A 115,343-nucleotide genomic window follows, 5' to 3' on the forward strand; every position below is an offset into this window, starting at 1 on the left:
AACTAATACATCATTCATTTGATATTATTATTTGATTTTTTATTCTAGCATCCAATATCTTTTTATTCTCTAATTCAATATTTTCTAAAAAAAATGATATTTTATCTAAAGTTTCTTTGTCAATTTTTTCAGGTAATTTAATTAATAAATTATTGGTAAATTTTAAATCCCATCTATTAGATTTGAAATAAAGTAGAGACTCTATTTGTGAATAAACAATATTTGATTGATCAATAATTTTTTTTAATTTAACTACCTCACTTATCTCTGGACTCCCAAATATGTACGGTAGTTGTATATTTGAAATATCATTATTTGATAGTTTGCCATTGTTACCTAATAAAAAAAACTTTCCATTTTTATTGATCCTAGCAATAAAATTTGTCTTCTTAATATTAATATCAATTGAATGAGGATATTTTTTTATAACGTTATACTCTTCAACTAATGAATTAGACTCGATTATGCTTTGAAGATTTTTTTTATTAATAAAAAAAATATTTTTTAGACCTAAATTATTTAAGTTATAAAGTATTATTTTTTGGTCATTTTCATCTAAACCAAAAATACTTATATTTTTAATTTTTTCAAATTTTAAATTATTTGTTGAGTTATTATTTATCGAGCCCACTAAAATTAATAAAAAAAAATAAATTAAGATTTTTTTATTTTTTCTTTGATGCATCTTTTAAAATCCATTCAATTAATTTTAAAAAGCTTATTCCTTTATAAGAAGCTATTTCTGGGACGAGAGATAATTTAGTCATACCTGGTTGAGTGTTAATTTCTAACAAATAAAATTTACCCTTGTAATATTTAAAATCTGAACGTGTAACACCAGAACAACCAATGATCTGATGTGCTTTGAGCGCAATGTTCATTACTTCATTTAATTTTTTATCCAATAAATTTACTGGAATAATGTGTTCAGTTTTTGCATTTGTGTTGTACTTTGCTTGATAATCATAGAAAGCTCTTTTGGGTTTTAATTCAATTGCTCCAAGTTTTTTATTACCCATAATTGCTACTTGAATTTCTCTTCCTCCAATAAATTCCTCAATCATAATTTTTTTGTAATCTTTTAATGATTTAACTTTTTGTGTTAAATTAGATTTGTTGCATATAAAAACATTAACACTTGAACCCTCATTTAAAGGTTTTATGACAACAGGAAATTTTAATTTTGACTTAATTTTTTTTATTAAGGTAGATGATTTATAACCATAATTATAAACAAAAAATTTTGGTGTATTAATTTTATTTTTTATAAAAATTTTTTTTGAAATTTCTTTATCCATAGCTATAGATGAAGCAACAACACCAGAGTGGGTATAAGGAATTTTAAACTTCTCTAAAATACTTTGGATATATCCATCCTCTCCAAATTGACCATGTAATGCATTAAAAATTATATCAGGTTTAAATTTTTTGATAATTAAATGTAAAGATCTATCTGGTTCAGAAATCTCAATTTTATATCCATTTTTTTTAAGTTCTTTGGCAACTTGATTACCTGTATCGAGGCTAATTAATCTCTCCTTTGAAATTCCACCCGAAAGTATTAGTATTTTTTTTTTCAATTTATTCTAAAATTTTAATTTCAGTTTCTAACTTTACACCTGTTTTCTCAAAGACATTTTTTGAGACATATTTGATCAAATTCTTCATGTCTTTAAATTTAGCATTACCTTTATTTACAAAAAAATTACAGTGTTTTTCTGAAATATATGCATCACCAAAAGAAATATCTAATGGAACAGACTCTTTTATTAATTCCCAAACCTTTTTTTCAGATTGATCTAAAGGGTTTTTAAAAGTACTTCCGCTGGTTTTAATTCTTGTTGGTTGTGCTTTTTCTTTTTTTTCTTTTAAAAAATTCATTTCATTTTGGATTAATTCTTTTTCTTTCTTAAACCCTTTAAAGGAGGCGCTTAAAAAAATAAGGTCATCAGATAAACCGCTATCTCTGTATTTAAAATTTATATCTTTTGCAGGTATAGTTACTACCTGACCAGATTTAGTAACTGCTTGAATTGAAATTAGAATATCTTTAAATTCTCTATTAAAACAGCCAGCATTCATTTTAATTCCACCTCCAACTGTACCTGGTATACAAGACAAAAATTCAAAACCACCTAAACTATTTTCTAATGCAAATTCTGATAATGACTTGTCACTAACAATACTTCCTGCAATAATTATATCATCTGACAGAACTGATAAATTGTTAAAATTATTTGCAAGTTTGATTACTACACCGTCATATTTGTCGTCGGTTATTAATGTGTTAGATCCTCCACCTAAGACAAAGATATTTTCTTTATTTTCTATAATTTTTAAAAATTTGATTAAATCTTTTAAATTATCTGCTTTAAAATAAATTTTAACTTTACCACCAATATTAAACCAATTTTTTTTTTTTAAATCAAAGTCTAGCTTAAGGTTTTGACCAAACTCTTCTGACAGTTCTTTCAAATTAGTTTTCATTATAAATATTTAGGTAATTCTCTCATCCAGCTTGAAATTGAACCAGCACCCATACCAATTACAATTTTTTTTCCATAAATATTACTTTTTACATATTTTGCTAATTGCAATTGATCCTCGATCATTAATAATTCAACCCTCGAATTTTTGATAATTTGTTTTGCAAAATTAAGATAACTAAATCCGAGTTTTATTTTTTCACCAGCATTATAAATTGGAAATAAAATTACTTTATCTGCATCTCTAAAAGCGAAACTAAATTCTTTTTTTAAATCTTTTACTCTTGATATTCTATGTGGTTGAAAAATACATATCTTCTCATAACCTTTATATACTTTCATTACCCCATTAAGCACTTCTCTTATCTCAGTTGGATGATGTGCATAGTCATCAAAAAAATCAACATTATTAAAAGAAAAAATCTTATTAAACCTTCTTTGAACACCTTTAAAATTTTTAAGTCCTTTTTTTATGTCAAATATTGATATTCCAACAGTGAACGATACCGCAAGAGCAGCAACTGCATTTTTAATATTATGATTTCCAAGTAGAGGTATTGTTATATTTTTTAAATATCGATTTTTTTTATTTGGTAACTTTATTAATAAATCAAACTTTGAAAATTCTTTAAATTGATTTATATTTTTTATAGAGAAGTTTGATTTAGGGTCTTCACCGTATGTATAGAAATTTTTCTTTTTAATATTTTTTATTAGATTTTTATTGTTCTTATCATCTAAACAGATAAATGATTTTCCAAAAGATGGAACCTTCTCAACAAAATCAATAAAATATTTATTTAATTTTTTCATCGAATTATAAAAATCCATGTGCTCTCTATCAATATTTGTTATGATGGAGTAAGTTGGCGGAATAAATATAAAGCTACCATCAGACTCATCAGCCTCCAAAATAGACCAATCACTTTTACCTAATTTTGCTGTATTATTGATTGAATTTATAACTCCTCCATTAATTATCGTTGGGTCTAATTTTGTATTTTGAAAAATTGATGCAATTAAAGAAGTAGTTGTTGTTTTACCGTGAGATCCAACGACAACAATATTTTTAGAAAGAGATACAATGTTTGCTAGCATTTCTCCTCTTTTGTATATTGGTAGACCTTTTGATTTTGCCTCAATTAATTCTGGGTTATTTTTTTTAATTGCAGAAGAAACAACCAGAATTGTAGCCTTATTTATATTCTGTTTTTTATGTCCAACATAAACTTTGATTTTTTCTTTTCTAATCCTATTAATATTTTTATTATTTGAAATATCACTTCCTTGAACTTTAAAACCTTTTCTCTTCATTATCATTGAAAGGCCGCTCATCCCTATCCCACCTATACCAACAAAATGAATAACCTCTGATTTAGCTAATTCAATTTTCATTTAAAATTCCCAATAAATTTTGATTAACATTATTCCAAGTATTTTGATAATTTAATTTTTTTAAATTTTCTTTTTTTGCGACATATTCTTCGTCTTTCTTTAATATTTTTATCAATAATTCTTCAAATTTCTTTTTATCAAATTTTTTTTGATCAATTATCCAGCAACAATCTTTATCATAATAATATTTAGCATTTTCATATTGATGATTATCCTTAGAACTAGGAAGTGGTATGGCGATAAAAGGAATATTCATAAATGATATTTCAGCTAAGCTTGAAGCGCCTGACCTTGATATACATAAATCAGACTGTTTCATAAGTTCATTTAAATTTTGATCAAAACTAAAAACATTGCTTTCTATATTATTAATTTTATAAAAATTTTTTAAATATTTTATGTTTTTTTCACTAGTTTGATGAATTACATTAATTAAGTAAGATTTTGAGACACTCAAAATTGATTCATTAATAAGTGTATCAAAAATTTTAGCTCCTTGACTACCTCCAATAATCATAATGGTAAATAAATTTACATCTCTTTTATGTAAATTTGCTTCATAATATTTTTTTCTTATAAAAGGTTTTGAAATTTTTTTTTGATTTTCAAATTTTTTTGGATACTTTTTTAAGTTTTTTGAATAACAAATTAATTTTTTAGAAAAATTTAAAAAAAATTTATTTGCTCTTCCTAAAACCATATTTGGTTCAATTAAAAAAATTTTAATATTTAGAATTTTTGCTGCTAAACATAAAGGTAAAGACATGTACCCACCCGTTGAAATTAAGTAAGAAATTTTTTCTTTTTTTAATATTTTTAGAGAATTAATTGTTAATATTAAGACTTTAAATAATGAAAAAGGAAAAAGTATTAAGCTATTAAACTTTGGTGTATCAATTAAAATAGATCTATAATCATTTTTTTCTAAATATTTTAATCCTCTAGAATCTGTTGAGATTATTGTGTCATATTCTTCTTTTAAATGGTCATGAATTGTAATTGCGGGAATTACATGTCCTCCAGAACCTCCAGTGGAAATTAATACTTTTTCTCTCACCTATTATATTTTTCTTTTTGTTAAGTTTAAAATTATACCTGTCAATATTGAGGTACTTACAATTGAAGAACCACCATAACTTAAAAAAGGTAATGTCATTCCGGTTGTTGGAAATAATCTTATATTAACTCCAATATGAATTGTGGCCTGCATAAGAATTAAACTTACTGATCCGATTAGAATAAGTTTATTTTGCTCCTCAGTTTCAAAACTTATTTTTTTAAAAACCATATAAATTAAGACTAAAAACAAAATTAAGATTAAAATTATGGCAATCACACCAAACTCTTCAGAAATTACTGAAATAATATAATCAGTATGCGCTTCTGGTACTCTATTTTTAAGTGTTCCTTCTCCAATCCCTTTTCCAAAAAAACCACCACTTGTTATTGACTCTATTGCTTTATCTGATTGAAAATTATGAGTACCTGTTTCTTTATCAAAAAATGAAAAAATTCTAGCTTTAATATAACTAAATTTTGGTATGTAAATAATCATATAGGACAACAAAATTAATCCAGTAGAAGAGATTGCGAGCAAGAAATATAAATTAATACCTGAACAAAAAATCAAAACAGCCCATAAAAAAACTACTAATAATGTTTGGCCAATATCTGGCTGAATGATCAGTAGCAAAGAAACTAAAGTCATTAAAATTGTTGATGCTAAATATTTGAATAAAATATTGGTTTCATTTTTACATAATATAATTGCAAAAATTACAATCAAAAAAGGTTTTACTATTTCTATGGGTTGAAATCTTGGCAGAAAAAATAAATCGATCCATCTCCTTGATCCCTTAACTTCTATGCCAATTATAGGTACTAAAAACAAAGAGAGTAATGAAATAAAAAAGAGAATTATTGAAAATTTATACAATTTATCTTGATTTAAAGATGAAAAAATAAAAATTAAAATTACTCCGATAATTACATAAATTAAATGTTTAAAAAAAAAGAAATAATTGTTGGTATCTAATTTGTCTGAAGCTATGAGTGATGTTGACACTAAAGAGAAAAAAAGTCCAATAATGAATAAAAAGCTAACTAAAAGTAATATAGGTTTGTCTATATTTTTCCACCACTGGTAATAAAATTTATAAATTATGCTATTACTTTGCATATATTATTTTTTTAACTATTTTATTAAAATAATCACCTCTATCTTCAAAATTTTTAAAACTATCAAATGATGCACCAGCAGGACTAAAAAAAATTATATTTTTTTTAATTTCTTGATCTTTTATCTCTAAGAAAATTGCACGTAAGGTTTCATTTAAAGATTTATATTTTTTAACCTTTAATTTATTTCTCAAAACTTTATGAAACTTATTTCGATGTGAACCAAAAATGAACGCTTTTATATTTTTACATTTTATTTTAGATAATTTGAACTTATCATTTTTTTTTGGTATTCCTCCCAAAATCCAATAAACATCATTCAAATTATTTAATATATTTTCTGAAGAAGCAAAGCTTGTTGATTTGGAGTCGTTTATTATTGTTAAATTTTTTTTATCAAAAACAATTTGTTGTCTATAATCAAGACCTTTAAAATTATTAATTGTTTGGATTAATCTTTTCTTAGAAAGTTTCAATTTAGGTGCAATTTCAAAAATAAATGAAAGATTTTCTCTATTGCCGTCAGAAGCAAAGTATTTATTACTAATCTTATCAATTATGTATTTCAAATTTGAGATATCAACTTTATAAATTTTTGACTTAAATTTATTTTTTTTAATTTTTTTTGAAATTAATGAATCATTTTTCTTAACATACGCAAAATTTCCCTTAACTTGAGACTCGATTAATTTAAATTTTGCATTAACGTAATTTTTTAGGTTCTTGTGTCTCTCAATATGATCTGCTGAAATGTTTAAAATTAAGCTATATTTTGATCTGAAAATCTTTGAATAATCTAGCTGATAAGAGGAGGCTTCGATTACAAAAATCGTTTTTTTTGTTATTTTTTTCTCTGCAAGTGCTGGGTTTCCTATATTCCCAATTAATCGAGCATCTTTTTTTTGATCAACCAAAGCATTTTGAAGTATTTTTGCTGTAGTTGATTTTCCATTAGTACCTGTGATTGTTATGCTCAAATTATCATAAAAAGAGTACAAAACATCAAGATCTGTATAAATTTTTCGTGAATTTTTTTTCAAGAATGTCGATAATTTACATTTTGAAATATCTATTCCTGGACTAATAATAATTACATCAAAACTTATTTTTGAAAGTTCACTTAAACTTAATATTTTTTTATTTATTTTTGGACTATCATCAAAAAGATAAACATCTGCTTTTTTTTTTAAAAATTTATATGAAGATATTCCACTTTTGCCTAGTCCATATATTAATATTTTTTTTCTTAAAAAAATATTTTTTTTATTTTTCATTATCTTAATTTTAACGTAGCAAGTCCTATCATTGCTAAAATTATTGAGATAATCCAAAATCTAATAACTACAGTGGACTCGGGCCAACCTTTTTTCTCAAAATGATGATGTATCGGAGCCATTCTAAAAATTCTTTTTCCTGTAAGTTTAAATGAAATTACCTGAACCATTACAGAGACTGCTTCTAAAACGAAAAGACCTCCCGTTATTGCTAGAACAATCTCGTGTTTTGTTATAATACCTACAGCTCCTAGTGAACCACCTAAAGATAAAGAGCCTGTGTCTCCCATAAAAATTTTAGCTGGAGGAGCATTAAACCATAAAAATCCTAAGCAAGCTCCAATAATTGCTCCACAAAAAATTGCAACTTCACCTGTTCCTTCAATATAAGGAATTTGTAAATAATTTGAAAAAACAATATTTCCACTTACATAGCTTATAAATGCAAAACAAGCTGCCACCAATATTACTGGTACTGTCGCTAAACCGTCTAGACCATCTGTAAGATTTACAGCATTAGAAGAACCTATTATTACAAATACAGCAAAAGGTATAAAAAACCATCCAAGATTAATTATTAAATTTTTAAAAAAAGGAAAATATAAATTATTTAAATCTTGATAATCATTCAAATAAACAAACAAAGTTACTCCTAATAACGCTAAAATAATTTGTACAGTTATTTTAAACTTTGATGAAATACCAGAGGAATTACTTTGCTTAATTTTTTTATAATCATCAAATGCACCAAGTAATCCAAATGAAAGAGCAATGTATAAACAAAATAAAATATTAATATTTGATAAATCTGCCCATAAAATAACTGAAATAATTAGGCCAAGTAAAATAATAATTCCACCCATTGTTGGTGTTCCAATTTTTTTAACTATGTGATCTTCAGGTCCATCCTCCCTGATTGGATTAAAAATTTTTTGATTTGAAAAAAATTTTATAAAAGGTCCACCAATAAATAGAACTATCACTAATGATGTAAAAAAAGATAAACCTGTTCTAAAAGTTAAATATTTAAAGACGTTTAAAAAGCTAAAATTATCAACGAAATTTAATAGAAACTGGTATAGCATTTAGTTTAAACCTTTTATTTCATTAACTATCTTATTGAAACCTGTCGCAAGTGAGGCTTTAATCATTAAATAATCATTGTTTTTAATATCATTTCTAATCAAATCATCTATCTCAGATTTGTTGCGTAATATTTTACCTTTTTTACTATTAGATATTTTTTTATATATCAAAGAAGCCATTTTTCCTTTTACAAAAACTTTATCAATTTTAGTTTGATTAATTAATGGAGCAATAGATTCATGAAGTTTTTTAGAATAACTACCAAGCTCTAACATATCTCCAAGCAGCAAATATTTTTTAGACTTGTTTGACTTTATTTTATCAAAATTTTTAATAGCTGAACTTAGTGATAATGGGTTTGAGTTATAACTTTGATCAATTAAATTTATTTTTTTATTATTTATTTTTATTGTTGAATGGTCCCCTCTTCCATCAGGAATTTTGAAATTTAAAAAAATATTTTTATTTAAATTAAATATATTTGAATTCACACTAATAACAGCTAATGCAGATAGAATATTATAAATATTGTTTTGATAGTCATCAGAGATTATAAAATGTTTAATTTTATTCATAAATCTTATTTTAATTTTAAAATTTTTTCTAAAAGATTTAATATCTATTAATTTAATATCTGCTCTTTTACTTTTGATGCCAAATGAAATTAATTTAAGTTTTTTCTTTTTAGAAATTTGTCTATGAAGTTTAAAAAATTTATCATCTGCATTTAAGATAATAGAACCATTCAATTTAATATTATTTACGATCTCTGATTTTGCTAAAGCTATCTCTTTTAAATTTTTAAAATTTTTTGCATGTGCATAATTTATATTTGTAATAACACCAACATTTGGCTCAATTATTTTTGTTAGATAATCAATCTCACCTTTTTTGTCCATTCCTACTTCTAAAACTCCATATTTATCATTTTCTTTAATATTAAGAAGACTTAAAGGAACTCCAAATTTATTGTTATAAGACTTTGGTGATATACTTGTAATTGAAATTTTTCCCAACACACTTCCCAATAATTCTTTGAGTGTAGTCTTCCCACAACTACCTGTAATAGCTATAATGTTAGTGCTTATATTTTTTCTATATACTTTTGAAACATTTGTTAAAAAATTTAAGGTGTTTTTAACTTCTATCTGTCTTTTAATATCAAGATTATTTTGAATTTTATTTACAATTGCTAATGATGCTTTCTTCTTAAATGATTGTGAAACAAAATTATTTCCATCATTTACTTTTCCTTTGATAGCAAAAAATACGTCATTTTTACTTACTTCATTAGAATTAATCCTAGCATTATTTATAGAAATAGACTTTGATAATTTTTGAGTTTTGGAAAGTTCTGTGATTATATTTATCTTTAATTGATCAGACAGATTTTCGTTTTTCAATTTGATTTCGGTTAGAATTTTTTTTCTATCAGAAAATTTAATTTCCTTTTTACCAATTTCCTGAGTGCTTTCGTGCCCTTTTCCTGCAACTACTAAGACGTCTCCACTTTTCAAATTTTTAATAGCTTCTGATATTGCTTTTCCTCTATTAGAAATTTCTATAATTTTCTTACCATTAATTCCCTTTTTAATATCTTTTCTTATATTCACTGGGTTTTCGTAACGAGGGTTATCATCAGTTAGGTAGATATTATCTGCATAAATACTTGCTATTTTACCCATTTTCATTCTTTTGTTTTGGTCTCTATTCCCCCCACAACCAAATAAAAGGTTTAACTTTTTATCAGGAAATTGCTCCTTAATATTTAAAAGACAGACTTTTAAAGCATCAGGCGTATGTGCATAATCAAGAATAATAATTGAATTATTTTTAATTTTTCCAATTTTTTCCAATCTACCTTCAACTGGTTTTAATTTTGGTAAGACTTTCAAAATATTTTCAAAATTTAAATTGCTTTTTTGTGCTGCCATTGCAGCCATCAAAATATTCTTTATTTGAATTTTACCTATTAAATTTAAATTAATTTCCTTAATTAAATTTTTATGTTTAAATTTGATTAGTTGATTTTCATTATCATATCTATGAGATAATATTTCAAAATTACTTTTCTTTTCATTTATTGCTGATAATTTTAATTTTTTCTTTAAAGAGATTTTCTTGATTGTTTTATATTGAGGTATATTTTTATCTGTAATTATATTTCCTTTTTTTTGTATTAAATTCTCAAATAAATAAAGTTTTGCTTTTAAATAATTTTTTAAATTTTTGTGATAATCAAGATGATCTTGTGATAAATTTGTAAAAATTCCGGATTTAAAATTTAATCCATCTAATCTATTTTGTTTTAGTCCATGACTGGAAGCTTCCATGATAACGTTTTCAACTTTTTCTTTTTTTAATTTTTGTAAGATCTGGCCTAACCTAATTGGATCAATAGTTGTATTAAATAAATTTAATTTAATATTTTTTGATTTAACTCCTAATGTTCCAATTGAAGCTACTTTTTTTTTATTTAATTTCATTATTTGAAGATAAAATTCAGCAACTGAAGATTTTCCATTAGTTCCTGTAACAGCTACTAAATTTTTTGGTATTTTGTTGTAAATTTTAAATGAGACTTCTGCTAATAATTTTCTTATATTCTCTGTTCTTATAAAGTAAATTCCTTTACGAAAATCTTTTATTTTTTGTTCTGTTATAATTATTTTAGAACCTTTTTCTATAGCTTCAGAAATGAATTTATTTCCATCTATACTGTTTCCCTTAATTGCAAAGAAAATGTTATTTTTTTTTAAAGATCTAGTATTAAAAGAAATACCTGAAAAAAATAATTTTTTATATTTTTTTTGGATACCGTCAAAATAATTTCCAAGTAACATTATTAGTCAACCTGTAAATATTTTGTGGCTAAAATAGGCCCAATTTTGTCAATTACTTTGCCTGCTACCTCTACTGATGTCCACCCAGCTGTATTATAAAGTGTTCCCTTCCATCCACCTTTTCTATGCCTATACTTATAATAGTAATCCTTTGATTTTTTAGGTGTGTCTAACATCACAACAAATACAAATTGTGGATTTGATGTTGGAAATACTGAACTAAAAGTATTTATTTTTGCCTCTGAATATTTTCCTCCTTCTGGTTGGTCGGCTGTTCCTGTTTTACCTCCAATTTCATAATTTTTAACATCTGCAAATCTAGCGGTACCTTCCTCTGTATTAACAATTTTTCTTAAAGCATTAACAACTTGTTCTGAAATTCCTTTATTAATTATTCTTCTATTGTTATTTTTTTTATTATTTTCCTTAAAAACCAATGTTGGTTTTACATCGTAGCCACCATTAGCCAAAATAGCGTATCCTTTTGCTAGTTGAAGAATGGTTGTTGCTACTCCATGACCAAAAGAGGCTGTTGCCAATCTACACTTTCCAAAATCATAATCATTTTGAGGTGCTACTTCTTCAATGTCAAAATTAATCTGAGTCAATACTCCAATATCCTCTAAAAAAGATTTAAATTTTTCTGGACCAACTTTTTGAGCAATTCGTACAGATCCAATGTTTCCAGATCTAACTAAAATTTGCTCAGCAGTTAAATCTGAAGGTATTTCATTATCATATTCTCCAATTCTGTATCGATCACACTTAATTGATTTTGGTAAATCTAAAAATTCAGTATCTGGTTCAATTAATTTTTCATTTAAAGCGCTTGCAAAAGTAAAAACTTTAAAAACTGAACCAAGTTCATATGTTCCTTTTGTTACTCTATTAATATAATTGACATCCGATATATTTTTTCTCTCATTTGGATTAAAATCAGGTAACGAGACTAAAGAGAGTATATTGCCATTATTAACATCCATTAAAATTGCTGCACTTCCTTTGCTTTTAAAAATTTCCTGATATTTTAATAATTCTTTTCTAATTAAAAATTGAATGTCTTTATCAACAGTTAATGTAATTGGTTCTCTAGATGATCTAAGTTCTTCATTTAATGATTTTTCTAATCCGGAAATACCATTGTTGTCATTGTCTATTTGTCCCAAAATATGACTAAAAAGATTTTTCTGTGGATACATTCTCAGCACTTTTTCTTCAGGGATAAGAGATTTATCTCCCAACTTCATAAGTTGCTCATATTTTTCCTCAGAAATTTTTTTCTCTAAATAAAAAAACTTTTTGTTTTCTATTTTTTTTTCAATTTTATTAAAATCCTTATCTGGGAAAATAATTTTTAGACTTAACAGTAATTTTTCTTTACTAATTATATCTGAAGTTTTAAGACCAACATCAATAGACTTAACTGTTTTTGCTAAATAATTTCCATTAATATCTAAAATATCCGCTCTATAAAGATTGCTACTAAAAGGAAGTGTGTTGATTGTATTTTCAATTTTTGCCTCTCGAGAGCCTAAATGAATTAAATGTATTGTGTATATTGAATAAATAATAAAAAAGACAAAAAAAATAAATGCAACTCGATTAAATTGAATATTTAATCCAGTATTGTTTTTTTTATAAACAAAATCATTTTTGTGATCTTCAATTGTTAATCTTTCTTTGAAATTGCTCATTTTTCCTTAGTTATTTTATAATCCTCTAATTTATTTGTATTTTCTGAAATATTATAAATTTTAATATCTTCTATTTTTTTTTGAACTAATTGATCTTCAAAATACAAAGATTGATATTCCAATAATTTTTCAGCAGAACTTAGGTAATCATATTCCAACTGAATATTTTCTAATTCTGACTTTAAAAGTCTTACGCTTTCTTTGTAAGCAAATATTTTATCTTCGATTTTTTTTGTAGTATTTTTGATAATTGCTGTAGTTAAAACTAAAATTATAATTGTTAATGCTAGTAATAATTTTTTCAAAGTTTATCTCCAAACTTTTCAATTTCTAAAAAATTTTTAAATTTTTCCTCTATATCTGTATCAAAATTAAAGAAATCACTTTTCTTAATTGCATATCTTAGTTTTGCAGATCTCGAAGGTGGATTTTCTTTTATCTCAAGATTAGATGGAACAATTGGTTTTTTTTGACTTAAATTAAAAAGAGTTTCTTTTTGTTCAGTATGAGGTGTATATCTTGAAATACTTTTATTTTGAGAAAGGCTTTTTAAAAAATATTTTACAATTTTATCTTCCAAAGAGTGAAACGTAACAACTGCTAAAACACCTCCTTTTTTTAGTACTTTTGTAGCATTTATCAGTCCATAAATTAATTCACTAATTTCTTTATTTACAAAAATTCTAAGCGCTTGAAAAACTTTAGTTGAATTATGTACTTTAAAATTTTTTCTTATTTTTGATTTATCAACAATTTTAATTAAACCCTGTGTATCAATTTTCTTATTTAATCTTTCTTTTACAATATTTTTAGAAATATATTTTGCATCTTTTTCATCTCCAAAGTATTTAAAAATTTTCTCCAAATCTTTTGCATCAAGTTTATTTATAGCATCAGCAGCTGAATAGTTATTTAAACCTAATTGCATATTTAAATCTGTCATTGAGTTGAATGACAATCCTTTTTTTGGATCTTTCATTTGTGTTAATGAATATCCTAGATCAAAAATAACACCTTTGATATTTTCGTTTTTAATTTTTAAATTTGTTAATTGACTAAATTTTAAATTTTTGAAAATAAATCTATCTTCAAAATTTTCTAAAATTGAATTTGCAACTTTTTGACTTTCAATATCCCTATCAAGTCCTATAACTTTTGTATTTTCAAACTCTAATATTTTTTTTGAATATCCACCTTGACCAAATGTACAGTCTATAAATGTGCCACCATGTTGAGGGGTGATAACGCTAATAATTTCTTCTAGCAGTACTGGATAATGTTTTTGTACATCCGGTACTATGGTGGCTTCCATTTATTTCTTTGAAGACCATTAATTTTTTTGTCTTCTTAGGAAAGCAGGAATTTCAAGATCATCTTCATCTTCTTGATCTTCAGAATTCAACAAATCTGATGGTGAAGAGTTTTCACTTTCTGAACTAAATAAATCTGGTGAATCTGAATCTACGCCAAACTCCTTGAGATCATTTGATGGTTCTTCTTGAACATTTTCATCAGGATTTTTTTCTTCAAATGTTTCTACTGCTTCTTGAGTAAATGATTTTTCCATTTCATTTACAGTGCTGTCCTCGACAATGTTTTCTGTTATTGCACTATTTTCTGAAGCGAAATTTTCGTTCATCATATTGTTTTCAACTCTTACTTGTTCTTGTTCTTGAACCATCTCATTCTCAACCTTAAGAGCGTTAGCACCATGAGTAATTGGGCTTGATGTGTTTGAAAAATTAAATGCTGGAGACCCCATATTTGAAAAATCAGAATAACCTGGATTACGATTTTGTATTCTGTGCACCATATTTACCACTGATTTAGATTCAGGTTGTTGTCCATCTAATGAAGTTGCAACAATTGAAACTCTCATTTTTCCGTCTAAGTCAGCATCAGTTATTGCTCCAATAATTAACTCAGCTTCTGGATCAACCTCTGCTCTTACTTTGTTAACTGCTTCGTCAACTTCAAAAAGTTTTAAGTCTTTACCACCAGTAATATTTACTAGTAACCCTTTAGCACCCTTTAAAGTGTAATCGTCAATTAATGGGTTGCTAATCGCCATCTCTGCAGCTTTAAGTGCTCTACCCTCACCTTCAGCTTCTCCAGTTCCCATCATTGCTTTGCCCATTGAGGCCATTACAGTTTCAACATCTGCAAAATCTAAATTAATTAATCCAGGTCTTACCATTAAATCTGTAATACTCTGAACTCCATGCATCAAAACATTATTTGAAAGATTAAAAGACTCTTCAAAAGTTGTTTGTTCATTTGCAATTTTAAATAGATTTTGGTTTGGAATTACAATAATAGTATCCACATGTTTTCTTAATTCTTCCAATCCTTGTTGTGCTCTTCGCATTCTAGAGGGGCCTTCATATAAAAATGGAAGAGTCACAACACCTACAGTTAATATATTTAATTCTTTAGCAGCTCTAGCGATGACATGAGCAGCACCAGTGCCCGTACCACCACCCATACCAGCTGCAATGAAAACCATATTTGCACCTTGAAGTGTATTTACAATTTCATTTAAAGATTCATCGGCAGCCGCTTGTCCTATATCTAATTTTGCACCTGCACCTAAACCCTTCGTTAAATTTAAACCAATTTGAATTCTAGTTTTTGCTTTGCTTAACTTTAAATCTTGAGCATCTGTATTTACAGCAATAAACTCTACTCCCTGAAGTTTATTATCAATCATTTCATTTATTGCGTTTCCTCCAGCTCCACCTACTCCTAAAACTAAAAGTCGTGGCTGAAGTTCTTTTATCTCTGGTGCTTTAAAGTTAATTGTCATCTTATTTCCCCTCGTTGTTGTTTAAATGTTTTTCCCATTTAAGACTTGCTCGATTTAAATTTGCTTTTTTTCTTGCTGATGTCTTAAATTTTTCAAAAGCTGTTGGTTCCCAAATTTGAAAAGTTTGACCTTGACCAACAAACAACATGCTATTTTTTATTTTTGCATGTTTTAATAATTTTGATGAAAGAGAAATTCTACCTTCACTATCAAACTGTAAATTAGTGCTTTCGGCTAATATTGATGTTGCAAAATAATCTCTTTTTTCCTCAAAAGGATTTAAAGAATCTATCGCAGAGGAAATTTTTTCAATTCTGTCTTGAGAGCATGCCTCTATCGAGGAATTATTGAAAGATGGATAACAAATTACACTATTATAGCCTAAATTGGACAAGTGAGATCTAAAACTAGCAGGCACAGATACTCTCCCTTTTTTGTCTAATTTGTTTTCGTAAGTAGATAAAAACATATATTTTTAATTTTATAAATTCCATAAATGGGAATATATGGGAATATATGGGTATTTAAAATGATAGTCAAATGTTGATTCTGGGCTCAATAAAAGTCATTTTTTCAAGAAAAATTTAAAATAATGGTTTGAAATTGACGAGCCATATCATTTATTTGTTTGCTGAGATAATAAGAATGCTTATTCAAGCCCCATTTAAATTTATACTTCTAGCTATAAAGATAATTCTATTGATATTTTGTTTTTTCGTTTTTTAAACTTTGAAGTGCCAGATAAACTATAAGCCGGGTTCTGTCATTTAAACCTATCATTTGTCTAGGCTTAAGATCACTCTTAAGCTCAAGCAACTAACCCTGATGACTAGCCAAGGACGGCTTTTAGTTTTGCAACAATGTCATCTCTACTTAGTCTTGCTCCCAGTGGGGTTTTCCAGCGTTCATTGTTACCAATAGAACCGGTGTGCTCTTACCACACCTTTTCACCCTTGCCATGTTATGGCGGTTTATTTTCTGTGGCACTATCCCTAGGGTTTCCCCTGCCAGGAATTACCTGGCACTGTGTCCTTGTAGAGCCCGGACTTTCCTCTTTAAAAAAAATTAAAGCGATAAGTCATTTATCTGGCGAGATGAACTTATTATTATACTTAAAAATTACAAGACAAATTAATTAAGCTTTTTTATTAGGTTTTCGCTTATTAATAAACATTCTTTATCAATTTTACCATTTACTAGTTCTTGCCTGAATCTTCTCTGAAATGCAAATGTGATAATTTTATTATATTTATTTTTGTTTATTTTTAACCTTCTGGGATAACCAATTTTGAAAAGATTATTTATAAATTTTAATTTTAATTGAGTTGAAATTTTTAATCCTCTTTCTTTTTTTATTTTATTTTTACTAAAGTCATGCCAGATTCCAATTTTATTTTTTGATAAAAACTCCCATGGAAATTTTTCACCAGGATCTAACTTTCTGTCTGGCGCTATGTCTGAATGGCCTAATATAAATTTTGAATTAATTTTAAATTTTTTAATTAAATTTTTTGTTAGTTGTATTAGTGAGTAAATTTGTTTTTTTGAAAATTTTATGTATTTAGATTCATGACCAGGATTGGTTATTTCAATTCCAATAGAATTTTTATTTAAGGATTTATATTTTTTCCAACTAGAAATTCCTGCATGCCAAGCCTGATATTTTTCAGGTACCATTTTAATAATGTCACCATTATTTTTAATTAAATAATGACAGCTAACTTTAGAGTTTTGATCTAATAATTTGTCTATTGCTTTTTTTTCAGATTTCATTCCAGTGTAGTGTAAAACTATAAATTTTATCTCACTTTTTTTTCTTCTTTTAGGATTAAAGTTTGGAGAATAATTTAGTATTATTTTCATACTCAATTTGGGGACAAATTTAGGCCATTTATTAACAATTTATCGTCACTTTTGAAATTTAATTCTACTTTAATATTAAATTTTATATAATATAAAATTGCATGTTAAAAAAACTAACTATTTTATTATTTTCTCTATTCTTAATTGCATTTAGTGCTAATGCGGGTTCTGATGGCGAGCTAACTTTAAAAAAAAATAATTTTGAAGCTCAAAATACAAAAGATTGTTTTGAAAAACTGAACAGAGCAACATTTTCTTTTAATCAAGGTCTTGACAAAGCAGTAATTAAACCGGTAGCAAAGGGATACAGAAAGTTGCCAGATAAAATTCAAAAAGGAACTAGCAATGCTGTAAAAAATTTATCTAACTTAGTAACTATACCAAATAATGTTTTGCAGGGTGATATTAAAACTGCAATTATAAATACTGCTCGATTAGCAGTTAACACTACTGTTGGATTATTAGGAACCATAGATGTAGCTAACAAAATGGGTTTTCCTAAATATGAAAAAGAAGATTATGGTCAAACTCTGGGTAAATGGGGTTTTGGTCCAGGGTGTTACTTAGTACTTCCAGTTCTAGGTCCATCAACAATTAGGGATACAACAGGTTCTTTTGCAAATATAATGGGTGGTGATCCTTGGTATAATGCTTCAGTGCATGGAAACAACGAATTTTTAAGTGAAGGAGTTTATCTAACCTCAAAAGCAATTAGTGGTATTGAGTTTAGAGCTAATAATATTGAATCACTTGAAAATCTTGAGACAAACTCAATAGATTTTTATGCATCTGTAAGAAGTTTGTATTTACAAGATAGAGAAAATAAAATTAAAAATATTCAAAGAGGGAATGTAGAGGTCATATACGAAGATGATGATGGCTGGGAAGAAATTGAAACAAACAAATAACTGATTAAAAAATATGAAAAAAATAATTATTCTATTGTTGTTGCTAAATTTAAATTTTACAAATTCTTACTCTATAGAGGCTGATGTATTTGTCCAGTCTACTGTAAATAGAGCTGCTGAAACACTTGGTGGTGGTCTAACAAAAGAAGAAAGAATGGATGAATTAAAAAAAATTGCATTAGATACAGTCGATATAAGAGGTATAGGCTTTTATTCATTAGGTTCACACAGAAAAAACGCATCCGATGAGCAAAAAATTGAGTATGAAAAAGCATTTGCTGAATATTTTTTACAAAGTTTTTCAAGCAGATTAGCCGAATATTCTAATCCAATAATAAATGTTGATTCAAAAAATAAAATTAATGAAAACTATACAATCGTTTCAAGTACATTAGCAGCTACAGATAAAAGACCTGCTGTTAAAATAGATTGGAGAGTATACACAAAAAACAAAGATCAACCTTTAATTAGGGATCTAATTATTGAGGGTTTAAGTTTGGCCAGAACTCAAAAAGAAGAATTTAACTCTATCATCCTTGGTGCAGATGGTGATATCAACGCATTAATTTTGAAACTAAAAGAGTTTTCAAATAGTTAATTGATTTGAAAATTACAACCAAATCAATACTAATAATTTCAGCTTTAATTACTTCGGCTTTTTTAATTTATGCTTTGTACAAAGGTATAATTTTATATTTTGTTAATGAAGCATTGGAAGATACTTTTGTAGGTGGTAGCACTTCTGATATTTCAATTATTTTGTGGTTTATAATTTCTGGAATTTTAATGCTTATAACTCTAATGTTTCTTTTTTTTTTAAAAATAAAAGATTTAAAAAGTCAAAAAATTATTGTTATAGGTTTAATATTCTTTTGGTTTACAGTCTCTTTTTTTTCAATATTCGTCACTTTTTCAAATTTGTTGATTACATTACTTACATCTTCGATTGGAATTATTTCATTTTTAGCTTCAAAAAATCTTAAAAAAGAAATTATTGCTGAATTAAATAAAAAAGGCTTAACTGAAAAAGAAATATATCTTTTGCAAAAACTTGCTGGAATATCAAAAAAATAAATTTGGTGGGCCCGCCAGGACTCGAACCTGGGACCAATACATTATGAGTGTACTGCTCTAACCAACTGAGCTACAGGCCCTAAACATTAGTTAGTTATATCATTTTTATCAAGTTATCAATTAAAGATAAATCAATAATGGTGGGCCGTGTTGGTTACGCTCCAACTACCCCTGCAATGTCAATGCAGTACTCTACTATTGAGCTAACGGCCCAATCTAACTTTCTAAGAAACTTTTTAGTTGTTTAGATCTACTTGGGTGCTTTAATTTTCTAAGAGCCTTGGCTTCGATCTGCCTAATTCTTTCTCTTGTTACGGAAAACTGTAAACCTACTTCCTCTAAAGTGTGATCAGTATTCATACCTACACCAAATCTCATTCTTAATACTCTTTCCTCTCTTGGGGTTAAGGTAGATAAAATTTTTGTAGTTGCCTCTCCAAGGTTAGATTTAATAGCTTGCTCTAATGGAGCTAAAGCTTTTGTATCTTCTATAAAGTCTCCTAAACTACTATCTTCTTCGTCACCAACTGGTTTTTCAAGAGAAACTGGTTCTTTAGAAATTTTTAATACTTTTCTAACTTTGTCTAATGGCATTCTTAATTTTTGTGCCAACTCTTCTGGAGTTGCTTCTCTTCCAAACTCACTAAGTATTAATCTTTGAGTTCTCACAATTTTGTTTATAGTTTCAATCATATGAACAGGTATACGAATTGTTCTTGCTTGGTCTGCAATTGATCTGGTAATTGCTTGTCTGATCCACCATGTTGCATAAGTAGAAAATTTATATCCTCTTCTATACTCAAACTTATCAACTGCTTTCATCAACCCAATATTACCCTCTTGAATTAAATCTAAAAATTGCAATCCTCTATTTGTGTATTTTTTGGCTATTGAAATTACCAATCTAAGGTTGGCTTCAACCATCTCTTTTTTAGCTATCCTAGATTCTTTTTCACCCTTTTGAACTCTACTAACTAATTTTTTAAAATCAGTAACAGAAATTCCAAGTTTATGACTTATTTCAATAAGTCTTTCTCTGATATTTTTAAATTCCTCTTTATTTTTTGCAAAAAATTGCTTCCAGACTAAATTTGTATCTAAAAATTTTTTAAGATTTGGATTTATTTCATTACCTACATAAAATTTTATAAATTCATTTCTTGGAATTTTTTGATCCATGGCAAGTCTTAAAAGATTTCCTTCTAAAGAAATTATTTTTTTATTCTCAACATAATGCTTTTGAACAAGTTCCTCTAAAACAGATGGGGAAAGTTGAAGTGATTTAATATTTTCTAATATATCATTTACAATTTTATCATAACCTTTTTCCTTTGCTGGAGTAAAGTTTTGAGAATTTAAAACACAATCTAACTTTTCTTTCTGATATTTAATAAGTTTTGAATATTCTTTGGTTAATGTATTAACTGTCTTTAATACTTTTGGTTTAATTTCTGTCTCCATTGCTGCGAGTGTTGGATTAAAATCGTCATCTTCATCTGAAGATCCATCATCTTTATCAGTTTCACCAGCATTTTTTTGTTTCGCACTTGGTCCAGTTGATTCATCTTCCATGTAGTTTGTATCAATATCTATTATTTCTCTAACTAGTATTTCATCTTTTTGGAGTTTGTCATTCCACTCAAAAAATTGTTGAGCTGTAATTGGGCTTTGCGACAATGCAATTAACATTACATCTTTTCCTGCCTCTATTCTTTTTGCAATTGCTATTTCACCCTCTCTCGAAAGCAATTCAACACCGCCCATTTCTCGTAAATACATTCTGATAGGGTCATCACTTTTCTCGATTGTTTTGCCCTCTTCTTTATTAGAATTTTCTTTTTTTCGGAGAACTTTAAAATCTGATTTTTTTTCAACTAATGAGATATTTTCATCTAAGATATGAATAAAAGCTTGAGAAAGATTTTCATCTGATAAATTTCTTTTACCTAAAGATTTGCTCAACTCTTCATAAGTAATAAATCCTCGATGGGTTCCTCGTCCCATTAATCTAGCAAATGATTTTGTAATAATTCTTTCCACAGTGATAAAATTGAAAGTCTTATATAATATCAAATCTGTAAAAATCCATTACAAATTTGTCCAGATTAATTGAGATTCTGCTTTTTTTTGAGCTCTTTTAGCTCATTAAATGTACTCTCGCTCATATCGACTGAGAACTTCGATTCTAACTCTTGAATTCTAAACTCAAGATCATAATTCATTAAATCTCTTGAGATATCTTCAAGCAATTCAATGATTTTTTGTTCATGTTCAGAATTATTTTTTAGAATATATTTTATTGGTGCAAATTTATTTATTTTTTCAATTATCTGACTATCTAAATTTAAGTCCTGAACAACTATTTGATTTTCGGATTTTAAAACTTCAATTATTTGATTAAAGATTTTTTTATTAACTTCAGTAAATAATTTAATATTTTCAATTAAATGAATATTTGATTGAATTAAATTTAAATTATTAATTATCAAATAAATTAAGGAAAATTCTTTAAGCTCAACTCCCGATAAAGATTGGCTTTCGTTATAATACTTCTTTGTAACATCTAAAGATTTGGTTGGTTTTTTATAATTTTTTTTATTTTTTTGATTTGAATGAGGAGTTAATTCTGCAATTTTCTCTAAAAAATATTCTAATACATATTTTTTTATATAATCATCCTTAATAGTATTTGCTATATCTCTTAATCTTTTTTCGAAAATAGCCATAGAAGAAGGATTGTTTTCAGTTTGTTTTTTGTAGTGATTAAAAATAAATTGATGAATTGATAACTTAGATTGTTTAGTAAATTCTATGAAATTAGCTTTTCCATTTTTATTCACATAACTGTCAGGATCTTCCTTGTTTGGTAAAAATAAGAATGAAATTTGTTTTTCTGGTTTTAATTCTTTAATTGAATTTTCTGCAGCTCTTAATGCTGCTTTATAACCACTTTCATCACCATCAAAGCATATAATTATATCATCAAAAAATTGGTTAAGAATTTGAATTTGTTTATCAGTTAGTGAAGTGCCAAGATTTGCAACAGCATTATCAATTCCATTTTTACTTAACCCGACAACATCCATATAACCTTCGACTAAATAAATGTGATCTAATTTGTTTGATAATTTTCTAGCTAAATCTAGATTGTATAAGTTTGATCCTTTTTTAAAAAATAAAGTTTCAGGTGAGTTAATATATTTTGCAAGATAATCTAGGTTTTCTGTTATTCTTCCGCCTAAAGCAATTGGTTGACCAGTTATATTATTAATTGGAAAAATTAATCTTCCTCTAAATCTTTCAAAATAAATTTTCTTTTTTTCATCTAAATAAAACAATCCAGTTTCAACTAAGGTTTGTTCGCTATATTTATTTTTTAATTGTTCAAAAATATTTGGATTTTTTTCCACATATCCAATTTTAAATCTTTTTACTTCCTCTTTACTCAAAGATCGATTTTTTAAGTACTCTCTAGCATTTGAATATTGTTCGTTTTTGATCAACTCATTATGGTAAAAATCAACATATTCATTATAGATTGATTTATATTCATTCCATTTTTTTTCTCGTTCTTCATCTTTTTTTGAAAATAAATATGGTTGCATACCTGCTAATTGAGCCAAATGTTTAACAGCTTCTCCAAACTTTAAATTTTGAGTTTTCATTATAAAATCAAAAATATTCCCATGTTCTGAAGTAGCAAAACAATGATAAAATTCTTTTTCATCATTGACAGTAAATGAAGGAGTTTTTTCGTTTTTAAATGGAGATAAACCTACAAATTCTTTACCCCTTTTTTTTAATGAAACTGTTTTCGAAACAACCGTTGACACTTTCAACCGTGTCTTAATTTCATCTAAATACTCTTTGGGGTATTTCATTAACTATTCAATAATTCCTTAATTATTGATCCAGCTTTAGAAAAATCAATTTCATCAGAATGAGATTTCTTTAACTCTCCCATTATTTTACCCATATCTTTAATGGAACTTGCACCTAATTTAGAGATTAATTCAGCGCATAGTTTTTTGGTGTCTTCTTCGCTCATTTGCTTAGGTAAGAAACTTGTTAAGATAACATATTCATTCTGCTCAACTTCTAATAAATCTGTTCTGTTATTTTTTTTATAGATTTCAATAGATTCGGCTCTTTGTTTAACCATTTTTTTAAGAAGCTTTTTAATATCCTCATCATCTGTGTCTTTTTTGTTAGGCCCAGAGCGATTAGCGATGTCTAAATCTTTAATAGAAGATAAAATTAACCTGTAGGTTGATATTTTATTTTTATCTTTTGATTTTAGAGCTTTTTTATACTCGTTTTCGATAGTGTTCTTTAATGACATAATTTTTTTAATCTACTTCAAAGAAAAAATTCTTCAAAAGAAAAATTGTTTTTTTACAATTTTATAATACATCTCTGTTGCGATAATAAAGCAATTATTGTATTAACCTTTAACTCATGAGTTGTAATTGATCAAAAATTCAAAAAAAATAAACTCAAAAAATAATTATCAAATTAATACAGGTCTTTTAGTTCTTGAAAATAAGAAAGTATTTAAAGGAATTGGTATTGGCTATGAAGGAGAGGCAACTGGAGAAGTGTGTTTCAACACTTCTTTAACTGGCTACCAGGAAATAATCTCAGATCCTTCTTATGCGGGTCAAATTATCAATTTTACATTTCCCCATATTGGAAATGTAGGCACTAACAAAGAAGATATAGAGTCTGATAAGATATGGACTAAGGGAGTAATTTTTAATTCAGAAATAACTGACCCATCAAACTATAGAGCTTTTTTACATCTAGATGCATGGCTTAAGAAGAACAAAATTGTTGGGCTCACTGGTCTTGATACCAGAAGTTTAACTAATTTTATTAGAGATAAAGGAGCACCAAAAGGAACAATTGCTTTTTCGAAAAAACAAAAATTCAATATAAGCAAACTAACAAATACTACTTTAAAATGGAGCGGGTTAAAAAATCTAGATCTCGCTAAAGAAGTATCAACTCCAAAAAATTATATTTGGAAGGGTTTTAAAACTTGGAAAAAGAAAGAGGGATTTGTAAAAAATAGAAAAAATCAATTTCATGTTGTTGCAATAGATTATGGAATTAAAAAAAATATTTTAAGGTATTTTTCTGATTTTAATTGCAAAGTGACAGTAGTGTCATGTGTAACTTCTGCTGAAAATATAATTAAACTTAAGCCTAATGGAATATTTCTATCAAATGGACCTGGTGATCCTGCTGCAACTGGAAAATATGCAATAAATATTATCAAAGAACTTATTAAAAAAAATTTACCAATATTTGGTATTTGTTTAGGACACCAAATTTTAGGTTTGGCCTTAGGTGGTAAAACAAAAAAAATGAAACTAGGTCATAGAGGGGCTAACCATCCTGTTAAAAATATAATCCAAAATAATGTTGAAATCACAAGTCAAAATCATGGTTTTGAAGTAGTCAAAGAAACTTTACCAAAGAATATTCAAGTAACTCATCAATCTCTTTTTGATAATAGTGTTGAGGGAATTAAATTAAAAAACAAACCAATATTTTCAGTACAGTATCACCCTGAATCTAATCCAGGACCTCAAGACAGTGTCTATTTATTTCAAGAATTTATCAACAATATGAAAAAAAATGCCAAAAAGAAAAGATCTTAAAAAAATTTTAGTTGTTGGAGCTGGTCCAATAATAATTGGCCAAGCTTGTGAGTTTGATTACTCTGGAACACAAGCTTGTAAAGCTTTAAAAGATGAAGGTTATAAAGTTGTTTTAATTAATTCTAACCCTGCAACAATCATGACCGATCCTGATGTTGCAGATAAAACTTACATAGAGCCTATCACATTAGAGGTTCTAGAAAAAATTCTTATAAAAGAAAAACCAGATGCAATTCTTCCAACTATGGGAGGCCAAACTGCTCTTAATCTTGCAATGGAGGCAGAGAAAAAAGGGATATTAAAAAAATACAAAATAGAGCTTATTGGTGCAAATTCTAAAGCAATTTCTAATGCTGAAGATCGAAAAAAATTTAGAAAAAATATGATTGATATTGGTCTAGATTTACCAAAATCTGAAATTGTAAATAATATCAATCAAGCTTCTAGGGTTCTAAATAAAATTGGTTTGCCTGCAATTATTAGACCTGCATTTACTTTAGGTGGTCTAGGTGGTGGGATCGCAAAGAATAAAAAAGAATATCTTAAAATTATAAAAAACGGGCTGCACGAGTCTCCAGTTAGCCAAGTTCTAGTAGAAGAATGTCTAGAAGGTTGGAAAGAATTTGAGATGGAAGTTGTAAGAGATAAAAAAGATAACTGTATAATTATCTGTTCGATAGAAAATATTGATCCAATGGGAATTCACACAGGAGATTCTGTAACTGTTGCTCCAGCTTTAACTCTTACTGATAAAGAATATCAAGTTATGAGAAATGCCTCTATTGCTTGTTTAAGAAAAATTGGTGTTGAGACAGGTGGATCCAATGTTCAATTTGCAATCAATCCAAAAAATGGACGAATGGTTGTTATTGAAATGAATCCAAGAGTATCCAGATCATCAGCACTTGCATCTAAAGCAACCGGGTTTCCAATTGCAAAAGTAGCGGCTAAACTCGCAGTTGGTTATACTTTAGATGAACTTAAAAATGAGATTACAAAAGTAACACCTGCTTCTTTTGAACCAAGTATTGATTATGTAGTAACCAAAATACCAAGGTTTACTTTCGAAAAATTTTCTACTTCTCCTGCAACTTTAGGTACTTCAATGAAATCTGTTGGTGAAGCAATGGCTATAGGAAGAAATTTCAAAGAGTCTGTTCAAAAAGCATTGGTTTCTCTAGAAACTGGTTTTTCTGGTTTGGACCAAATATTTAATCTAAATAAAAAACAAATAGAAAAAAAACTAAAAGAGCATATTCCAAATAAAATACTTCTTGTTGCCGAGGCTTTTAGAAAAAAAATCAATTTAAAAAGAATTTATAGTTTATCTAAAATTGATCCGTGGTTTTTAGGACAAATTAAAGAGATTGTTGATAACGAGTTAGTTATTAAAAAAAGAGGCCTTCCAAAAGATTATAATGAATTTAATAGAATTAAATCTATTGGTTTTTCAGACAAAAAATTAGCTGAACTTACTAATACCTCCGAAGATCTTGTAAGAAGAAAAAGAACTGCTCTAAAAGTGCTACCTGTATATAAAAAAGTTGATACCTGTGCTGCTGAATTTAAATCATTTACACCTTACATGTACTCAACTTATCAAAGAAATTTTTCAATAAGTTCTGAGTGTGAGGCAAATCCATCAAATAAAAATAAAATAATAATTTTAGGTGGTGGCCCTAACAGAATAGGCCAAGGAATTGAGTTTGATTATTGCTGTTGTCAGGCAAGTTTTTCATTAAAAGACGCAGGATACGAAACCATCATGGTTAATTGCAACCCTGAAACTGTATCTACTGATTATGATACGAGTGACCGGTTATATTTTGAACCTTTGATAGAAGAGTATGTATTTAACATTATTAAAAAAGAACAAGAAAAAGGAAATCTAATAGGTGTTATTGCTCAGTTTGGAGGACAAACTCCAATAAAGCTTGCTAAATTTTTAAATGATAACAAACTTCCAATTTTAGGAACACAATATAACTCAATAGATTTAGCAGAAGATAGAGATCAATTTAGAAACCTATTAATTAAATTAAATTTAAAACAAGCTGATAGTGGGATTGCAAAAACATTCAAAGAAGCAATTAAAATATCTGAAAAAATTGGTTTACCATTAGTAGTAAGACCTTCATATGTTTTAGGTGGAAGAGCAATGGAAATTGTTCATGAAAAAAGTCAACTGAAAAACTTTGTCGAAGAAGCATTTAAAGCTGCTGAAGAAAATCCAATTTTAATTGATAAATTTTTAGATCATGCAATGGAAGTTGATGTGGATGCTATTTCTGATGGAAAAGATGTATATGTAGCAGGTATCATGCAACATATAGAGGAAGCAGGAATTCATTCTGGAGACTCAGCTTGTAGTTTGCCACCTGTATCAATTAAACCATATCTAATTAAAGAAATTGAAAATCAAACAAAAAAACTTGCCTTAGCACTTAAAGTAAAAGGTTTTATGAATATTCAATATGCAATCAAGAAAGATGAAATTTATATTATTGAAGTAAATCCTCGTGCTAGTCGAACTGTACCGTTTGTTTCAAAAGCAAAAGGGATACCACTTGCAAAGATTGCATCAAGAATAATGGCTGGTGAAAAACTTTCTAAATTTAATCTTAAGGATAAATCAAAAGGAATGTATGCAGTAAAAGAGGCTGTATTTCCTTTTAATAAATTTCCAAATAGCGATTTACTCTTAGGACCTGAGATGAAGTCTACAGGTGAAGTGATGGGATTTGATAAAGATTTTGGAATGGCTTTTGCTAAAAGTCAAATTGCTGCAGCCAACTCACTTCCAAAACAAGGTCTTGCATTTATATCTTTAAAAGACTCACATAAAGACGAAGGTATTGATTTAGCAAGACAGCTAATAAAGCTTAACTTCAAATTATGTGCAACGAAAGGTACTGCTGAATACATACAAAAACATGGCATGAGATGCAAAATTATAAACAAAGTAAGTAGTGGCAGTCCTCACATTGTAGACGTTTTAGATTCAAATAAAATTGCACTTGTAATTAATACCGGCGGTGGAAACAGTGAGCACAGATTAAATGACGCTATTGCACTTCGAAGAGCAACGCTCAAAAATAAAGTTCCTTATTGTACAAACATGTCTACAGCTCTAGCATGTTTAGAAGCAATTAAATCTTTGAAAACAAAAAAGCTAGAAGTTCAGGCTATACAATAAATATCTATAAAAAAATTATATATTAAGCATAGAAAATAATATAAATTTTATTTTAAAAAAAACCCAATTTGGGTAAAAGATCAATTCATGCATTTACAAAATTATAAAATAATAGAAGATTTAGTTTCTTCAATATATACAAAAGATATATCAAACTTTGGTGACAGATCTTATTACCCTCAAATATTAAAATTAGTAAGCAGAATTAATTTAAAAAATTTTACAAATGAAAATCTTATTTGTGAAGATTCAGTGTTTTGTTCTACTTCAAATGGAGCAAGTATTAATTTAATTTCAAGAAGTCTTGGTCTTCCAAGGGAAACTGTTAGAAGAAAAGTTTCAGAATTAATCAAATTAAATTGGTTAATTAAAGACAATTCAAAAATTTATGTTTCTCAAGAATGGAGAAAAAAAAATTTAGAAAACAATGAGATTATTCTTAAAGAATTAATTGAGCTTTCTAGAAAAATTTAAGACTATGAACAATATTCAACATATAATTTTAAAAAATAAAAAAATAAATGATGTGGTGGTACCTAAGGCTTATTTGGAGAAAAATGAATATAACGCTAAATTAAGCTATGAAGAAATGATTAACAAGATTAATGGGAAAGAGAAGAATAAGAAGAAACTAATCTATTTTGTATCTACCGTTTCTGCAATCGCATTAATTGCTGCTAGCTACTCTTAGCCTTAATTATTTAAATTAAATTCAATATTTACTATCAGCAACAAGATTTAAGTTTAATGATTTTGTTGACTACGTGTTTACTCTGATTATATTTAAATCATGAGTTATCCAGAAAAAACTGAAAATGATGTGCTGATAATAACAGTCAGTGGTGAAATAGATCTAGAAAATTCTGGAAATTTAAGACAACAAGTACAAGGAGCTTTAGATGACAATAAAGCTGTATCAGTTGATATGAGTGCTGTAAATTATATTGATAGTTCAGGAATTGCAGTACTTATTGAAAGTAAACAAAGAGCTGGGGAAGGAAGTAAAGAATTTAAAATAGTTAAACCTAGCGAAGCTGTAGTTTCAGTTTTAAAACTTGCAAAACTAACAAGTTTTTTTGACATCGAGAATTAATATTAAATATTTTAAATTTAAACTCGCTTCTATTAATCGTAATCTGCGTCAGTATCGATAGCGTCTGCACCTGTATGCCATGCACCATGATCTGATAAATTCCAACCACAATCTGCTTGACCATCTGCAGCACTAGTACCAAAATATTTACCACCAATTGATTTATGTGAATAATCTCCAGTGTCTCTGTGTATTATCACTCTAAATCTAGCTTTTGCCATTGGACAACCACCACCTGAACCATATCCTCCTGTAGATTTATAACAGAACATTTGGATTTGACCTCGTTTATGATTTCCCCAAGCTTCATTATCAATTGTAATACTTGTTTTATTAGGTTTCCATGGATTCTTAAATTTAGAATTATCTGTACCACCACCTAAGAAATAATTTTTCATTGAAATTAAGAATTGTTTACAAGTGGTGTCAGAATTAACCATGTCACCTGTTAAATTACCACCATCATCATATTCAGGAGTTGCACTTCCAAGGTCATTTTGAATAATAATAGTTTCTGTGTCCATATATTTTGTAATTGTTGTATAATTTTGCTCTAATACTTTTAATCTAGTAGAATCTACATAACTTTGATAACCAACAACGCCGACACCTGCTAATACACCGATAATTGCAACTACAACTAAAAGTTCGACTAAAGAAAAACCTTTTTGGAGTTTAAAATGCATTTACTTACTAATTTTTTATTTATTTAGTGAACATCTTAATATGGAAATTAAGTAAAAAAAACCATTAATTAAAAATTTTAGAATACTTGGAGCCGACTTACTATTTAATTCAGTATTTCTTTCTTGAATAAATGGAACTTCTTTTATTACTTTATTATTTTTTTTCATTTCAAAAATGAAGTCAATTATAAAGTTAGCATAAAAAGTATTCTTCGGAAAAATATCAATTAAAATATCTCTTTTAAATATAATTATACAACTTGTATAATCTTTAATTTGTGAATAAAGAAGTAACTGAGATAATTTGTTAATTATCAAACTTGGTAATCTTCTATATTTACTTCTTTCATCTAAAGCATTTTCAACATATCTAGAAAATATTATACAATCTTCATTTTTAATGTTTTCAAAAGTTTTAATAAAATGATCAATACTATTATGCATATCAATATCAAATCTTAAAATATAATCTCCAGCACTTAGTTTAATACCATCTATAAAAGCACTAGCGAAACCTCTGATATTTTTTCTAACTACAAATTTTATTTTTGGATGATTGTATTTTTCTAAAATATCAACTGTTCCATCAGAAGAATTATCGTCAATTATTATTATCTCTTTAACAACAGCGTAATTAACCAATGTATCTATTGCAAATTTAATATTTTCTACTTCGTTGTAAGAACTTAATACTATTGATAGATTTCCCATTACAATATATTTAATTTAAAATGTTAAACAACATTAGAGCATTGTATCATATAATTTTGAATTATCATTTTTATACTATTCCAATAATTATAAATGAAATTTATTTCAATTTTAAATATGATAAATATCTAAATAAATTCAAATATCTAAAGAGCAACTATTTATCAGACTCTATTCCATGTCCATTCACCTTTTTAAAAAAAATAAAATCATTCATTGAAAAAAAAAATATTAATTTAATTTGTGATCTTGGATCAGGTTATGGGAAAGTGCTATATTTTTTTGGTAAAATAAATCATCACAAAATTGATGGTATTGAGTTGGATGAAGCTATTTATCAAATATCTAAATCATTAGAAAATGAAAAAATAAATATTTTAAATCAAAATATTTTAGACTTTGATTTAAATTCGAAAAACTACGATTTATTTATACTTAATGATCCTCTTAAAAAAAAAGATGATTTAAAAAAAATAGTTGAAAAACTAAAATTAATAAAAAGACATTGCTATTTTGTTTTTATTAATCTTACTCCAGATAAAACAAAAATAATAAATTCAAATCTTGAAGTAATTGATAGTTATATTATATCGAACAGCAAAAATATTTATTTCACAAAATCAAAATGATTAAAGAATTAATAAACACTATTTCAACGAATATAATTGGAAATGAATTCAAGATTAAAATTTCTATAGCTACCATTTTAAGTGGGGGACATATATTAATTGAGGATCTTCCAGGGACAGGAAAAACTACTTTTGCAAAATCTTTAACAAGTGCAATGAATTTAAAATTTAAAAGAATTCAATTTACATCTGATTTATTACCAAGTGATATAATTGGATACACATTCTTAAAAAATAACGAATTTGTTGTTAACAAAGGACCAATATTTACAAATATAGTTCTCGCAGACGAGTTAAATCGTGCAAGTCCAAAAACACAAAGTGCTTTTCTTGAATCTATGGAGGAAAAAACAGTAACAATTGATAAGGACACCTTTAATCTTCCAATTCCTTTTTCTGTTATTGCAACACAAAATCCATCAGATTTATCTGGTACTTCTTTATTACCAGAATCACAATTAGATCGTTTCACTATTTCATTTTCTTTAGAGGAACTAAGTAAAGATCAAAGAATAGAATTACTAAAAAATGAGATAAACAATAATTCAATTAAATCAAATTTTTCTTATGATCAAACTATCAAAGATATTAGCCAGATAAATATCAATGATAGTGTAATTGAATATTTAGATAACGTTTCTCAATTTATAAAGAATAATTTTAATAATATTCATATTTCTCCAAGATGCTTAAAACAAACAATCAGTCTTTCAAAATCATTAAGTTACTTAAACTCAAATAAATATGTAACATATCAAGAAATTAAGGATGTCCTTCCTTATATACTTCGTCATCGATTGAATATTGTTGAAAAAAACGAATTTATTGAATTTATGAAAAATGAAGTTCTAAAGAAAGTTCCTCTACCTGATGAAAAATAGTTTTTGGAAAAAGTTTTTTTTAAAAAAATCTCTAAAATATCTTAACACTATCAGTAGAAAAAATTTATATATCTTTCCAAATTTAAGAGGATTTCAAATTGCAGCTTTAATATTTTTTTGTTTTTCGGTAGCTATTTTTTATCAAAATAATTTTGCACTGCTGTTATCAATTATTTTATTTTTTATTTATTTCATCTCAATTCTAATCTCTTATCAAAACTTACTTAATTTAGATTTATCTATTAATGATAAACTTCACCCAGCTAATAAAGTTGTAAATTTAAGATACATAATTAGTGACAAACATAAAAGAGAAAGACTTAATATTAATTTTGATTTAGGAAAAAATAGTGTCAAAGCAGATATCAAAAATAAAATTAATATAAATTTAAAGCATAAATTTAATAAAAGAGGTAATGTTAAAGTCCCAACTTTGGATATTCACTCTCAATTCCCTTTTGGTATTATAAAAACTTTCACAAATGTGTCTTTTAGCGAAAATCTAACTATTTACCCAGAGCCAATTAAACCCTCAAATGAAATTTTTGAACAACTATATCAGTTGAATACTGATGAAGGTTTTGATTATGAATTTGATAAAATTGAAGAAAATAAAGAAAATACTAATTTATCTAAAATTTCATGGAAACACTCATCAATTAAAAAAAAACTTTACGAAAAAAAATTCAAGTTTTCTAATAATTTACAACATGTAACTATAGACCTACAAAAATTGAATAATGATAGTTTTGAAAAAAAACTTTCTTATGCCAGCTATTTGATTGAATATTTTTATAATTTAAAAAAACCATTTTTATTAAAAAATAAAGATTTTATTTCTACGATTGCTTGTTCTTTAGAACATAGAAACAAACTCTTAACTTACCTTGCAAATGTTTAAGCTAAATTTATTAAATTATAATTTTAATGCTTTGATAATATTAACATCAAGCTATTTACTTTTAATTGATGAAGTTGACCTAATAACAAATATTTTTTTTGTTATCTTATATGTTTTTGCTATTCTTCAAAAAAGCTTCAACTATAATTATAAAAAGGTATTCAGTTCTATTTTGGCTATATCTACAGTTTGCATCTTATTTATTTTAAATGATCAAACATTATCTAAAGAATATTTTATAAATTTGATTTTGGGTTTAGCCTTTCTAAAATATTCTGAAATTGAAAAAAAAGAAAATCATTATTTTTTTGGATTTACTTGTGTATTTTTAGCTGTAAGCTCACTTGTCTACGGTCAAGACTTAATTAGCTCACTTCTCTCTCTTTTGATAATTATATTATCAATCATTCATCTTTATTCACTAAATCAAATTAAGATATTAAAACTAAATTTAAATAATCTTGTTAAATATTTTATATTTGCAATTAGCATTATTCCTATCATTGCAATTGTGTACTTTATTTTTCCAAGGGCAGAATTGAATATAAAACTATTTGAAACCAAGAAAAATCAGTTAGGTATACCTGATGAAATCAGTCTAGGTTCATTTCACAATATATCAGGTAGTGAAGAAAACGTTTTTATATTTAAGATTAATAATCAAGATATTAATCAAAAGTACTACTTCAGGGTTAAGGTGTTTGATAAGTTAAATAACAATAAAGATTGGTTAAATTCAGAATATAAAATATTACTCTCACAATTTAAGAATAGTTTTAAAGTCTCTAATCATATCAGAAACGAAAGTGTTGATGCTTCATTAATAATGTTTCCACATGAAAAAAACTGGCTACCTAAATTAGCAAACTATAATTTTAATAATTCAAATTTAGATTTAAATTTAATTAATAATACACTCACTTCTAAAGAAATTTTAAGTAATAAAAAATCATACAAATTAGTTTATGATAAAAAAGATGTAACATTTCAAAATAATATTTTGAAGTATTATACACTGTTGCCTAAAAATATTTCTCCTAAATTGATGCAATGGGCAAAAACAAATTATGAAGAATCAAAAGATGCTAATGAGTATTTAAATAAAATTTTAAATGAATTTAAAACTAATGATTTTTATTACAGTCTAACCCCTGGTACTCAAGGCAATGATTATGCAAACTTTTTTTTCAACACTAAAAATGGTTATTGCGAATATTATGCTGGAACCTTTGCGATACTCGCAAGATTAGCAGGCATACCATCTAGAATAGTCACTGGTTATTATGGTGGATCTTATAATGAAATTGGGGATTTCTATACATTTAAACAACAAGATGCTCACTCTTGGGTGGAAATATTTATAAATGATAATTGGGTTTTGTATGACCCAACATTATCTGTTCCTAGTAACAATATTTTAAATTCAAACAACAACAATTTTGATAGTTTCAATGCATCAACAACAAATGATTTTGAAACTGGACAAATGAATATTAATAAAATTGGAATTTATTTTGAATACATAAACTATATATGGACTAATAGTTTTATTAGATATGACGAGAAATCGAGATCAAATTTTATTAAAGAAAAGTTAACAAAAGCTAATAACTATAAATATTTCCTAATTATTATTTTTTTTTCAATTTTTGTTATTTACGCTTTCAAAGTTCTTACTTTCATTAATTCAAAAAAAATTTTATTTACATTATTTTTTAAAAAACTTAGAAAAGAAAATAATAACATTTCAGAATTTATGACACATCAAGAAATATTTAGTTCATTAAATATAATTGATCAGCATAAATATAAAATTTTATTCGATTTTTATGAAAAGCTTAAGTTTAGTAAAAATTTCAAAGTTTCAATAAAAAATTTTTATGAGATAAATTTAAAAATATTAAAATATGCTTATTTTAAAAGATAAATCAAAACTAGTATTATTTATATCGGGAGTTTTAATTTTTTTAATTCATCAAATTATTTTCTTATCCTATTTAGATTTTGAGAAACACCATTTTGATTTTCAATCTGCATTATCAAGGTTAATATTTGGTAAAATCTGGTTTTTTAAAAATGGATTGGATGTTCCTTGGTTCACTCCACATGTTTGTTGTGGATTGCCCTTATATTCAAACCCAGAATCAGAATTTTACTCGCCAGTTCAATTATTATTTTTGTTTTTAAAACCATTAACTACATTCAAAGTTATTTTCTTTTTATATTCATTAATTGGTTTTTATGGTTTTTTCTTAGTTTTAAGAAATATTTTTAAACTATCTAATAATGCGTCTTTAATTGGTTCAACAATATTTTTGTTTAACCATTGTTTTGCTTTTCATTATTTGTCTGGTCATATTGCTTGGGGTTTATATTATGTAGTTCCATTTTTTTTCTTCTTATGCGCTATATCCTTAAATAATCGAAATAAAATATCTTCATTATTTTTAATCTCATGTGCCGGGTTAATCTTTGCAATCATCATGCACAGTGGTGGAACTAGAATTGTTATTGAAATCTTAATTTTTATTTTTTTTCTAACAATATTACACCTAATCAATTTCAAAAATTTTAAGATTATATTACATGTATCAGTGGCTGTTTTAATTGGTCTAATGATTTCATCTTCAAAAATTTATGCTGGATGGTCATTTGTTGGTGAATTAGAACGAGAAGTATCAGTTCTATACTTTAAGAGTATTCGACATTTTATTTCTGTATTTTTTGATTTCTTTTTCTTGTCACCTAGAGAGGCTATTGGAAATGATGTTGCTAAATTTGATGTTCTTTTATCAATTGAAGAATTGTCATTTAACTTATCAATTTTACCTTTAATAGTTCTAGTTATTTACTTAAGAAGTGTTCCAGAAATTACAAAGGATAAATTTAAATTATTATTTAGTTTTGTACTATTAATTGCAGTTTTTGTACTAATTTTATTAAATTTCTCTAATACATTTCTTGGTTCTTTAGTTGGAAAAATTCCTTTTATGACGACAGACTGGCTGTCACTTAGAAAGCTTACGCCATTTGTTCTGTTATTTTCAATCCTTACAGCAATGATGTTTGATAAGATTTCTTTTAAAAAATACAATTTGATAACATTTTTATTTATATCAATTGTTATTATTCAAAATATTTCTTTTGATAGAAATAAATTAAATAAAGTTTTTAGATATTCAGAACTGGATATATTGCTTAAATATAATGTTACAAAAGATAACGTTGATGATTTTAAAATCGAAAAAGTTCTTTCAATTGTTAATGATGAAACCAGTTATTCTCGTCCTTATGAGCATCATTATTTTTTAAATAATCAGTCTATTCAATACTGTTATTTTCCTATTTTGGGCTATGATTTAAAATTACTTAAACCTATAGTTTCAAAAATAAAATTTAATGAATACAAAATATACGATAGCTCTGACGAGAATAATCCCACGACATTAAATACTGAAAAAAAACTTAAGCTAAGATTTTATCAAGGCGATCCTTTACTTAGAGTAAATGAAAATTTAAATTTTATTAATCCCTCATGTTATTTAAATCCAGAAGGAAATAATTGTGAAAAAAACTTCTTATTTAAAATTGATCAAAAAGATGAACTAATAAAGTTTTTAAATTATGAACCTTTTGAGTTTAAACATTTAAAACTTCAAATATTTTTTAATTATTTAAGTATATTTACGTTAATTTTTATTTTTACTATCTTCTTTTTTTGGACAATTTACAGAATAAAAAAAAACCCCTCTAATAAATATTAGAGGGGTTTTTTTAAATCTAATTTTAACTTATTTTAAAATTATTTAAGTTGAAATTCTTTAGCTTTATATTCTCCTTCACTTCCTGCTTCACCATCAGCTGTATAATATTCCACATAAAAATATCCTGATGTTCCACCAGATGAGTATAATCCGCCTGAAGGAATTACAGCACCATTTTGTGTGTAATCTTCAGCTGTAAAATGGGCTATGTTAATCTGACCCTTTTTAACGTCAGCAGCAGCAGAATTGTAAACAATTTGATTTCCACCTGCAGCATCATACGGGTTTTTAAATGCATTCCCATATCCATCAGTACCAAAGTAACAAGTTAGTCCTTTAATAAAGTCCCCTAGATTATCACTGTAAACAGTGTATGCCTGAAGAGAAGAACAATCAGATCCAGCGCTTATTGCTCCTGAAACCGTTTGGATATTGTTGTTAAGCAGAGTTAGCTCTGTTTCAACAAATCTTTTTACTGAGTTAAAGTTAGCTACCGCAACTCTACTTTTTGCAGAGTCAGTGTAACTTTGATAACCCACAATTCCAACACCTGCTAAAACTCCAATAATTGCAACAACAACTAGAAGCTCTACAAGTGAGAAACCTTTTTGTAGTGTTTTTTTCATAATTATGTTTTTCCTATATTCTAGAATTATATATATATATGAGGTCCTTCTACCAATATTCTTTACTATGTAAACTATAAAAAATAGCTAACTTAAATAGCTATTTAAATTATTTATACACCCAATTTGGGGGTATTATACAAGAAATATTGAGGAAAACTAAGTGGCAGAATCAAAAATTGTTAAATTAATAATTAAATTTATTCCGGTTTAAATTATTTAAAACTTAATTATTAAGAAAAATATGAAGCTAACAAACTCTCAAAATAAAATATTTGAGTATTGTATTTATCTAATTGCATTTGGACTTTTTATATTTTTTTTTAAACACACATTAGATTACGGGAGAACCTATGATGATGATGCTTTACTAGATCAATTCACAAGATCCCCTGGAGATGCAAAACTTATCTCTAGTTTTTTATATGCAAAATTTCATTTTTATCCTGTGTATTTTTTAACACATGAATTAGATAATTTTTTAACCTTTTTATTTAACTTTAGTGGGATTGAAATATTAAATACAAAAATAGCTAAATTTACAAATATTTTTTTGCACGTAACAAATAGTTTTTTAGTTTATTTGTTTATAAAGAAAATTTTAAGAATTGAGAGTAATTTAAGAGATAATATTTTAATTTTTCTAAGTTCTTTAATATTTTTATTTCACCCTATTACTTCACAAATTATTTTTAATATAACTACCCGTAATGAAAGTTTAGCATTATTCTTTGGACTTTTAACTTTTATTTATTGTCTAAACAATGCCTATGATAAAAAATTTATTAATTATTTATTTATAGCATTATTATTTTTTCTGTCATTGTGTTCAAAACTAATGACCATCTATTTAGCTGGTTTAATTCCACTAACAATCTTTTTGCTCAATTTTCATCAAATAAATTTAAAAGAAAATTTTAAAAAAAATTTTGATGTTTTTATTCTACTATGTGTAACATTTTTTGTTTACTATTATTTAAGAAGTGTTTTCACTGAGAAAAATGATATTTTTTTCTACGATAGTTTTAATGATTTATTATTTTATTTTTTTACTTCATCAAAATTTTATTTAATTGGATTATTTTATCCTTTTGAACATATTTATGTTTATGCAACAAACTATGACTTAAATCTATCCATTATTTTATTTACTCTCTTTATAATTTATTCAATTTTTGCGACATATTTATTTTTTAATAAGAAAGATCCAATTCTGTTAATTAGTGTTTTTTGGATCATTGCAAGTTTAACATTGCCTGTTATTTTTGGAATGGTTGATAAAGGTTTTCCACTAATTTCAAATTTAGCTGAGAGATATCAATATTCATCAGTTGTTGCAATTTCAATAATATTTTTTTGGATTTTAAAAAATTTATCTAATCATCTTTACAAAAAAACATTAGCTCTGAGTTTTTACTGTTTAATACTATTTTCTTGTATTTTTATTTTGTATGACAGAAGCAAAGTTTATATTGATAACTATACTTTTATGACTGAAACAGATGAGAAAAGTCCTAAAAATGTTCATAGATATTCATTTTCGGTTCCAATGAGAAATGCTGTAAAAAATAATGACTGGACGGCTTATAAATTTAATCTTTATCAGTTTTATCAATTAAATACTAAATTTGACGAAGTTATATTAGAATTTTTAAGATATTTCATTCACGAAGAAAACGAGGTGGGAATTAAATTTTTTGAAAACGAATTTGAAAAACAATTTAAAGATAAACCTTATGGAATTTTTAAATTAGCAAGATTTTATGTTTTTAATGAAGAGTATCAAAAAGCTGAAAATGAAATAAAAAAAATTTTTAAACAATATGATAAAATTAAGAAGCAATTAGAAGCTTCAGGGAAAAAAGTTACATTTTTAGATCCACCAATTGATGATTTATATTTTGAACTTGGAAAAATTAATTTTTATCAAAAAAACTATGACAAAGCCTTAGAAAATTTTAAAACAGCAAATGTAATTAACCCTCTGCACGCAACAGCACTTTACAATGCAGCTATAACGCTTAAAAAACTTGGACTAAATAAAGAGGCTACACAATTATATAAAGATGCTATTGAAATAAATCCTTTTTTAAGAGAAACAGCTAATAATTTAATTGCTAATACAAATGAGTAATGAATTAAGCATAATTTCTCCTGCACTCAATGAAGAAAAAAATATTGAACCTTTAACTTTAAAAATCATTGAGCATACAAAAAAAACTAAATTTGAAATTATTTTCGTTGATGATAATTCAACTGATCAAAGTAAAAAAATACTCTTAAATTTATCTAAAAAATACAAATTTTTTAATCCAATCTTAAGAAAGAAAAAGAGAGATCTTACCCAATCTTGTTTTGATGGGATTAACAAATCTAAATATAAAAATATTCTTATTTTAGACGCCGATATGCAACATGATCCGAAATATATTCCTCAGATGCTTAAGGAATTTAACAAAGGACAGGATATTGTTATAGGAGCTCGAAAACTAACATCGGGAAAAAATAAAGGTTTATCTGAGACAAGAAGATTTGCTTCAATATTTTTAATATTTTTTTTTAAAATTTTTAATATTCAAACAAAAGATCCAATGAGTGGTTTTTTTCTATTTAAAAAGGATATTTATCTAAAAAACAAGAAAAGATTTTTTGGTAAGGGATTTAAAATCCTAGCTGATATATTAATTAACTCAAAAACAAAATTGAAAGCTAAAGATGTTCCAATAAATTTTAACAGACGTTATGAGAGTGAAAGTAAAATGAATACTAAAATTTTGCTGATATTAATTAATTTTTATATAATTAGTTTGATAAAAAAATTTCTAACCTATTAATTTTTTTGCAATTTCATCAATCATAAACTCATTATGTTTTATCCATTCTCTTGATTTTTTTGAAATTGAATTTTTAACATATTTTTTTGCATCAACTAAATTTGAAAATTTTTTAATTGGTTTTTTAAATTCTTTGTTTAAATCTGTAGAACCAATTTTATCTAAAATACTTTTTATTTCATACTCAGATAGTTGTTCTTTTAACAAGTTGAATTGTTTATCCATTTCTTTTTGAATTTTTGGGAAAAATTCTTTTTTTATTTCTTCTGAAATTAATTCTGGATTAAAAGATTTTTGCTCTGGCACTGTAGTTTTGGCTTCCATATTTTTTTGGAGTATAGAGTGGCTATGTTGCAGCTCAGATGAGTGATACATCTGCAACATTCTCATATTTTGCATATCCATAATTTTTGACATTTGATCAAATTTATCTTGGAGTTTTTCAGACTCACTTTTGTTTTTTTGTTTTTCTTCAATTTTGTTAAACAACTCCGGCTCTATATTTTGAACTTTTTGATTTAACTCTTCAATTTTTTGACTGGCTTCGTTTCTATAAGTTGAGATGTTGTCTAAAGTTTCATCAATTTTATTATTTAGACTATTTAATGAATTTTCGATTTTTAAATTGTAATCTTTTAAATCATTTATTTTATCTTCAAATCGTTTTTCTAAATTTACATTTTCATTTAATTTTTGAGGATCATTCAATTGTCTAATGCTATCATCTATTTTAGTTGAAATAGAATTGATATTATTTTGGATATGATCAAACTGATTATTTAAATTACCGATTTGATCCTCTAAATTTGCAAAATTTTTGTTTGCTTCGTCTTCATATTTTTCAAACTCTTGGTGGTAACTTTCGTTAATGTTATTAAGTTTATTTTCAATGCTTTCTTCTGATCTGGTAAGTGCTTCAGTTAGTTTTGTATCAAGTTCATCATTAAATTTTTCAGAGAATAGGTTTTTCTGATTTAATAACTCATCTAATTTTTCTGTAAGTTCAGAACTACCTAGATCTAAATCGTTTATTTTGGCATTTAACATCTCCAACTGTTCGTTAGAGAATATTTGAGAACTTTTTACTTCTTCTTTAATTACCTCACCATTTGCAGATTTTTCATAATCAGCTTCTTGAGCATTCACAACAGTTTCTGCAACTTCATCAGTTAGATTAATGATATCATCTACTTCTTCAATTAAATCTATTATTTTTTGATTATTAATGTCAGCAACTTCATCTTTGAGTTCAATAATATTTTCATCAACATTTCCAAAATTAGACAAATCATTATTGGCTTCATCTACTTCGCTTAAATTTTGATCAACAATTTCATTATTAAGAAAAATAATTTTTTCACTATTGTTACTTCTTGGAGTTGATTTTGGTTTTGCGGTTGTATCTTGAGACGATGAAACTACAACGGTTTTATCTGTTCCTGTTGATGACATCTTTGCTTCAATGCCATCCTTAAGATCAATTACTTGATCGTTGAAAATTTCCTTGAGTTTTTGCACATAAAGCTGTCTTGATAGTTTAAGTTTTTTATCTTTTAGTAACTCAAGCCTAATTTCATCAAGAGTTTTTTTGATGTAAATTGGAGTTTTTTTCATATAATAAATTTATACGTACGAATCATTTACAGTTTATCAAATCTATAAATGATAGTAAAAATTTATAATGTTTGGATTAGGAAAAAATAAATCAAAAACAGTCGAAGACGAATCTATTAAAGATAAATCAAAATTTGTTGTCGTAGGTTTTACTGTAATGATTTTTGCTTTTTTAGCATTTTTGATAGGTGAAATTTACACTTCACTTCAACTTTCTAAGCAAAGCAAACTTTTAGCTAATACAGGAAGTATTCAAGAAGAGTCTGACAAAATCATTATTGAAATGGCTAAAGTTGGTAAAGATGTGAATAAAAGTGAATATGAATACATTAAAGAAATAATGATGTTTATGTCTCCAACTGAATTTCAAAATTTCAAAAATTCTATTTCAGGAATTGCAAGTGAATTTAATGTGCAAATTAATAGCTTAAATGAAAGTCAAGCCGATCCATTAGGTGAGAAATATTCAATTAATTACATTGAGTATCAGTTCTTAAGCACTTTTCAAAATTTAACTTATTTAAAAAACAAAATTGCAGAGAGTGAATTTAAAATAAATATTATTGAGGAAAAAATTTCTAGAGAAAATGCTAACTCTGATAAAGTACTAGCTAGTGGAAAAATCGGAGTTTATGTTTTTCCTGGTAAAGAAAAATTATTAAAAGATAAGTCAAAAATAATTGAAATATTTAAGGCTGAAGAAGAAAAATTAGCTGAAAAGGAAAAGCAAGAAACTGAAAACTAAAGTATCTGCCTAACTTAGCGCCAAAGGTCCCTTAATATAATCATACATAGGAATTAAAAACTCTAGATACCTTTCCATAAATGGAAATGCCATTCCTACCTGATCTCTAAATGGAACAATTAAAACAGAAAAAACTATTAATAACAATAAAAGAAGATAAGTGAGCAATCTAGCTCTTCTTCCTTGATTTAACTTTTGCTCAGATTGTTCTTGTTCTTGCTGTTCTTTTTCTAAAGATTTTTTTGCCTCTTTAATTCTATCTTTTTTAAATAATTTTTGAAAAAAATTTAGATTTTTATCTCTATCAATTTTGTATTCATCTAAATTTTTATCCATCTCCTCTTTTGATGGAAGATCATTTTGGTCTTCATCTGTAAATATTTTAAAGTTTGAAATACTCTCTGGGTTTTCTTTTTTTATTTCATCAAAGTTTTCATTTGCAACTTCCTCTTCAGACAATTTATCTTCAGGCGTGGACAATAAATCTTCTGCGTCTTCTGAACTAGATGTTTGATTTACATTTTCAGTTTCTTGTACTTCAGATTGAGTTGTTGCAGCTAAATCATCAATTTCTTTATTTTCTCCAATATCATTCTCATTTTCTATTAATGAATTTTGCTCTTCATTAACATTATCATCTTGATTGATTGGATTGTTACCTTGATCTGGATGATAAAACCATACCTCAGAACATGAGCCACATCTAACTTTTGAGCCCTGTTGTGGCATAACTCCGTCAGCTAACTTAAATTTTTTTTTTCCGCAAATACAGTCGATAATCATATGTTGTAATTTAAAACTAATAATATAAAAAAATACATATGTCTATCGAACAAAAAATTAATGGAAATGTAGGAAAATTGTTTGTTACTGGTGAAGTTGATTTAGATAGTTCACCCGAATTAAGAGATAATATAAAAGATTTAATTGATAATGTTAAGACAATTGAAGTTCAGCTGTCAAAGGTGAACTACATAGACTCTTCAGGTATAGCTGCATTAGTTGAAGGTATGCAACTTTCAAAAAGTAAATCAAAAGAATTTTTTCTAACTGATGTGAGCAATGAGGTCATGAAAGTAATTAAATTAGCTCACTTAGATAAAATTTTTAAAATTAAAAATGTAACCGGTGCAAATGCAGCTGAAGTAAGTTCAGAACCAGAAACTGTTCAGGAACCTGAGTCTCAAGCAAGTGAGAACGTGGATCTTGCTCCAAACGAAGAACCTCAGCAACAATCTGAGAATGTAGAAACAGAAAACAAAGAAACTGAGGAAACAAACCCTAGCATCAAAAGAGATGATGACGATGGAGATAAAATAAAATTTAAAAGGTAAGTGCTTACCCTTTCTCTGTTTATTATTGGATCAATCTTTGGTAGTTTTTATAATGTCTGTATTTATAGACTTCCTAATGATTTAGATGTTGTCGCAAAACGATCATTTTGCACAACTTGTAAATATAAAATACCTTTTTATCTCAATGTTCCAATCATCTCATACATAGCTAATCTTGGTGAGTGTAAAAATTGCAAAAGTAAAATAAGTGTAAGTTATCTTATAGTAGAAATTTTAACGGCATGCTTATTTGTCTACGCTTATAGTTTACACGGAATTAGTTTTAAAACTTTAGCTTATATTATTTTTTATTCAGGATTGTTAATAATTTTTTTTACTGATTTAAAATATTATTTAATTTTAGATAAAATCACAATTCCACTTTCTGTTCTTGGGTTAGTTTTTACCTTTTTCAAGTTTAATCCTTTTGATGTGAGTATATTAAGCTCTATCATCGGTGGGATAATTGGTTATTTAATTATTTATATTATTAGATTTTTATTCTTTAAAATTAGAAAAGTTGAAGGCATGGGGTTAGGAGATGCTAAATTATTTTTAATGGTTGGTATTTGGCTTGGAATAAAATCAATTTATTTAATTTTAGCAAGCTCAGCAATTACTGGGGCTATTGTTGGTCTAATTATTATTTATGTTTACAAAAAAGATAAAGATTTTCAAATTCCATACGGGTGTTTTATTGTCATAGCTTCAGCACTTTATCCATATCTAGGATCAGTCTTTTATAATTGGATTTAAAGATATATTGTTAGATAACTGATTCGTTTAAAAATGAATAAATCTCTTGTTGCTCAAAACATAAAAAAAAATTATCAATTATTAGACAATAGACAATATGGTCTTGCTGAACAGAATGCATGCAATTTATTAAAACATGATCCTAACAATCATGAAATTTATAATTTAATAGGAGATATTCATTATAAACAAAATAATTTTGATAAATCTATTTGGTATTATCTTTCTTCACTAGATAGAAACTTTGATCGTAAAGCTCTTAATAGATTAGGTACAAATATTTTTTTATTAAATAATAACTCTGCTGCCGAGAAAGTTTTAACAAACCTTTTAGCCCACGACCCTACTTATGTTGATGGTTACTTAAGTTTAGGTCTAGTTTATGAACAAAGTAAAAACCTAGAAAAAGCGGTAGAATGTTATAAGGCTGTAATCAAAATAGATTCTAAAGAAATAAAGGCATACTTAAGTCTTGCAACTTTATACAAACAAGATCAAAAATATGATGAAGCGATAAAAGTTTATCAACAAGGCCTTATAAATAATCCAAGTAATCATTTCATTTTAAGTAACCTTGGGAACTTATTCTATCTTCAGCATAAATACGAAGATGCAATAATCTGTCATCAAAGAGCGATTAAGGCTAAACCAGACTCACATGTAGTACATTTCAATTTTGCAAATACTTTACTAAACGCTGGAAAATATTCTGAGGCAATTGAAATGTATAGAAAAACAATTGAACTTAATCCTAACTTTAATAAATCAAAAATTAATTTAGGAACTACTCTTTTATCAATGTCAAATTTTGAAGAAGGTTTTAAAGAATATCATCATAGAATATATGAAGATAAAAATTTTAAATCGGTACTTCATAAAAAAAATTTAATTTGGAATGGTCAAAATATTGAGAATAAAAAAATTCTTATTATCGCAGAAAATGGATTAGGTAACACTTTACAATTTTCGAGATATCTTGAAACATTAAGCCAACTAAATTGTAAAATTATATTCCAGTGCCAAGAAGAACTGCATCATTTTTTTGAGGATATGGTTTTTATAGAAGAAATTATTTCTAGTGAAAGTGAATATGATGATTATGATTATTGGATACCCTTACAAAATTTAATCTATTTACTTACACCAGATCTTAATAGCAATTGTCCTTTTCCATCATCTCTAAAAATAAATGATAATAAACTTCTTGAGTGGGAAACTCTTATAGAAGTAAATGATAATGTGAAAATTGGTTTAAATTGGCAAGGTAGCAGTTTAAATCCTAGAGTTGCTAATAACTCAGTTTCTTTAAATGGTTTTAAAAGCATTGTTAAAAATCCATTAGCTACATTCATAAATTTGCAAAAAGGCAATGCTGTTTCAGAAATAGAAAAATTTCAGTTGGAAGAACACATTGTGAATTATGATTTACTGATGGATACAGGATCAAAAAAATTTGTAGATACAGCTGCAATAATAAAATATTTAGATCTAGTTATTACAACTGACACCTCAATTGCTCACTTGGCTGGAACACTTGGCACTCAAACTTGGTTATTACTTCCAAAAGTTTCTGATTGGAGATGGTTAAATTCCAAAGATGAAACTATTTGGTATGATAATTTTAGAATTTATCGCCAAAAAATACAGGGAGACTGGTCGGATGTATTTTCAAGGGTGGAAAAAGATTGCCAAGAGCTAATTAAAAATATTAGTGATTTAAGAAAATCTTAATTTAATTTTTTCCAAAAACCTTTATCTATTTCTTTAGAAATTCCTTTAAGCCTTGAAATCATTAGTTTTGATTTCTTCAATAATATTTCATCCTTAGCAATGGCTTTTTTAAATTCTTTGTGTTGAGCTACCATAAAAGCAAATAATTCTGCTTTATCTTCTGCAGAATTGTTTCTAGCATAACCTGAAATAAAACCTTCAACAGATGTATCTATTCCAATACCCCCTGTTATTAAATCATTAGAATAATCCACTTTGTTTATTTTTTCCCAAGCTTCATCTAATTGCATTAAAGATAATTTAGAATCGATTATGTGATAAAATTCGTGATGGAACAAAATTCTAATATAATCTTTTTTTGCTTTTGAATTTTTAATTTTATTAACAGCTGATAAATTCAAATAAAAAACTCCAGGTGATTGATCGACATGTCCTGGAGCCAATCCACCTGGCTCAAATCCTAATGATTTGTCAGTAATTTTTTCACAAATCATGACATATTTTAGTCCTGAATTTTGTAAGAAAGATACTGGATATACATTTATTTCTTTTACAAGATTATTAATAACATCTTTATAATTCGACTTTGTTTGACCACAAAAAAAATCATTTTTGTTTTTAAAGTTTTCAGTACTAATTAAGATATCTATCCCTTTTGAAGAAAATTTTTTTTTTGATTTAATATGTTCACCCAAAACTTTTAAACTTGATTTTGAATTAATATATTTTGCATATCTATTGTATTTAGGATTTTTCTTAAGTGTTCTAAATCGCACAAGACATTCAATTTCACCATCACTTTTACAATTTTTTAAAGCTTTTTGATCTAACTCATATTGAGATAATGTCCCCCAGCTAGTGTACAATCTCCCAGAAACAGCTTCGACTATGCTTCCCTTAAATTTTTTATTTGTTTTTCTATTCTCTTTTATTGTGGATATATATTTTTTTACAAATTCTGTTCTTTCCTTGTAAGCTTGTCTTACCTCAGGAGTAATATTACCAGCTTGTAATTCATTATGAACAAAGACACTTAGTATGAGAATAACAAAAATTCTCATTAAACATTTTTGAAAAATTTAATACTAAAACTAGATGATATATCTCTAAATTGTTCATCATAACAAGATGCAAAGATTTCAATGCTATTTTTTTGAGGTGCATCAGTTAATACAAAATTTAATGAATTATCTTTAGGTTCTTTCTCAATTAAATCATAACTATTAAAATAATCTTTCCAAAGAGAAATTTTCTCTTTGCACTTATTTAGGTCACCTTGTCTTTTATTATTAAATGCAATTATTGAATAAACTTGATTTTGAGAATTTGTGTAAAAGTAATAATTGTTAAAATGATTTGATGATTTATTTGGCTCTACTTTAAAACATTTTCCCTCTGCGAGATTGTTTTCACACTCACCAATTATATTTAATTGACCCCTATTAAGTTCAGCTAAAAAAAACTGATTGAATATTTTCTCTAGCCTATTTTTAGGAAGTGTAACTTCTGTATTTTTTGGTTTCAATAATTCAGTAATATTTGAAACATCCAAACCCTCTTTTTCAATGGGTTTTTCATCAAACATTTCTTCTGGCTTTTTTTGTTCTTCTCCAGGTAAATCTCCAGACTCACCTGAATACAACACAGAAGATAAAAAAAATAAAATTAAAATTGTTTGAATTATTAGTTTCATTTAAATAAAAAGATCTTAAATTAATTTTTAACTATAATTCAATAGAAATCAATGAGTGAAGATCTCGAAAAAAACCTGAATGAAATAAAAAGATTACCTGGACTAAAAAAAGTAAAGGAAGAAGTTGAAAACTTATTGGCTTTTCTTCAAAATTCTAAGGATAGAAAAGAACAAGGTTTAGGTGATGCAATGCCACTTACTTACCATTTAATTTTTTCTGGTAATCCAGGAACAGGAAAAACTACAGTCGCTAGAATTTTGGCAAATATCTATAGAGATCTAGGCATTATTGCTGGAGGGAAACTGATAGAAGTAACCAGAAGTGATTTGGTTGTAGCGGAAAAAGGTAAAACTGCAGAAAGAGCAGCCGAAAAGTTTAATCAAGCAATAGACAATGTATTATTTATTGATGAAGCATATACTTTATCAAATAAGAAAGATCCAAATGACAACGGTCAAGAAGCAATTGATGAATTACTGAAGTTTATGGAGGATTATAGGGATAGATTAATAGTAATTGTGGCGGGTTATGAAACTAATATGAAAGAATTTATAGCTTCAAATGCTGGTCTAGCTTCTAGGTTTAAAAGAAATTTAATTTTCGAAAATTACAATGACTTAGAATTATACCAGATCTTCTTCAAACTTTGTCGAGACAACAAGTATATGATTGCAAATGATGCAAGTGCTTCAATTAAAAACGCGTGTAATAAAATTATAGAAATAACTGGTGACCGATATTCTAATGCAAGAGATTTAAGAAGATTTTTTGAAAACTGCATTCAAACTCAATCAGTAAGATTAAATAAGAAAGAAAATAAAACAAAATTAGATCTAATGATGATAAAAAAAGAAGATATTGAAAATACTATCAATAATTTTTCTTAACTTATTATTCTTGAATTATATCTATAAGTAATAAATCTTCTAATAATTTCATAAAACAGAATAATTAATGCTATAAAAGTTACTATTGGAATGTAACTTAAAATTTTAAGATATCTTGAATATAAAATCTCAATAGCAGATCTTTCGTCCATTTGAATATCATGTAACCTATTTGCGATTAAATGTATTTTTGGATCTTTTAACTGAGAACATTTATCTAATATTTGATATAATTGTAATTTATCGTAGTAATTAATCAGTTCTTTTAGATTTTGTTCAACTGCATGGCAATTTGCAAACAAATTATTATAAACATCATCTAAAGTTAGATCTCTTTTAGATGAATTTCTCATTTCATTATTTAAACTGATATATATTTCTTCTACTTCTTCTTTTGTTGGATTTTCTTTTAAAACTATTTCAATATTTTTTTCAAAATTTTTGATTTTGTCTTTAACATCGTTGTTTATATTTTGATCTGGGAAAGTTGCTACAATTTTTTCATCTTTTCCTATTTCGTTTTCACTTAATATGACTTTGTTATTCTGTCCTACATCTTTCTCAGATGTAATAGGAGGATCTTTCTTTAAAACTACTTTAGTTTGTTCTTCATTATCATTTTGATCTTTATCAGATTTTACTGGGATATCTTTTTTTGCAATCACGCTTGGTATTCTACCTTTTGCAAATTCACCAAAGAATTTTCTAAATGTTATTGAAAAAATATTAGAGCTGATGTCTTCTTTTGTATTTTCTAACAAAAATGCATTGGCCATTAGGCTTGTGTTATTCTCTTTATTAAGAAAATTATACCCTACCCCTAAAGAGTAGTAGTCTTCTTTGTCTCTTGGTAAATCGTGGTTAAAAGTAGAGCCAGATGCAAATCTTGCTTTATTTTCTGTCCCTTCAACAAAATAGTCTCTAGATACAAATGCTGCTAATTCCAATTGGCTTAATTTATTATCTTTCTCTGAAAAGTTTTTTGATACTGAAATTCCAACCTCAGGTTTAATGATAAAAAGATCTTCATTATCAACTGACAATGCCAAATCACCACCTGTTTCTTTTGTGTCTCCCTTAAATATATAACTATAATTTATTTTAGCAGATGGAGATATTTTATAACCATTAAAATCATACTTTGCTATATGCTGAGCTTCTAAATTTAAACCAACATCATAAAAGTCAGATTTATACTTATCATCTACTGAAGTTCCAAATACAGATACATTTCTATTGCTGTTAGTCTTAGATACAAAAGCGCTACCTAATAAATTAAATGCATAATCTTCATCATCTATTTGCTTAAACATTGATGCATGCATTGAATAAATTTCAGCATCTCCATAACTATCATTATAGGTTGTATCAGTTTTTGAAATTCCAATAGAATAACCATCAAAATTTATATCGTCTTTTTTAAATTGTTCTCCAAATAATATTCCTGTCGTATCAGAATTATATCCCGTATAACCTTCACCAATATTATCTCTTTTAGTATTTGTTCCAAAAGTTCTTAAAAATGAAGCACTATCATCTGACTCAAATCTTTCAAAAAATGATTTATTTTTATTATTTTTTATAAAACCTAAAACTGATACATCACTATAATCGTAGTATTCACTATATCTTTTTTTATCTCCATACAAACCTTGGTCTTGTAATGATGCTAAAGTAAGCTCGTTAGCTGTTGAGGTAAAATTTGATACAAAAGTTGTATTTGAAAGAGACGTAGTATTAGCAACAGCTCTATTAAAATAATTATGATTAGTATTTGATTGAATGGATGATGTTGCAATTACAGTACCTTTCAATTTATCTAATTCAGTATTAACAGAAGAAACTGTTGCGCTATCCAAAACATCTTTCACGTCTTTTAATGTTCCACTAGTTGCATTGTCAAAAACTTTTGCAATGTCTTTTGATGATGAAACTGTTGTTGTGCAGTTTATGTTACATGTGCTAGCTGCTTCAGTAATTTGTAAAGAAACAGTTTTTGCAGAAGTATCATAGACAATATCCCATGTAGCATCATTAAGATTACTCTCATTATTCATTGTCTCTGTTGAAAAAGTTCCATTAAATGTTCCACCACCAGAAGCATCTACAATTGTATGTGTCACATCTGAGTAAGTGGTATCTTCAGGGTATAAAGAAATAGTTCCTGCAAGCACTGTATTTCCATTAATTACAATCTTGTCTGCTGTTGTTGAATTAAATTCTATGTTTGTAGTATCGTCTGCAGATAGCGTTAAGTTACCAGTTATAGTAAGAGTGCCTATGCTATTTCCAGGTGCTAAAGTACCTGCGGTAGATGAAAATGTAACATTACGCCCTATAACACCACCTCCACTTAATGTACCTCCCTCTACACTAATATCTCTTGGAATAATGGTATTTGATCCATCACTTGCTGTTCCTACATATAGAGTACCTGCAGTTAATGTTGTGTCTCCAGTGAAAGTATTTGTTCCGGTTAAAGTCAAATCACCTGATCCAGATTTATTTAAATCTCCTGAGCCAGATAATGTTCCGGATAAAGTTTGATTGTTAGAAGAACTAAAAGTTATTGTACCAGAATTTGCTATATTGCTAGCGTATGATCCACTGTTTAATTGTCCGCTTACATCAATTGTACCTGCTGAAATAGTTGTATTTCCTGAATAAGTGTTTGTTCCGCTTAAAGTAAGAGTTCCCGAACCAGTTTTTGTTAATCCACCAGATCCTGATATTACACCGGAAACAGTTTTATTGTTTGTGTCACCAGCAGTTAGAGTTTGTGAACTTGCTATTTCAATATTTCCAGCTCCCTCTATTGAAGCAACCGTATCAGTTGCATCTACGTCATATACCGCACCAGAAGCAACACTTACAGCAGTGCTATCAGATAAAGTACCTGAAACAGTTAAAGTTCCTGAATTAATATTTGTGTTACCTGTATAAGTATTTGTTCCACTTAAAGTATAAGTACTAGAGCCAGCTTTAGTTAATCCACCAGATCCTGAAATTACTCCAGATAAAGTTTTATCATTACTATCCCCAGCTGTAAGAATTTGACTACTTGCTATTTCAATATTTCCTGCACCACTTACGGATGCGATGGTATCACTTGCATCAACATCATAAGTGGCACCTGATGCAACTGTTACTGCTGTACTATCTGATAAAGTTCCTGAAACAGTCAATGTTCCTGCATTAATAGTTGTTAAACCTGAAAATGTGTTGTTACCACTTAGAGTTTGAGTTCCCGAACCAGTTTTTGTTAATCCACCAGAGCCTGATATGACTCCAGATAAAGTTTTATCACTACCATCTCCAGCAGTTAGTGTTTGTGAGCTCGCAATTTCAATATTTCCAGCTCCACCGATTGAAGCAACTGTATCACTTGCATCCACATCATAAATTGCACCAGAGGCAATTGCTACTCCAGTGCTGTCAGACAATGACCCAGTTACTGTTAAGGTTCCTGCATTAATTGTCGTAGCTCCAGAATAGGTATTTGCACCACTTAAAGTTTGAGTTCCTGATCCTTGTTTTGTAAAATTTCCTGAACCAGATATATCTCCAGATAAAGTTTTGTCATTGCTATCACCTGCTGTTAACGTTTGACCACTTGCTATATCAATTGATCCTCCACCTTCTATTGATGCAACAGTATCGCTTGCATCCACATCATAAGTGGCTCCACTGGAAACAGATATCGCAGTATTATCATCTAAGGTTCCTGAAACAGTTAAAGTACCTGCGCTTACAGTTGTAGTTCCATCATAACCATTATTTCCTGAAAGAGTTAAAGTTCCACTACCAGATTTAATTAAATTATAAGTGTTTGATCCATCATCAATTGCTGCCATTGATACAGCACTATCAATACTAGCAGTAGTATTTCCAGTTAGAATGTTAGTTCCTGAAAAAGTAATTGCATTGCTATCTCCACTATTTCCTAAAGTTACTGAACCCTGTAAATTTAAATTCTCATCAATTGTAAAATCACTTGCATCTGATGTGTAAAATTTACCTCCAGTCATTGTAATATCACCTGTACCAAAAGCATCATTATTTCCATACTGAATAGCACCAGCAGTAACTGTAGTTCCTCCAGAATAAGTACTGCTGTTCTCTGCAAAAAATGTACCAGTAGCTGACATTGTCAAAGTTCCAGAATTCAAGACCAAACCACCTGATGGTCTAATTATTCCATCACCACCTGTAATAGTTAAATCATAATTATTAGCTCCAGCAGTTATACGACCACCAAATGTTAAATTTCCATCAGCAATATTTATTGTAGTATCAGAACCAAGAGTAGTAGCACTCCCTGTTAATGTTATTGTTCCAGAAGTATTTGCAGCTTGTAAAGCACCACCATTACTCACACCACTTCCATTTAAAGTTAAGCTTTCATTAGTAATAGTAATTGCATCAGTTATTTTTAAACTTGCACCATCCGCAACAACAGTTCCACCACTTGATGACCCTAAAGAATACTGATCTGATATTTCTAGAATACCTGCATTTACTGTAATTGTTCCATCATTCTGATTAGCTCCACCCAAGGCTAAAGTACCACTTCCAGATTTAGTTAAATTACCAGAATCTGTAATGATACCATCAAAGGTCATTGTGTTAGATGATGTTACTTCTATTGTGCCATTACCAGTTAATGTAATTCCTTTATTCGCACCTAAAGTAAAGTCATTTGTAGCACTTAAAGTTCCACCATTAAAAATTATGTTATCTCCATCTGCGCTGCCAGGTGTTGCTCCTAAATTAGCTGAACTTGAAACACTAACCGTTCCATTTGTAATAGTTGTTGAACCAGAATAGGTATTCGTACCTGAAAGAGTTAAAGTTCCACTTCCAGATTTATTTAAAGCACCAGTTCCTGAAATTACACCTGCTAAAGTTTGGTTAGATGATGAGTCTATTGTAAAAGTTCCTGAATTTGCAATAGCACCATCATAATTTCCATTTTCAAGTTGGCCTTGAAGTGTAATGCCCCCTTGGGAAATAGTTGTGTCACCAGTATATGTATTTGTTCCACTAAGAGTTAATGTACCAGTTCCAGTTTTTGCAAGTCCTCCTGATCCTTGAATGACACCTGAGAAAGTTTTGTTTGTAGCATCTCCTGCTGTTAATGTTTGACCACTTGCAATATCAATTGTTCCAGCTCCATCTATAGATTTAATTGTATCACTTGCATCAACATCATAAGTAGCTTCAGATGAAACTGTAATTGCTGTATCGTCAGATAAGGTTCCTGTAACATTTAATGTTCCAGCACTAACTGTGGTTGCACCTGTATATGTATTTGCTCCACTTAAAGTTAAAGTTCCATCACCAATCTTGGTTAAAGGACCAGTTTGACTAATTACACCACCATAGGTTAATGTAGTTGATGTATCAGTATTAATTGTTCCTCCACTACCAACAACCATAATTCCTTTATTTGAACCTATTGAAAAAGAGTTTGTAGTTTGAAGTGTTCCATTATTTAAAACTATGTTGTTGTTTGTTACAGTTCCAGGTGTTGCTCCTAAGCTAGATGAGTTTGAAGCAACTACAGTTCCGCCTTCAATTGTTGTTTGGCCACTATAAGTGTTTGTTCCAGTTAGCGTAAGTGTTCCTGAACCAGTTTTAGCTAAAGTTCCAGTGCCTGAAATTATTCCTGCTAAAGTTTGGTTGGATGATGAATTAATTTTTAATTGACCAGAGTTAGAAATTGCTCCATCATAATTTCCACTTTCTAACTGACCTTGAACATCTAAAGTTCCTGCAGAAATTGTAATATCTCCAGTATTAGTATTTGATGCACTTAAGGTTAAAGTTCCATCACCTGATTTAGTTAAAGCACCTGAGCCAGTGATTACACCCTGAATATTTGATGTAGTTGAAGATGCTGTATTTATTGTTCCAGCACCCGTCATAGTAACCCCTCTATTTGAGTCAAAGGTAACTCCTGAGGTTATTATTAGACCACCACCATTAAAGATTATGTTATCAGTGTCAGCAGTACCGGGTGCAGAACCAAGATTGTTATCAGCTGAAATACTTAAATTTCCAGCGTTAAGGGTAGTATTACCGCTGTAAGAGTTTGTTCCGCTTAAAGTTAATGTTCCTGTTCCTGACTTAACAATAGAACTTGTTCCTGTGCTATCTGTAATTACCCCAGCATAAGTAGTATTGGTATCTTGGTCTATTGTTAGAGTTGTATTTTGTAGATCTATTGAACCTGTAGAAGTACCTGTAAGTGAAGCTATAGTGTCACTTGAGCCCATATTTAGAGTTCCCTGAACATCTAAATTTACTGTATCTGCAAATCCTCCTTCTCCACTAGTAAAATCTGCTGTTGTATATCTGTCAATATCTAAAGTTCCAGTTCCTGTAACTAGATCTAAAAACTGATATTCTCTTGCGTTAGTTCCTTCAGCAAGCAATGTGAAGGTGTTGCTACCTAAATTAATTGCAGTAGTAGCAGAACCATTTGAATTACCAAATATAAACTTATTACTCGCATCTGAATTTAAATTAGGTTTATGCAATACATTCGAGTCTGCAGTTAAAGTTACTGTTCCAGTTAAAGTGGTATCTGTATCCTGACTAGATGTTAACGTTGCTGCTGTACCACTGTTAAAATTATTATTACCAGAACCTGCTAAACTTATGTCCATGCTATAGGTTCTTCCCGAACCTGTCCCTGGATCAAAATTTAAAGAACCTCCACTTTGAACAGTAATTGAATTTCCTGAAGCAAAAGTATCTTGATTTACAGAAGCATTGGCTCCGTTTGCAACTATAACATCGAAGGAATATGCATCAGAGGTTCCACTGGTAAACCTCATTTGACCAGCACTTACCGTCACATCTCCTGTTAAATCATGAGTATTAGCAGCACCTAAAGCTAAAATACCTGAACCAGTTTTTGTTAAATTATAATTACCAGATATATCACCACTATAATTTACCCTAGCACCTGAATTTGTTACTTCAATCGTTGCATTATTATTTACTAAAGAAATACCTCTATTAGCATGTAGAGTAATTGTACCTGTATTAGAAAATTTTAAAGTTGCATCAGTAATTCTAATGTTATCAGAGACTAGACTACCAGGTTCACTTCCCAAACCTCTATCTGTTGCAACTTCTAATATTCCTCCATTTAAAACTGTTTGGGATTGAGTGTTTGTTCCAGTTAATTTTAAAGTACCACTTCCAGATTTAACCACATTACCATTACTAACGACTCCCGATATAGTTGAGGTAACTCCACTTGCGGTATCAAATGTTATATTCTGACCTCCAAGACTTACGGCTCCTGAAATAGTATTATTACTATTTGAAGTTAGTGTATATTTGTCTCCAGAAAATGAAACATCACCCAATAAAGTTAAAGTTCCGTTATTAGTTGAGTTCCCAATTACACTCGATGAAGTTACATTAATTGTATTATTGATACTTCTTGATACAGTATTAGATGATGATATCCCTCCTCCATTAAGTATTACTGTTGCATTTGCAAAAGAGTCATTGTTTCCTATTCCTACCAAACCTTCATCTATTGTAATACTTGATGTAAAAGTAAAACTAGCAGCGTTTAATACTAAAGAACCGTTTCCAGTTTTTGTCAGCGTATAAGAGCTAGCATCAATTTCATCATTTAAAGTGTAAACTGAATTATTGGTAATATTGTAGGTTCTATCTTCTTTAATATCTGTCTCTAAATAAATAGGATCATTGATTGTGGTGTCGGTACTTGCATTGATAGTATCTGAATAAGATTTGCTACATAAAATTAACGTTAAGTAAGTTAATATTAAAAAAATTCTTTTAAATTCAATTAACATTAAAATTTAGATTATTATTAATCCTTTAAGTTTATTTGGATACAACTAATGATATATAATATTAGTTATATATACAATTTGATTAAATATATAAAAATTCTATAAATACGATTATGAGTAATCAAGAGTTCTTAAACCCTAAGTTTTTAAAGTATTTTATAACTGTGGCTGATACAGGAAGTATTTTATCTGCAAGTTCGAGTTTAAATGTTGCTCAACCTTCAATTACAAGATCCGTACAAATTATTGAAAACAGTTTGAGTAAAAAATTATTTATCAGAACAAAAAAAGGAGTCACTCTAACTAAAGAAGGTGAAATTTTTTACATGAATGCAAAATCAATTTTAGCGTTCAATGATAAAGTTATAGAAAATATAAAATCTATAGAATTTGATGATAAAAGTATAAATAATGATCAAATTACTTTTGGTATTCCAAGCACCCTTACCTATTCCCATAAACAAAATATACTTTGGTTAATTAAAAAAAATAATCCTAAAGTAAGAATAAAAGTCATTGAGAGTGATAGTTTTGAAATGATTAATCTGGTTGAAAAAAATAAAATTGATTTTGCGATAAGTTGTGTCAAATTTTCAAATGATAATATTGATACAATAAATTTATATGAAGATCCGTTTTGTGTTGCCTTTTATAAAGGACACCAATTTCAAGATATCAAAGAAGTAAGTATAGATATGGTTCGAAAAGAAAAAAATTATATCTTTAGAAATACTTGTGAATTTTTTTACTATGATTATTTAAAGAATAAAGGTTGCTTCCCAGACTTTAAAGAAATCCAAAAAAATATTAAAAAAAGAAAGCAAGAAAATAGTGATAGAGATGTTGTTTTTACTGATAGTGATACAACAGCAGCCTCATGTATTAAAAGTGGTTTAGGAGTTGCAATAATTCCTGAAAGTGTAGCAATTGATCATAAACTTTTATTCACTAGAATTAATAAACCTCTAATGGGTAGAGATATTTTGTTTATTCAAAATAAAAATAATAATAAGAATATTAATACAACCAATGAAGCTTTAAAGAATGCTTTATGGTTATAACGACTGGAGATTAAAATATGAGATTATTACTAACTTTTATATTTATATTTGTATTTAATTTAAATTTTACTCATGCAGAACAAAGTGAAGAAAAAGTTCCAACTGTTACTACAAAACAGTTTAGAGATTGGACTTTGCGATGTGTTACTGAAAACAAGAAACAAAAATGTGAAATTGTACAATTTTTACAAGTTAAAAATTTAAATCTACAATTTACAGTAGTGTATTCTGAATTTTTAAATAATAAAAATGAGTTAAAAGAATTAATCAATATAATTACTCCTCTAGGTGTTAATGTTCAAAGACCTGCATCAATAAATTTTCATAAAGGGACTGCAGTTAATTTACCTTTCATAAAATGTGAAGTTGTTGGATGTATAATATCAATTTCAAATGATACTACCGATCCTGCGATAGAGAGTCTTTTTAAACAAATTAAAGAAGCAATGAAAAAATCAATCTACTTTGAAATTTTAGTTGATGGATTTAGAGAAAAGCCATTTTTAATTAAATCTTCATTACAAGGTTTTGAAGATGCACTTACTGAATTTGAAAAACAAAAAAATTAAAAATTTGTGAAAAATTTAAAAAAATACCTTGGGCTTATTTTTCTAGCGCTGTTAGTGCTAATTAAAATCCAGGATAGTAATTTTGTTAAACGAATAGAGAATATCTCATATGATATTTACCAGTCTATTTTTGAGGAAAATAGCGAGTTTAATGATGTTTTAATCGTTGATATTGACGAGAAAAGTATAGGTGAAATAGGCCAATTTCCCTGGAGAAGAGACGTTTTTGCCAACCTTGTTGAGAAATTAGAGAATTTGGAAGCATCAGTAATTTCTTTCGATATTTTTTTTAGTGAAGAAGACAAACAAAATCCTAGCAAAATATTAGGAGAACTTAATATTTCTAATGAAGGAGTATTAGACTCTGACCAATCGCTAATTACTGCAATTCAAAATTCAAATGTAATACTGCCAGTTTTAGGAGACATTTCTGTTTTTGATAAAATGAATAATTCTAAACCAAAAACAAACTTTATATCAAGAGGAGGTGATGCAGAAAACTACTTATATAATTTTAAAAATAAAATCACTTCACTTGAAGTTATAAATAATGCAGCAAAAGGTATAGGTAACATTTCATATCTTGATAATCAGGATGGTGTCTTGCGATCATTACCAATTTTACTTAAAATTGATGGTGATATCTGGCCATCACTAAGTTTAGAGACATTGAGGTTGTTACATAATAATAAAAGTATTTTAATTCAATCATCAGAAAGTGGAATAAAAACAATTAGAACCAAAAACTATAGCTTTAATACAGATCCAAACGCAATAGTTCATATCAACTATAAAAAATTTGGTAAAGATAAATACATTTCAGCTGTTGATATTTTAAATGACAAAATTAGTAAAAATATAATTAAAGATAAAATAATTTTAATTGGAAGCTCAGCACAAGGTTTATTTGATTTTGTTAAAATACCTAGTGGAAAAGTTATCCCTGGAGTTGAAACACATGCTCATGCAATTGAAAATATTATAAATAATGACTTTATAATTAAAAACTTAAAAACAGATATTATTGAAATAATTATATTATTAATTTCTTTAATCTTAGTATTAATAATACCAAAAAAAGTTAATCCAAAACTAAGTATAGTTTTTTTTGTAGGTTTATGTGTATTTCTAATAACTTCTAGCTTAGTCTTTTACCAATTTAATTATTTTATAGATATATTTTACACTACTTTAGGCTCTGCATTTCTATTTTTAGTTACTCTGTATTTTAGATATCTCCAGGAAAATGAAATAGCTATTGAAAATGAAAAAAAACAAATAGTTTTAAAAAAAGAACGAGAAATTGCTGGTGAAGTACAAAAAAAATTATTTCCAAAAGAATTTGAACAAAAAAATATTCTTTATGCAAAAAATGTTCCTGCGCGAGATGTTTCAGGTGATTACTATGATTATATAAAAATATCCGAGGATGAATTTTATTTCACATTAGCAGATGTTTCTGGCAAAGGAGTTAAGGCTGGGATACTAATGGCAAATGCTGCAGCTGTTTTTAGATCGATGGCTAAACTTAACAAAGAAGTATCTACAATTGCAAGATACATTAATAATCAAGTTGCAGACTCATCTTATCAAGGAATGTTTATAACTGCAGTTGTAGGAAAATATAATATTAAAGATAAAAAAATTGAATACATCAATCTTGGACATGAACCAATTATGGTTTATGATCAAAATTTTAATTTTGAATATTATAAATCTACTCTACCTCCACTTGGGATTATGGCTATGGATAACGATGATTTCTTTCAGACAAATGAGATAAGCTTAGTAAATAAAAATTTAGTTATTTATACTGATGGTGTTACAGAGGGATATTTAGAGAATAATCAAGAATTAGAGGCAAAAGGTGTAGAAAAGGAGATTATTAATAACAAATTTAAGTCGCCTGTATCAATTATTGAGCATTTAAGCGATATTTTAACCAAAAGAAAAGAACCATTAAGAGACGACATTACCTGTCTGATCATCTCTGGATTTTAAGAATTGTTATGAGAATACTGATCTTTCTTTTTTTTATATCTATTTCAATCACTAAGGCTCATGCAAATTTAGTTTTAAGTGAAGTTTTAAATAAACCAGAAGATCTTGAACAAGCGTTTTTATTTGTTGAGCAAGAAAAAGATAACAAAGTTAACGAAGCAATTTATGCGCTCGAAGTTTTAAAGAAAGTTTACCCAGAAAATTTAGAGATCAAAATAAAACTATTTTATCTTTATGAAAAAACTCAAAATGAGACAGAGTTAAAAAAGTTATTAAATGAGTTAAAGGAATTTGAAAATGTTCCAAGTTATATTGTAAGTAAAATAAATGAATTAATTGTTTCAGAAAATAAATCTGAGAAAGAAAATTTACAGATATCAAATGATAATTCTAAAGGAATAAAATATTCTGAAATTCTTAATAATCCAACTGATCTTGAATTAAATTTAAGATTTGCAAAGGAGCAAGAAAGTTTAGGAAATTATAAAACTGTTATTGCAACTTTAGAAAGACTGTCTGATCTATACTCTGAAAATTTAGATTTAAAATTATATTTGTTGTCAATATCGTTAAAAATAGATTCTAAAGAAAGAACAAAAGCAATTATTGATGAAATAAAACAGAGTGAAAAATTAACAGCTGATATCAGAGAGCAACTTAACTCACTAACTCAAACTTTAGAAAATCAAGAAAAACCAAGGGATGAAAACGACTGGATTAGATATGTAGATTTTGGTGTTAATCTAGCAGAAGAAAACAATGTTAATACTGTTTCAAATTCAAAAACATTATATATCAGTGATAGTTTAAGTAATTACGCTGCTGATACTATTTACGAAGATTCTTATAGTGACATCTTTATAAGAACAGGAGCTTTTAAAAAACTGTCTGATACTTCAAATTTAAGTTTAAGTTTAGGTAAAAATGTAACAAGACAAAATAGAGACAAGAATAAAGAAAATGATCTAGATTCTTTGTTTGTTAATTACAATAAACAATTCAATAAAAATTATACGTCCGCTTTCTTTTCAATGAATAACAATAATTTTGTTAATGATGCTGAAAATGTAATTTACAATGTTACTCTTGAAAACAGATACCTAACTAAACCAAACCAAAATCTATTAGTATCTTCAAATATGGGTATTACAGATTATAGAACAGATACTACTTTTAGTTCTGCAGATAATAAAAATAATACATATTATGGAATTGCAACAGGTTATGAATATTTTTTGAGCAATACCAATAATATAAAATTTAAATTAGGTATAAATCAGTATAACGCTAAGCTAGACTCTTATGGATATGAAAATAACTTTTATACTATTTCAAATTCAGGAAAAATTGGATTTTTAAATTATACAATTTCTCATTCAAATAACTCAAATAAATATGATAAATCTGACACTTTTGTAAAAAGCGATACGGTCAGAGATGATGAGATTATAACAAATAGCATTACCCTATCTGGAAATTTAGAAGATCTGATAAAGAATAACTATATAAAGAATGTTTTTTACAATCTTTCTTATTCTGATATAGAGTCGAGCTCAAATATCCTTAATTACGACTATGATAAGGAAATAATTAAATTTGGATTAACAAAAAGGATGATGTTTTGAAGAAAATATTGGCTCTAATTTTAACCCTATTTTTTATCAGTCATTCAGTTGCTGATGAAAAAATTGTTGGTGCAATTACATTATCGATTGGAAAAATTACCAATCAAAAAGGAGAAGTTTTAAAAGCTGGAGATAAAATTTTCTTTGGAGATGAAATTATTTCTGATGGAAAATCTAAATCTCAAATAATCTTTTTAGATGAAACTGTGCTTACTATTGGAGAAAAAACATCAATTACAATAGATGAATTTGTTTTTGATCCAAGTACATTAGATGGTAGCTTCTTAGCTACACTTAATGAAGGTAGTGTAAAAGTTTTAAGTGGATTAATTAATCAGAAGAACCCTGAAAAATTAGAAGTTAAGACTGCAGCAGGAACAATAGGTTCAAGAGGTACAGAGTTTCAAACAATTATAGATGAAGAAGATAATGCACAAGTATTGCTGATTGGTCCAGGAGAGGACAATACTTTAGGATTACGACCAGGTGCGGTAGAAGTTGCAAATGAACTTGGAAGTGTATTATTAGATACACCTTTTTCATTCACTCAATTATCTTTAAATCAAATTCCAACTCCTCCAGTTGAAATTACACAGGAACAATTACAACAATTCCAAAATTTTTTAGATGTTAAAGCAAATCTTGATGTTCAAGATGTAGAGAGTGCAATTAAAGAAGGTTTATTTGATGATCAACAAATAAGTGGAAATGAAATAATAGGTGAAATAGTAACCACTGCTTTGAATTTAAGTGATGGTGGATTAACTTTTGATCAAATAGCAGAAGTACTAGGTGTTGATGTTGTAGATATTATTGGTGAAGAAGGTCAAGCTGAATTTGAAAACGAGTCAGCAGAAAATCAAATTATAATGGCAAATGCTGAAGGTGGAGACGGTCTAGCTTATGTTTTACGTTATGGTGGTACAAATTTAGGTGAAACAACTTATGGTGATTTTCAAGGCATAAGTTCTGGTACTTATACTTACACAGCAAATAATGTAAATATGGCTGCAACAACTGGCACAGGATCAGGGACATTTAGTGGCCAAACAATTGTAAATTTTGCAACACAAGAAATTTCAAATACCTATTCTGGAACAATTTCTTTAGATGGAAAAGACGCAGTTGATTTTTCACATTCATTTACAGTTGATTATTCTAGTGGTGCAGCTGCAACAAGTTTGGATAACGTCAACTTAGACCAATTTAGTATTAATAATGGAACTGGAGCGACCGCTTCAGTTAATTTAAATATACCTGATGATTATGCAAATTATCAACCAGCTGACTCATTATATCTAGGAGAGGCTGCTACTAATTTTAGTAATGTTCAAATGAATGGATCATCAAATTCTCCAATTGGTTCAATCGGAAATTTAAGTTTTACTGCTACTCAATTTGTTGATGTAGGTGGAGCACATGCTAACAGTATCAATGGTCAAAGAACTGGCGTAATGCCATCAAGAAATTAGACTATCTATTGTTCCAAGATATAGGTGTAACAGTTACAGCATTTCTGCTACCAATTGCTTTAACAATCCCGACTTCTTGATTTAGAGTTGTATCTCCATAAACGAGCTTAACTTTTATTCTTCTATTACCTGGAGTGAAATCACTCGTGTCTGTATTTTGATAGTATACTTTTTCTAACTCATCTCTCCATTCCTCAATAGTAGGAACAGTATTTGCTGGAGGTGTTATTTTTAAAGGAGAATTAGAAGACCCAATAAATGTAGCTGATCTTGACCAACCTGATGTAAGTGCATTGTCTCCAGTTGTATTAATTTTAACGGTATCTTCATCGCTTATAAAAATACTGTTTTCACTTCCATCGTTATAAAAAGATATCTCAGCCCTTATGGGTCCTAATACAACTGAAATATTATTACCATCTTCTTCAATGTCAGCACCGGTGAAATCTCCAACACTTCCTCCATATCTAATTATAAATCCTTCTACATCAGAGCTGGCTTCACCGTCGCGTGTTAAAATACCAGTTGTAGACGCTGTGCTTGTTTGTTGAAATGCGAGATAATCATTTGTGTTCGCTGCTGGATGTGAGCTAATCCAGTTTGCTGCAGTAAAAGGTCCTACTCTAACACTAGCCTGACTAGACCTGGTAGAAGTTACACCGCAACTCGCTTGATTTTCTAAATTATCTCTTATGTCGTCTGCGTCATCCAAATCAATATCTAATCTCAATCTCCAAAACTCTTTATCTTTCCAAGGACCAGATGTGTATCTCCAAAATCCAGATCTATACAATCCTCCTTGACATTCATCCGTTCCATTTACCCAGGCTTGTTTATTGTTTGTTACTCCTAAATCTTCTATCGCGTCAAGATCTGCAGCTGTTGTTACATTTGCAAGATAACCTTGGATACCACATAAGTTTTGATAACTAGCTTGAAAATTTGCTTGATTGTAACTTAATTGACTATCTTTTAATTGATAATAATGTGATGCACCAGTTGGCTTTTGCACATCACCAAGTAAGACCTCTATTTCTCTAGTACCTGCAGTTGAAGCATTATGCTCAAAGTACATTGACTTAACTAAATCTAGATAATTTTGACAAGTAGCGTCTCCTGATAAAGTTACCTCTGATGTTTCGTTACCAGAAGCAGTTATGCCAATAGCTGTTAGTTCATCACTACCTGCTACAATTTTATCGCCAGTTTGTGAACCATTCTTAATTTTTACTATAGCTTTGTTTACCCTTCTATCATAAAGATTGATTACTCTTTTTGTTGCTATTCTTATAATAGGGTCTTCGTCATTTTCCATTCCTCCATATTCTATAATCAATCCTCTTATTGAGTAATCAGAATAAGAGTCGTCTGGTCCGTTATTCCAATTATGTAAATCATTCCATGTCAACTCGGCACTATCTGGAAAATGAGTACCCAACATATGTATACCATGTTCAGTATTAGCAACATTATTCGGTTCACCAGTTCCATTCCAGTTTCTAAAAGGCATACCGTCATCAAAAACTTCTCCAATTTGTTGTCCTGCTGGATTGCTTCTAGTCCAGTCACCATTATTTGCAGAAGGTGTATCTGTAGCTTTCCTTGTTGGAGCAAAAGCCAATCCTCTTCCATCCCACAAAGTTCCCTCAGGTCCAGTAGTCCACCTCCATACGTTACATTCTAGATCTGCATCACTATCATTTCCAATAGTGTCATCTATACTTCTAAAAGTATCATTAAAATATCTTTTTGAATTATTTCCTGTAATTGCTGCATTAGTTGCTAATGCAATTTTTGGATCTTTATAAAATAAAGTTAAACCTGTTTGAGATTGAGGATTATTATTTGCGCTTGAAATAGCTGTATTGCTTTTTCTATAAAACTCATTTTGAATACCTTCTAGAACCCAAATATTGGCAGAACTTGCTGTATAATTTGAAAAAGATGTTGAGTTAATGTTTTCTCTTGTGTCTAAATCTACAAGACTAAAAGTTGTATTTGATGCTACTCTGACCCTATAAAAACCAGTGTCAAGTTCTGTCATTCCATCCAATGACATTTGGTTAGGTGTGTCGTCGTCAGTAATTTTAATTATATCGTCATGAACTAGACCATGAGAACCATTAGTTGTAATTACAGCTGGATTTGCCTTTGATATAGAGGTAATGGCTCTTGAGGTTGTAGTTTGATATTTTTCTACGATATTTCTTAGATATCTTACATTTGCTGCATAAGATTGACCACCTCTATACATAGCAATATTTTCAAAATCTCTTAGTGCTCGGAAATCATCTGTTATTTGAGCTCTATTAGATCTTTGTCTAAATCCTCCACATTGATTTAAATTTGTGTTTGAGTTTTGAAGATCTGATTGTGCTATTCCACCCATCCAACCGTTTCCAACTGCTTTCTCTGTTATAATTGCATTTTCAGACTCACTCGTAATTGTTGCAAGATAACCACTTTTACCAAAATAATCTAATTGCCTTGAAAGAGAAAAAGCTTCTCCCATTCTTCTATTATTGTCGTTAAAAATATCATCATTTGAATTTCCAGATGCTCTTCTTGGAAATTCATAAAATTCGTAAAAATGATTGTAACCGTCTCTATGCTCTTCAACATGAAGAGGACCTAAGGAAAATAAAATTGTTCTTTCTCCCAAAGAAGGTGTGGATACATCGTCTGTTCCACCATCGGTTCCATCTGTTCCATCGGTTCCCTCGTTTGCAAATGGATTTTCACCATCTTCTGCATCAACTTCTTTTGAGTTAAAATATTTTACAGATTCAAATGCTTGGGTCCAAACACTTACATCTGCACATGGTGCATCAGACTCATCGCCTTCATACATCGTCCATACTTGAGGGTTGTAAATTGTTGGAGTTTGAGAAATATCTAGAGATGCTCCACCTGCAATTGATCCTCCAGAAGTATTTTTCCAAACTCGATTATTAAACCATACAAAAGCATCAGCTGAATAAGTGGTTGCAGCACTCCAATTAGCAGGTTTTCCAGAATGCACCATTGTTAAAACACCTGTGTAAGCATTCCAACCTGGATAGTCATCAGATGTATTATGATCTACTGCCGAAGAAGAAGTGTCTCCTGTGATAGCTGAAGGATAATCTTCAGCTGTTGTATCAAGTTTTAGATAATCCTCTAATATATCAGGATTTGTATCAGCATCTACATCATTTAAATCACCATCCGTATTACCATCGACTGGAGTTACATATTTGTCGGCTTCAATTGTTGCTCTTGCAACACAAAAATTATGGTCACTGTAATCAACTTCATCCGTATCATCTGTATCACCATCCTGATTAATATCATGCTCAAGACTAAAGTGATCAAATCCTCCGTACTCAACAATATACCCAGTAATACAATCTAGACCTCCAGAACTACAACCAGGAATTCTTCTTAAATCATTCCAACCACCGTCAGTCCTACTTGATCTATTTATTTCCATATCAGCATAAGGTTCTGCTGAATTGTTAGGTTCGCCACTTTGCCAATTAGTGTAAGAAACACTCATTCCCATCAAAGGGCCGGACTCGGACTGCATATTAGTGGCATTTGAAGTAGGATTTCTCCAGTCTGAATTGGATAGCCATATATAATGCTGATCACTTGCAGCATCTAATCTTGTTCCATAATAGTTTGCTCTCGTCTCACCAGCAGCAACATGGAATGGAGTAACACCTGTGCAACCTGTCTCTGTACTACTATCGCACATTACAGCATCTTTAATAAACTCATTTTCAGCAGCAGTTTCAATTGAAACTAAATATCCACGCATTCCCCCACAAGTAGATTGTTCTGCTCTTCTTTTTGCTTCCCACCAATCTACTGAGTCACCGTTGTATCCAAGATCTGATGTTACGTTTGGAGCTGTGGAGAAATATTTGTAATAATGGCCATAACTATTATCACCTGATGAAGATTTAAATTGAACTCCATCACAATCACTTCCTAATACCTCAGACCACACATCTTCGTCAAAATCTGCATTTGCTGACTTGCCATCATCTTTTTCAAGATAATACAGCTTGTCCTCATACTCTGCGCAATCACCCTCATTGTATGAAGATGAGGCTGAAAAATCTGTAAAAGTAGTTGTGTTGTTACATTGCTCCATTGCTCTTTTGTAAACATAGAAATTAGTATTAGTATTATCTTTAGTTTGAATATTAATATCTCCGTCTGTACCTAATTGACCAACATACGTGCTTAAGGGTGTTATCAGTGGTGTTCCTTCTTGACCAGTAAGGTCGTTTAAATCTTCTGAAGTTAAAGCAATTTTTCCATCTCCCAAATCTCCTTTTTGAAGAGGAGCACTAACAATTAATTCTAATGGCACTATTTGATTTTGAGGACCTTTTCCACAAGATAAGATTTTATAGTATACCAGATCTTCTGCAGGTGGAACGTTAAGTGTTGGTGCTGTATCTGTTTCAGAAGTTACTTCATAATCTACAAATTCAGTTTTCCATAAAGTTCCTTTATTTCCTATTCCATAAATTGTGGCATCATTTTTTCTATCTGCACCTCTAGATGTGTTAGAGTCTTTAGCTATATTTCCAGATCCTTCATTAAATTTGTAATAAGAAACTAGACCAGGTTCAGATCCTGATAATCTTTTTCTATAGTTGTTTGATATATCTGTTGCAGAACGAGCAATATTCCATATCCTTAATTCAGCTATGTTTCCTTTCCAAGGCAAACTTTGAATTTTCACATCGCCAGTTTGATAGTTTGATGGTGAAAAACCTGCTAAACCTTCACCTATAGCTAAAGGCCAAAAATCACCTACTGGTAAAGTCTCAGCTTGGTTTGTATAGTTTGACCCACTAACTGCATCTAAATCAAAATCGTATTCATCTGAAGCACTCATCACACCATTTTGATATATTTTAACGTTATCTGTATCAGTTCCAGAAGTCCCTCCCTCCCAGACCCAAGCAATATGAACCCACTTATCTTTTGTATTAGATGGACTACCTACTGTCGCTGTTTCACTTGCAGCAATAGTATCCTCCGCTATCCTCGGTGACCATTTATCATTTTTAACTTTAAAAGTTACATCTTCTGGTCTTCCAAATTCAAAAGCATGCATTTCGTAAGTGCTTGTTGATTGAGTATTTTTAATCCACATCTCAATGGTAAATTGACTTGTTGGAAAATCTTTAAAATTCTCAACTAATGCAAAAGATCTATCTGTGTAAGTTGTGTCTTGATCACTTCCACCTGTTGATCCCTCTGCTGAAAAGTAAATTGATCTTATCGCATCAGAATGTCTCTGAACAAAAACCTCATAAGACATATCTTGAAATTTTGCTTCATCAGATCCTAGATCTGCCTCAATTCTTTTAGCAAAATAAACATTTTCATCAGAGTTTGTAAAACCATGTCTGTTTAAACATTTATTATCAGAGTCTTCTATATGAAAGTCGTTTTGAATATCAACCAAAGAAAAACTATTAGAGTTTAATTGATCTGAAATCCATTTTTGACCTTCTTGCAAACCAGTTTCAGCAGCTAAATTTACCTGCTGCATAACTGAGTTTCTTGAAACACTTTTTAAATCGTTGTCATAATAGAAAAACATTGCTCCCGTCATTATTGATAGAGCAGAAACAACAGCGATAACAAAAACTAAAACAAATCCTTTTTCTTTATGATTTTTTAAGTTCATAATTTATTAAGAGTCACTCCATAACTGTTGTCTATCAATATAATTGTGAGAAGTTTTACATCTGTTTGAAAGCATTCCGATTGTAACATCTTCTCCATCCACAGTTACTGTTTTTTCTGCAATTTTAACAGATGGTTGAACAGATCTTTCTGGAAAATCAAAAGTAATAACTGCTTCATCTAAATTGCTTGTAAAAGGAACAGTTTGTCTTCTAAAAACTTTTTCACCTTCTTTTCCATAGATGTATCCCTCTATTGTCATAGCAGCCTTTGTTTTGTAAACAGAAATATTTTCCATTGCAGTTTCAGAGCAATCTACTCTATCAACATAAACTTTTTCTGTAGTTGCAAGCTGATTTCCTCGTAGGTCAGTTGCAATAATTCTAACTGCAAAATATTTTTTATTAGTTGGTAAATTTGCCCATCTAATATCAGAGTCATCATTTAAAACTAAATAAAATTTATCATCTTTTTGATCTATTCTAAATCTTGTTCCATGATCCACGTCTTTATCTGTGTCATCATTTGGTAATTCACCAAGATTAAATCTTACAAAATCATGTTCATCTGGCTCTTGCGCATCGTCTCCTGTTGTGGTTACATAAATTTGACCAATGACTAAATCTTTATTTGAGTCTTCTGGCATATCAAAGTTTGTCTTGTCTGTGATAACGGTTCCATCTTCCTCTTTAAAAGATACCCCAGATGGCGTTGTATTACCTATATTAAAACCAATATAAACTTTTTTAATATCAGAAATTCTAGTGTTCGATGTGTCCTCAGTTTGGACAGCGTAATAAAAAGAGTCTTCATGAGCTTCACCGTCATCAAATCCAGTTGGCAATGTGTCATACTTAAAAGAACCATCTGCATAAACATGCATTTTTCCTCCTGAAGCAGTTGTAGAAACTATTGCTCTTGCACCGCTGTAGCTTGCTTTATTTCTGGTGTCGTACATCTCACCAATATTTGGTAGTTCGCTATTGTTTGCCCAAACTGCAGTCACTGCTCTCCATGTTCCACTTAACCGACAATCCATTGTCCTATCAGAACCATCAACGTTTTGAGTTTTATAAGTAGCTGACTCAGCTAAATCACCAGCTACGGTGCCAATTTGTGCACAACTATTTGTATCTGAATTAGCGTCTACTAACACCTCCAAGTGTTCTCCCTGCGGATCATAAGATTTACTTAATAATCCATATACTCTGTTTATAGTTTTGTAATCTTCATCCATGTAATAGTATAAATTCTGTGCTTTAGGCATTGGTTTGTTAGCTGCAGTTTTTGTAGGAACATATCTTGGCAGTCTTGCAATCTGTATATTTGAATATCTATTGTCAGGTTGTGAAAAAGAGACGATTGCAACTGATCCTCTTTGAAATCTTTTAAAATTTGCTTTTTTTAAATCATCTCTATCTTGGCTTCTCCCAGGAAGAGTAACTTCTGTTGCTGTATCAGCTTCTGAAAATGGAAATGTAGATGAAGTATGATCATGCAAGGTTCCACTTGTATCGAAACGATAATCAAAAGCAGTAAATCTTTGGCTTAATGTATTGGATAGATGTGGTTTATTTTCAATATTTGCTCTAAATTTATTTGGATGAAAAGTCATGGTGATTGTGTTTTTTACACCTGTGTTTCTTCCCCAACTGCAGTTCCATCTATGTGTAGCTCCGGGGTTGTAACTTATTCTAGAAAATGATCTTCCACGGCTACTACAATTTCTAAAACCAGTATTTGTTGGTCTAGTATTATCAAATCTTGCAAATAATCTATCATAACCCAAGGTATTATAATTCATTTGTTGAGAGCTGCTTGGAGTTGACCAGCCTGTTAAATGACTCATATTTGCATGTGAAAGATATGACCCTTCTGATTTTCCACAATTTTTTGTATGGCTAAATTCATAACCTTTAAAATGATGTAAATGTATTGCTGATTGATTGCCTCTGGCTCCCCACCATGACCACAAATACATATCATAAGTCATATCTGCTGGTTCTCCCCACCAACTATTTTTCTCTGAAGCGGATAAACTATCCCATTCAGCCTTATCAATTCCTCTAAGGGAGTTTTTTAATTTTGTATCAAAATCACTACCTCCTCCTAATCTTTCATAATCAATTCCAGCACACGCTCTTATTTTTCCATCAGGCCATTTTTTTTGGACTACACTAGGTCTTTGATATCCAGCTGCAAAACCTAACATGTCATCATCCATCCAAGCGTTCATTTGTGGATTGCAATCTGGGTAACCGCCTGAACAGATCATTCCTTTCAAAACAAAAGAATCGTATTGATCAGTTGATACTAAAAATGAAGGAGATGCTAAATTTTGTTGTATATAAAAAGATCTTCCATCATCGGTTAAATCATAATTTGGTCCTCCGTTATAACTTGAAGAACCTCTGCTCTCATAGTTATCTTTACCATAAGTAAACCCTTTGGGTTCCCAGGTATGAAGATTAATATCTGAAAATTGTGGAGCTTCGAATTTCATAACTCTTATGGTGTAGTCTTTATAAGCTTCATTTTGATCTACCCAACCTTCACCATCACAATTCGTATCTAGATCAGCTTTTACTCTTATATTAAAGTCTTGATAACCATCAGAATTAAAAGAGTAACCTGTATCAGTTTTTGTTAAATCTCCTGAAATTGTAAGAGTTCCATTCCATTCACCATCATCTGCCACATTATCATTATCAAGATCATCATAACCAGAAGTTACTGATAAACCTGGTGGAATAGTTGTGTCAGCGCTAACTGTTACCAACTTTAACCTCATTTCACTATGAGTAATGTCTGGAATACCTGTTACCTCTGGTGGTTTTTCAGATCTAAAAATAATATCATCATAAGTTCTATTTAATGCAGATGTTCCGACTTTTTCACCTTGATGTAAAATTATTACATCATCATTAGTTACAAAATTAGATAACTGAATGTCTCTAGTTAAATTATTTGCGCATTGAGCTTTTAAACTACCTGTAAATTGTATTACAGGTGTCCTATTTTCATGCAAATCCTCCTCATCATAAACATAAAATGTAGATCCTCCAAAATTGAGATTTCTCATATAAGCTGAGGCGGTATAAGTTTCGGATACTTTTTCATCGACAGATTCTAATTGTACCTCAAAGTCAATGTGTTTACTTCTAAGTCTTATTTTAAATTCATCAAAAAATTGAGCAACAGGCATCCAGTCAACATCAACTACAGTATTAGAGTCGCTCTCGTCACAATTATTAGTGTTCCAAATTTTCTTCTTTAGTACTGTCTTTTCAGTTTCTGGCGAGTAAGGTATTTGTAATTCATATTTAATTAATTTTCTTCGGATAGTGCCGTCATTATCTTGTGTATCAAAACAAAATAAAACCTTTTCTCCATACTCTGTATCATCAGCTACTTCGGTTTCATCAGCATCATCATTTAACACTTTAACTGGTTCTTGAACCTCGCCAAGTGTACTATCTGGATGTTTGTAGCCAGCCATTTTACTATCATATTGTAAAGTATGCAGTGCAAATCTAGCCTCTTGTTTCATATTATTATGGTTAATTTGTCTGACAAATGTACCCTGAAAATTATTATAAATTGTGTAAGTTGCCCCCATAACGATTGTTGACACAACTACTGCTACTAATGCTTCAGTAAGAGACAATCCTTTTTGAGTAATAAATTTTTTTAAATTCATTTTAAGTTCCAGCTAAAAATAGTCTTCTAAATTTTTCTTCAATTTTGTCTTGTTTAATAATTATTGTAACTTGTTTCTTTTTGACGGTTTCATAAATATCAACTCCACCTTCTTGATCTGTAACTCCATCATTATCTTTATCAACAGGGACATCTTTTTCGATATCTTCAATCTCTAGTAATCTTTTGTCTCCAGTTTTTGCAGGACCTAAATGCTTTTTTAATAGAGCTCCCCAATTATCTAAATCGGCCAAAACCTTTTGATTGGTAATTGTTGCTTTATATGTAGTGTCTTCAAACTTTGTCATGTCTAGATCATCATATGGATCTAAACTACCTTCAGAATTAGATATAAATGTAATTGGAGCGTTTTTTGTAGCATCAGATGCCATATTTTTATTTGGTGTATCATCAGGAACATCAGATCGTTCTAATGATAAAGTAGTATTATTATCATCATCAAATGCAGTTGAATCCGTAATTTCATACTTACCACCCACTCCCTCGATTATTATTTGATCTCCATCACCTGGTAATTGAGCAAGACCCTTCACTTTCAAAGAAGCACCCGCTGTTGTATCTTCAAATACTCTTGGATTTCCATATTGCGCAGCAACAGGATTGTAAACTGCTGCAAGTTCTTCAAACATTAATTCTACTGCATAAGCAGCTTTGTCAAACTTCCTTAAATTTGCAAAATCTCTTTCTTGATAAGATTGTAATGTCATAAATACAGTTACAGCGATACCCAAAACACCAGCTGCTGTCATACCCTCAACCAAAGATACTCCCTTCTGAAGTTTGTGTTTTAAATTCATTACATTCTTTTCCCATTGTTAAAAAAACCTGTCTCGTATGTGTGTAAATAATCTTTTTTTCCTCCTGCATTTTCAGAGGCTTGTATTTCTCCTCTAGCATTTTCAGGTGAGGATCCATCAGGTAAAAAACAAAAAAAGTTATTCGAAGCAGAAACTTTTGTGCAGTTTCCAGTTGTAGATGTACATCTACTAATTGTCATATGCTCAAGTTCTTTTGTTAAATCTGTTAGCTTAGTTCCTTTGTCATTTGTGCCATCAAAATCAGAACACTTGGTGGCTGTAGATTTATGATATTCTACATTGTATCTATTCAAACCCTGTGCCTGCCAAACTTCTAAATCTGCAGTATTGTTAGAAGTATCATTTATAATTCTGATTGTATAAGCGTTTCCATCTTCAAGGGACAGTTGTCTAACGTAATTTATTTGACCTCGAATAGTTGCAAGATCACTCTCAAAATTATCTTGATCACCAAAATTATCAATTGCTGGAAAACCAACCGCGCCAATAATGGATATAATAGCTATAGTAGTCATCAACTCTAAAATACTGAAACCTTTTTCTTTAATTTTCATAAAGGTCTATCCTACAGCTTGACCAATACTGAAGATTGGCATGTACAAAGCTATCATAAGAACCCCGATAATCGCACCAATTATAACGATCATTAATGGTTCTATGATTGAGGATAGGGCCGCAACAACACCATCAAATTCTTCTTCGTAGTAAGTTGCAATTGACTGAAACATTTCTTCCATATTTCCTGTTCTCTCACCAACAGCTGTTAACTGTGCAAGAGCTGGAGGGAATATATGTTCTTCTTTTTGTAGTAACGCAGACAATGTTTGACCAGTTACTATCTGCCTCCCAATTCTCTCTAACGCATAAATAAAAACAAGATTTGTAGTAACAGATTTAGAAATTTTTATTGTATCTATGATACTTACTCCAGCTCTAGTTAGATTGGCCATAATCATACACATCCTAGACACCGTTGCCTTAACAATTAAATCTCCAAACAATGGAAATTTTAAAAATCTCTTATGCATTACATGTCTAAAGCCCTCTATATTTTTGTACATGAAGTTATAAGAAACTCTAATAATTACGATAATTCCCACGATTTTCATTATATTGGTTGGATTTGCAATAAATCTACTTGCATTAACAATAACTAAAGTTGCTGCTGGAAGTTGAACACCCATTGAGCCATACATCTTCTCGAAAACAGGAACAACTTTCCATAACATGAAAATTGTAATTACAGTTGCAACCGTTAAAAGCATTATCGGATAAAATAATGCACTTTTAATACCTTGTTTAATTTTTGCATTTTTCTCTAATAACTCTACAAGTTTAATTAAAAATTCATCTAATTTACCACTAGCCTCACCTGCAGAAATCATATTCAAATAAATATTGTCAAAAATTTTTGGGTGCTTCGCAAAAGCATCCGTTAAATTCATTCCACCATTTAAATCTTTTATTATCGCATGAGCAGTCATTTTCATCTTCATATGTACAGTTTGATCTCTGATCATCATGATAGACTCTAAAATAGGCAAACCAGCCTTTATCATAGTTGATACTTTTTTTGTAAACTGCAGTAATTCCTTCGGTGGAACTTTGGCCCAAGGTCCAAAATTTAAATAAATATTTCCTTTTGCAATAATAATAGGGGCGTTACTTATAGGAACATCATCCAAAGATGGTGGACCTTTCTTTTCGGATTTACCGTTACCCTTTTTGATTGAGGTAACAATAATTTTCTTTTTCCTGAGTTCTACTGCAGCACTTTTTGGATCAGATGCAGAAATTACACCATTAATTTTTTTACCAGCTTGAACACCAGCATATTGAAATGTTGCCATAAACTAAACTACTAAAATTCTAGAATATTCTTCAACAGATAATATACCTTTTTTAATAAAATTTCTGCCAATAACTTGCATAGTTTTAAAACCATCCTTAATTGCAACTTCAAGCATTTCATCTCCTCTAGCATCTCTCAATATAGCAGCTTCTAAGTTAGGAGTTTTTTTTAACACTTCATAAATTCCTTGTCTTCCTTTGTATCCAGTGTTGTTACATTCTGCACAACCTGCACCCATTTTGGGGGTAAAAGTATTTAACTCTTCTTCTTTAAAACCATATTGCAATAAAGTTTCTTTAGTTGCTTTTTCATCATCAACTGTACAAGAAGAACAATTCTTTCTCGCCAATCTTTGAGCAACAATTAAACTTAAGGCTGATGCAACCATGAAACTTGGAACACCCATGTTTACTAATCTGACAACTGTAGAAACTGCATCATTTGTATGAAGTGTACTTAATAACAAGTGTCCAGTTAAAGCTGCTTTAATTGCAATATCTACTGTAGATTTATCTCTTATCTCTCCAACTAGAATTACCTCTGGGTCTTGTCTTAAAAAAGATTTTAATATCGCTTCAAATGTTAAACCAATTTCATTGTTAGCTTGAATTTGACCAACACCTTTTAAATAAAATTCAACCGGATCTTCGGCAGTCATTATATTTGTTCCAGGATTATTAATTTTTTTAATACAGCCATAAAGAGTTGTACTTTTACCACTACCTGTTGGACCCGTAACCAAAACCATTCCTTGAGGGGCAGTTATAGCTGTAACTAAGTTATCATAATCCTCTTTATCTAGACCGATTTGCTCTAAACCAAGATCTGGTCCAGCAGCAAGTAAACGCATAACAACTCTTTCACCTTCTTTAGCTGGAATAACTGAAAATCTAACATCAATATCAACATCATCTTCATTTTTTGGTTGTGGATTTTTAAATTGAAGTTTACCGTCCTGAGGCAACCTTTTTTCTGAAATATCACAACCTGACATAATTTTTAGCCTTGTTACTATTGCATTATAGTTCTCCATCAAAAATTGTTTGAATTGTAATTGTTCTTGTAGGACACCATCTTTTCTAAATCTTATTCTTGCCTCACCTCTTCTAAAAATTTCAATATGAATATCACTTGTGCCACTAAAAAATGATTCATTTAAAAGTTTGTCGACAAATTCCACAACAGCATTCTCACCTTGTGTAATTTTTACATTTGGAACCTTCACGTTTAAATTTGGTTTTGAAACTGATGATTTTTGTGCTTGATTATTTTGAGAGTCTTGTGTTGCTTCAATTACAGATTTAAATTTTAATGCTTGATCTAAATTAGAAGGTTTAGCAACATACAATTCTACATTACATCCTGTCATGCTTTTAATTTTACCTGCCAATGTAGATTTGGTTGGATCGAACAAGGCAATTTTTAAAATTCTTCCATTTAGTTCAAATGGAAGCATTTCGTTTTCCATAATAAAATCTTTTGGAAGTTTTTTTACAGCTTCTTTTTTAATATTTTGCTCAGTTAGAATAGTTTTTCGTAAAGCGTAATTTCTTGAAACTGCAGAAACAATATCATCTTCACTTACCAGCTTGTCATCAATTAAATACTCTAAAACACCAAGAGGCACCTTACCATTACTATCATATTTTTTTTTAGCCTCATTAAAGTTAGCTTCAGATAATTTTCCGCTACTTTTTAAAAGGTTCGAAATTTTAATACTTATTTCGGGGTTAATTGATGGCATGTGTAAAAGTTATAATAAAAATTATAACTTATACAACATTAGCACTTAAGAATATCAACAGTTGAGTTTTATTATCTTGATCAGTTTTTTGCTTGAAAAATACACCTAAAATTGGAATTTTTGAGAAAAACGGAACATAGTTTTCACTATTTTCTCTTGTATTTTTATAAACTCCTCCAAGAACAGCTACATCACCTGCATTTATTTGAACTATAGATGTAATCGATTCTTCGTTTGTTGTAACACTACCATCAGCTAATGAAGCACCTGGTGTGTCATTTGAAAGTGTTAACTCCATTTTAATTCTATTTTGACCTATTACCTCCGGTGTTACTGTAATACTTAAGTTTTGTGGTATCTCTTGTGTAGATCCAGCCGCATCTCCTGACGCTGGAATTACTTTTACCAAAGTTGTTCCTTGAGTAAGAGTGGCTTCCTCACCATCCATTGCAAATAATTTTGGATTAGAAACTGTTTCTGTATTATTGTCATTAATCGAGCTTGATATAACAGCTTTCATTTTGGTCATACCAATATTTCCAAATAAAAGAGCTCCGCCTGCAACATTTACAGCATCTGCATATAAACCAGTGTTAGACAATCCTGCTGTTGATGTGTCGCTTGGTGTGAATTCAGTTGCAGCACTAGGATTAGTATCAATAGTCGTGTAAGTAATTCTATTTCTGCCCTCTTGAACATTTGTAACATTGGCAGCTATTAAATTAGCATTAAAGTTTTTATTAAATCCATCTGTTGCATTTACAATGTAAGCTTCGATCATTACTTGTTTTTTCTCTAAATCAATTTTATTTAAAATATTCTCTGCTTGATTAAGTTGAGCATAAGTTCCTGTAACAATGATTTGATTATTTTTCTCATCATCAACCATTGTAAAGCCTTCTGCTTCACCCATTATTTCTCCAAGAGACTCAACTAAATCTGAAGAATTTTGATAAAAAACTTTAAATATTTCTGTAACCATAGGTTCAGCATTATCTCCATCATTTAAAACTGAACCACCAATATCTAAAGAAGTTAAATTATTATTTGTCTCAATTGTACTATCTATTTTAGATTTTTCTAATTGCGCAAAAAATTCTTTAGTATGAACTCTTAATAAGCCAGAATCTTCATCCACCGTCATGACTAAACTATTAATATCTAAAATAGCATAAACTGCAGAACCCCATTTTATATTTTCAAAATCAATAGTTATTTCACCATCAACTTCATTGCCTATAATTATATTTCTTTGAACTAATCCAGCAAATAATTTTAAAGCTGATCTTATGCTCATATTGTTCAATTTTAAACTAACTTCGGTATCCTCTAATTTTTTAATTTTTAAATTTCTATCAATAAGTTTAAGTGATTTTTTTTCTGGCTCTTTGCCCTCTGTTAAAGAAATTCTTCTAACTAACTTTTCCTCTTTTTTATTTTTATTTAAAATTTCTTTTGCATCTTGACTAAATTTTTCAGATGTTTTCCTAAAATTTTCTGCACTTGCCTTTACATTAAAAGATTCAATTTCCTGAACAGCTCCTTTATCCTTTTGATCATAAGCCATTTTAGGCCTATTTGAACTAGTACAACTTACTATCAAAATAGAAAATGTTAATATCAGGAATAATTTAAAAAATTTTGTCATTAATTGAATAAATCCTCAACATTAGTTACTGTTTCACTTTCATTATCATTGTTATTATTTTCATTATTCTCTGTTTGATTTTCAAGATTTGTATCATCATTGCTTACATCATCATTGATTAAATCTTCATTATTTGATTGTGGTAATGATGCAATTGCCATTCCTACTATTGGGGTATTAATTAAAAACTCATATTCAATATTGTCCTCTAAAACAATCATTCTATTTTTTTCAATTGAGACTATCACGCCATCTCTGTTTCCTATTCTATCTCCCTCTCTAACCATAAATTGACTGTTACTTATCTCAATTATTGCAAGATTTTTTCTATTTATTTTAAAATCGTTAATACTCTTTTTATCCAAGTTTTCATAAGTAATATTTTCATTTGCATAAATTGGAATTTTTACTAATTGATTTTCATTTAAAATAACTGTGTTTTTTTCAAAAGCATTAAAATCTATTAATTCAGTTATCTCTCTTTCATACCTTCCTGCAATATCAGCTATTGTTTCGTTTTCATTTGTTACATGAATAAAGAAAGGGAGTAATAATTTATCACCAATCAAAATAATATTTTCATCCTCTAGATCATTGTAAGAAGCAAGTTGTGTTGCACTTAAATTATATCTTTCAGCAATAGTATTTAGGTTTTGACCCTCTTTTACGATATGAAATCTATTTGGTATAACTATCTTGTCACCAGTTATTAATTTTCTTGATCCTGGATAAATTGCATTTGCAACTTCTATTTCTCTTAAAGAAAAACCGTATCTAAAAGCAATCTTCTCAATTGTATCGTCTTTCGAAATAGTGTGAGTAGTAGGTGTTTTTGCTCTATCGATTTTTTTTACTTTAGCTCTTTGAAATTGATGATCAGATTCTTTGCTTAGTGCAACACCTTTTAATAAATAATCCCTTAAAGAATATGCAATAATTGGATCAATATTTAAAACTGTAACAAGCTCAGTGCTCTCAGGTTCGGCCTCAATAACCTCAATCACCTCTTCAGTGTTATTAAATAATTCTTCTGCCAATTTCTCTTCATTAGCTTCTTCTTGAGTTAATAAATCTGTCTCAGATTCAACTGTATCTTCAATTTTAATCTCAACTACTTCTGGCTCTCTTACAATACCAATTTCATTAGTAAATGGATCACTGCTAAAAGAATTACTACAATAGAATAGAAAGATAGTTGTAAATATAAGTCTTAGTAACATTATCCTTTACCTGCCTCTAATAGATCTAAAACTATAGTTTCATCATCAAATACCTCGGTTGATAGAGGTTTTAATGATAATCTTGAGTTAAATTTTTTTGTTATTTTTTCTTTTGGTAAATCTTCTTCTTTTAAATCAGGTTGTCCAGCAACTGTGTAAAGTGTTATTCGATCTTGTTTAGAAAATTCAACTAATGCCTCAATTTTACTATCATTTACTACTTCATTTTCTGAAAAACTATTCATCATATTTACAACCGCTTGATCGTTCATAGCTACACCAGAAAATAAAATATTATGTTTTTCTTGTATTCCAAAACTAGTCAATCTAATATTTTTTGGAACTATTTGATTTAAACTTGCATAAAGATTTGCAGTTGTTTTTAAATTTGAACCAAAAGCTGCAGCAATTCTTTTGTCTTCATTTATACTATCAATTTTTGCATTATATCCTTGCAAAAGATTATTTTTACTCTCGAGATCTTCTTTTAGAATTTTAGTGGCAGCTAATTTAGATGAATTATTCATTAATTTTAAAATTTTAAATGGAACAATGTGTCCAATAATACCTAAAACAAAAATCATCGATATCATTAAACAAAAATTACCTAAAGATTTTGATCTTCTGTTAGTTTTTACCTGATCAAAATTAGATAAAAGATTTACTGAAATTATTTCGTTAGTTTCTAGATTAAAAGAATTTAATTTTCTTGATGCTATACCAATTGCTTCAGATGCAAGAGATTTATTACTAAGTGAGTCAATATACTTTTTTGCATTATCAGAAATTTCAGCAGAGTCCTCAGGATTATAAAGTTTAATAACAACATCTCCCAATTGTCGCTCAATTCCTTTCGAAACATTTTTAATTTTTGACTTATCTGAAATTACTGTAATAATATTTATAGGATCAAATTCATACTTTGTTTCATACTCAACTAAATATTGTTTAATTTGAGAACCTAGTCTTTCAAAAATTTCATCCCAAAATTCTGTTTCAACACTCTCAACTTCCTCAACTGTATCAAGCAATACTTGATCTGCTTCAATAATATTTAATTCTGAATACTGAAAGCCTTTATTGGAACAAATAGTAATACTTTTCTCATCTTTTGAATAATTGAAAATAACATTTGGAGTTTCAAAACCTTCTTTCCCAAGAAGTATTCCTTGAGAGTTAACATGAGCGAAAGGTGCAAGATCAATAACAACAGGATTGTAACCTGCAAGCCTAAATATATTCGAATAAGTTTCTACAAACTTTATCTCCATAGCAACTAACACTACATCCATTACACCAAGCTCTTCATTTGTGCTCATAACAGAATAACTTGTTTCAAATTCATCTAAATTTTCAGGTGTTTCATCAAACTGATCCCAAAATCCACCTAAAGCAGTTGCTTCCCTTAAACTTTCTTCATCCATAATTGGAATTTGTAAATTATAAATTTGTGCTTTGGATGTATCTAAAGAAACGGCAATGTCTTTTGTTTTTGTCTTGATAGAGTCTAATGCATTTTTTACTTGATCACTTAAATATGTTGTAGCGGATAAAAAATCTTGGTCTTCTCCAATTCCTGCTATTTGCTGATTAGAGAAATTATCAATTTTGCAAACACCTTTTTTGTATGAAATTTCTGCAGCTTGAATAAATTTATCTCTAAAAACCACACCTATTACTTTTTCTTTTTTTGAGTGATTTTTTCCTATTAATTTAATGATAGGAGCAAAAGCTTTTGCAATAGGAGGTCCAATTTTATCAATCATATTTTTTTATAAAAACCGAATAAAATCACAATAATAAATACCGAATCGGTACACAAGCATTAGTTGTGTTACTTTATATATGTATCAATATTAAAAAAAACTTGAAAAGCTATAACTTTTAGAGCATCAAAACATTTATGAGTCTTCATGATAAATTAAAATCATATCCAAAAGAATATGATTTGTCAGATATCCACATCAGATCGAATCAACCATTTGCAATCAGAGAAAATGGTGAGATTAAAGTTTTTAGTGAAGATATTATATCGAGACAAGATATAGAAACTTTTTGGAAACAATCTTTAGATAAAGCTCAGTATGATTATTTAATTAGCAATGGTGATTTAGATTTTGCTGTTGTTGTTGATGGACAGAGATTTAGAGCAAATGGTTATTATTCTTCATATGGACCAAGTATGGTTCTTAGAAAAATTATTAGTGAGATTCCTAATATTGAAAAACTAGGTTTGCCACCTGCAGCACATGAAGCAATTACTCATAAAACAGGTTTGGTACTTGTTACAGGTCAAACTGGTTCTGGTAAATCTACTTCACTTGCGGCAATGATAGACCAAATTAATTCTCATAGAGCAGAAAACATAATTACAATTGAAGATCCTATTGAATTTGTTCATCCTGCTAAAAAAAGTATTATTTCTCAAAGAGAAGTTGGAAAAGACACTGGCAGTTTTGCAAAAGCATTGAAGTCCGCATTAAGACAAGATCCTGATGTAATTTTAGTTGGTGAGATGAGAGATCTAGAAACTATTTCATTAGCATTAACTGCCGCAGAAACTGGTCACTTAGTTTTTGGAACTTTACATGCAAGTAGCGCGTCATCAACGATTACTAGAATTTTAGACGTCTTTCCACCAGCTCAGAAAGAACAAGCACAAACAATGTTGGCTGGATCAATCAGATTAGTAATGTCTCAACAATTATTAAAAAAGAAAGGTGGAGGAAGAATTGGTTGTCATGAAGTAATGACGGGAACGCCTGCAATAAGAAACTTAATTCGAGAAGGTAAAACAGAGCAAATTCAATCTACTCTTCAGACATCTGCTAAAGATGGAATGTTTACAATGGAAAAATGTCTTGAGGGTTTAAAACTAAAAAAATTAGTTGAGTAGATTAATTTGAACTTTCAGTAAATCTTTGTTGAGGAACGATTGCAGAAAAAGTTCCAGTACCAGTACAATTACTTTCAGTTTGTTCACCGAGGCCTCGATTTACACTTGAAGGGTTTGGGTTGTTTGCTCCTTCACATTTTAAATTGAAATCTACATTACCTTTTAACTCAACTTCAACTTCTAAAAACTTTACATTGTTAGCTGTGGATTTTGTAATGATATTATTATAAAGATAGTTAGCTGCTAAAAATGCAAAAAAAGCTAAAAAGAATATTTTAATGTTATTTAAATTTTTTTTAAAATTTACCATCGTTTTAATTGTTATAGCTTTTATTCCTAAAAATTCTAATGCAAATATTTATCAATTAAGTTGTAAAAATAATAAAAATACAACTGTTTGGGTTTATTCAAATAAAAGAAAACAAATCATTTTAACAAAAATTAACAGTTCAAAAACAAAAGTAAATTTCAAGATGGATAGACAAACCCCATCATCTTTTACATCAAACGGATCAATTGGGGGATTGCAGACCAATGTAACCTATAGTCAAAATTCTAACGAGTTAGCGATGTTACAAAAATCTTTAAGAGGTTCTAATCAATTTTATAAGTGCTCTAAACCAAAACTTATTAAGGAAGAGTAATTAAAAAATTAAAGTTAAAGTTGTACCAGGACCAACCTCATTGTGTTTGTACTCACAAAATTTCGAGGTTTTTTTTATAAAGTATACTCCCAAACCACCGGGTCTGACCTTATCTAAATCTCTTGGTTTAATCGTATCTAAAGGTACTTGTTCACCATAGTCAGTTATTATTACTTTAAGCTCATCGTCATTTATAATTTCTAAATTTAAATCAATTTTTTGATCTTTTTTCATTTTATAGGAATACCTAATTACATTTTGCAAAGCTTCATCAATTGCTAGAGTTATGCTTGCTAATTCGATATTTGGTAGATTTGATTTACAAAACTTCTCTATTTTGGATCTTGTATCTTTTAACTCTGAGGGATTTGAAAGCATTTCTATATTCATAAATAAATTTCAATAGTATTACCCAATATGGGTATATTAAATTAAAAAAAATAGTTTATAAGAGAATTATGAAAAAAATCTTACTAATTTTATTTACATCATTAATATTTTTTCAAAACATAGTCAAAGCAGAAGTTGCTATGATTGGAGTTGTAGATGGAATGGTGTGCATGGCATGCCAAGCAAAAGTTGAAAAAGAACTTAAAGCTGCAACAGGTGAAGGTAATGTTGAGGTTTCATGGCCAGAAGGAGTTGCTTTTATTAACTTTGAAAATACTCCAAATTTTTCTGAAGAAGACTTTAAGAAAGTAATTGAAAACGCTGGTTTTGCTGTTGGTAAAGTTGCTACCTTAAATGAAAAAATTATTGATCCAAAATCTGGATTAATTTCATTAAATAAATTTTAATTATTTACTTTCCAGTCAGTTTCGAAAGTCACATAATTTACTTGTAAACATCGTCTTTCTTTAAGAATGCTCTTTTTTTCCATACCATGCCAAGTATTTGGTCCGCTGGTAAAAAGATAACCATAGTTATTTCTGTAAGGCAATGTTTTAACTTTCTCTAATTTTTCATTATAAAAATCAGTACCTAAATCCTCAGACTCATTAGTTTTATTTACAAAAATTAATCCTGACATTAATTTTTCTTTAATATCACAGTGTGGTTTGAGCCAAAAACCCTCTCTATCACAAATCACCTCTACCCTTACGTATGATTTTGATAAATCTTTATTAATCATTTTGGATATTATCTCAAAAGTTTCTTTTGACTGAAGTTCATTTATAAATTTTACAAGATTTGGAAATTGAGAACTATTTTCTTTTGTTACAAAACATCTAAATTTTATTGCTTTACCGCCAGAAGAAATACCTTCTCTGAATTCTGCTGCCCCTCCATCAATTGCCCGGGTTCCATCATAATTCAAATTGTGTTCACTTAAATCTGGAATATCTGCTTTAATAATCTCATCAATTGCTCCGTCAGATAAAGCATTGCTATATTCCCAATGGTCAAATGGTGTTTCATATTTTTTTGAATTATTTTTTATAGAATTTAAAAAAGACATTAGGATTGAATTTTTTCTTTTATTATTTTTGCTACTCTATTCGTTTCATCTAGCTTTTCATAGTTCCAATTTTCTATTTCTTCACCTAAGTTTCTAGTGATGTTTAGTTCTCTAAATAAATTTCTAAATCTTTGAAATCTTTTGTCATTCTTTTTTGGTAAAATATTAGCAACATAGATTGGTTTACCTGTCAAAGCAGCTTCTGAGATCATAGAACTCGAGTCACATGTAACAACTATATTTTCAGATAAAGCTAAAGCAGATAGATAGGCTTTTTTATCTACATTCATAATCACTGTATGTTTTTCTCCAAAAAACTCTTTGGCGTAATGAATGGTATTTATAGGCGTTCTCATTGATGGGATTACTACTAATTGGAAATCATGTTTCTTCATTAATTTATAAAACATTGAGAAAATATGTTTCATATTTTTAGTTGAATAATCATAATATTTTGTTGGTCCTCCCATAATTAAGCACCAAATTTTTCTTTCGTCTTGTTTGATAAATGATTTTAAATAATCTTTATTTTCTTCAATTTCTTTCTCTGAAAGATAATGAATAGCTCCCTTTGTGCTAATAACATTTTCACCTTTAATTCCATCATGTTCTGGGGCTACAATAAAATCGAAATGATTAAAATCTATTTTTGGATTTTGAATATGAATATTAAAAATTTTTTTTTTAGAAATACTTTTTAAGTGGATAGATGGAATTACACTCTTTCTCCCACACGAGATTATTAAATCAAAATCATTATCTTCAATCTTTTTATAAACATTTTGAGAAATTGGGGTAAATTTAGGTGGAACAAGTTTCCAAATACTTTTTAGTTCAACCTTGTGGTGAGTAAAATCAATATCAAGTGCTTTAGCAAGTCCCTCGACTTGACTAATCATTCCGTGCATCCCTTGAGTTAATAATAAACCTTTTAATTTAGACATTAATCACTATATAGCTTTCATATGAGTCAAAATCCAACTAAACACACAAAAGTGTTAATAATTGGATCTGGTCCTGCCGGATACACAGCTGCTGTTTATGCTGCACGAGCAATGTTAAATCCTATCCTTGTTCACGGAGCTCAACCAGGCGGGCAATTAACAACTACAACTGATGTGGAAAATTTTCCAGGCTTTGCGGAAGTAATTCAAGGACCATGGCTAATGGATCAAATGAGAGATCAAGCAAAAGCTGTTGGAACAGAAATGATTGAAGATCATATCGGCTCAGTAAATTTAAAATCTACACCATTTGAAGCTGTCGGTGACAGTGGTCAAAAATATACTGCAGATAGCATAATTATTTCCACTGGTGCACAAGCAAGATGGTTAAACATTAAATCTGAACAAGAATTTAGAGGATTTGGAGTTTCAGCATGTGCTACATGTGATGGTTTCTTTTTTAAAGATAAAGAAGTTGCTGTAGTTGGAGGTGGTAATGCGGCAGTAGAAGAGGCAATGTTTCTTACAAAATTTGCATCAAAAGTAAAATTAATTCATAGAAGAGATAGTTTAAGAGCAGAAAAGATGCTTCAAAAAAAATTGATGGAAAATAAAAAAATTGAAATTGTTTGGGACTCTATAGTTGAGGATGTTTTAGGTGATAGTGAGCCTAAAAATGTTAAAGGTATAAAAATTAAAAATTTGAAAACTGAAAAAACAGAGGAAGTAAAATTAGATGGATTGTTTATTGCTATTGGTCATGATCCTGCAACTCAACTTTTCAAAGATCAATTAGAAATGGATAAAGAAGGTTATTTAATTACAAAACCAGATTCTACAGAAACAAATATTCCTGGAGTTTATGCTGCGGGTGACGTTAAAGATAAAACTTTTCGACAAGCAGTTACAGCAGCTGGTATGGGATGTATGGCTGCATTAGAAGCAGAAAAATTCTTATCTCATTAGTGTGAGACACAATTAATAAATAATTAAAAGTAGAAATGTTATGACTGATAGAGTGCTATTAACTGGAATAAGTGGATGGATAGCAAAACATACTGCAATAGAATTATTAAATTCAGGCTACGAAGTTTTAGGAACAGTTAGAAGTGATGACGTAATTTCTCAAACAAAAGAGACAATTAGTAAATATGCTTCGATAGATAAGTTATCTTTTGTAAAACTTGATCTTTTAAATGATGAAGGTTGGGAAGAGGCTGCAAAGGGATGTAAATATATAATTCATATGGCTTCCCCTTTTCCAATGAAGGTCTCAAAAAATAGAGAAAATTTAATACCAGTTGCAAAAGATGGGACTTTAAGAGTTTTAAATGCTGGTATCAAAGCAAATGCAGATCAATTTGTAGTTACATCTTCAATAGCAGCAATGTTTAGAAAGCCAAATAGATCAAATCCTTATTCATTTAGTGAAAATGATTGGACTGATGAAAATTGGGTTGAAGGAGTTAATGATTATTTTCTATCTAAAACAGTTGCTGAAAAAGCAGCCTGGGAATTAATGGAAAGTAACGGAATTAAAAATAAACTAACTTGTATAAATCCGGGTGGTGTATTTGGGGATGCTTTGGATACCAAGGGCGGAACATCGATTGAATATGTAAGACAATTTTTAAAAGGTAAATTTCCAGCAACACCTAAATGGGGAATACTAATATCTGATGTTAAAGATGTTGCAAAATCTCATGTAGCTTGTTTAGGAAATTCAAAAGTTGGTGGCAGAAGATTAATTATTGGAAAAGAAGTTAAAACATTACTTGAGACATCAAAAATATTAGCAGAAGCGTTGCCAGAGTATGCAAAAAAACTACCTAAAAAAACTTTACCAAATTTTATGGTGAAATTTATTAGCATCTTAGACTCAAGTGCAAAAACTATGATACCTGATCTTGAATTAGAGATGAAACCAGAGACAAAATATGCTGAAGATTTGATTGGTTTTAAATTTAAACCAGCAAGTGGAGCTTTAATTGATGCTGGAAAATCAGTAGTAAGATTAGGCTTAGTATAAAAATTTTGTATAACCTCAACTTTAAATTTCAGGTATAAAATTAATTCAAATGAACAGAAGAAAATTTATAAAAACTGTAAGTCAAATTTTGATTGCTTGGGGATTAAGTCCAAAGCTCGCATTAGCCTCCGAAACTAATAAAATATTATCAGGAAAATTTTTCGTAAATGGTAAGGAAGCAGAATTAAATTTTCAAGATTTAAATAATTCTACAATTGAAACTAAAGATGAAAAATCAATTATTAAAGTAAAAGATGATTTTTATTTGATAAGACCTGAAACAAAACTTCAATTTGTCTCAAAGAACTTATTAAAAGTTATCAAAGGTTCTGTTCATGCAGTCTTTGGAAAAAGACAAGAGGAGCTAAATGTTGAAATTCCTCACGGCACAATTGGAATAAGAGGAACTTCTATTTTCATTGATATTGAGCCTAAGCAGAACAGAAGTTATTTTTGTAATTGTTATGGAGAAACAGTTCTCTATGACAAAAAAGGAAATTTATTAGAAACAGTGGTTTCATATGGACACGAATCTGGAGCACTTACAGAAGATGGAAAATTTAAACGGTATGGAATTAATTATTTAAAAAATATTTATGCTTTAAGACATCCAAAAATATTTGACGAAGAAATGGAAAAAGTTGGGTGTATCGTAGAAAATAGTCATTGTACCTTAAAATAAATTTATTTTACTAAATCTGAAATTTGATCTGACTCGAAGATTTTTTGATCAATATTACTATTCGCAAGTTTAATCATTGCTTTTGCGATTGTTTCTGAATGAATTGATCTCATTTTCTTTAATGGTCCAACAAATAAAGGATTTAGGAGTTTAAAAATAATTATTCCTATTTTCTCTCCCAGTCTAAATTCTTTTCTATTTCCCAATATAAATGAGGGTCTCATAATTCCTATTTTAGAAAAACCTAAACCTAAGATCTCTTCTTCTACAAGGCCTTTATATTTTAAATAATCTCCTGAACTTTTAGAGTTTGCGTATCCTGAAGACACAAAAAAATATGAATTAATATTATTAGATTTTGCAATTTGAGCTATTTGTTTTGGTATATCTAATTCAATTCTTTGATATTCATTTTTGTCAGGAGAATTTTTTTTTGTTGTCCCAATACAAAAATAACATTCGTCTCCAACAATCTGTTCTTTATGCTTTTCTAGATTATTAAAATCAGTTTTAATTACTTCAATCTTTGAATTGTCTATTTGAATTGGAGAACGAACAAATATTTTAATTTTAGAATAATTATCATTCTGAATAAGTTGATTTAAAACATGACCTCCAACTAATCCAGTTGAGCCAAATAGTAATGCTGTTTTCACTTCTTAAGAAAGGCTTTCGCAAAAAGATTTTATTCTATCCATTGCTTTCTTCAAATTTTGCATTGAAGTAGCATAAGAAATTCTAAAGTATCCATCTAAACCAAATGCAGAACCTTGTACGACTGCAACATTAGATTGTTCAAGTAATTTTTGAACAAACTCTGTATCTGTTTTCAATTTAGTTTTTTTATTTAACAATCCTTTGCAACTTGGAAAGACATAAAAAGCTCCGTTAGGGGTTAAACAATTTATACCATTGATGCTATTTAAACTTTTAACAACAAAATCTCTTCTTTCTTTGAATGCTTTAGATCTTTTTTTTATGAAACTTTGATTTCCATTTAAAGCTTCAACTGCAGCAGCTTGACTGATTGATGATGGGTTTGAAGTAGATTGAGATTGAATTTTACCAATTGCTTTAATGATATCTTTTGGTCCTGCAGCATACCCTATTCTCCAACCTGTCATTGCATAAGATTTACTAACGCCATTCATAGTCAAAGTTCTATCTTTTAATTTAGAATTTTGAGCAATCGTATAAAAATTAAAATTATCATATGCTATATGTTCATATATATCGTCACTCAAAATATGGACTTTTTTATTTCTAATTAAAACTTTTGCTAAATCTTCAATTTCTTTTTTTGAATATCCTGCTCCAGTTGGATTTGAAGGTGAATTTAAAATCACCCATTTTGTTTTTTTAGTAATAGCTTTTTTTAATTTACTTGGAGTTAGTTTAAATCCTTCTTCTTCTGTACACTTTACTATCTTTGGTTTACCGCCCGCTAATAAAACCATATCAGGATAAGAAACCCAAAAAGGTGCAGGAATAATTACTTCATCACCTTTATTCAAAGTTGCCATGAAAGCATTATAAAGAACTTGTTTTCCACCAGTTCCAACAGTGATTTGATCTGTGGTGTAATTAATTTTATTTTCTCTTTTAAACTTATCTACGATTGCTTTTTTTAAAGCAGGTGTTCCATCTACTGCTGTATATTTTGTGTCTCCACTTTTGATAGCTTTAATTGCAGCATTTTTAATATTATCTGGTGTATCGAAATCTGGTTCTCCAGCTCCAAGACCAATTACATCTTTTCCTGCAGCTCTAAGTTCTCTTGCTTTTTGAGTAACTGCAATAGTTGGTGATGGTTTAATTCGTTTTAAACTGTCTGATATTATGCTCATTGAAATATAAATAAATTCTAATACGCTGTTTAATATATGGAAAATACTTATCAAGATTTAATTACAGATATACAGAGTAAAAATCCAAAAATTGGTGGAAAACTCGAAGGTGGAAAAAAATTCAAAATTAAATCTGATTTTAAACCTGCAGGTGATCAACCAGAAGCTATTAAAAAATTAGTAAACGGTGCAAATAAAGATCAATTTAATCAAGTATTACTTGGAGTTACAGGATCTGGAAAAACTTTTACAATGGCAAAAGTTATCGAGGCTACTAATAGACCTGCATTGATACTTGCTCCAAACAAAACGCTAGCAGCACAACTCTATGGAGAAATGAAAACATTTTTCCCAGATAATGCAGTTGAATACTTTGTTTCTTATTATGACTATTACACTCCAGAAGCGTACGTACCAAGATCTGACACTTATATAGAAAAAGAGGCATCGATTAATGAACAAATTGATCGAATGAGACACTCTGCAACCAGATCTCTTTTGGAAAGAGATGATGTTTTAATTGTAGCAAGTGTTTCATGTATTTATGGATTAGGTTCTGTTGAGGCGTACAGTAAAATGACGCTAACTCTTCAAAAAAATTATGATTACAACAGAGAAGAAATAATTAAATCTTTAGTTGCTTTACAATACAAAAGAAATGATCAAAATTTTTATAGAGGAACATTTAGAGCTAGAGGAGAATATTTAGAAATATTTCCCTCCCATCTAGAAGATAGAGCTTGGAGGCTTTGTCTATTTGGAGATAAATTAGAACAGATAGAAGAGTTTGATCCTTTGACTGGGGATAAAGTTAGAGAACTAAGTTTAGTAAAAATCTATGCGAATAGTCATTACATAACTCCTAAGCCTACAATCGAACAGGCAGTTATTAATATTAAAAAAGAATTAGAAATAACTTTAAAAAAACATAGAGCAGAAAATAAATTATTAGAGGCTCAAAGGTTAGAAGAAAGAACTAAGTTTGATTTAGAAATGATTGAAGCAACTGGTTCTTGTGCTGGAATTGAAAACTATTCAAGATTTTTATCTGGAAGAAAACCGGGAGAACCCCCTCCTACTCTATTTGAATATTTTCCAGATAACACTCTAATATTTGTTGATGAATGTCATGTAACTGTTCCACAACTAAATGGAATGTACAAAGGAGATAGATCAAGAAAAAGTACTCTTGCAGAATATGGTTTTAGACTACCATCTTGTATGGATAATAGACCATTAAAGTTTGAAGAGTGGGATTTAATGAGAACTCAAACTGTATTTGTATCTGCAACACCAGGACCGTGGGAACTAGAGCAAACAAAAGGAAAATTTATTGATCAAGTTATCAGACCAACTGGACTAATTGATCCTGTAGTTGAAATTAGACCTGCCAAAAATCAGGTAGACGATTTGATGCACGAATGCAAAAGAGTGATTGAAAACAATCATCGTGTTTTAGTCACAACTCTTACTAAAAAAATGGCAGAAGATTTAACAGAATACCTTCATGAAAATGGAATTAAAGTTAGATACCTTCATTCAGATATCGATACTTTGGAGAGAATTGAAATAATGAGAGACTTGAGGATGGGTGTATTCGATGTTTTAGTTGGTATCAACTTATTAAGAGAAGGTCTTGATATTCCTGAATGTGCACTAGTTGGAATTTTAGATGCAGACAAAGAAGGTTTTTTACGATCAGAAACATCACTCATTCAAACAATAGGAAGAGCAGCAAGAAATGTAGATGGAAAAGTTATTTTGTATGCTGATAAAGAGACTAAAAGTATAAAAAAGGCAGTTGCTGAAACTGATAGAAGAAGAAATATTCAAATAGCTTATAATAAAAAACACAAAATTAGTGCTACATCAGTTAAAAAAGAAATTAGCGATATTTTAGAGAGTGTTTATGAAAAAGATTATGTAAAAATAAGCGAGGGTTCTAATGTTGGTGGAAACTTAAAGAAACATCTTAAAGCACTAGATAAAAAGATGAAAGAAGCTGCATCTAATCTTGAATTTGAAGAAGCTGCTAAAATTAGAGACGAAATAAGAAAGTTGGAAAGTAGCGAATTAGAAATTACATTAAACCCAAAAATAAGGCAGTATGATGTAAAAAATAAACTTTATCCTAAAGGTCGATCAACAATGGGAATGCCTGGAACAAAGGTTACAAAAAAAAGAGATAAAAAATGGAAGCACGGAAAATAATTATTACAGGTGGAGCAACAAGAATTGGTGCTGCAATTGCAAAAAAATTATCTGGTCCTAATAAAGAAATTTTAATTCATTTTAATAAATCAAAATCAAAAGCTGAGAAGTTAAAAAAAGAACTATCAAATAATGGCACTAAAGTTTACTTGGTTAAAGGTGATTTGAGTAAAGAAAATGATGTAAATAAAATTGTAAAATATGCAAAATCAAAACTTAAATATTTTGATTGTCTAATTAATAACGCTTCTTTGTTCGAAAATGATAAATTGGAGAACTTTACAACAGATAGTTGGGGGCAACATTTAAGAACAAATTTAAGAACACCCGCATTGTTATCAAAAGAATTTGCAAAAAATGTCAAAGGTACAAATAACAATATAATTAATATTATTGATCAAAGAGTTTTCAAACTAACTCCGTATTTTTTTTCTTACACAATCAGTAAAACTGGACTTTATACTTTGACTAAAACTAGTGCTATGAGTTTAGCTCCAAAGATTAGAGTAAACGGCATTGCACCTGGGCCTACTATTAAAAATCAAAGACAATCTGAAAAACATTTTAGAAAACAGTACCTAGCAACTCCTTTAAAAAGAAAGGTGGATGTTGAACAAATATGTAATGCTGTTGACTTTTTTATAAAAAATATATCTATTACAGGTCAAGTTTTAGCAATAGATAGTGGGCAAAATTTAAACTGGCAAACACCAGATATAATGGGCAAAGAATGAAAAGAAGTAATTTTAAGATTGTAAAAATAGATAAAAACAAAAGTCTTTTTAATTACGAAAAGAAAATTCTAATTAATGAACTAATTTTAAATTTAAAACTTGGCTATTATGACTTTGAAAAGAAAAAGCCTCAAAAGGTTAAATTTAGCCTAGAAATTGATTACGAGGACAAAAAGCCATCAAGTGATAAGGATATAAAATCGATTGTAAATTATGGAACAATTGTAAAATTGATAACAAAACTTGTTAAAAAAAAACATTACAACTTTCTTGAAACATTAGCTGAAGCTGTATTTGATGAATTATTCAAAGATCAAAGGATTGCTAAAATAATGTTGAAAATTGAGAAATTAGAAATTCTTAAGCAGTGTTCATCTGTTGGTATTCAAATTACCAAAAAAAGAAGTCATGATAAGCTCTGAAATAGGAAAAGAAGTAATTAAAAAAGAGCTATCGCTAGTCCCTAAACTTCCTGGTGTCTACAGGATGCTAAATGAAAAAAATGAAATCCTTTATGTGGGAAAAGCAAAAAATCTTCCTAATAGACTTAAAAGTTATGTATCTGAAAAAAATCATATAATTAGAACAGAGAGAATGTTGTCTCAAACTAGAAAATTAGAGATAACAACTACTTCAAATGAAAGTGAAGCGTTACTTCTAGAAGCAAACCTAATTAAAAAATTTAAACCAAAATTCAATATTTTATTAAGAGATGATAAGTCATTTCCATTCATCTTTATTGGTAACAAAGATAAATGGCCACAAATTAAAAGACATAGAGGAAAAAAGACTAAAGAAGGATTTTATTTTGGACCTTTTGCATCAGCAGGTTCAGCTAACTGGACTATAAAGATGATCCAAAAAATTTTTCATTTAAGAGTTTGTGATGATACTGTTTTTAAAAATAGAGAAAGACCTTGTATTCTTTATCAAATAAAAAGATGTTCTGGACCATGTGTTGGTTATGTTGAAAAAAGTGATTATCAACAAACAGTTGATGATGCTATTGAATTTGTATCAGGAAAATCAAGAAAAATTCAAAAAAATCTCTCAAGTCAAATGGAAAAGGCAAGTGAGGAATTAGATTTTGAAAAAGCAGTAATTTTAAGAGACAGAATTAAAGCTTTAAATATTATTCAATCTTCTCAAAGAATTAACGAAGCAAACTTAGTAGAGGCGGATGTTATTGCTGGATACAAAGAGTCTGGCAAAACTTGTATTCAAGTATTTTTTTATCGTTCAAAGCAAAATTGGGGTAACCAAGCTTTTTTTCCAAAACATGACCCAGATGAAAAATTAGGAGATATTTTAAATTCATTTGTTTCACAATTTTATGAAAATAAAAGTGTGCCTTCTGCAATAATTTTATCTGAGGAAATAAAAGAAAAAGTTTTAATTGAAAAAACTTTAACTCAAAAAGAAGGAAAACAAATTAACATTAGTGTTGCTAAAAAAGGTTCAAAATTAAAAGTAATTAATCAAGCAATAAAAAATGCAAAAGACAGTTTGAATAGAAAACTTTATGAAAGTCAGAATAATCGAGAACTTTTTGATGAAGTTGCAAAAAAATTCAATCTTGAAACAAATATAAATTTAATTGAGGTTTATGATAACAGCCATATCCAAGGAACAAATAGTGTTGGAGCTTTAATTGCTTATGGTGATGAGGGATTTATTAAAAAAAGATATCGAAAGTTCAATATCAAGCACAAAAAAAATGAGCAGGATGATTATGGGATGATGAGAGAAGTATTAAACAGAAGATTTAAACGTGCTGTTCAAGAAAAAGATAATTATCTCACTTTTCCTGATTTAGTATTAGTAGATGGAGGAAAAGGACAATATTCAGTAGCTAGAGAAAGTTTGAATGAATTGGGGCTTCACGATATTCCAATTATTGCAATAGCAAAAGGTAAATTTCGTAATAGTGGAAATGAAACATTTTTTCACAATGGCAGAGAATACAAATTCTCAAAAAATGACCCCACTCTATTCTTCCTTCAAAGGATAAGAGATGAGTCGCATAGATTTGCAATTAGTGCCCATAGAGCAAAGCGAAAAAAAGGAATTAGTAAATCTTTACTGGACCAAATTGAAGGTATTGGAGCAATTAGAAAAAGAGCGCTACTAAACCATTTTGGGTCAGCGAGATCTGTTGAGTCTGCTAGTTTGGATGAAATTAAATCTGTTGAAGGTGTTGAAGAAAAAGTAGCAAAAAAGATATATAACTTCTTTCACGAATAATTATGTTAAAAAAAATTCCAAATATTCTGACAATAGGGAGAATAATAATTGTGCCCTTCTTTGTTTTAGCATTTTATCTTCCAGGTTTTTATGGTGATTTAACAGCTTTAATTTTATTTATAATTGCTTCATTTACAGATTTTTTAGATGGCATGTTAGCTAGAATGTTAGGCCAAGAATCTAAATTGGGAGAACTATTAGATCCAATTGCAGATAAAATTATAGTCGCTACAGCTCTAATTTTACTGGTGATGGATGGAACAATTAGAAACTATGAAGTTATTGCAGCCATAATAATTTTAACTAGAGAAATTTTAATTTCAGGATTACGAGAATTTTTAGCAAAAGGTCAGATCAAACTTCCAGTTTCAAATCTTGCTAAACTTAAAACAGTATTACAAATGGTTGCTATCGGTCTTCTGCTTTCAGGAGATACTGGAAATAAAATAATCAACTTTGAAGATTATAATGCTCAAACTATTGGTATTGTTCTTTTATGGTTATCAGCTGCACTTACTTTATTTACAGGATATGATTATTTACGAAAAGGTATTGATCACGCAATATCTGAAGATAATAAAGACTAGGCTGCTTTTTTCTTTCTTACCAATGCTTGATAACTTTCGTTAAGATCAATGATTGTATCACAAACTTTGAATTGATTTTCTGCAATACAAGAAACAGGTGTAACTTCAGCAGCAGTTCCTGTTAAAAAGCATCCTACAAAATTAGGAAGTTCTGTTGGACTAATTTTTCTTTCATGTACTTTTATATTTTTTGATTTTGCAATTCCAATTACAGTTCTTCTTGTAATTCCATCTAAAAATGAATCTGGGATTGGTGTGTGAATTTCTCCATTTTTATCTTTAAAAAATACATTGGCCCCTGTTGCTTCAGCAATATTTCCCTCGTGATCCAACATTAAAGAATCTGTGTAACCTTGTTTTTCTGCTTCATGTTTTGATAATGTACAAATCATATACAAACCTGATGCTTTAGTGTCCCAAGGTATAGTGTTAGGAGCTGGTCTTCTCCAGTTTGAAATATTTAATTTAATGCCTTCGACTTTTAGTTTTGGATCAAAGTACGATCCCCACTCCCAAGTTGCTATTGCAACATGAATTTTTGTTTGTTGTGCTGAGATGGCCATCATTTCAGTACCTCTCCAAGCTACTGGTCTTACATATCCATTTTCTACATTCTGAGTTGCAATTATTTTATTTGAAGCAGTATTAATTTGGTCTTCTGTATAAGGAATTTCAAAACCCATTCTTCTAGCAGAATGAAAAAATCTTGAGGTATGTTCCTCTAATTTAAAAATAGAACCATCATAAACTCTTTCACCTTCAAAAACACAACTCGCATAATGTAAACCATGACTTAACACATGGAGTTTTACATCTCCCCAATCAACAAGTTCATCGTTGTACCAAATTTTTCCAGATCTTTTATCGTACGGTATCATTAGTGAAAATATTTTAAAATATCAGTGAAAAATATCTTTGTATCTTTGATATGTCAATATAACTTACCCATTATGAAAGAACTTTTATATCTTAAAGACGATCAACTTAAGGGCTTAATTGAAAAATTATTTGTTAGTTACAGAGAGACATTTTCTGACTCTAAAAAAATTTTAGATAAATATTCAATTGGTGTGGCCCACCATAAGGTTATTCACCTAATTTCATCTTACGAGGGTATCTCTATCTCAGATCTGCTTAAAAAATTAAAAGTAACTAAGCAGAGCCTTAATAGAGTTTTAAAAGATTTAATAAAGTTAGACATCGTCATATTTAAGAAAAATGATCAGGATACAAGGGTTAAACATGTGTTTTTAAACGAAAAAGGAAAGAAAATATTTGAAGAAATTTTTAATTTACAAAAAAAAAGAATTTATTCAGCTCTTTTAAATTCAACTTCAGAAGAGGTTGTTAATTTTGACAATGTATTAAATAAAATAATTAATGGATAATTTTTTAGCACATATTTTAGTAGTTGATGACGACGATGGTATTAGATCATTGGTTAAAAAATTTTTAAACGAAAATAATTATTTAGTAACTACAGCTGACAGTGCTGAAGATGCAACTGACAAAATAAAAATAATAAAGTTTGATCTAATTGTGCTCGATATAATGATGCCCGGTAAGAATGGATTGGAATTTATAGAAGAAAATAAAAAAAATCTAGATACTCCAATTATACTTCTTACAGCAAAAGGAGAAGCCAAGGAAAGAATAGAAGGTCTTGAAATTGGTGCAGATGATTATTTGCCCAAACCATTTGAACCTAAAGAATTAATTCTAAGAATAAAAAACATTTTAGATAAAACAAAAAAAACTGAGCAAAAAAGAATTATTGAATTTGAAAATGTCAAAATCGACTTAAATAAACTTTTAATTATTAGAGATCAAAAAGAATTTAAAATTAATAATACTGAAAAGACAATTTTAGAAAAAATGATTAATAGTCCTGGAAAAACATTTACAAGAGAAGATATAGGAAAATTGATTAATTTGGATAAAGAAAGATCCATTGATGTTATTATTACTAGATTGAGAAAAAAAATTGAAATAGACCAAAAAAGTCCTAAGTTTTTGCAAACAATTAGAGGTGCAGGATATGTTCTCTGGATTGAGTAATTTCTTTAAAAAAGTTTTACCAAAAAGATTATTTTATAGAGCACTCTTAATTGTTGCGGTCCCTGTAATTACTATCCAATTAATAATCACCATCGTTTTCTTTGATAGTTTGTGGATTAAAACTAATAAAGGTATGACCAGAACTCTGGTTAATGAGATTAGTGCTTTTATAGAAGCTTATCAAAATGAGGAAAATGATAAGCAAGAAGTGAATAATCTTTTTTCATTGTTTCTAGATTTAAATATTGAATTGGTAGTTAATGAAAAATTAAGTGATCAAAATAAAGAAAGATGGTTTAGTCCAATTGATCGAACTTTAAGAAGAGAATTGAAGTCTAAATTTTCTCCTGAGATCTTCTGGTTTAATACTACAAACTATAAAGAACTAGTTGATTTAAGAATAAAATATGAAGATGGATATTTTAAATTTTTAGTTCCAAAAGATCGAGTCACTAGTACCTCTGCAAGAATATTTGCACTATGGATTACAGTTCCTGCAATTATAATGGTTATTATTTCACTAATATTTTTAAAGAACCAAACGAGACCAATTACAAATTTAGCTCGCGCTGCTGAAAGATTTGGAAAAGGAGAAGACATAGAAGAATTTAAACCCTCGGGAGCACTCGAGATACGTCAAGCAGGTCATGAATTTGACAAAATGAGAAAGAGAATTGAGAGACATCTTAATCAGAGAACTGAAATGTTATCAGGTATTAGTCATGATTTAAGAACTCCTTTAACAAGAATGAAGCTACAATTAGCTTTTCTTAAAGATAAAGATGCAGTTGATAAGTTAACAGATGATATTAACGAAATGGAAAAAATGCTTAATGAATATCTGCAATTTACAAGCTCGTCATATGTTGAAAAAGACGAAATGTTTAATCTTTCAGAACTAATAGAGGAAATTATAAAAAAATATAATAATAAAAACATTTCTCATAATTTAATTCCTAGAATTTACATTAATGGCAGAAAGAACCTTATCAATAGATCTTTAAATAACTTGATTGATAACGGATTAAAATATGCAAACAAAGTTGAAATAAGCCTAACCAAAAAAAATACAAACCTATTTATAATTATTGATGATGACGGTCCAGGGATACCTAAAAAAGAACATGAAAACGTATTTAAACCTTTTTATAAGATGGACAAAGGTAGAAATGATTCAAAATCTAGTGTTGGTCTAGGACTGTCAATTGCTTCTGATATTATCAAATCCCATGGTGGTAACATTATGCTGGAAAAATCAAAATTTAACGGGCTAAGAGTTAAGATCTTTTTGCCGGTCTAGTTTTCTTCCTTTTTTTTGTTTCTAATTTTGAAATTTTATTTTCTAAATTTTCTACTCTCTTTGAAAGAATCTCAAATTCATCCTTGCTAGTAAGTTTCATTTTAAAAACAAATTCATCTCTCTTTGACTTAAATATATTTAAGATTTCAGATGATAAATCTTTTGAAGTTATTAATCCCTGCTCTAGTAGTTTTGCAAATTTATCAATTATAAATTTAGAATTTTTCATATTTGAGATATACAATATAGATATAATTTAAAATGTTCATCAATAATTTTGACCCAGTTGCAATAGAAATATTTTCTTTAGAAATTAGATGGTATTCTCTAGCTTATATAGCTGGTATTTTATTTGGATGGTTAATAGCAAAAAAACTGTTCTTAAAGAATTCTGAAATAAATAAAAACTTTGATGATTATATAACGTACTTAATCATCGGAATTATTTTAGGTGGAAGAATTGGTTATGTATTATTTTATAATTTTGAATTCTATATCAATAATCTTGTAGATATCTTAAAAGTATGGGAAGGCGGCATGTCTTTTCACGGAGGAGTAATTGGTATTGTTATCGCAACTATATTGTTTGCAAAAAAAAATAATCAAGATGCGTTTTTATATTTAGACGTCGTCGCTCTAGTTGCACCTATTGGAATATTTTTTGGAAGAATTGCAAATTTTATAAATTCTGAACTTTATGGAACTATAACTAATTTACCTTGGGCAGTTACTTTCATGCAAATAGATAATCAACCACGACATCCCTCACAAATTTATGAGGCATTATTAGAAGGTTTAATTTTATTTTTAATTTTAGTTTATTTTAGAAGTAAAGGGAATTTTGCAAAAGCTGGATTTATTTCTGGATTATTTTTAATTTTCTATTCAATCTTCAGATTTATTGTGGAATTTTTTAGAGTTCCAGATGATCAATTGGGATACTTAATATTAAATTTAACTATGGGTCAGTTAATAAGTTTTATCTTTTTGATAATTGGATTAATTATTTTCTTTTTGAAAAAAAATGAACAAGTCGACTAATTTAACTCTAGATCAATTTATAAATCACGCTCTTTACGATAAAGAAAATGGTTATTATATGAAAAAAAATCCCTTTGGAAAGGAAGGTGATTTTATTACGTCTCCCAACATCACAAGATTATTTTCAGAAATAATTGCGATTTGGGTAATAACTTTTTGGAAAAGCATTGGTTCACCTAAAAAATTTAACTTAATTGAACTTGGTGCTGGTAATGGAGAGATGATGAAAGTTGTATCTGAAACATTAAAGAATTTTCCTGATTGTTTTAACTCCTGTAATTTAATGATTCATGAAAAAAGCTCATATTTAATCAATGAACAAAAAAAAAATTTAAATTCTGAAAAAATAATCTGGGTAAATGAAGTTGAAATCGATAACACATTTCCTTGCATTTATCTTGCAAACGAATTTTTTGATGCACTTCCAATAAAGCAATTTTTTAAAAAGGAGAATAATTGGTTTGAAAGGTATGTTAATTTAAAAACTTACAAAAAGGCTGAGTTCAATGATAAAGAAGTTGATATTAAAACAATAGAGCAAGAACTTAAATTTGAAATATCAAAGGACCAAGATGTTATTGAATACTCTCCGGAAGCGTTTAAATATCTAGAGAAAATTTGTAAAATTATTGAGAACAGAGATGGTGGACTTTTAATAATTGATTATGGATATTTAGATCTGAAAATAAAAAATACTATTCAAGCAATAAAAGATCATAAATTTTCAAACATATTAGAAGATATTGGCGACTCTGATATCACATACAATTTAAATTTTAATTTATATGCTAATTATATTAATCAATTTGAAAAACTAGATCATCTAATTACTAATCAAAAAAAATTCTTAACAAGTATGGGAATTTTGCAGAGAGCAGAGATTGTAAGTAATAATATAGCCTTCTCACAAAAAACAGATCTATTTTATAGAATTAGACGTTTAATTGATGAGAAACAAATGGGGGAGTTGTTTAAGGTAATGTTGATTAAAATTAAAAACAATAAATTTAAAACAGGTTTTCAAATTGATTAAATCTAAAAAACTTTCAAAATATAAAGCTATTAAACATGGTTTTTTTAATAGCATCGGTGGTGTATCAAAAAATATTTATAAAAGTTTAAATTGTGGTCCAGGTTCAAATGACAATAGTGCAAATGTAAAAAAAAATTTAAATATTGTTAGAAAAAAAATTTCTAAGAACTCAAAAAATATTTTTTTACTTAACCAAATTCATAGTAATAAATTCGTGTTTATTGACAAAAAGCATAAATCAAAAATAAAACCTAAGGCTGATGCAATTATTACTGACCAAGTAAATTTACCTATTGCGGTTTTGACTGCAGATTGTGTACCAATACTTGTTTTTGACAATCAGAGAAAAATGATAGCTGCAATTCATTCAGGATGGAAAGGTGCCTTTAAGGGAATAGTATCAAAAGTGATTAAATTTATGATTAAGAGAGGATCCAAAACAAAAAATATTACAGCAGTTATAGGTCCATCAATATCAGTTAAAAATTATGAAGTTCAAAAAGATTTTTATAAAAAATTTATAAGAAAAGACAAAACAAATCATAAATTTTTTAAAATGGGTAAAGAAAAGTTATATTTTAACTTATCTAGTTATGTTAAATCATTAATTCTTAAGTCTGGTGTAAAAAAAATAGAAAAAATTGACGTTGATACATTCAATGCTAAAAATAAATTTTTTAGTGCTAGAAGATCAAAAAGTTTAAATCATGCTGATTATGGTAGAAATATTTCAATAATTATGCTTAATTAGGTTTTTTCATGAAATTATTATCAGGAAATAGCAACAAACCTCTTAGTAAGAATATTGCTAAATATTTAAAATCTAAATTAGTCAATTCAAGTATTAGAAATTTTTCTGATGGTGAAATTTATGTTGAGATTAATGAAAACATAAGAGGAAATAGTATTTTTATTATTCAATCTGTATCTTCTCCAGCTAATGATAATTTAATGGAACTTTTATTATGTATAGATGCTTTGAAAAGATCATCTGCCAAAAATATAACAGCTGTAATTCCATATTTTGGTTATGCAAGACAAGATAGAAAAGTTGTCCCAAGAACTTCAATTTCAGCAAAACTAGTATCAAACTTAATTACAAAATCAGGAGCAGATCGTGTTGTAACAGTAGATTTGCACGCAGGACAAATTCAAGGATTTTTTGATATTCCAGTAGATAACTTGTTTGCTACTCCTATTTTTGCAAGACACGTTAAGAAAAAAATTAAAAATAAAAATATGATTTGTGTAGCGCCAGATGTGGGTGGTACTGAGCGAGCAAGATCTCTTGGAAAACTTTTAAATGTTGGTTTAGCTATAGTAGATAAAAGAAGACCTAAGCCAGGACAATCTCAGGTTATGAATGTAATTGGGGATGTAAAAGGTAAGACATGTATAATTGTAGACGATATCATCGACTCTGGTGGAACAATTGTAAATGCAGCTAAAGCTCTAAAAGATAGAGGTGCAAAAGAAGTTTACGTTTATATTACTCACGGTGTACTTAGTGGCGAAGCGGTCAAAAAAATTAAAAATTCTGTTATCAAAAATTTAGTAATTACAGACACAATTGATAATAGTGACAAAATAAGAGGTGTAAAAAACATTGAAGTTTTATCTATTTCAGGGCTAATGGGTGAAGCAATTAAAAGAATATCAAATTCTACTTCTGTATCTGATTTATTTAAATAATTACCTTGTGTTATTAAGGATCTTGAGCTAAAAACCCTTGTTTTTATGAATACTTTAGAAGCTAACATCAGAGATACTAAAACAAAAGGCGAGCTTAACTCACTAAGAGATAATGGAGAAGTTCCGGCTATAATTTATGGTGGTGAAGCTCAAAATGAAAAAGTTTCTATATCTAAGAAACTGCTAAAGTCGATGTTAGAAGACTCAAATTTTTTATCTACAATTCTTACATTAAATGTAAACGGTAAACCACAAAATGTACTTCCAAGAGAAGTAAAATATCACATCTTGTCAGACGAACCTATACATGTTGATTTTTTAAGAGTTGTGCCTGGTCTAAAAATTAGAATTGAGGTTCCAGTTAAATTTATTAATCACGAAAAATCACCTGGATTAAAAAAAGGTGGAGTATTAAATATTGTAAGAAGAAAAGTTGAATTAAAATGTCCAAGTGAAAAAATACCTGACAATCTTTTAATTGATTTAGATGGTATTGATATTGGAGTAAGTTTTAAAATTTCATCAATTAATCTAGATCCTGAAGTTGTACCAACTATTCAAGGTAGGGATTTCGTTATTGCAACACTTGCGGCTCCAACTGTAATGAAAGAGCCAGAAAAACCAGCTGAAGCTGAAGCTGCAGAGGGTGAAGCTGGTGCCGCAGAGGCTGCTGCACCAGCTGAAGGCGATAAACCAGCTGCTGAAGGCGAAGAAAAGCCTGCTGAAGAAAAAAAATAAATTATTTAGACTGAAGTTTGTTTTCCATTAAAAAATTTTTATGCTTTTATTTGTAGGACTAGGTAACCCAACGCCCGATAGTGAAAATAATAGACATAATGTAGGTTTTAAAATTATAGACTCGATAAATAAAAAATTTGGTCTATCAAAACAAAAACCAAAATTTAAAGGTTTGCTTACAACAGGAAATGTTGGAGACAAAAAAATATATGCAATTAAACCTTTAACTTTCATGAATAATTCAGGAATTTGTATAAGAGAATTAATAGAATATTTTAAAATTGATGCCGAGGATGTCATAGTTTTTCATGATGATTTAGATGTAGAATTTGGGAAAATTAAAGCTAAGTTTGGTGGATCTAGTGCAGGTCATAATGGTATAGCTTCAATAGATAAATTTATTGGTAAAGATTATTCTAGAGTAAGAATTGGTATTGGAAAACCAAAAGATAACATGGAAGTAAGTGATTTTGTACTTCAAAATTTTGATGAAGATGAAATGGTTGGATTAGAAAAAATTACAAATAATATTACTGAGTCAATTTCAATATTAATTGAAAAAAAATTAGATCTATTTTCAAGTACAGTTAATAATAAATAATGAGTTTTAAATGTGGAATTGTTGGTTTGCCAAATGTTGGTAAGTCTACGCTTTTTAATGCACTAACAAATTCTAGTAAAGCACAAGCAGCTAATTTTCCATTTTGTACAATTGATCCAAATGTTGGTGTAGTTCCCGTACCAGATGAAAGATTGTCCAAATTATCAAAAGTCTCTAACTCTAAAAAGGTAATTAATACTACAATTTCATTCGTTGATATTGCTGGTCTTGTAAAAGGAGCTTCAAAAGGAGAAGGATTAGGAAATAAATTTCTTTCTCATATCAGGGAAGTTGATGCTGTAATTCATATGATTAGATGTTTTGATTCAGATGATATCCAAAATGTTAATCCTGACGTAAACCCAGTGAGAGATTTGGAAATTATTGAAACTGAAATGATGCTTGCAGATCTTGAAAGTATTCAAAAAAGATTGGAAAAAAATAACAAGAAAAATGTAGATGAGGAACAACTTAAAATTTTAGAAATTGCTCTTGATTGCATAAATAATGACAAAGATATTTCGGTTCTAAAAACACAATTTGATACCAAGCAATTAAATCAAAGCGGTTTATTATCAATAAAACCAAAAATATATGTCTGTAATGTTGATGAACAAAGTGTTCAGAACGGTAATAAATATACAAATGATTTCATAGAAAAATTTGGGAATGAAAATACACTAATTGTATCCGCTGATATTGAAAATCAAATTAATGAACTACCTGCTGAAGAGAAAAAAAATTATATGGAAATGATAGGTTTAAAAGAAACTGGATTAAATATGTTAATTCAAAAAGGTTACAATATACTAGAACTAGACACTTATTTTACATCAGGTCCTGAGGAAACAAGGGCATGGACAATTAAAAAAAATTGTACAGCTCCTAAGGCCGCAGGCGAAATACATACTGATTTTGAAAAAGGCTTTATACGAGCTGAAACTATTTCTTATGAAGATTTTATAGCAAATGATGGCTGGGTAAATTCTAAAGCAAATGGGAAAATGAGATTAGAAGGAAAAGATTATATTGTTAAAGATGGAGATGTGTTAAACTTCAGATTCAACACGTGACCAGATTTTCTTCATACTAAAGTAAACTAAAATAGTTAAAATAATCAAATATACTATAGCTTTAAATCCCATTTGGTGTCTTGCTTCTAAATGAGGCTCCGCAGCCCACATTAAAAATGTTGTTACATCTTTTGACATCTGTTCAACTGATGCATTAGTGCCATCACCGTATTCTACTATTCCATCTGATAATGGCGCTGCCATTCTGATCTTATTACCATACATATATTTGTTGTAATAAACTCCATCATCCAAAGTTACTCCGCTTGGTGGATCTTCATAACCTTGAAGTAAAGAATAAATATAATCAACTCCACCACCTCTAGCCTTAACTAAAACAGACATATCTGGTGGATAAGCTCCTCCGTTAGCTGCTTGTGCGGCTTTTACATTGTCGTATGGCATCACAAATTTATCTGAAAGTTTTCCAGGTCTAATAAACATTTCACCATCAGCGTTTGGTCCATCTGTAACTTCAAAAGAAGCAGCGATTGCTTTTGCAGCTGCCTCTGAAAACTCTGGTCCACCCTCTTCTGATAAATTTCTATAGCTCAAATATTTCATTGAATGGCAAGAAGCACAAACTTCCGTATAAACTTGATATCCTCTTTGAAGAGCTGCTCTATCAAATTTTCCAAAAAGACCTTTAAAACTCCAATCTGTTTTAAGATAATCTACTTTTTCTGCAGCAAATGTTTGGACGCTATTTAGAGAAAAAAATGAAAGTATTAAAATTAGTTTAAATAACTTTTTCACTTTATTTTATTTTACTTTCTCTGTGTTTTGCAGCTGCTAAGTTTGTTGATCCACCTAAAATAGGCTCTGTTATACTTAGTGGAACAGGTAATGTTCTCTCTTTAAATCCAAGCACAGGGAGAATAACCAAGAAATGTAAGAAATAATAGGCAGTGGCTACTCTTGCAATTAATAAATAAAGACCTTCTGCAGGCATTGCTCCCATGTAACCAAGAATTAAAACGTCTGCTACTAAAATCCAGTAAAACTGTTTATACAAAGGTCTAAATACTGCTGATCTAATTTTTGAAGTATCTAACCAAGGTAAAGCTGCAAGTATTAAAATAGCAGATAGCATTGCAATTACTCCAAGTAGTTTATCCGGTACCGATCTTAGTATTGCGTAAAAAGGTAACAAGTACCATTCTGGAACTATATGAGCTGGAGTTACCATAGGATTTGCCTCTATGTAATTATCTGCGTGACCCAAAATATTAGGCGTATAAAAAACAAAAAATGCAAAAACAATCATAAACATTAATAATGCAAAACCATCTTTAATAACAATGTATGGATGGAATGGGACAGTATCCTTAGATGGTTTTTTGATATCAATACCAACTGGATTATTATTTCCAGGTACATGCAGGGCCCATATATGTAAAATTACAAGTCCTGCTATCAAGAATGGAATTAAGTAATGTAGAGTAAAAAATCTTGTTAAAGTTGGATTATCAACTGAATATCCACCCCATAACCATGTTACAATTCCCTCACCTACTAACGGGATTGCACTAAATAAATTTGTAATAACAGTTGCTCCCCAGAAACTCATTTGTCCCCAAGGTAGGACGTAGCCCATGAATGCAGCTGCCATCATTAACAAGTAAATTACTATACCAATAATCCAAATTATTTCTCTTGGTGCTTTGTAAGAACCATAAAATAACGATCTAAAGATATGAATATACACAGCAAGAAAAAACATCGATGCACCATTTGCATGTATGTATCTAATTAACCATCCGTAGTTGACATCTCTCATTATATGCTCAACACTTTCGAATGCCATGTCAGCATGAGCAATGTAATGCATTGCCAAAGTTAATCCTGTTATAATTTGTGTGATTAAGCAAAAAGTTAAAATTCCTCCAAATGTCCACCAGTAATTTAAATTTTTTGGAGTAGGATAATCCGTTAAATGATTTGCAAGAGTTAGTAACGGTAATCTATCATTAAACCATTGACCAACTTTTGATTTAGGTTGATAATCGTGATCACTCATAACAACTGTACTATCCTATTTTAATTGTGTTGGCGTTTACGAATTCATATTTTGGAACTTCCATATTCCAAGGAGCTGGTCCTTTTCTAATTCTTCCAGAGGTATCATAGTGAGAACCATGACAAGGACAAAACCATCCATTATAATCACCTTTGTCATTCAAAGGCACACATCCTAAATGAGTACAAACTCCAAGCATGACTAGCCATTCAGGATTTTTTGCTCTATCCTCATCTTTTTCTGGATGAATTAATTCTTCCATTTTAACAGATCTTGCTTCGTCGATCTCTTCTTGTGTTCTTCTTCTGATGAAAACTGGTTTTCCTCTCCATAGAACTGTAATTGTGTTTCCAGGTTTGACTGAACTTACATCTACCTCTGTACTTGCTAATGCTTTAACTGAAGCATCTGGGTTCATTTGATCTACCATAGGCCACACTACTGCTGCGGCTCCAACTGCACCTACAGCTGTGGTCGCTGTAAATAAAAAATCTCTTCTTTTTTTTGGCTTTTTATCTGACATTTTAAATAGTTTTTTGTTAAAAAATTAATTTAATATACGATTTCTTATAAGATAACAGTAATTTTTCTACTGAAAGAATGACACATTACAGATGAGACCTAGACCTAAAATTTCACTATACGAGCCAGATATTCCACAAAATACAGCTGCAATTATACGAACGTGTGCCTGTTTAGGGGCGGAATTAGAAATTATTGAGCCTTGTGGATTTTTATTATCTGACAAAAGATTTAAAAGAGTTGTCATGGACTACATGGACTATAGTAAAATTAAATTCTACCAAAGTGCAGAACATTTTTTTGAAAAAAAAAAGAATCAAAGAATTGTTTTAATGACAACAAAGGGTTCTATAAATTATACTAAATTTAATTTTAAAGCTGATGACACAATATTATTTGGAAGAGAGAGCGCTGGTGTTCCAGAGAAGGTTCATAAGCTGATTGGTGATCGTCTAAAAATTCCAATGAATGAAAATGCGAGATCTCTAAATATAGCGTCCTCAGTTGCAATAGTTTTGGCTGAAAGTTTAAGGCAAAATAATTTGATATAATATGGACAATTCAATAAAAAAAGACCTAGCTAGCAATTGGTTCAAATTATTACAAAATGCAATTTGTAATGACATACTTGAATTGGAAAATGACAAAATTAAATTTGAATCAACTTCTTGGAAAAGAAACTCTAAAAAGGATGAAGGAGGTGGTGAATATAGAATTTTAAAAAATGGGAAAATTTTTGAAAAAGTTGGAGTAAATTTTTCAAAAGTATATGGAAAATTTCCTAAAAAATTTCAAAAAAATATACCAGGAGCTGAGAAAGACCCAAGATTTTGGGCCTCAGGAATTTCAATAGTTATGCATATGCAAAATCCCCACATTCCAGCTATGCATTTTAATACAAGATATATCAGCACTCAAAAAAACTGGTTTGGAGGGGGGATGGATGTAACCCCAGCTATAAAAGATGATAATGAAAAAAATAAATTTCATAAAACTTTGAAGTTAATGTGTGATCAACATAATAAAAATTATTATAAAAAATATAAAAAATGGTGTGATGAATATTTTTATTTACCGCACAGAAAAGAAGCTAGAGGAATTGGAGGAATTTTTTTTGACTACAAAGATGATAATTTTGAAAAAGATTTTAAATTTGTAAGGGATGTTGGGATTACTTTTCAAATGATTTTTAATGAAATTATTAAAAAAAAAATTAAGAAAAAATGGTCTTTAAAAGAAAAAGAGATGCAGTATATTAAAAGAGGTCGTTACGCAGAATTTAATTTACTATATGACAGAGGGACTAAATTTGGATTACAAACTGGTGGTAATGTTGAAGGAATTTTAATGTCGTTGCCTCCCTTAGCAAAGTGGAAATAAAAAATGGAAAAAGAACCTATAACTTTAAATGGGCTAAAAAAATTAGAGGAAGAATTAATTTTTTTAAAAGAAAAGAAAAGACCTGAAATAGTTGCTGCAATTGCTGAAGCAAGATCGCATGGAGATCTCAAGGAAAATGCAGAATATCACGCTGCAAAAGAAGAACAGTCTCATAATGAAGGTAGGATTACTGAAATAAACGACATAATAGCCAGAGCTAATGTGATTGATGTAACTAAATTAAATAATGAGGGTAAAGTAATTTTTGGATCAACTGTATATTTAGAAGACTTAGATAGTGGAGAGAAAATAAATTATAAAATTGTTGGAAAAGATGAAGCTGACTTAAAACAAAAATTAATTTTCTTTCAGTCCCCAATTGGAAAAGGATTAATAGGTAAAAATAAAAGTGATCTTGTAGAAATAAGCACCCCTTCTGGAACAAAGAATTTTGAAATTAAAGACGTTAAATATATTTAGCTTTTTGCAATTTTTTCCACCTGTTTATCTGAAATTTGAAATCCATTTTGAACCCAGGTTTCTTCTATAAGTTTCAACTTATTACCTAAAATTTTACCCTCAGGAATTTTATACTTAGACATTAAAATATTTGCTCCAATTTTTAATTCAGGCAAAGTTTTGTTTTCATAAATTTTAAGTAATTTTAATAATTTATTCTCCACTTTGCTTGAATAGAACAATTTAAAATTAATTATATCAATCACGGTTTGTCTGCCATTATAGTAAAATATTTTATTAAAGTTTTTTTCAGTAAAACTTTTAATATTCACCTTTTCTTTGAAAAAATAATGAATTAATTTGAGCCTCTTTTGATTTTTTTTTGAGATTTTAAATTTATAAATAAAATAATCTGTATTGTCTGTTTCATCAATAATCAGTAATGCAATTACAAAAATAAAATCAAAGTTGCTAATAATTTTAGAACTGAATGAATTTAGCTTCTTAAAATGATTAATATTTTTAAATTGTGGAAATACTATTTCTAATATTTCTAAACTTTGTTGATCTTCAAATAATTTAAGAAAATTTTTTGATTTAACTGTCTTTTTAAATTCATCTAATAATCTTTCAGAAGATAAGTTCGAAATACCTTTGATATTTTTTTTAAATATTTTAATTATCTCTGTTTTGTGATTTTCATTTGAGTAATTAATATGAAAACGGAAGTATCTTAATATTCTTAAATAATCCTCTTGAATTCTTTTTTCTGGATCGCCAATAAATTTTAAAACACCTTTGTCTAAATCTAGCTTACCATTTTGTGGATCAAATAAATTTCCCAAACTATCAGAGTAAATAGCGTTAATTGTAAAATCTCTTCTTTTTGAATCTTCTTTCCAATCAGAAGTAAATTCAACTTTTGCATGTCTTCCATCTGTCGTAACGTCTTTTCTAAGTGAAGTAATTTCATAGTTTTTTTCATTAATTACTGCAGTTATCGTGCCGTGTTCTCTACCTGATTCAAAAAATTTAATTTGATGTTTATTTAGTGCATCACAAACTTCATCTGGAGTAATGTTAGTTGCCAAATCAATGTCATCTACTTCTTCTCGATTTATAATTTTTCTAATACATCCTCCAACAAACCTTAATTCACTATTTTCAGAATAATTGTTGATTGCCTCAAAAATTTTTTTTGCAGGAGTGTTCTGGGATATGTTTTTTATATTTTTACTTATATAATTAAGATTTTTGGACCTAAAAAAAATTTTATCTAAAAATTTATCCATATATATGGCTGGGGCGCTAGGATTCGAACCTAGGATGCAGGTACCAAAAACCCGTGCCTTACCGCTTGGCTACGCCCCAATATTATAGTTCCTATAACACAAAAAAAATAAATTTATATAGTTTTTGATACATACAACCAACAATTTTTAAATTTCCTCTTAAATTGAACTTTTGCTGAATTACAGTCTTTGACTGATTTATAGTATGCAATAACTGTAGATCCAGACCCAGTCATTCTTACAAACTCAGGATTGTTAGTCTTTTCTAAAAATAACTTAATCTTTTTTATTTGTGGGTATTTTGAAATTGCAACATCTTCTAAGGTATTACTTTGATTTTTTAAAAATTTATAACCAAACATATTTTTTCTTGGATTGTTAAATTTTGGTTTTGTAAAATTTTTAACGTTAGAATAAATTTTTTTTGTCGCACAACCAAAATTAGGCTTTATTAAAAGTATATTTAAAATCGGGCAATTTAAAAATTTTTTAATTTTATTGTTTGAAAGTAAAACAGAGCTAGACGGGTCTATACCTAAAATAACATCAGACCCTATTTCAGAGCAAACCTCCAAAATTTTCTTTTCGCTAATTTTAATTATCTTTTTTTTATTTAAAAAATTTAAAATACTCGCAGCATTTATAGAACCACCACCAAGTCCAGCTTCTTGGGGAATATTCTTTGTTATAGAAACTCTAAATTTTTGATTTATTAACAATTTTTCTCGATCTAATATTTGAAAGAGTTTTTGAACAGTATTTTTTTTTCCAATACCTTTTGCAAATTTTCCTTGAAAAGAAATATTATGTTTTTCACCTCCTTTTTTTTTTATTGAAATAACATCATACAAATCAATAAAACTAACGATGCTTTCAATTTTATGTAATGATTTATTTTTTCCAGTTACATTGAGAGCTAAATTGATTTTAGCATGAGACTTTAAATTTAATTTCATTGAATAGATTTTAAGCCAACAATCAATTTTTTGTTTATATTTTCTCTCATATCATCTTCAGTATCGTCAAAACTCAACACGCTATTCCAAAAATATCTTGCCTGAATTTTTTGATCTAGCTTCCACAATATATCTCCATAATGATCATTTACTATTGGGTCATCGGGCATTAATTCTACAGCTCTTTTTAAATATTTTTCTGCTTCTTTATATTCGTCTATCAAGAAATATGCCCAACCAATTGAGTCAATAATATAGGGATCATTACTTTTTAATTCATATGCTATTTTTAACATTTCCATCGCTTCATCTATTTTGTAATCACGTTCTAACCAAGAATAAGCAAGATAATTTAGGACGTATGCATCATTAGATCTTATTCTTAATGCATGAAGTAAATCTTCATCTGACTTCTCATAATTACCTAATCTTTCGTAACTCCCACCTCTTCTATATAAAATATCCGATTTAATTATAGAGGTGTCTTCTAGTGAGGAGATTAATTTTGAATAATAATCGATTGCAAGTTCATAATTTTTAGAGTTTTTGTAAAAATTTGCTAAATCAAAAATCATCTTTGGATTAGGTTTTTCAATATTTTTAAATTTAGACTCGATATGGCTTGTGCCCTTTTCATAATTTTGTTCTTTCACTATTATTTGCGCTTCTTTTTTAACTCTAAACCAATAATAAAACTCATCAGTCTCTTTAAATTTTCTTACTATTTTTTTTACCTTGTTGTATTCACCATCTGCAAAGAAATTTTCTGCAACGAGCGATAAATTAAATTCAAATTTAGGATTTAAGTATATTGATAAATTTAAATAAAAATTTGATTTTTCAAAATTATCTTGTGATGAATAAAGGTTTGATATCAAAAATAAAAATTCACTAACTATATCATTGTGGTTTCCACATGAGAAAATTTTTTCAAAACTTTTAAACTTATTATTATCTATCCAGCTTTTGGTTTGAGTTAACAAAAGTGTTGAGCCAATATAATCAATTTGATCAATTACTGACTTTGCCTGATCAAACTCCTTATTCTGAATAAGATAATTTATATAAAAAAATATATATCTTGAATAATCACCTTGTTGATTATTAATTAAATTTAAAAAGAAAGAGCTGGTTCTTTGATCATTATAATGACATCTTTGAAATGCCTCAGCTATTAATGATAAGTTTCCAAAATTTTTCTTATTAGGTAAAAGTTTTTTATTTTTAAAAGTGTAAATGTACTGCTTTAAAGTCTCAAAAATTACTAGATTAATTCTATTTTCTTCCTGAAATCTCAAACTTTGATCTAAGTAAATATCAGCTTTATCAAAATCATTTTTTTTCAAACTATCAATTATTAATAAAACGTATGCATCAAAAAAGTCAGAGTTACTTTTTTTTGAGTTATTTTTTATAACATTTATTGCTTGCGCTACTTTGTTTTCCAATACAAGAGAATTAACGTATCTTTTTAAATAATTGTCATGGTTGTTTAGTAAAACTTTACTTAAATTGAAATATTTTAAAGCTTCTGAATTATCTCTATTTTCATAAGCTATAATACCTGAAAAATAATTAGATAAATCTCTTGAGTTGAAATCATTAAAACTTGTACTTTTAGAATAAACAGGCGTCTGATAGAATAACACTAATAATAATATGATTTTAAATATTTTAGGTATCATTTAATCCTTGTAAGGTGAAAAAATTGATAAATCAAAACGACAAATTAAACGAAGAATTAATAAATACAATAGAAGCCAATTTTGTATTTGATAAAAAACCTATTAATAGGTTTTCTGAGGTCAAAAAAGAAAGTGATATCAATCAAAGAAATAAACAAGAATTATTAGAAAATCTAAAGAAACAATTAAATTCAATTGAAAATTGTAAACTAAGAAATAATTCCAAAAATATTGTTCTTGGAGAAGGAAATATTGATAGTCCTATAATGTTAATCGGAGAAACTCCAGGTGAAATTGAAGACAAAGTTGGAAATCCTTTTAAAGGAGAAAGTGGAGAGCTTTTAGACAAAATGTTAATAGCAATAGATATTAAAAGAGAAAATATTTATACAAGTTATGCAATAAATTTTAGACCACCAGAGGATAGAAAACCAACTTCACAAGAAATTAAACGTTACTCAAACTTTTTAAAAGAACATATATCTATTATTGATCCCAAAATTATAATTTTAATGGGTAGCACAGCTATGGAAGCTGTTACTGGGATTAATGAAAAAATATCTTCAGAAAGAGGTAAATGGAAGGAAATA

99 protein-coding genes, 3 tRNA genes and 1 other RNA gene (1 of these 103 running past the window's edge) are annotated in these 115,343 nt (G+C 28.9%); 50 read left to right on the forward strand and 53 right to left on the reverse strand.

The window, feature by feature from the left end; all coding sequences use genetic code 11:
- Window positions 1–10: 10 nt before the first annotated feature.
- The 16 genes from ACTTBM_RS02765 to ACTTBM_RS02840 all read right to left on the reverse strand — a co-directional run bounded on the left by ACTTBM_RS02765 (window position 11) and on the right by ACTTBM_RS02840 (window position 17,625).
- A complete protein-coding gene (locus ACTTBM_RS02765) occupies window positions 11–685 on the reverse strand; it encodes a cell division protein FtsQ/DivIB (protein WP_440634615.1) in 675 nt (224 codons plus the stop codon).
- Window positions 666–1,580, reverse strand: a complete 915-nt coding sequence (locus ACTTBM_RS02770) for a D-alanine--D-alanine ligase (protein WP_440634616.1) — start codon at window positions 1,578–1,580, stop codon at window positions 666–668. Before ACTTBM_RS02770 ends, ACTTBM_RS02765 begins: the two co-directional genes overlap by 20 nt.
- A gap of 1 nt (window position 1,581) precedes the next feature.
- Window positions 1,582–2,487 carry a UDP-N-acetylmuramate dehydrogenase gene (gene murB, locus ACTTBM_RS02775; RefSeq protein ID WP_440634617.1) on the reverse strand — a complete coding sequence of 302 codons (906 nt, stop codon included), beginning with the start codon at window positions 2,485–2,487 and terminating at the stop codon, window positions 1,582–1,584.
- Complete coding sequence (gene murC / locus ACTTBM_RS02780) at window positions 2,487–3,881, reverse strand: UDP-N-acetylmuramate--L-alanine ligase (protein ID WP_440634618.1); 1,395 nt, start codon at window positions 3,879–3,881, stop codon at window positions 2,487–2,489. Before murC ends, murB begins: the two co-directional genes overlap by 1 nt.
- On the reverse strand, window positions 3,871–4,938 hold the full coding sequence (locus ACTTBM_RS02785) for a UDP-N-acetylglucosamine--N-acetylmuramyl-(pentapeptide) pyrophosphoryl-undecaprenol N-acetylglucosamine transferase (RefSeq protein ID WP_440634619.1): 1,068 nt from the start codon (window positions 4,936–4,938) through the stop codon (window positions 3,871–3,873). The genes murC and ACTTBM_RS02785 overlap by 11 nt, the downstream gene beginning before the upstream one ends.
- A gap of 3 nt (window positions 4,939–4,941) precedes the next feature.
- Window positions 4,942–6,060, reverse strand: a complete 1,119-nt coding sequence (locus ACTTBM_RS02790; RefSeq protein ID WP_440634620.1) for an FtsW/RodA/SpoVE family cell cycle protein — start codon at window positions 6,058–6,060, stop codon at window positions 4,942–4,944.
- Window positions 6,050–7,333: a UDP-N-acetylmuramoyl-L-alanine--D-glutamate ligase gene (murD, locus tag ACTTBM_RS02795; protein ID WP_440634621.1), complete on the reverse strand. Its 1,284-nt coding sequence runs from the start codon at window positions 7,331–7,333 to the stop codon at window positions 6,050–6,052. The genes ACTTBM_RS02790 and murD overlap by 11 nt, the downstream gene beginning before the upstream one ends.
- Window positions 7,333–8,418: a phospho-N-acetylmuramoyl-pentapeptide-transferase gene (gene mraY / locus ACTTBM_RS02800; RefSeq protein ID WP_440634622.1), complete on the reverse strand. Its 1,086-nt coding sequence runs from the start codon at window positions 8,416–8,418 to the stop codon at window positions 7,333–7,335. The genes murD and mraY overlap by 1 nt, the downstream gene beginning before the upstream one ends.
- Window positions 8,419–11,262, reverse strand: coding sequence for a UDP-N-acetylmuramoyl-L-alanyl-D-glutamate--2,6-diaminopimelate ligase (locus ACTTBM_RS02805; RefSeq protein ID WP_440634623.1), 2,844 nt, complete (start codon window positions 11,260–11,262; stop codon window positions 8,419–8,421).
- Between the two features lie 2 nt (window positions 11,263–11,264).
- The gene (locus tag ACTTBM_RS02810; protein ID WP_440634624.1) at window positions 11,265–12,956 is read right to left on the reverse strand and encodes a peptidoglycan D,D-transpeptidase FtsI family protein; all 1,692 of its coding nucleotides are present in this window, start codon (window positions 12,954–12,956) and stop codon (window positions 11,265–11,267) included.
- Window positions 12,953–13,261 (reverse strand): cell division protein FtsL, encoded by a 309-nt coding sequence (locus ACTTBM_RS02815; protein WP_440634625.1) that lies wholly within the window; start codon window positions 13,259–13,261, stop codon window positions 12,953–12,955. The genes ACTTBM_RS02810 and ACTTBM_RS02815 overlap by 4 nt, the downstream gene beginning before the upstream one ends.
- The gene (gene rsmH / locus ACTTBM_RS02820; RefSeq protein ID WP_440634626.1) at window positions 13,258–14,268 is read right to left on the reverse strand and encodes a 16S rRNA (cytosine(1402)-N(4))-methyltransferase RsmH; all 1,011 of its coding nucleotides are present in this window, start codon (window positions 14,266–14,268) and stop codon (window positions 13,258–13,260) included. The genes ACTTBM_RS02815 and rsmH overlap by 4 nt, the downstream gene beginning before the upstream one ends.
- 18 nt (window positions 14,269–14,286) lie before the next feature.
- Entirely contained in the window at window positions 14,287–15,762 is a 1,476-nt protein-coding gene (gene ftsZ, locus ACTTBM_RS02825) for a cell division protein FtsZ (protein WP_440634627.1), read from the reverse strand.
- 1 nt (window position 15,763) lies between these two features.
- Window positions 15,764–16,231, reverse strand: a complete 468-nt coding sequence (gene mraZ / locus ACTTBM_RS02830) for a division/cell wall cluster transcriptional repressor MraZ (RefSeq protein WP_440634628.1) — start codon at window positions 16,229–16,231, stop codon at window positions 15,764–15,766.
- Window positions 16,232–16,495: 264 nt separating this feature from the next.
- Window positions 16,496–16,852: RNase P RNA component class A (gene rnpB / locus ACTTBM_RS02835), an RNA gene on the reverse strand.
- A gap of 41 nt (window positions 16,853–16,893) precedes the next feature.
- On the reverse strand, window positions 16,894–17,625 hold the full coding sequence (locus ACTTBM_RS02840) for an N-acetylmuramoyl-L-alanine amidase (protein WP_440634629.1): 732 nt from the start codon (window positions 17,623–17,625) through the stop codon (window positions 16,894–16,896).
- 101 nt (window positions 17,626–17,726) lie between these two features.
- On the opposite strand from ACTTBM_RS02840, the gene ACTTBM_RS02845 reads away from it, so the two are divergent.
- The 3 genes from ACTTBM_RS02845 to ACTTBM_RS02855 are packed head-to-tail and all read left to right on the forward strand — an operon-like array spanning window position 17,727 to window position 19,607.
- Window positions 17,727–18,533, forward strand: coding sequence for an MlaA family lipoprotein (locus ACTTBM_RS02845; protein ID WP_440634630.1), 807 nt, complete (start codon window positions 17,727–17,729; stop codon window positions 18,531–18,533).
- 13 nt (window positions 18,534–18,546) lie between these two features.
- On the forward strand, window positions 18,547–19,131 hold the full coding sequence (locus ACTTBM_RS02850) for an MlaC/ttg2D family ABC transporter substrate-binding protein (RefSeq protein ID WP_440634631.1): 585 nt from the start codon (window positions 18,547–18,549) through the stop codon (window positions 19,129–19,131).
- Window positions 19,132–19,136: 5 nt separating this feature from the next.
- Window positions 19,137–19,607: a hypothetical protein gene (locus ACTTBM_RS02855; RefSeq protein ID WP_440634632.1), complete on the forward strand. Its 471-nt coding sequence runs from the start codon at window positions 19,137–19,139 to the stop codon at window positions 19,605–19,607.
- Between the two features lie 3 nt (window positions 19,608–19,610).
- On the opposite strand, the gene ACTTBM_RS02860 is transcribed toward ACTTBM_RS02855, so the two are convergent.
- From ACTTBM_RS02860 to ACTTBM_RS02880, 5 genes are all read right to left on the reverse strand, one after another.
- Window positions 19,611–19,687 (reverse strand) — tRNA-Ile (locus tag ACTTBM_RS02860).
- A 58-nt stretch (window positions 19,688–19,745) separates the two neighbouring features.
- Window positions 19,746–19,820 (reverse strand) — tRNA-Val (locus ACTTBM_RS02865).
- 3 nt (window positions 19,821–19,823) lie between these two features.
- On the reverse strand, window positions 19,824–21,647 hold the full coding sequence (rpoD, locus tag ACTTBM_RS02870; protein ID WP_440634633.1) for an RNA polymerase sigma factor RpoD: 1,824 nt from the start codon (window positions 21,645–21,647) through the stop codon (window positions 19,824–19,826).
- Between the two features lie 65 nt (window positions 21,648–21,712).
- Complete coding sequence (dnaG, locus tag ACTTBM_RS02875; protein ID WP_440634634.1) at window positions 21,713–23,488, reverse strand: DNA primase; 1,776 nt, start codon at window positions 23,486–23,488, stop codon at window positions 21,713–21,715.
- Window positions 23,488–23,949, reverse strand: coding sequence for a GatB/YqeY domain-containing protein (locus ACTTBM_RS02880; protein ID WP_440634635.1), 462 nt, complete (start codon window positions 23,947–23,949; stop codon window positions 23,488–23,490). Before ACTTBM_RS02880 ends, dnaG begins: the two co-directional genes overlap by 1 nt.
- 127 nt (window positions 23,950–24,076) lie before the next feature.
- On the opposite strand from ACTTBM_RS02880, the gene carA reads away from it, so the two are divergent.
- The 5 genes from carA to ACTTBM_RS02905 all read left to right on the forward strand — a co-directional run bounded on the left by carA (window position 24,077) and on the right by ACTTBM_RS02905 (window position 29,562).
- Entirely contained in the window at window positions 24,077–25,273 is a 1,197-nt protein-coding gene (gene carA / locus ACTTBM_RS02885; RefSeq protein WP_440634636.1) for a glutamine-hydrolyzing carbamoyl-phosphate synthase small subunit, read from the forward strand.
- Window positions 25,251–28,469: a carbamoyl-phosphate synthase large subunit gene (gene carB, locus ACTTBM_RS02890; protein WP_440634637.1), complete on the forward strand. Its 3,219-nt coding sequence runs from the start codon at window positions 25,251–25,253 to the stop codon at window positions 28,467–28,469. The genes carA and carB overlap by 23 nt, the downstream gene beginning before the upstream one ends.
- 87 nt (window positions 28,470–28,556) lie before the next feature.
- Window positions 28,557–28,943 (forward strand): hypothetical protein, encoded by a 387-nt coding sequence (locus ACTTBM_RS02895; RefSeq protein WP_440634638.1) that lies wholly within the window; start codon window positions 28,557–28,559, stop codon window positions 28,941–28,943.
- Window positions 28,944–28,947: 4 nt separating this feature from the next.
- On the forward strand, window positions 28,948–29,160 hold the full coding sequence (locus tag ACTTBM_RS02900) for a hypothetical protein (RefSeq protein WP_440634639.1): 213 nt from the start codon (window positions 28,948–28,950) through the stop codon (window positions 29,158–29,160).
- Window positions 29,161–29,259: 99 nt separating this feature from the next.
- Window positions 29,260–29,562 carry an STAS domain-containing protein gene (locus ACTTBM_RS02905; protein WP_440634640.1) on the forward strand — a complete coding sequence of 101 codons (303 nt, stop codon included), beginning with the start codon at window positions 29,260–29,262 and terminating at the stop codon, window positions 29,560–29,562.
- Window positions 29,563–29,594: 32 nt separating this feature from the next.
- On the opposite strand, the gene ACTTBM_RS02910 is transcribed toward ACTTBM_RS02905, so the two are convergent.
- Window positions 29,595–30,248: a prepilin-type N-terminal cleavage/methylation domain-containing protein gene (locus ACTTBM_RS02910; RefSeq protein WP_440634641.1), complete on the reverse strand. Its 654-nt coding sequence runs from the start codon at window positions 30,246–30,248 to the stop codon at window positions 29,595–29,597.
- A 15-nt stretch (window positions 30,249–30,263) separates the two neighbouring features.
- Window positions 30,264–30,959 (reverse strand): glycosyltransferase, encoded by a 696-nt coding sequence (locus ACTTBM_RS02915; RefSeq protein ID WP_440634642.1) that lies wholly within the window; start codon window positions 30,957–30,959, stop codon window positions 30,264–30,266.
- 20 nt (window positions 30,960–30,979) lie between these two features.
- On the opposite strand from ACTTBM_RS02915, the gene ACTTBM_RS02920 reads away from it, so the two are divergent.
- Genes ACTTBM_RS02920 through ACTTBM_RS02940 form a run of 5 tightly spaced genes read left to right on the forward strand, consistent with a single transcriptional unit; the run spans window position 30,980 to window position 37,134 of the window.
- A complete protein-coding gene (locus ACTTBM_RS02920; RefSeq protein ID WP_440634643.1) occupies window positions 30,980–31,588 on the forward strand; it encodes a class I SAM-dependent methyltransferase in 609 nt (202 codons plus the stop codon).
- Window positions 31,585–32,469, forward strand: coding sequence for an AAA family ATPase (locus ACTTBM_RS02925; RefSeq protein WP_440634644.1), 885 nt, complete (start codon window positions 31,585–31,587; stop codon window positions 32,467–32,469). The genes ACTTBM_RS02920 and ACTTBM_RS02925 overlap by 4 nt, the downstream gene beginning before the upstream one ends.
- Window positions 32,459–33,370 (forward strand): hypothetical protein, encoded by a 912-nt coding sequence (locus ACTTBM_RS02930; protein WP_440634645.1) that lies wholly within the window; start codon window positions 32,459–32,461, stop codon window positions 33,368–33,370. The genes ACTTBM_RS02925 and ACTTBM_RS02930 overlap by 11 nt, the downstream gene beginning before the upstream one ends.
- Window positions 33,363–35,297 (forward strand): transglutaminase family protein, encoded by a 1,935-nt coding sequence (locus ACTTBM_RS02935; RefSeq protein ID WP_440634646.1) that lies wholly within the window; start codon window positions 33,363–33,365, stop codon window positions 35,295–35,297. The genes ACTTBM_RS02930 and ACTTBM_RS02935 overlap by 8 nt, the downstream gene beginning before the upstream one ends.
- On the forward strand, window positions 35,278–37,134 hold the full coding sequence (locus tag ACTTBM_RS02940; protein ID WP_440634647.1) for a hypothetical protein: 1,857 nt from the start codon (window positions 35,278–35,280) through the stop codon (window positions 37,132–37,134). The genes ACTTBM_RS02935 and ACTTBM_RS02940 overlap by 20 nt, the downstream gene beginning before the upstream one ends.
- Window positions 37,135–37,172: 38 nt before the next feature.
- Here ACTTBM_RS02940 and ACTTBM_RS02945 read toward each other — a convergent pair whose 3' ends face one another.
- Window positions 37,173–37,760, reverse strand: coding sequence for a pilin (locus ACTTBM_RS02945; protein ID WP_440634648.1), 588 nt, complete (start codon window positions 37,758–37,760; stop codon window positions 37,173–37,175).
- A gap of 244 nt (window positions 37,761–38,004) precedes the next feature.
- Here ACTTBM_RS02945 and ACTTBM_RS02950 point away from each other — a divergent pair, with 244 nt between their 5' ends.
- Entirely contained in the window at window positions 38,005–39,894 is a 1,890-nt protein-coding gene (locus ACTTBM_RS02950) for a tetratricopeptide repeat protein (protein ID WP_440634649.1), read from the forward strand.
- Window positions 39,887–40,594, forward strand: coding sequence for a glycosyltransferase (locus tag ACTTBM_RS02955; RefSeq protein ID WP_075506338.1), 708 nt, complete (start codon window positions 39,887–39,889; stop codon window positions 40,592–40,594). The genes ACTTBM_RS02950 and ACTTBM_RS02955 overlap by 8 nt, the downstream gene beginning before the upstream one ends.
- On the opposite strand, the gene ACTTBM_RS02960 is transcribed toward ACTTBM_RS02955, so the two are convergent.
- Complete coding sequence (locus ACTTBM_RS02960) at window positions 40,583–42,208, reverse strand: hypothetical protein (protein ID WP_440634650.1); 1,626 nt, start codon at window positions 42,206–42,208, stop codon at window positions 40,583–40,585. The genes ACTTBM_RS02955 and ACTTBM_RS02960 overlap by 12 nt on opposite strands.
- A 67-nt stretch (window positions 42,209–42,275) precedes the next feature.
- Here ACTTBM_RS02960 and ACTTBM_RS02965 point away from each other — a divergent pair, with 67 nt between their 5' ends.
- Window positions 42,276–42,953: a hypothetical protein gene (locus tag ACTTBM_RS02965; RefSeq protein ID WP_075506340.1), complete on the forward strand. Its 678-nt coding sequence runs from the start codon at window positions 42,276–42,278 to the stop codon at window positions 42,951–42,953.
- A 9-nt stretch (window positions 42,954–42,962) separates the two neighbouring features.
- Here ACTTBM_RS02965 and ACTTBM_RS02970 read toward each other — a convergent pair whose 3' ends face one another.
- A complete protein-coding gene (locus tag ACTTBM_RS02970) occupies window positions 42,963–43,736 on the reverse strand; it encodes a hypothetical protein (RefSeq protein WP_440634651.1) in 774 nt (257 codons plus the stop codon).
- A 38-nt stretch (window positions 43,737–43,774) separates the two neighbouring features.
- Between ACTTBM_RS02970 and ACTTBM_RS02975 the strand changes: the two genes are divergently transcribed.
- Genes ACTTBM_RS02975 through ACTTBM_RS02985 form a run of 3 tightly spaced genes read left to right on the forward strand, consistent with a single transcriptional unit; the run spans window position 43,775 to window position 46,774 of the window.
- Window positions 43,775–44,287 (forward strand): STAS domain-containing protein, encoded by a 513-nt coding sequence (locus ACTTBM_RS02975; RefSeq protein ID WP_440634652.1) that lies wholly within the window; start codon window positions 43,775–43,777, stop codon window positions 44,285–44,287.
- A complete protein-coding gene (locus ACTTBM_RS02980) occupies window positions 44,288–45,043 on the forward strand; it encodes a prepilin peptidase (RefSeq protein WP_440634653.1) in 756 nt (251 codons plus the stop codon).
- A gap of 33 nt (window positions 45,044–45,076) precedes the next feature.
- Complete coding sequence (locus ACTTBM_RS02985) at window positions 45,077–46,774, forward strand: tetratricopeptide repeat protein (protein WP_440634654.1); 1,698 nt, start codon at window positions 45,077–45,079, stop codon at window positions 46,772–46,774.
- On the opposite strand, the gene ACTTBM_RS02990 is transcribed toward ACTTBM_RS02985, so the two are convergent.
- On the reverse strand, window positions 46,771–47,835 hold the full coding sequence (locus tag ACTTBM_RS02990; protein ID WP_440634655.1) for a putative zinc-binding metallopeptidase: 1,065 nt from the start codon (window positions 47,833–47,835) through the stop codon (window positions 46,771–46,773). The genes ACTTBM_RS02985 and ACTTBM_RS02990 overlap by 4 nt on opposite strands.
- On the reverse strand, window positions 47,835–48,467 hold the full coding sequence (locus tag ACTTBM_RS02995) for a hypothetical protein (protein WP_440634656.1): 633 nt from the start codon (window positions 48,465–48,467) through the stop codon (window positions 47,835–47,837). The genes ACTTBM_RS02990 and ACTTBM_RS02995 overlap by 1 nt, the downstream gene beginning before the upstream one ends.
- A gap of 51 nt (window positions 48,468–48,518) precedes the next feature.
- Here ACTTBM_RS02995 and ACTTBM_RS03000 point away from each other — a divergent pair, with 51 nt between their 5' ends.
- Window positions 48,519–49,355: an AAA family ATPase gene (locus ACTTBM_RS03000; RefSeq protein WP_440634657.1), complete on the forward strand. Its 837-nt coding sequence runs from the start codon at window positions 48,519–48,521 to the stop codon at window positions 49,353–49,355.
- Here ACTTBM_RS03000 and ACTTBM_RS03005 read toward each other — a convergent pair.
- Window positions 49,352–57,199, reverse strand: a complete 7,848-nt coding sequence (locus ACTTBM_RS03005) for an autotransporter-associated beta strand repeat-containing protein (RefSeq protein ID WP_440634658.1) — start codon at window positions 57,197–57,199, stop codon at window positions 49,352–49,354. The genes ACTTBM_RS03000 and ACTTBM_RS03005 overlap by 4 nt on opposite strands.
- Window positions 57,200–57,312: 113 nt before the next feature.
- Between ACTTBM_RS03005 and ACTTBM_RS03010 the strand changes: the two genes are divergently transcribed.
- The 5 genes from ACTTBM_RS03010 to ACTTBM_RS03030 are packed head-to-tail and all read left to right on the forward strand — an operon-like array spanning window position 57,313 to window position 63,927.
- Entirely contained in the window at window positions 57,313–58,260 is a 948-nt protein-coding gene (locus ACTTBM_RS03010; RefSeq protein WP_440634659.1) for a LysR family transcriptional regulator, read from the forward strand.
- A 17-nt stretch (window positions 58,261–58,277) separates the two neighbouring features.
- Complete coding sequence (locus tag ACTTBM_RS03015) at window positions 58,278–58,829, forward strand: invasion associated locus B family protein (protein ID WP_262589719.1); 552 nt, start codon at window positions 58,278–58,280, stop codon at window positions 58,827–58,829.
- 54 nt (window positions 58,830–58,883) lie between these two features.
- Entirely contained in the window at window positions 58,884–60,830 is a 1,947-nt protein-coding gene (locus tag ACTTBM_RS03020) for a CHASE2 domain-containing protein (RefSeq protein ID WP_440634660.1), read from the forward strand.
- A gap of 8 nt (window positions 60,831–60,838) precedes the next feature.
- Window positions 60,839–62,455 carry a hypothetical protein gene (locus ACTTBM_RS03025; protein ID WP_440634661.1) on the forward strand — a complete coding sequence of 539 codons (1,617 nt, stop codon included), beginning with the start codon at window positions 60,839–60,841 and terminating at the stop codon, window positions 62,453–62,455.
- A complete protein-coding gene (locus ACTTBM_RS03030) occupies window positions 62,452–63,927 on the forward strand; it encodes a FecR family protein (protein ID WP_440634662.1) in 1,476 nt (491 codons plus the stop codon). The genes ACTTBM_RS03025 and ACTTBM_RS03030 overlap by 4 nt, the downstream gene beginning before the upstream one ends.
- 1 nt (window position 63,928) lies before the next feature.
- Here the strand turns inward: ACTTBM_RS03030 and ACTTBM_RS03035 are convergent, their stop codons facing one another.
- From ACTTBM_RS03035 to ACTTBM_RS03075, 9 genes are all read right to left on the reverse strand, one after another.
- Complete coding sequence (locus ACTTBM_RS03035) at window positions 63,929–69,625, reverse strand: LamG-like jellyroll fold domain-containing protein (protein ID WP_440634663.1); 5,697 nt, start codon at window positions 69,623–69,625, stop codon at window positions 63,929–63,931.
- 6 nt (window positions 69,626–69,631) lie between these two features.
- Window positions 69,632–73,324: a PilW family protein gene (locus tag ACTTBM_RS03040; protein ID WP_440634664.1), complete on the reverse strand. Its 3,693-nt coding sequence runs from the start codon at window positions 73,322–73,324 to the stop codon at window positions 69,632–69,634.
- A gap of 1 nt (window position 73,325) precedes the next feature.
- Window positions 73,326–74,141: a type IV pilus modification PilV family protein gene (locus ACTTBM_RS03045; RefSeq protein WP_440634665.1), complete on the reverse strand. Its 816-nt coding sequence runs from the start codon at window positions 74,139–74,141 to the stop codon at window positions 73,326–73,328.
- A complete protein-coding gene (locus ACTTBM_RS03050; protein ID WP_440634666.1) occupies window positions 74,141–74,716 on the reverse strand; it encodes a pilus assembly FimT family protein in 576 nt (191 codons plus the stop codon). The genes ACTTBM_RS03045 and ACTTBM_RS03050 overlap by 1 nt, the downstream gene beginning before the upstream one ends.
- Window positions 74,717–74,722: 6 nt before the next feature.
- A complete protein-coding gene (locus tag ACTTBM_RS03055) occupies window positions 74,723–76,012 on the reverse strand; it encodes a type II secretion system F family protein (RefSeq protein ID WP_440613825.1) in 1,290 nt (429 codons plus the stop codon).
- Window positions 76,013–76,015: 3 nt separating this feature from the next.
- Entirely contained in the window at window positions 76,016–77,758 is a 1,743-nt protein-coding gene (locus ACTTBM_RS03060) for a GspE/PulE family protein (protein ID WP_440634667.1), read from the reverse strand.
- A 28-nt stretch (window positions 77,759–77,786) separates the two neighbouring features.
- On the reverse strand, window positions 77,787–79,325 hold the full coding sequence (locus ACTTBM_RS03065; RefSeq protein ID WP_440634668.1) for a secretin N-terminal domain-containing protein: 1,539 nt from the start codon (window positions 79,323–79,325) through the stop codon (window positions 77,787–77,789).
- A gap of 80 nt (window positions 79,326–79,405) precedes the next feature.
- Complete coding sequence (locus tag ACTTBM_RS03070; protein ID WP_440634669.1) at window positions 79,406–80,626, reverse strand: LysM peptidoglycan-binding domain-containing protein; 1,221 nt, start codon at window positions 80,624–80,626, stop codon at window positions 79,406–79,408.
- Window positions 80,626–82,392, reverse strand: coding sequence for a fimbrial assembly protein (locus tag ACTTBM_RS03075; protein WP_440634670.1), 1,767 nt, complete (start codon window positions 82,390–82,392; stop codon window positions 80,626–80,628). Before ACTTBM_RS03075 ends, ACTTBM_RS03070 begins: the two co-directional genes overlap by 1 nt.
- A gap of 137 nt (window positions 82,393–82,529) precedes the next feature.
- Here ACTTBM_RS03075 and ACTTBM_RS03080 point away from each other — a divergent pair, with 137 nt between their 5' ends.
- The gene (locus ACTTBM_RS03080) at window positions 82,530–83,522 is read left to right on the forward strand and encodes a type IV pilus twitching motility protein PilT (RefSeq protein ID WP_440634671.1); all 993 of its coding nucleotides are present in this window, start codon (window positions 82,530–82,532) and stop codon (window positions 83,520–83,522) included.
- Between the two features lies 1 nt (window position 83,523).
- On the opposite strand, the gene ACTTBM_RS03085 is transcribed toward ACTTBM_RS03080, so the two are convergent.
- The gene (locus ACTTBM_RS03085; protein WP_075506363.1) at window positions 83,524–83,832 is read right to left on the reverse strand and encodes a hypothetical protein; all 309 of its coding nucleotides are present in this window, start codon (window positions 83,830–83,832) and stop codon (window positions 83,524–83,526) included.
- Between ACTTBM_RS03085 and ACTTBM_RS03090 the strand changes: the two genes are divergently transcribed.
- The gene (locus ACTTBM_RS03090) at window positions 83,801–84,166 is read left to right on the forward strand and encodes a hypothetical protein (RefSeq protein WP_440634672.1); all 366 of its coding nucleotides are present in this window, start codon (window positions 83,801–83,803) and stop codon (window positions 84,164–84,166) included. The two genes, ACTTBM_RS03085 and ACTTBM_RS03090, sit on opposite strands and share 32 nt — an antisense overlap.
- On the opposite strand, the gene ACTTBM_RS03095 is transcribed toward ACTTBM_RS03090, so the two are convergent.
- Window positions 84,167–84,556 carry an ATP-binding protein gene (locus tag ACTTBM_RS03095; protein WP_440634673.1) on the reverse strand — a complete coding sequence of 130 codons (390 nt, stop codon included), beginning with the start codon at window positions 84,554–84,556 and terminating at the stop codon, window positions 84,167–84,169.
- A gap of 68 nt (window positions 84,557–84,624) precedes the next feature.
- On the opposite strand from ACTTBM_RS03095, the gene ACTTBM_RS03100 reads away from it, so the two are divergent.
- Window positions 84,625–84,963: a heavy-metal-associated domain-containing protein gene (locus ACTTBM_RS03100; RefSeq protein ID WP_440634674.1), complete on the forward strand. Its 339-nt coding sequence runs from the start codon at window positions 84,625–84,627 to the stop codon at window positions 84,961–84,963.
- Here ACTTBM_RS03100 and ACTTBM_RS03105 read toward each other — a convergent pair.
- Window positions 84,960–85,625 carry a hypothetical protein gene (locus ACTTBM_RS03105; RefSeq protein WP_440634675.1) on the reverse strand — a complete coding sequence of 222 codons (666 nt, stop codon included), beginning with the start codon at window positions 85,623–85,625 and terminating at the stop codon, window positions 84,960–84,962. The two genes, ACTTBM_RS03100 and ACTTBM_RS03105, sit on opposite strands and share 4 nt — an antisense overlap.
- Window positions 85,625–86,569 (reverse strand): mitochondrial fission ELM1 family protein, encoded by a 945-nt coding sequence (locus tag ACTTBM_RS03110; protein WP_440634676.1) that lies wholly within the window; start codon window positions 86,567–86,569, stop codon window positions 85,625–85,627. Before ACTTBM_RS03110 ends, ACTTBM_RS03105 begins: the two co-directional genes overlap by 1 nt.
- A 21-nt stretch (window positions 86,570–86,590) precedes the next feature.
- Here ACTTBM_RS03110 and trxB point away from each other — a divergent pair, with 21 nt between their 5' ends.
- From trxB to ACTTBM_RS03125, 3 genes are read left to right on the forward strand one after another with little or no spacing between them, the layout of a single operon-like run.
- Window positions 86,591–87,535, forward strand: a complete 945-nt coding sequence (gene trxB / locus ACTTBM_RS03115; RefSeq protein WP_440634677.1) for a thioredoxin-disulfide reductase — start codon at window positions 86,591–86,593, stop codon at window positions 87,533–87,535.
- A 40-nt stretch (window positions 87,536–87,575) separates the two neighbouring features.
- Entirely contained in the window at window positions 87,576–88,598 is a 1,023-nt protein-coding gene (locus tag ACTTBM_RS03120; protein WP_440634678.1) for an NAD-dependent epimerase/dehydratase family protein, read from the forward strand.
- A 49-nt stretch (window positions 88,599–88,647) separates the two neighbouring features.
- Window positions 88,648–89,280 carry a hypothetical protein gene (locus tag ACTTBM_RS03125; RefSeq protein ID WP_440634679.1) on the forward strand — a complete coding sequence of 211 codons (633 nt, stop codon included), beginning with the start codon at window positions 88,648–88,650 and terminating at the stop codon, window positions 89,278–89,280.
- A gap of 2 nt (window positions 89,281–89,282) precedes the next feature.
- Here ACTTBM_RS03125 and ACTTBM_RS03130 read toward each other — a convergent pair whose 3' ends face one another.
- Entirely contained in the window at window positions 89,283–89,936 is a 654-nt protein-coding gene (locus tag ACTTBM_RS03130; protein WP_440634680.1) for an NAD(P)H-binding protein, read from the reverse strand.
- A 3-nt stretch (window positions 89,937–89,939) separates the two neighbouring features.
- Window positions 89,940–91,127 carry a pyridoxal phosphate-dependent aminotransferase gene (locus tag ACTTBM_RS03135; protein ID WP_440634681.1) on the reverse strand — a complete coding sequence of 396 codons (1,188 nt, stop codon included), beginning with the start codon at window positions 91,125–91,127 and terminating at the stop codon, window positions 89,940–89,942.
- Window positions 91,128–91,163: 36 nt separating this feature from the next.
- On the opposite strand from ACTTBM_RS03135, the gene uvrB reads away from it, so the two are divergent.
- Genes uvrB through pgsA form a run of 5 tightly spaced genes read left to right on the forward strand, consistent with a single transcriptional unit; the run spans window position 91,164 to window position 96,903 of the window.
- Window positions 91,164–93,338, forward strand: coding sequence for an excinuclease ABC subunit UvrB (gene uvrB / locus ACTTBM_RS03140; protein ID WP_440634682.1), 2,175 nt, complete (start codon window positions 91,164–91,166; stop codon window positions 93,336–93,338).
- Entirely contained in the window at window positions 93,320–94,072 is a 753-nt protein-coding gene (locus ACTTBM_RS03145; protein ID WP_440634683.1) for an SDR family oxidoreductase, read from the forward strand. The genes uvrB and ACTTBM_RS03145 overlap by 19 nt, the downstream gene beginning before the upstream one ends.
- Window positions 94,069–94,494 carry a dihydroneopterin aldolase gene (locus ACTTBM_RS03150; RefSeq protein ID WP_440613809.1) on the forward strand — a complete coding sequence of 142 codons (426 nt, stop codon included), beginning with the start codon at window positions 94,069–94,071 and terminating at the stop codon, window positions 94,492–94,494. The genes ACTTBM_RS03145 and ACTTBM_RS03150 overlap by 4 nt, the downstream gene beginning before the upstream one ends.
- Window positions 94,481–96,316 carry an excinuclease ABC subunit UvrC gene (uvrC, locus tag ACTTBM_RS03155; protein WP_440634684.1) on the forward strand — a complete coding sequence of 612 codons (1,836 nt, stop codon included), beginning with the start codon at window positions 94,481–94,483 and terminating at the stop codon, window positions 96,314–96,316. The genes ACTTBM_RS03150 and uvrC overlap by 14 nt, the downstream gene beginning before the upstream one ends.
- Window positions 96,317–96,318: 2 nt before the next feature.
- Complete coding sequence (gene pgsA, locus ACTTBM_RS03160) at window positions 96,319–96,903, forward strand: CDP-diacylglycerol--glycerol-3-phosphate 3-phosphatidyltransferase (protein ID WP_440634685.1); 585 nt, start codon at window positions 96,319–96,321, stop codon at window positions 96,901–96,903.
- Here the strand turns inward: pgsA and ACTTBM_RS03165 are convergent.
- Window positions 96,900–97,781, reverse strand: a complete 882-nt coding sequence (locus ACTTBM_RS03165; RefSeq protein ID WP_440634686.1) for a branched-chain amino acid aminotransferase — start codon at window positions 97,779–97,781, stop codon at window positions 96,900–96,902. The two genes, pgsA and ACTTBM_RS03165, sit on opposite strands and share 4 nt — an antisense overlap.
- A 72-nt stretch (window positions 97,782–97,853) precedes the next feature.
- Here ACTTBM_RS03165 and ACTTBM_RS03170 point away from each other — a divergent pair, with 72 nt between their 5' ends.
- Genes ACTTBM_RS03170 through ACTTBM_RS03180 form a run of 3 tightly spaced genes read left to right on the forward strand, consistent with a single transcriptional unit; the run spans window position 97,854 to window position 100,261 of the window.
- Window positions 97,854–98,291: a MarR family winged helix-turn-helix transcriptional regulator gene (locus ACTTBM_RS03170; RefSeq protein ID WP_428080895.1), complete on the forward strand. Its 438-nt coding sequence runs from the start codon at window positions 97,854–97,856 to the stop codon at window positions 98,289–98,291.
- Window positions 98,284–98,961, forward strand: coding sequence for a response regulator (locus tag ACTTBM_RS03175; protein ID WP_440634687.1), 678 nt, complete (start codon window positions 98,284–98,286; stop codon window positions 98,959–98,961). The genes ACTTBM_RS03170 and ACTTBM_RS03175 overlap by 8 nt, the downstream gene beginning before the upstream one ends.
- Entirely contained in the window at window positions 98,942–100,261 is a 1,320-nt protein-coding gene (locus ACTTBM_RS03180) for an ATP-binding protein (RefSeq protein ID WP_440634688.1), read from the forward strand. The genes ACTTBM_RS03175 and ACTTBM_RS03180 overlap by 20 nt, the downstream gene beginning before the upstream one ends.
- On the opposite strand, the gene ACTTBM_RS03185 is transcribed toward ACTTBM_RS03180, so the two are convergent.
- Entirely contained in the window at window positions 100,239–100,490 is a 252-nt protein-coding gene (locus ACTTBM_RS03185; RefSeq protein WP_440634689.1) for a hypothetical protein, read from the reverse strand. The two genes, ACTTBM_RS03180 and ACTTBM_RS03185, sit on opposite strands and share 23 nt — an antisense overlap.
- Before the next feature lie 32 nt (window positions 100,491–100,522).
- On the opposite strand from ACTTBM_RS03185, the gene lgt reads away from it, so the two are divergent.
- Genes lgt through ychF form a run of 7 tightly spaced genes read left to right on the forward strand, consistent with a single transcriptional unit; the run spans window position 100,523 to window position 106,439 of the window.
- A complete protein-coding gene (gene lgt / locus ACTTBM_RS03190) occupies window positions 100,523–101,302 on the forward strand; it encodes a prolipoprotein diacylglyceryl transferase (protein ID WP_440634690.1) in 780 nt (259 codons plus the stop codon).
- A complete protein-coding gene (locus tag ACTTBM_RS03195) occupies window positions 101,286–102,335 on the forward strand; it encodes an SAM-dependent methyltransferase (protein ID WP_440634691.1) in 1,050 nt (349 codons plus the stop codon). The genes lgt and ACTTBM_RS03195 overlap by 17 nt, the downstream gene beginning before the upstream one ends.
- Window positions 102,328–103,086 carry a peptidoglycan editing factor PgeF gene (gene pgeF / locus ACTTBM_RS03200; protein ID WP_440634692.1) on the forward strand — a complete coding sequence of 253 codons (759 nt, stop codon included), beginning with the start codon at window positions 102,328–102,330 and terminating at the stop codon, window positions 103,084–103,086. Before ACTTBM_RS03195 ends, pgeF begins: the two co-directional genes overlap by 8 nt.
- Window positions 103,087–103,094: 8 nt before the next feature.
- The gene (locus ACTTBM_RS03205) at window positions 103,095–104,027 is read left to right on the forward strand and encodes a ribose-phosphate pyrophosphokinase (RefSeq protein ID WP_440634693.1); all 933 of its coding nucleotides are present in this window, start codon (window positions 103,095–103,097) and stop codon (window positions 104,025–104,027) included.
- A gap of 45 nt (window positions 104,028–104,072) precedes the next feature.
- Complete coding sequence (locus ACTTBM_RS03210; protein WP_440634694.1) at window positions 104,073–104,765, forward strand: 50S ribosomal protein L25/general stress protein Ctc; 693 nt, start codon at window positions 104,073–104,075, stop codon at window positions 104,763–104,765.
- Between the two features lie 40 nt (window positions 104,766–104,805).
- A complete protein-coding gene (gene pth / locus ACTTBM_RS03215) occupies window positions 104,806–105,366 on the forward strand; it encodes an aminoacyl-tRNA hydrolase (RefSeq protein ID WP_440618927.1) in 561 nt (186 codons plus the stop codon).
- On the forward strand, window positions 105,366–106,439 hold the full coding sequence (ychF, locus tag ACTTBM_RS03220; RefSeq protein WP_262589762.1) for a redox-regulated ATPase YchF: 1,074 nt from the start codon (window positions 105,366–105,368) through the stop codon (window positions 106,437–106,439). Before pth ends, ychF begins: the two co-directional genes overlap by 1 nt.
- On the opposite strand, the gene ACTTBM_RS03225 is transcribed toward ychF, so the two are convergent.
- Genes ACTTBM_RS03225 through petA form a run of 3 tightly spaced genes read right to left on the reverse strand, consistent with a single transcriptional unit; the run spans window position 106,416 to window position 108,982 of the window.
- A complete protein-coding gene (locus tag ACTTBM_RS03225; RefSeq protein WP_440634814.1) occupies window positions 106,416–107,174 on the reverse strand; it encodes a cytochrome c1 in 759 nt (252 codons plus the stop codon). The genes ychF and ACTTBM_RS03225 overlap by 24 nt on opposite strands.
- Window positions 107,175–107,196: 22 nt before the next feature.
- A complete protein-coding gene (locus ACTTBM_RS03230) occupies window positions 107,197–108,459 on the reverse strand; it encodes a cytochrome b (RefSeq protein ID WP_440634695.1) in 1,263 nt (420 codons plus the stop codon).
- A 10-nt stretch (window positions 108,460–108,469) separates the two neighbouring features.
- A complete protein-coding gene (gene petA, locus ACTTBM_RS03235; RefSeq protein WP_075506393.1) occupies window positions 108,470–108,982 on the reverse strand; it encodes a ubiquinol-cytochrome c reductase iron-sulfur subunit in 513 nt (170 codons plus the stop codon).
- A gap of 91 nt (window positions 108,983–109,073) precedes the next feature.
- Here petA and ACTTBM_RS03240 point away from each other — a divergent pair, with 91 nt between their 5' ends.
- The 3 genes from ACTTBM_RS03240 to greA are packed head-to-tail and all read left to right on the forward strand — an operon-like array spanning window position 109,074 to window position 110,841.
- Window positions 109,074–109,532, forward strand: a complete 459-nt coding sequence (locus ACTTBM_RS03240; protein ID WP_440634696.1) for a tRNA (cytidine(34)-2'-O)-methyltransferase — start codon at window positions 109,074–109,076, stop codon at window positions 109,530–109,532.
- Window position 109,533: 1 nt separating this feature from the next.
- Window positions 109,534–110,361: an oxygen-dependent coproporphyrinogen oxidase gene (hemF, locus tag ACTTBM_RS03245; protein ID WP_440634697.1), complete on the forward strand. Its 828-nt coding sequence runs from the start codon at window positions 109,534–109,536 to the stop codon at window positions 110,359–110,361.
- Between the two features lie 3 nt (window positions 110,362–110,364).
- Window positions 110,365–110,841: a transcription elongation factor GreA gene (gene greA, locus ACTTBM_RS03250; protein WP_428080925.1), complete on the forward strand. Its 477-nt coding sequence runs from the start codon at window positions 110,365–110,367 to the stop codon at window positions 110,839–110,841.
- On the opposite strand, the gene ACTTBM_RS03255 is transcribed toward greA, so the two are convergent.
- The 4 genes from ACTTBM_RS03255 to ACTTBM_RS03270 all read right to left on the reverse strand — a co-directional run bounded on the left by ACTTBM_RS03255 (window position 110,838) and on the right by ACTTBM_RS03270 (window position 114,753).
- On the reverse strand, window positions 110,838–112,112 hold the full coding sequence (locus ACTTBM_RS03255; RefSeq protein ID WP_440634698.1) for a CCA tRNA nucleotidyltransferase: 1,275 nt from the start codon (window positions 112,110–112,112) through the stop codon (window positions 110,838–110,840). The two genes, greA and ACTTBM_RS03255, sit on opposite strands and share 4 nt — an antisense overlap.
- A 5-nt stretch (window positions 112,113–112,117) precedes the next feature.
- A tRNA-Gln gene (locus ACTTBM_RS03260) sits at window positions 112,118–112,191 on the reverse strand.
- Between the two features lie 34 nt (window positions 112,192–112,225).
- The gene (locus tag ACTTBM_RS03265) at window positions 112,226–113,068 is read right to left on the reverse strand and encodes a 4-(cytidine 5'-diphospho)-2-C-methyl-D-erythritol kinase (protein ID WP_440634699.1); all 843 of its coding nucleotides are present in this window, start codon (window positions 113,066–113,068) and stop codon (window positions 112,226–112,228) included.
- Entirely contained in the window at window positions 113,065–114,753 is a 1,689-nt protein-coding gene (locus tag ACTTBM_RS03270; RefSeq protein WP_440634700.1) for a tetratricopeptide repeat protein, read from the reverse strand. The genes ACTTBM_RS03265 and ACTTBM_RS03270 overlap by 4 nt, the downstream gene beginning before the upstream one ends.
- Window positions 114,754–114,767: 14 nt before the next feature.
- Between ACTTBM_RS03270 and ACTTBM_RS03275 the strand changes: the two genes are divergently transcribed.
- On the forward strand, window positions 114,768–115,343 hold the 5' portion of the coding sequence (locus ACTTBM_RS03275; RefSeq protein ID WP_440634701.1) for a uracil-DNA glycosylase. It continues 141 nt past the right edge of the window; 576 of the gene's 717 nt are visible here — the first part of the coding sequence; its start codon is at window positions 114,768–114,770; the stop codon falls past the right edge of the window.

It is taken from the genome of Candidatus Pelagibacter sp. HIMB1746 (genome assembly GCF_052047555.1).
Classification (GTDB): domain Bacteria; phylum Pseudomonadota; class Alphaproteobacteria; order Pelagibacterales; family Pelagibacteraceae; genus Pelagibacter.

Coding starts and splice junctions, on each gene's coding strand:
- ychF (WP_262589762.1), top strand. CDS start 105,366: ATGAGTTTTAAATGTGGAATTGTTGGTTTGCCAAATGTTGGTAAGTCT.
- ACTTBM_RS03100 (WP_440634674.1), top strand. CDS start 84,625: ATGAAAAAAATCTTACTAATTTTATTTACATCATTAATATTTTTTCAA.
- ACTTBM_RS03240 (WP_440634696.1), top strand. CDS start 109,074: ATGAGACCTAGACCTAAAATTTCACTATACGAGCCAGATATTCCACAA.
- ACTTBM_RS02790 (WP_440634620.1), bottom strand. CDS start 6,060: ATGCAAAGTAATAGCATAATTTATAAATTTTATTACCAGTGGTGGAAA.
- ACTTBM_RS02900 (WP_440634639.1), top strand. CDS start 28,948: ATGAACAATATTCAACATATAATTTTAAAAAATAAAAAAATAAATGAT.
- ftsZ (WP_440634627.1), bottom strand. CDS start 15,762: ATGACAATTAACTTTAAAGCACCAGAGATAAAAGAACTTCAGCCACGA.
- ACTTBM_RS03005 (WP_440634658.1), bottom strand. CDS start 57,199: ATGTTAATTGAATTTAAAAGAATTTTTTTAATATTAACTTACTTAACG.
- pth (WP_440618927.1), top strand. CDS start 104,806: ATGCTTTTATTTGTAGGACTAGGTAACCCAACGCCCGATAGTGAAAAT.
- ACTTBM_RS02985 (WP_440634654.1), top strand. CDS start 45,077: ATGAATAAATCTCTTGTTGCTCAAAACATAAAAAAAAATTATCAATTA.
- ACTTBM_RS03205 (WP_440634693.1), top strand. CDS start 103,095: ATGAAATTATTATCAGGAAATAGCAACAAACCTCTTAGTAAGAATATT.
- ACTTBM_RS02925 (WP_440634644.1), top strand. CDS start 31,585: ATGATTAAAGAATTAATAAACACTATTTCAACGAATATAATTGGAAAT.
- ACTTBM_RS03070 (WP_440634669.1), bottom strand. CDS start 80,626: ATGTTACTAAGACTTATATTTACAACTATCTTTCTATTCTATTGTAGT.
- ACTTBM_RS03110 (WP_440634676.1), bottom strand. CDS start 86,569: ATGTCTAAATTAAAAGGTTTATTATTAACTCAAGGGATGCACGGAATG.
- ACTTBM_RS03010 (WP_440634659.1), top strand. CDS start 57,313: ATGAGTAATCAAGAGTTCTTAAACCCTAAGTTTTTAAAGTATTTTATA.
- ACTTBM_RS02915 (WP_440634642.1), bottom strand. CDS start 30,959: ATGGGAAATCTATCAATAGTATTAAGTTCTTACAACGAAGTAGAAAAT.
- ACTTBM_RS02940 (WP_440634647.1), top strand. CDS start 35,278: ATGCTTATTTTAAAAGATAAATCAAAACTAGTATTATTTATATCGGGA.
- ACTTBM_RS03025 (WP_440634661.1), top strand. CDS start 60,839: ATGAGAATACTGATCTTTCTTTTTTTTATATCTATTTCAATCACTAAG.
- ACTTBM_RS02960 (WP_440634650.1), bottom strand. CDS start 42,208: ATGAAAAAAACTCCAATTTACATCAAAAAAACTCTTGATGAAATTAGG.
- ACTTBM_RS02850 (WP_440634631.1), top strand. CDS start 18,547: ATGAAAAAAATAATTATTCTATTGTTGTTGCTAAATTTAAATTTTACA.
- ACTTBM_RS03195 (WP_440634691.1), top strand. CDS start 101,286: ATGAACAAGTCGACTAATTTAACTCTAGATCAATTTATAAATCACGCT.
- ACTTBM_RS02905 (WP_440634640.1), top strand. CDS start 29,260: ATGAGTTATCCAGAAAAAACTGAAAATGATGTGCTGATAATAACAGTC.
- ACTTBM_RS02990 (WP_440634655.1), bottom strand. CDS start 47,835: ATGAGAATTTTTGTTATTCTCATACTAAGTGTCTTTGTTCATAATGAA.
- ACTTBM_RS03230 (WP_440634695.1), bottom strand. CDS start 108,459: ATGAGTGATCACGATTATCAACCTAAATCAAAAGTTGGTCAATGGTTT.
- ACTTBM_RS02935 (WP_440634646.1), top strand. CDS start 33,363: ATGTTTAAGCTAAATTTATTAAATTATAATTTTAATGCTTTGATAATA.
- murB (WP_440634617.1), bottom strand. CDS start 2,487: ATGAAAACTAATTTGAAAGAACTGTCAGAAGAGTTTGGTCAAAACCTT.
- ACTTBM_RS02950 (WP_440634649.1), top strand. CDS start 38,005: ATGAAGCTAACAAACTCTCAAAATAAAATATTTGAGTATTGTATTTAT.
- ACTTBM_RS03095 (WP_440634673.1), bottom strand. CDS start 84,556: ATGAATATAGAAATGCTTTCAAATCCCTCAGAGTTAAAAGATACAAGA.
- ACTTBM_RS02895 (WP_440634638.1), top strand. CDS start 28,557: ATGCATTTACAAAATTATAAAATAATAGAAGATTTAGTTTCTTCAATA.
- ACTTBM_RS02945 (WP_440634648.1), bottom strand. CDS start 37,760: ATGAAAAAAACACTACAAAAAGGTTTCTCACTTGTAGAGCTTCTAGTT.
- ACTTBM_RS03180 (WP_440634688.1), top strand. CDS start 98,942: ATGTTCTCTGGATTGAGTAATTTCTTTAAAAAAGTTTTACCAAAAAGA.
- lgt (WP_440634690.1), top strand. CDS start 100,523: ATGTTCATCAATAATTTTGACCCAGTTGCAATAGAAATATTTTCTTTA.
- ACTTBM_RS03050 (WP_440634666.1), bottom strand. CDS start 74,716: ATGAAAATTAAAGAAAAAGGTTTCAGTATTTTAGAGTTGATGACTACT.
- ACTTBM_RS02765 (WP_440634615.1), bottom strand. CDS start 685: ATGCATCAAAGAAAAAATAAAAAAATCTTAATTTATTTTTTTTTATTA.
- ACTTBM_RS03085 (WP_075506363.1), bottom strand. CDS start 83,832: ATGGTAAATTTTAAAAAAAATTTAAATAACATTAAAATATTCTTTTTA.
- ACTTBM_RS02975 (WP_440634652.1), top strand. CDS start 43,775: ATGTCTATCGAACAAAAAATTAATGGAAATGTAGGAAAATTGTTTGTT.
- carB (WP_440634637.1), top strand. CDS start 25,251: ATGCCAAAAAGAAAAGATCTTAAAAAAATTTTAGTTGTTGGAGCTGGT.
- ACTTBM_RS02965 (WP_075506340.1), top strand. CDS start 42,276: ATGTTTGGATTAGGAAAAAATAAATCAAAAACAGTCGAAGACGAATCT.
- ACTTBM_RS03265 (WP_440634699.1), bottom strand. CDS start 113,068: ATGAAATTAAATTTAAAGTCTCATGCTAAAATCAATTTAGCTCTCAAT.
- ACTTBM_RS03210 (WP_440634694.1), top strand. CDS start 104,073: ATGAATACTTTAGAAGCTAACATCAGAGATACTAAAACAAAAGGCGAG.
- dnaG (WP_440634634.1), bottom strand. CDS start 23,488: ATGAAATACCCCAAAGAGTATTTAGATGAAATTAAGACACGGTTGAAA.
- ACTTBM_RS02840 (WP_440634629.1), bottom strand. CDS start 17,625: ATGAAAATAATACTAAATTATTCTCCAAACTTTAATCCTAAAAGAAGA.
- uvrB (WP_440634682.1), top strand. CDS start 91,164: ATGGAAAATACTTATCAAGATTTAATTACAGATATACAGAGTAAAAAT.
- ACTTBM_RS03270 (WP_440634700.1), bottom strand. CDS start 114,753: ATGATACCTAAAATATTTAAAATCATATTATTATTAGTGTTATTCTAT.
- ACTTBM_RS02955 (WP_075506338.1), top strand. CDS start 39,887: ATGAGTAATGAATTAAGCATAATTTCTCCTGCACTCAATGAAGAAAAA.
- ACTTBM_RS03055 (WP_440613825.1), bottom strand. CDS start 76,012: ATGGCAACATTTCAATATGCTGGTGTTCAAGCTGGTAAAAAAATTAAT.
- ACTTBM_RS03120 (WP_440634678.1), top strand. CDS start 87,576: ATGACTGATAGAGTGCTATTAACTGGAATAAGTGGATGGATAGCAAAA.
- ACTTBM_RS03170 (WP_428080895.1), top strand. CDS start 97,854: ATGAAAGAACTTTTATATCTTAAAGACGATCAACTTAAGGGCTTAATT.
- murC (WP_440634618.1), bottom strand. CDS start 3,881: ATGAAAATTGAATTAGCTAAATCAGAGGTTATTCATTTTGTTGGTATA.
- ACTTBM_RS03060 (WP_440634667.1), bottom strand. CDS start 77,758: ATGCCATCAATTAACCCCGAAATAAGTATTAAAATTTCGAACCTTTTA.
- ACTTBM_RS02910 (WP_440634641.1), bottom strand. CDS start 30,248: ATGCATTTTAAACTCCAAAAAGGTTTTTCTTTAGTCGAACTTTTAGTT.
- ACTTBM_RS03000 (WP_440634657.1), top strand. CDS start 48,519: ATGAGTGAAGATCTCGAAAAAAACCTGAATGAAATAAAAAGATTACCT.
- ACTTBM_RS03150 (WP_440613809.1), top strand. CDS start 94,069: ATGAAAAGAAGTAATTTTAAGATTGTAAAAATAGATAAAAACAAAAGT.
- ACTTBM_RS02810 (WP_440634624.1), bottom strand. CDS start 12,956: ATGAGCAATTTCAAAGAAAGATTAACAATTGAAGATCACAAAAATGAT.
- ACTTBM_RS03090 (WP_440634672.1), top strand. CDS start 83,801: ATGTTATTTAAATTTTTTTTAAAATTTACCATCGTTTTAATTGTTATA.
- ACTTBM_RS03080 (WP_440634671.1), top strand. CDS start 82,530: ATGAGTCTTCATGATAAATTAAAATCATATCCAAAAGAATATGATTTG.
- ACTTBM_RS02920 (WP_440634643.1), top strand. CDS start 30,980: ATGTTAAACAACATTAGAGCATTGTATCATATAATTTTGAATTATCAT.
- murD (WP_440634621.1), bottom strand. CDS start 7,333: ATGAAAAATAAAAAAAATATTTTTTTAAGAAAAAAAATATTAATATAT.
- ACTTBM_RS03255 (WP_440634698.1), bottom strand. CDS start 112,112: ATGGATAAATTTTTAGATAAAATTTTTTTTAGGTCCAAAAATCTTAAT.
- ACTTBM_RS02880 (WP_440634635.1), bottom strand. CDS start 23,949: ATGTCATTAAAGAACACTATCGAAAACGAGTATAAAAAAGCTCTAAAA.
- ACTTBM_RS03165 (WP_440634686.1), bottom strand. CDS start 97,781: ATGATACCGTACGATAAAAGATCTGGAAAAATTTGGTACAACGATGAA.
- pgsA (WP_440634685.1), top strand. CDS start 96,319: ATGTTAAAAAAAATTCCAAATATTCTGACAATAGGGAGAATAATAATT.
- ACTTBM_RS03035 (WP_440634663.1), bottom strand. CDS start 69,625: ATGAACTTAAAAAATCATAAAGAAAAAGGATTTGTTTTAGTTTTTGTT.
- ACTTBM_RS02970 (WP_440634651.1), bottom strand. CDS start 43,736: ATGATTATCGACTGTATTTGCGGAAAAAAAAAATTTAAGTTAGCTGAC.
- rsmH (WP_440634626.1), bottom strand. CDS start 14,268: ATGGAAGCCACCATAGTACCGGATGTACAAAAACATTATCCAGTACTG.
- ACTTBM_RS03040 (WP_440634664.1), bottom strand. CDS start 73,324: ATGAATTTAAAAAAATTTATTACTCAAAAAGGATTGTCTCTTACTGAA.
- ACTTBM_RS02930 (WP_440634645.1), top strand. CDS start 32,459: ATGAAAAATAGTTTTTGGAAAAAGTTTTTTTTAAAAAAATCTCTAAAA.
- ACTTBM_RS02995 (WP_440634656.1), bottom strand. CDS start 48,467: ATGAAACTAATAATTCAAACAATTTTAATTTTATTTTTTTTATCTTCT.
- ACTTBM_RS03145 (WP_440634683.1), top strand. CDS start 93,320: ATGGAAGCACGGAAAATAATTATTACAGGTGGAGCAACAAGAATTGGT.
- ACTTBM_RS03135 (WP_440634681.1), bottom strand. CDS start 91,127: ATGAGCATAATATCAGACAGTTTAAAACGAATTAAACCATCACCAACT.
- trxB (WP_440634677.1), top strand. CDS start 86,591: ATGAGTCAAAATCCAACTAAACACACAAAAGTGTTAATAATTGGATCT.
- ACTTBM_RS03065 (WP_440634668.1), bottom strand. CDS start 79,325: ATGGCTTATGATCAAAAGGATAAAGGAGCTGTTCAGGAAATTGAATCT.
- uvrC (WP_440634684.1), top strand. CDS start 94,481: ATGATAAGCTCTGAAATAGGAAAAGAAGTAATTAAAAAAGAGCTATCG.
- greA (WP_428080925.1), top strand. CDS start 110,365: ATGGAAAAAGAACCTATAACTTTAAATGGGCTAAAAAAATTAGAGGAA.
- ACTTBM_RS03075 (WP_440634670.1), bottom strand. CDS start 82,392: ATGATTGATAAAATTGGACCTCCTATTGCAAAAGCTTTTGCTCCTATC.
- hemF (WP_440634697.1), top strand. CDS start 109,534: ATGGACAATTCAATAAAAAAAGACCTAGCTAGCAATTGGTTCAAATTA.
- ACTTBM_RS03105 (WP_440634675.1), bottom strand. CDS start 85,625: ATGTCTTTTTTAAATTCTATAAAAAATAATTCAAAAAAATATGAAACA.
- ACTTBM_RS03175 (WP_440634687.1), top strand. CDS start 98,284: ATGGATAATTTTTTAGCACATATTTTAGTAGTTGATGACGACGATGGT.
- mraZ (WP_440634628.1), bottom strand. CDS start 16,231: ATGTTTTTATCTACTTACGAAAACAAATTAGACAAAAAAGGGAGAGTA.
- ACTTBM_RS02805 (WP_440634623.1), bottom strand. CDS start 11,262: ATGTTACTTGGAAATTATTTTGACGGTATCCAAAAAAAATATAAAAAA.
- ACTTBM_RS02845 (WP_440634630.1), top strand. CDS start 17,727: ATGTTAAAAAAACTAACTATTTTATTATTTTCTCTATTCTTAATTGCA.
- ACTTBM_RS03125 (WP_440634679.1), top strand. CDS start 88,648: ATGAACAGAAGAAAATTTATAAAAACTGTAAGTCAAATTTTGATTGCT.
- ACTTBM_RS03045 (WP_440634665.1), bottom strand. CDS start 74,141: ATGAATTTAAAACACAAACTTCAGAAGGGAGTATCTTTGGTTGAGGGT.
- ACTTBM_RS03015 (WP_262589719.1), top strand. CDS start 58,278: ATGAGATTATTACTAACTTTTATATTTATATTTGTATTTAATTTAAAT.
- petA (WP_075506393.1), bottom strand. CDS start 108,982: ATGTCAGATAAAAAGCCAAAAAAAAGAAGAGATTTTTTATTTACAGCG.
- ACTTBM_RS03185 (WP_440634689.1), bottom strand. CDS start 100,490: ATGAAAAATTCTAAATTTATAATTGATAAATTTGCAAAACTACTAGAG.
- mraY (WP_440634622.1), bottom strand. CDS start 8,418: ATGCTATACCAGTTTCTATTAAATTTCGTTGATAATTTTAGCTTTTTA.